Raw genomic sequence first — 86,145 nt, 5'->3', positions numbered from 1 at the left:
AACTGTCTGTTTTATTTGGGGCTTGACAACTGACGTGTATGTCAGTGGCGTTTTTTTTTTGACTGAAAAGGTTGCATGATGGATGACAAAATCTCTTAAAGTTATCCCCTAATATACGATCAGTCCATGCCGAAATAAACAGTCACCTCAATCACCCACAGCCACTTTATTTGTGGTACAATGATATCACAAAATTAAATGAGAAAGTGTGATGACATGAGCAAGAGAGAAAAAGAATATAGTGATGTAATGGAAGACCTCTATGATTTGGTCTTAGATCCTACTATTCATGAGTATGAAAGAGAAGCACTATTAAAAGCAAAGAACGAACTTGAAAAAAATAGCTATTTTCCAAAAGTTATGGCGAATTTGGAATTTGATTTAAGACCTTATGCGATTCAGTCCAAATTATCAGAACCTGTTGGTAAATTTTACATGAAAGCATCTACTAAAGGCAGATTTGATAGGGAATTAGGAAAAGGCTTGGCTGCTACGCCCATCACATTTGGCTCTATTTTATAAGCGAATTTATAAGCGAAAGAAAAATAATGCGCAGGTAGCATTATTTTTTTAGTTAGCATAATGATGTAAACCTGAGAATTTTATGACAACATAATAAGTTTTGCATGGTGTATAATGAAGATAAGCCATACGAAACTAAGTTTTGTATAATCATGCTTATGCGATGAAGGAGAGTTATGGACAACAAAAAAGAGTACCAGGCATTATTTTCAGAAACATTAGCAAAAATAGACTCAGAAAATAAGAACTTGACTAAGATGAATATTCTTGTCAGCGGGAAAAGTGGCGTGGGCAAGTCAACCTTGATTAACGCTGTCTTTGGTGAGGAGTTAGCTGATACGGGCGTAGGTAAACCCATGACGAATAAAATCAAGCTGATTGCCAAAAAAGGCTTCCCGATACAGATCTACGATACAGTTGGCTTGGAATTAAAGGCAACAAAATTTGACGTCAAATCAATTTTGAAAGTGATCTCGAAAAATGATATCAAAAAATTAATCCAGAAAAAACAAAAAACCAAGGGCGTAGATGATGATATTCATGTGGCTTGGTATGCGATTTCAGGCAACAGTGCGAGGATTGAAAAAGTTGAAATTGACTTGATTAATTGGCTTATCAATCAAGGGATCCCTGTGATTCTTGTATTGACGAAAAGTTTTGACCAAACAGAATCAAAGCGCTTAAAACGAGAATTGCTTGATGTGGTGCCTAGAGCTTCAGCCGTGGTCAGGACATTAGCTAAACCTTCTGATACGACAGATGCTTTTGGTGTCGAGGAGTTGATAGAAACAACCTTTGATGTTTTACCAGATGGGATCAACACAGCTTTTGTCCATTCGCAGTCTGCTTGTATCGAGTTAAAGAAACGCGAAGCACAAAAAGTAGTCACATCTAGCATGGCAAAGAATTTTGGTATTGGCTTTGCCCCTCTTCCTGGTATGGATGCACCACTCATGATGGGTGCACAAACGGCAATGATCGCGAAAATTACGAATATCTTTGGTGTAGATGTCCGTAAGAAACAGATAGAAACGATTATTTTAAGTATGTTAGGCGTCTATGGTGCTATGATTGCAGGTAAAAGTTTAGCAGGAGGTATTGCTAAATTGGTCCCAGGCATTGGCACGATTGGCGGCGGTTTAATTTCAGGTAGTGTCGGAATGGTGATTACTGGTGCCCTTGGTCGGACGTATATCGAGTTAATGACTTTGGTTGTCACCAAAAAAGTAGATTTATCAGCCATCACACCCAATGAATTGACAGATCTGCTTGTTTCTCTAATGCCTAAGTTTTTACCTAATTTTCCAAAACAATTGAAAATGAAGTAAGGGGAACTTTAGAAAATAAGCACAGGTAAGTCATATCGTTTTGAGATGATGGTATGAACTAAGGTGTATAACTCCTCAATTTGAGTAAACTTGAGTTAGATCATGGCGCGACACAGTTATTAAAAACGCATCATGCGTTTTTTTTATTAATCGTATACAGCGTATAGATGGTAATGAGGTGTAAATGCAACCTGTTATTTTGAACTTGCTAGGGTATATAGTCTAAATTAGAAAAATAAAACGATTTTAGAAAACGCTTACTTTTTGCTATAATAGGATATAAGTAGTAAGCTCAAGACTTTGGGGAACTTAGCTTTCTGGGGAGACATGCTGGTAACTGATATAAAAGACAAAGCGTTAGGGACGTTTTGTGATCAGAGAATTATTGCCGTGTTAATATACCTGAGTGATAAGGAGGATAAGAAACATGCCTTATAAAAAGTACGGAGAAACCTTTCATAAGTTAAGAAAGCAAAAGCAAGTCCCCTTAGTTTATTTTGAAGAGATTGGTATCTCAAAAACAGCTTTATCAAAGTTTGAAAGAGGTGAGACGATGCTTGGATTTGATCGCCTGACCTTTGCGCTTCAAGCTATAGATATTACTTTAGAAGAGTTTGAACATCACCTCAATAATTTTTCGCTAAGTATTATCGAAAGTATCTCCGATGATATTTTTGATTTATCAATTAGAGCAGATGATCAATCACTGTTAGAACTCTCTAAAGAGCTGGAAGAAAGTAACTATAAAATTTTTTCATTACTGAGTCAACTGGCACGTCGTCAGACTGATTGTAGCGTTGAGGAGTTAGCCAACAAACTAGATGAGGTTAGAGACTTCCTTTATGCTGTAAAAATTTGGGGATACTATGAACTGTGTGTGCTTTTTCATAGTGTATTTTATCTGGAAATAGATGAAATTGTGTTTTTTAATGATCTATGTCTCAATAAGCAGCGCAAACTCTTTAACATCCCTCACTATCGAACAAAACTACTAGATTTGATTTACAGGTCGATTAATTTATTGGTTCAAAAAGGTGAGGAAGAATGGAGTAGTTATTTACTTGAAAAGATAGCAAAGTATCAAGTCCCGCATACGATGGCTAATCAAAATTTCAAAAACTTAACGCTTGGGTATTGGGAATATCGGTTTGGTAATCATCAGATAGGTTTAAAACAGATGCAAGAAGCCATAGGGGTTATAGAAGATATAGAAACAGATGCGATGGCAAATTACATCGTGAATGCTTACAACTTCTTAGTAAGAGAAAATGGAAAAAGGGCTACTAATGGATAGTAGCTCTTTTTTGTTATGTAAATAAAGTGAGAGATAGCGCTGCAGTAGTAGGTAATACTAACTTAGCTTCACATAAAGCATGCTTATCTCCAATACCTACAGAGTAACTGCCTGCTGCATTGATTGCCCGAATGCCTGCTACGGCATCTTCTATACCAATGCAGTCACTTGGTAAAAGTCCTAGTGCATGAGCGCCTTTTAAGAATATATCTGGATCTGGTTTACCTCGAACAAGCGTTGCAGGGTCAACAATATGGTCAAAATAATGTGTTAGCCCTATACTGTCTAATAGCTGTGGTGCATTGAAACTCGCTGAAGTAATCGCCATTTTTATCTTGTTTTTTTGGCAGGAGATAAGAAACTCTGATATACCAGGTAGAATATTATCTTGGGTCATGTTACGTATTAAAGACTTATAGTAGTCGTTTTTATCATCACATAATTGTTTGATCTGCGCTTGTGAAAAACGATCGAGAGAGTGGTTATGCGCTAAGATGAGCTTAAACGCATCTATTCTTGAGACACCTTTTAGTTGAGACTCTAAGGCAGCATCAAGTGTCAGATTACAGAGGTTAGCTAAATGTTGCCAGGCTTTTAGATGATAGGTAGCTGTATCTGTAATGACACCATCTAAGTCAAATAAAATTCCTTTTAGTAACATCTTGTATCAAACCTCCCACAAAAAGCATCCACAGGACTCTTGCCTCTAAAAGGACTTTTACCTAATAATTTATCGATTGTAGCTGTGACAACCTGTGGCTGGTCGCTATAGGTGTTGATATAGACTGGAACCCGTGGTGCATCTACTAAATGATAAGGATTGCCAAAAGAAATCATGATTGTAGGGATTTCCTTTGTAAACAAAGGTACAAATTGGGCCATGGGCATACCAAAGTCTAAGCGGTTGGTCACTTGATTGCTTTTGCCTTGAAAATTCATCGTATATAAAATGAGATCATACGTCTCTTTAAACTTTTGTCTGTTTCCGATGATGGCATCCAAGGCAAAAGCTGTATCTGATACCTCAGGCTTAGTGACTTTAAACCCTTCTGCTTCGAGTATAGGCATGACTTGGTCACCTACAGAGTTCCCGTTATGTCTATCCAGTAAAAGGATATGTTGGTGTTTTTTGATATCTAATTTATCAAATGAAATTTCATTTTTTACTAAAGTAATGCCTTCATCAGCAACTGCTTGTTTTAAGTCTTCAGGAGTTTCTGATAGAGAAGGCAGTCCTTTTTTATCAAGTGATTTTAAAAGTGCTTTTGTACCTAGGATTCTGGTTATTGCTTCAGTTAAACGCTCAGGCGTGATGACTTCATCGATAACTGCTTGATGGATAGCTTGATAGTCCTCTGCTAAATCAGCAGTAAATAACAACATATCGCATCCAGCCTTGATTGATGCTACAATTGCCTTTTTTCTAGGATAAAAGCTATTAAATCCTCCCATGTTGGAAGCATCTGTAATGATTAATCCGTTAAAACCAAGTTCTGTGCGCAGTAATTTTTTAAGTAATAGTGGAGATAAGGTTGCTGGTTTGAGATCGTTATCAGCTATGTCTGGGCAGACCTTGCGCTCATACTCTGGTAGTAGAATGTGTCCAGCCATGATACAAGGTGCACCATTATCGATTAGTGTTTGATAAACTTTACCATAGGTCTCTAACCAGTTTTCAAAAGATAATGAATTGATGGAAGGCAGTAGATGTTGGTCACGGTTATCAACCCCATCTCCTGGAAAGTGTTTGATAACAGGTAATATCTGTTGCTCGAGAAAGCTATTGATAAAGCTTTGAGAGTGTTGAATGACATGTGCGACTTGATCACCAAAACTTCTGGTCCCTGTAATTGGATTATCAGGGTTTAATTGTAAATCAGTAACAGGAGAAAATGTCATGTTTACACCTACATGACTGGCTGTTTGCGCCATATCTGTGACCGCTTTTTTTACTAAATGATCATGATTGGTCGCAGACAGTAACATGGCACTACCATATCCCGTTTCATGTGCAAGCAAAGCGTTGATGCCACTTTCTATATTGGCAGAAAAAAATGGCTGAATTGGTAAGTTAGTTGCTGCAAAATCAATCACTTCATCAATCACAGATTGAGTGGTTGGACGAAACATGAGCCCACCTGGTTTATAGGTTTTTAGTTGCTGAAAACTATCTTGTTTAGTGAGCATCTCAGAGTGTAGTAGGAAAAAGAGTTGCCCAACTTTTTCAGCTACTGTCATATCTTCTATGGTTTTGATTAAGCTATCGGCTTTTTCTTTTGACAAATTAAAAGGTGGTGTTGTTAGTATCGTTAATGAATTCATAATGACTCCGTTCTAGGTTGTTTTGTTGCTCGATTTGGCAGATTTATGGTTCGCTAAATCTAAAATAATTTTTTGGTATAAGTCAGAATTTAGTTTATAATATCGTAATGCCAAAACACCAATGAGTAAACCAGTTACAGGAACTATTGATAGCAGACTTTTTAGCGTCATAAGCATTTGTGGTGTTTGCGTCATGCCAGGGTTGTAGCCGATACCTGTTAATACCCACCCCGCAATAGCACCCGATAGGCCGGTTGCTAGTTTGGAGCTGATTGTATTTGTAGAAAAAATAATGCTTTCTGTTCTAATTTCAGTTTTCCACTCACCATATTCGACACAAGTAGCAATCATATTTGTAAAGAATAAAGAATAAACCCCTAACATGGCACTAGACATCCCATCAATGACAATATAAAACATGGAGATATCTGTTTGGATGAAATAAATTAAGTAAAGGGTGACCTGTATCAGTACGCAGATACTCATAATGTACTTGTCACTATACTTTTTCAATAATTTAGGGCAAGAGGAGATCAAGATAAGGGTTAAAGGTAGCGCAATCATAGAGGCAAAAGAGCCAAGAGAATCGTTACCAAGTTGATATTTGTAAAAATAAATGGCTAAGGCACCCTTTATCGATAGTGGTATATAAATAGCGAGTTTGGCTATGATTAAAATGAAGAGTTGGTCATTATATCTTAGTGCAGTCAGAATATCTTTGAGTGTCAGTTTTTTTCGAGAGTGTTTGTTTGTCTTATTTTCGTCATCAATGATTGATAGAGATCTAGAGAGTAGCCAACCTGCTATCGTAAAAATACAGGCTAAAATGATAGATAATAGTAGAAAACCATTACGATAATTCCCTTTACCTAATAGATGAACTAGAGGCATTTGGGTAATTCCTAGACCAAATGCAGCAAATAAAATACCGGATTTACAAACTGTTAGTAACTTTACGCGCTTTCTTTCATCTTTAGTGATAGATGGCACTAGAGACCAGTATGCGATATCAAAGAAAGCATAAGCTAGCCAAAATAAGAGGGTGATGACATAGACATAGATGAGGTAGACTGGTTTACTAAAACCAGGTTGAAAAAATAGAGCGATAAGTAGTAAGCTGATGATTGCAGGCATGACGATCACATAAGGTTTATACTTGCCCCATCTTGTGTTTGTCTTCTCGACTAGTACAGCAACACATGGATCGATAACTAAGCTGATAACGCGGACAACTAGTAGAATGGTACCAACGGTTGCAGCAGAGAAGCCGACAGCTTCAGTGAAATAAAAGAGATAGGCACTTGTCATTAGAGCGTAGACCAAGTTTTGTCCGATGCCTCCTAATGTGTAAGACCGAACAATTTTGTTAAAGTTTTGCATTTTATAATCCTCCTTTTGATACCAGTATACACGGAAAGAAAATGCTTTTGCGCCAAGCTATCATTATTCTCACATATGAGAATAATGATAGCTTTGGTATGACTTGTAATGACATGTCTCTTGATGGTATCGTCACTTTGATCAGAATGCATCGTTAGTTGCTATGATGCAATAAAAAAGAACACTCACATCATAATGGGTGTTCTTTTTAGTCGTTATTGTTTTATATGCTTGTTTCATTAGCTAGCATACCTATTTTTAATTGATGATGCTATATTACTTAATGTCTGAGATGATATCTGCTATACCTTGTGTAATCGGTATTGGCGTATGGCCTAGCAACTGAGTCAAATCATCACTAGCTACATCGAGTTCTCCAGCCGCTATATCAGCTTGAATGGCAGTGATAATACCTACGACTTCTTCTGGTAAACCAGCACGAGTTAAGGCTGCTTTGTAGTCTTCTATGGTCATAGCAATCGCATCAATGCTTTTGCCACTTGCTGTTTCAAAGGCTTGATGTAACTCAGCATAAGTTAACAATGGACCTGAGAGTTCGTAGATAGTATTTGCCGTAAAGGGTTGCACTAAGGCATGAGCAGCGGCTTTAGCATAGTCTTTTTTAACAGCCCAACCGACTTTCCCATGACCACCTGCATAGACAAACCCTTTTCCTTCAAGCGCATCTTTAAAGATACCTGTTTCATTTTCTAAGTACCAGTTATTGCGCAAGATTTTATAGGCTATACCAGACGATTTGATTAGGGATTCAGTCAAGATATGATCAGGGGCAAGCACAGAGTGTGACTGCTCAGCATTGGCTAAACTCGTATAAACAAGTTGTTTGATGCCAGCTTGTTTTGCGGCTTCAATGACTTGTTTATGCTGCACGTCACGGCTCACTGCCTGTCCTGGTGCACCAGATACAAACATGAGTGTCTCAATACCTGAAAATGCCTTAACTAAACTTTGTTCATCAGCATAGTCACCGATACGTACATCATAACCCGCTGCTGCAAAAGGCTCACCCTTTGTTTTTGAACGCACGAGAACTGAGATATCTTGATGCGGGATTGTTTTAGATAATTCAGTTAAGATACCATTACCAAGTCCACCTGTCACGCCAGTAAGTAAATAAGTCATTGTTAATCTCCTTTATTGTTTGGTTGTAACTTTTTTAGTTACAACTATTTACCCATATGATAACAAAGAAAACAGGTACTGTCAATTTTAAACACTCGAGATAATAAAAAGACTAATGCTTGTCCAGTTTGACAAGTATTAGTCCTGTATATATTGGTTTGTTTTGTCTAATAGCTGTGCGATCGTTTTCGTTTTTAGAAAGCTCTCGAACGTCTCTTGGGCATGGGCTAAATCATCATCTAAAATCGCATGGATATTTTTGCCCACAACACAGGCTGGATTAGGGTTATTATGGAAATTGAAAAGTCCTGCTTTTGGCACGACCTCAACAGCACGATAGACATCAAAATAAGTAATGTTCTCTGGTGTTTTAGCAATACTAGCACCACCTTGCCCACGTTTAACAGTGATAATATCAGCTGTTTTGAGATGGCCTAGTACTTTACGCACGACAACTGGGTTGACACCAATAGAGGCGGCCATCAGTTGGCTGGTCATTTTTTCCTTATCTTTTGTGCCAAGGAGCGACAAGATATGTAAAGCAATAGTGAAACGACTGGATAATGGCATGATATCTCCTATCAGGGTAGTGAAGTCTTCTCAATTATAGTGAACGGTAATTTAAATGTCAACTGCTTGAATCCAATATTTTAATGACAATTTAATTTGATTAATGTTAGAATGAAGATATACAGCTATCAATACATAAAAAGGAGTATTAATATGCGGATAGATACAGATAGATTAAGTCTAAGACCTTTCAAAGCAATGGATGCTGAGGATATTTTAGGGTATTTGGCAGATCCTAAAGTTAACTGTTTTAAAGATGAAAAATTGACAACTTTGGATGCAGCGCAAAAAGAGGCCCTTAAGAAAAGTAAAGATGACTCGAAAATAGCTGTGGTATTAAAAGATGGTCAGAAGGTTATCGGGGAACTATTTTGTGAATTTAACGAGCCGGATACGTATTTTATTGGTTGGCACTTTAATCCGAATTATGAAGGGAAAGGCTATGCAACAGAAAGTGCTAGTGCCATGATTCATGACTTATTTACAACTCAAAAGGCTAGACGGCTAAGTGCCTACATCGAAGATGATAACTATCCGTCTCAAAACTTAGCTGAAAAGTTAGGGATGAGAAGAGAAGGTTTATTTTTAGAGTTTATTTCTTTTGTGACAGTAGATGGACAACCAAAATATGAAAATACGTATCAGTATGCTTTGTTAAAAAAGGAATGGCTAAAACAACACGCCAAGACTCAGTCGTAGGGGTTTATCTTATCATGAATATGTTTTGATTAGACAATGTGTCTAAAATTAGTTATAATAATTATCAGTTAGTGAACACAGACATATATTGCTTGAAGATAATTTGTTCAACTTATTTTGGACAGTATGTATAGATGAAATTGAGGGGTAATCGTGATAGACAGAAAAGAACAAACTAAAGTCATGCTTCGTGATGCCATGTCACAGCTTTTACAAGAAAAAGCATTTGATCAAATTACGACGACTGAGTTGGTAAAGGTTGCAAAAATAAGTCGCAGTGGGTTCTACACACATTACAAAGATAAGCGAGATATGATCGATGAGTATCAAAAAGCGCTATTTAATAAAATTGAATATATTTTTGAAAAAAACAAAGGGTTTCTCAAACAAACGATGTTAGAAACTTATGAATTACTTTATACCAACGATTTGTATGCTGCTTTATTTTCTAAAAATGGAAACCAAGAAAGCCAGCAATTTATGCAAAATCAATTAAAACTTATCTTAGATCGCTCAGAATTACATGAGAGACATAAGTTAGAGCAGTTAGACGACTTAGCTGATATTTATGCGACGACTTACTATGCCAATGCTATTTTTGGCTTGACACAAACTTGGATTGATCGCAAACGTAAGGAGTCACCAGAACAAATCGCAAGTTTACTGATGTTACTGGTTAATAAACCTGACGTGCAGCAGTGATGTTTATTGTGTTAGTTATGAAATAAAGGAGAGTAAGTGAAACACATCAAAAATACGTGGCAACTATTTATGATTGATTGGCAACGGATTTTTAAAAATCCGATTGCCATCTTTTTAATGGTTGCCTTAATGTTTATTCCATCATTATATGCTTGGTTTAATATCAAAGCGCTTTGGGATCCCTATGCAAATACCTCACAACTGCCTATCGCTGTCTATAGTGCTGATAAAACGCAAAAATTTCAAGATAAATCGATTAATATCGGTGAGGATGTCTTAAAAAATCTCAAAAAAAATAAGCAACTTGGCTGGCAATTTGTTGACTCAAAAGCAACTTTAGATAAAGGTGTCAAATCAGGAAAGTATTATGCTGGGATTTATCTGCCATCTGACTTTTCTAAAAATCTACTTAGCTTTACGACTGGCGATATCAAGAAACCAGAAATCGTGTATTCGATTAATGAAAAAATAAATGCAATCGCACCAAAAATTACATCAAAAGGGGCCTCGTCTTTACAGAGTCAGATTTCTGAAGAATTTATCAATACAGCAAGTCGGACACTTTTTAACACCTTCAATACGATTGGTTACGATTTGGATAAAAATATGGTCAGTATCCAAAAAGTGAAAAGCATGATTTTATCGACGAATGATAATTTGGCAACGATTGACCAATATACACAGCAAGTTGTTGCCCTTCACGGAAAACTCCCTGAATTAAAAGGTAAACTGGATAAGGCAAATCAATTCGCTAATTATCTACCACAAGTGGATGACTTAGGCGATAAAATTGTCAAACTTGACAATAATATGCCAACCATTAAAAATCAACTGTCAGTTATCATGACCCTGCAAGGTAAAATACCAGAGATTCAAAATGCTGGTAAGCAACTTGCCATGATTGATCAAGATTTTGCGGGCGTACAACAAACGATGACGAATGGGATTCAAGAAGCCAAGCAAGGCCTAACGATTATTCATCAGGTACAGACTGCTTTGCCAGATATTAAAAAACTTGGTAATGATGCGACTAAATTAGCAGATGTTAGCCTTTCTGGTGCAACTCAATTAAAAGATGCACTCCCAACGATCACAAATAGTGTCCAAGTGACACTGCAGTCACTTAAAACAGTTGCTGATTCGACGAGTTCAATCGTTACGACGGTTGAACAAGCAATTGCTGATGATAAGCTGACACCAGATGAAAAAGCACAGATTAATCAGTTAATTCAAGCTGCCCAAGCTAATATTACCACGCAACAAACGGCGATCAAAAATCTTGTTGACTTGATGAAGCAGGTCGAAACCAATGCTGGTAATCATGATCTTGATCCTGCAATTTCTCGATTGGAAGCTTTAAGTACCGTACTAGGTCAAGTTAGCGAAAAAATCGGTCAAGTTAACGGCTTCATACAAAATGATGATATAGCTGCTGTTGAAGCAGTGTTAGATCAAATCAATATTTTATCACAAAATATTTCAGCCTTGGTTGGACAAATTGATGTATCAAGTATTAGCACAAGTGTTAAAAACCAGTTAGAGCAATTTATCAAAACTGTAACTGAGGCAAAGGGACTATTAACTCAAGCACAAAGTATTGATTTTGATTCCCTTCTTAATGCGACAAGTCAAACGGTAACGAATGCGATTGCCATACTTGAAAAGTATCAAAAAGAGATGCCTGCTATCCAACAAGAAGTCCATGACGCCAATACCATGTTAAATGGAAATATGACGGCCATCGTGGATGGGATTAACAAAGGTGCATCATTGTACCAAAATGAACTGCCAGTTGTCTCACAAAAACTAGACCAAGCTGCTGATTTTGTCAAAAATGATTATCCAAGTATTCGAAAAGATCTCACAGATACATTGGGGACAGTAAATCAAAAAATGCCAGAGTTAGAATCGGCTTTGAATCAAGCCAATGACTTGATTGCTAATGACTGGCCAAGTATCAAAGCGGGTGTTCAAAAGGCTGCAGATGCCATTCGAAAAGGGGAGAAAGAAGTTGACCTGGGCAATATCGTCAAGCTCCTCAAACTGGATGCGACCAAAGAAAGTGATTTCTTAACCAAACCTGTCGATATCCAAGAAAATGCGATTTATCCTATTGCAAACAATGGGTCAGCAAGTACACCATTTTATACAGCCCTATGTTTATGGGTAGGGGCAGTTCTCTTTTCTAGTTTAGCTGTGACTGAAGTGTATATTAAAGATAAGGATAGGGGGCGTTACTCGAAACGCGAGCAGTTTTCTGCACGGATGTTGACCTTTATCGTGATGGGAATTGGTCAAGCGCTTATCGTCACATTAGGTAACTACTTCGGTCTAGGTGTATCTGTTCATAATCCAGTCTATAGTGTTTTGTTTGCGGAACTGATTGCCATTATCTTTATGATTATGGTCTATGTATTGGTTGGTTTATTTGGTAACATCGGTAAAGGGATTGCCATTATCATCCTTGTCCTATCCATTTCAGGTGGTGGTGGTAATTATCCCATCCAAGTATCTGGTAAATTCTTCCAATTCATTAATCCGTTTCTGCCATTTACGCATGCGGTCAACTTACTAAGGGAATCCGCTGGTGGCATTTATTGGCCAAATGCCTGGTCTGCTATTTTGATCTTGGTGTCAGTTGGCGTTGTATTTTTAGTAGGCGGTATCTGGCTGTTTCCACATATTGAGCCAACGTCTAAAAAAATCTCAGAAGCTGCACACAAAAGTCATATTTTCCATTAATAAACAATCACATTTTAGGATGTGATTGTTTTATTTTCATGATCAATTTTTGCTATCGCTCAGTATTTGAGCTACAATGGATGTACTATGAGTATATGGAAAATGGAGGGGTTTCGTGAGGCGTTTATTAAAATATGCACGAGATTATCGTAAACAAATTATCTTAGGACCTTTTTTTAAATTTTTAGAGGCAGTATTTGAATTAGTTCTGCCTTTATTAATGGCAAGATTGATCGATAAAGGGATACGTGCTGATAACAAAGTAGTACTTTGGCAAACGGTTGGCTGGATGATCGCCATGTCAGTCATCGGTATGGGTTGTGCTCTCGTCTGTCAATACTATGCCTCAATCGCTTCACAAGGATTCGGTACTGTCCTTCGCAATCAATTGATGAAGCAGATTAATCGGTTGTCTCACCAAGAATTAAATCTTTTTGGGACAGATACGTTAATCACGCGGTTAACCAGTGATATCAACCAATTACAGTTGGCTATTGCCATGTTAATTCGCTTGGTTGTGAGAGCACCTTTTCTAAGTGTCGGTTCTGTGATCATGGCTTTTTATATTGATTGGCAAACTGGCTTGCTTTATCTGATTTTATTGCCAATATTTTGTGTGATTCTCTACTTTATTGTTCGCTATAGTGTGCCTTTGTATCAACGTGTGCAAAAAAAATTAGATGAACTTAATGAATTAGTCAACCAAAATTTAAGTGGTGTTCGTGTGATTCGTGCATTTGCAAGGCGCAAACGAGATGTCGTGCAATTTAACGAGGCATCTGATGATTTGGCACATGTCTATCAACGGGTGACAAATTTATCAGCCCTATTATCTCCAGCCACAACACTTGTCATGAATCTAGGCATTGTTGCCTTGATTTTTATTGGTGGGATAAAAGTTAATACGGGACGTCTCACACCTGGTGAAGTATTAGCCTTGATTAACTATATGAATCAGATGCTATTAGCCTTGATTGTCGTGTCAAACTTAGTCGTGATCTTTACGCGTGCAGCAGCATCTGCCGCTCGAGTAAATGAAGTCTTGGATCAAAAAACAGCGTTGCATCAGCCTGAAAACGCTAAAACTGCACCAGATCAAGTGGAGTTTGTCAGGTTTGACAAGGTGGATTTTCGATACGAAGCAAAAGCAGGTCTTGCACTAGAAGATATCAGCTTTTCCTTGAATTCAGGTGAATTTTTGGGTATTACAGGTGCAACAGGTAGCGGTAAGACTACTCTGACACAACTCATCCCGCGTTTTTATGACGTTGCAGCGGGTCGTGTATTGGTCAATGGCTTAGATGTTCGAGAATGGGAGTTAACGCATTTGCGTCAACAAATGGGCTTCGTCCCGCAGACGTCAGTTTTATTTCATGGGACGATTCGTGATAATTTACAGTGGGGGAATCCTGGTGCAACAGATGAGGCTTGTTGGCAAGCCCTCACAACAGCTCAGTGTCGCGAATTTGTAGAAAAGTTACCAGACGGTTTAGATACCATGGTGATGGAAGGTGGCAAAAACTTTTCAGGCGGTCAAAAACAGCGGTTGAGTATTGCGCGTGCTTTGATTCGTAAGCCACGGCTGTTGATTTTAGATGATTCTCTCTCCGCCCTAGATTACCAGACGGATTTAGCCCTACGACAAGCGCTTTCACGTGATTTAGCAAGTGCTGTCATCATCATTTCTCAACGTGTCCGCTCCATCCAGCACGCCAAACAGATTCTCGTGTTAGAAAATGGTCGTTTAGTCGGAAAAGGCAGTCATGAAGCCTTATTAGAAAACTCACCAGAGTATAGAGCCATCGTCAAATCTCAGGAGGAAACACATGAATAAGCAACAAAATAATCATTCACTACGTTTTTTTCTCTCTTATCTAAAAGGGTTTCCTATAGAGATTATTTTATCCATTGTTTGTGGTCTTGCCAGTGGTGTTACAGTCGTTTTGATGACTTATTACATCGGGATTAGTGTTGATCAAATGACACAAGAGGGGCAAGTTGATTTTACTGCGATTAAGCATATTTTAACCTTGTTTATTGGTGTTTTAATCATCACAGTCCTCAGTCAGTGGATCTTACAGCGCTTGAGTAATCGCCTTGCCTATCGGTCAGTCGCGGTGTTGCGAAAAGATGCATTTACGCATCTCAATAAATTACCTCTGAGATATTATGATCAGACAGCTCATGGCGATATTGTCAGTCGCTTTACTAATGATATGGATAATATCTCATCAGCTAGTGCTGCTGTATTTAACCAAGTGTTTTCAGGGGTGACCATTGTGGTGATTGCACTGGTATTTATGCTCTACTTAAGCCCGATGTTAACACTTGTCGTCTTAATTTCGACGCCTATTATTTTTCTAGTGTCTTGGCTTGTCGCGCGTGCATCTCAACAAGATTTTATCAGTCAGCAACGCATTATCGGTCAAGTGTCTGGTTTTATCACAGAAATGATTGGGAATCAAAAAACGGTAAAAGCATTTCAACGTGAACTGATCAATCAATCAGAATTTGAAACGATGAATCAAGAACTCTATGTAAAAGGACAAAAAGCACAGTTTTCATCTGCTTTAACCAATCCTTTATCACGGTTTGTCGATCATTTGGCTTATTTAGCGGTAGGCTGTGTGGGTGGTCTCTTAGTGTTAAATGGCTCAACAACTGTTACAATAGGCATCATCTCTAGTTTTACCATATATGCAAGCCAATTTACGAAACCCTTTATAGAGATTTCAGGGATAACCGTACAAATTCAAACAGCTTTTGCTGGGTTAAGACGGACACAAGAATTGCTAAATCAACCTATTGAGCAAGCAGATTCTGTGGATGCAAGCGTCTTGAGTCATCCAAGAGGTGAGATAGAGTTTCGTGATGTTAGTTTTGGCTATAATCCTGGTCAAACCTTAATTTCTGATTTTTCACTAAAAGTAGCACCAGGCCAAATGATTGCCATAGTAGGGCAAACTGGCGCAGGAAAATCAACCTTGATTAATTTATTAATGCGGTTCTATGATGTGGATAAAGGGGCAATCTTAGTGGATGGCATAGATATTAGACACATCACACGAGATAGTTTAAGACAAAGTTTTGGGATGGTTTTGCAAGATACTTGGCTGTTTGGTAGCTCTTTAAGAGAAAATCTAAGATATGGTAGGCAGTCGGCAACCGATGAAGACATCTATAAAGCTTTAAAAGCTGTCTATATGTACGACTTTGTGAAACGTTTACCTGACAAACTAGAGACGCAAATAGGTGCACAAGCGCTGAAGATTTCAGAAGGACAACGGCAATTATTAACGATTGCTAGAACGATGATTAGTGAACCGAGCATGTTGATTCTTGATGAGGCGACTAGCGCAGTTGATACTTTAACTGAACAAAAAATTCAACAGGCATTTATGAGCATGATGACCGGTCATACAAGTTTCATCATTGCACACAGATTATCAACAATAAAAAATGCTGATAAAATTCTTGTTTTAAATCAAGGTCAAATCGTAGAGATTGGTAGCCATGATGAGCTGATGAAAAAACAAGGGTATTACTTTAAGTTACAACAAGCTCAGTTTGCACAGTAAAGCGATAGTTATGGTCGATGCATTAGCTTTTGCTTAACTGACTTGTGTCTTAGCTTACAAGTTTGTTATCATCATGAACGATCAAGTCTGAGATTTTTCTCGGATTTTTTCGTATAATGAACTTAGTATATCTTAAAGTATTGGAGAAAAAGAATGAAAACACGTGGATTTGAAGTAATCACAGCATACAAAGATAAAGGGATTGAAACACCAGTTCGAGGCACAGCGCATGCTGCTGGATATGATTTTGCTGCAGCGGAGACTGTAGAGATTGCACCTGGTGAGATAAAACTGATTCCAACTGGTATCAAGGCTTATATGCAAACTGGAGAGGTATTATATCTCTATGATCGCTCATCAACACCGCGAAAAAAAGGGTTGGTCCTTGCTAACAGTGTAGGGGTGATTGATAGTGATTACTATGATAATCCTAATAACGAAGGTCATATTTTTAGCCAATGCTTAAATATTACAGATAAAACAGTGACCGTTACTAAAGGTGAGCGTATTATCCAAGGTGTCTTCATGCCATTTCTAATTGCAGATGATGATGATGCCTCAGGTGTACGTGTAGGCGGATTTGGCAGTACTGGAAGCTAATTTTCTAGTAGGATGCTGTCGTGTTAGAAAACATAGTAGACTGATGTGATAAGGATTTTGAAAATAAACGATATAAAGAATAGGAAGAGATAGGACAGTGGCTAAAAACAAATCAACATTTATTTGTCAATCTTGTGGGTATCAATCCCCTAAATATCTTGGCCGCTGTCCAAACTGTGGGGCTTGGAGCGCTTTTGTTGAAGAGGTAGAGACTAAAACCGTTAAAAATGCGCGTGTCACACTGACCGGTGAAAAGGCTAGACCTGTGAAACTGGGTGAGGTGGAGAGCTTGGATACACCTCGTGTGCTTACAGATATGGGAGAGTTCAATCGTGTCCTAGGTGGTGGGGTTGTTCCTGGTAGCTTGATATTAATTGGTGGAGATCCAGGTATCGGTAAATCTACGATTCTATTACAGGTATCAGTACAGTTAGCACATCTAGGTCGAGTGCTTTACGTTTCTGGTGAAGAATCTGCCCAGCAAATAAAGATGCGAGCTGAACGCTTAGGCGATTTAGACTCTGATTTTTATCTTTATGCTGAAAATAATATGCAACATATCAGAAGTGAGATTGAAAAATTACAACCTGACTTTTTGGTAATAGATTCGATTCAAACGGTCATGAGTCCAGAAATCACAGGGGTACAAGGATCAGTTAGTCAAGTACGTGAGGTGACAGCTGAGTTGCTTCAAATCGCTAAAACTAATAATATAGCGACTTTCATTGTTGGTCATGTTACCAAAGAAGGTAGCCTTGCAGGTCCTAGGATGTTGGAACACATGGTAGATACTGTACTCTACTTTGAAGGTGAACGTCAACATACATTTAGAATTTTAAGAGCCGTCAAAAATCGTTTCGGATCAACCAATGAAATCGGTATTTTTGAAATGCAGTCTCAAGGTCTAGTAGAGGTCACGAATCCAAGTGAACTATTTTTAGAAGAACGTCTTGAAGGGGCGACAGGATCGGCCATCGTTGTATCGATGGAAGGGACCAGACCTATCTTAGTTGAAATTCAATCTTTAATCACCCCGACTGTTTTTGGTAATGCTAGACGAACGACATCTGGTCTGGATTTTAACCGTGTTAGTTTGATTTTAGCGGTATTAGAAAAGCGAGCAAATCTACTCTTACAAAATCAAGATGCCTATCTAAAATCGGCAGGTGGTGTCAAGTTAGATGAGCCGGCGATTGACTTAGCAATCGCAGTAGCTATCGTGTCTAGCTATAAAGAAAAAACGACGCCTGCTGATGTTGCATTTATAGGAGAAATCGGGTTGACAGGAGAGATTCGACGCGTCAACCGCATCGAAAGCCGGATTAATGAAGCAGCTAAACTAGGCTTCAAAAAAATTTATGTCCCGCAAAATTCGGTGTCAGGTGTAACAATGCCAACCGGTATAGAAGTCATAGGCGTCGCAACATTAGCTGAAGTTTTACAAAAGGTTTTTAACTCATAAGAGATTATGTCGGTAATTTTAAGAAAAATGTGTTAAAATTAAAAAGTGTAAACATTTCGACAGCATATGTGAGTATGATGTTGGCTAACTCGTATCGATGGTAATACAAAAATAGATTATGATGCCACCGTTTTTAGGTCATAATCAATAAAGGAGAGGCACATGAAGCGTATTATTATTCATGTCTTGATGGTCATCGTTGGTGCAACGATTGGCGATGCATTTTTGCCTGAATTTTGGACATTAATTAATCAAAGACAGTTTCAAAACAATGTAGTAGTTAACAGTTTAATCGGCGCAATTATTTTTCTGATTTTTTCTATTTTATTTATTAGACTATTACTTAACTTTGTTGAACAAATTGATAAAATTGTTGCAACGATCAATATCCCAAAGATTACCTTAGGGTTTATGGGAGGCGTTTTAGGGTTGGTTATTGGTGCGATTGCAAGTATTCCATTGTGGATATTACGCATCCCAATTTTATCAACCATTATTCCCTTTTTACTGATGATGTTGGCAGTTTATGTCGGTTACAGCGTGTCTACAAAAAGAGAAACTGATATTCTGAATTTTTTTAGTAAAAAGAAAACATCTCTTGCAGTTAAAACGGATAAAATAGATAGAAGAGATAAACGTAAAGTTAAAGGGTATGCCAAATTATTAGATACGAGTGTCTTGATAGATGGACGTATCCTAGATATTCTAAAAACTGGATTTTTAGATGGCGATATTATCGTGCCTAATTTCGTATTACTAGAATTACAGCTATTATCTGATAGTAATGATAATCTGAAGCGTGCTAAAGGCCGTCGGGGACTTGATTTAGTAAACGATATGAAAGAGGTTGCGAATGTGACTGTGTCTGCTAAGGATTATCAAGATATCCATGAAGTTGATACAAAACTCTTACGCTTTGCATCTGAAACAGGGGCGGCTTTGGTTACAAATGATTTTAATCTAAACAAGGTTGCAGAAATTCAGGGCGTAAAAGTCTTAAACATTAATGATTTAGCAAATGCTGTCAAACCTCAGTTGATTGTCGGAGACACACTATCGCTTACGATTGTTAAGAAAGGGACTGAAAGACGTCAAGGGATCGGTTATCTACCAGATGGGACGATGATTGTGGTTGAAGATACTGCAGATATGTTAGATAAAACAGTAACTGTTGAAGTAACGAAATCATTGCAAACATCTGCTGGTCGCATGATTTTTGGTGAGCTTGTAAGATGAGACAAGAACGGAAAAAAAACTATAGTGCTATCATCTTAGCTGCTGGTTCAGGTCGTCGAATGGCTGCAGATCAGAATAAAATATTTTTGAAATTAGGCGAAAAAGCCATTTTTGAGTACTCTCTAGAGTTGTTTTTATCTGACCCAGACTGTCAATCTATCCTGCTTGTAGGAAAACCAGAGGAGCAAGCTTATTTTTCTAGCTTTTTGTCTGACACCGTCAGATTTGTCTCAGGTGGTGCTGAAAGACAAGATTCAGTCAGACATGCTTTAGCTGAGGTGACGAGCGACTATGTAATGATCCACGACGGTGCAAGACCGTTTGTGACTTTACCGCTCTTGAGCCTACTTAAAGCACATGACAATGCGATTTTGGCTGTACCTGTTAAGGATACAATCAAACAAGTCGCATCAGATCATCAGATTAATCAAACAGTGCCGAGAGACGCACTTTGGGCAGCGCAGACGCCTCAGTTTTTTGAGACTACATTGATTAAAAAAATGCATGATACAGCTAAGTTAGAACAGTTTTTAGGAACTGATGATGCTAGCTTAGTAGAAGCATATGCGACTGATGCTGTGGCAATTGTTAGCGGATCTTATGAGAATATTAAAATCACAACACCAGAAGACCTTATCTTCGGAGAAGCAATTTTGACACATCGAATAAAACAAGAAAGTTGTGATAAGTTAGAGACGAGGTAAAGGAACTAGATGCATTCATTTAAAATTGGACAAGGGTATGATGTTCATCAACTTGTTGAAGAGCGTGATTTGGTCATTGGTGGCGTGACGATACCTTATGATAAAGGCTTGTTGGGTCATTCTGATGCTGATGTGTTGTTACATGCTATCACTGATGCCATTATTGGTGCCTTAGGTCTAGGTGATATTGGTCATGCGTTTCCAGATACTAATCCTGAGACACAAGGGATTGCCTCTACAAAAATCTTGGCTGATATCTATGATATGATGCGAGAAAAAAGGTATGCTATCGGTAATATTGATGCGACAATCCTAGCTGAAGCACCTAAGATGGCCCCTCATTTACAGCAAATGAAGGCTAATATTGCTTTGATTTTACATACAGATGTTGCAAGTGTTAATATTAAAGCGACGACAACAGAAAAGTTAGGGTTTGTAGGTCGTAAAGAGGGTATGGCTTGTGAAGCTGTTGTATTACTTGTCCATCAGTGATGTTGATAGGTCAGGTTGGTAAGACAAAAAAGATACGATCAGATGGGAAGTTTATCTCATTTGTTTAAAAAAGACGTCAGTAACCATATTGGCGCTTTTTTTGATATTTTGGTAGAATAGGAATGACTATTTTAAGGAGAAGAAATGACAAATAAAATTCGTGTGCGTTATGCACCATCACCTACAGGACTTTTACATATCGGCAATGCTAGAACAGCGCTATTTAATTATTTATATGCGCGTCATCATGGCGGAGACTTTATCATACGTATCGAAGATACTGACCGTAAACGCCATGTTGAGGATGGCGAGCGCTCTCAACTAGATAACTTACGCTGGTTGGGGATGGATTGGGATGAGTCGCCAGAAACGCATGAGCGTTACCGTCAGTCTGAACGCTTGTCACTTTATCAAACCTATATTGATGCATTATTGACATCTGGTCATGCCTATCATTCTTATAAGACAGAAGATGAGATTGCAGCAGATCGTGAAGCACAAGAAGCTAAAGGTCTACCGCCAGTTTATATCAGTGAGTATGCTGGTTTGAGCGATGCTGAAGTTGAGGCTTATATTGCTGAGCGTAAAGCAGCTGGTATCGAGCCAACAGTGCGTATCAAAGTGCCAACTGATGCGATCTATAAATGGCACGATATCGTTAAAGGAGATATCGAATTTGAAGGTAAAAATCTTGGTGGTGACTGGGTCATTCAAAAACGAGATGGCTATCCAACCTATAATTTTGCGGTAGTAGTAGATGATCACGATATGCAAATTTCTCACGTTATTCGTGGAGATGATCATATCTCAAACACACCTAAACAGCTAATGATTTATGAAGCACTAGGCTGGGATGTCCCTGAATTTGGTCATATGACGTTGATTATTAACTCAGAGACCGGTAAAAAATTATCAAAACGAGATACTAATACCTTACAATTTATCGAAGATTATCGTAAAAAAGGCTATTTACCTGAAGCAGTCTTTAACTTTATCTCGCTATTAGGTTGGAATCCTGGTGGAGAAAAAGAAATCTTCTCACAAGCACAACTCATTGAGTTATTTGATGAAAAACGTTTATCAAAATCTCCTGCTGCATTTGATCAAAAGAAATTAGATTGGTTAGATAACGACTATATCAAAAATAGTGAGTTAGAGACGATATTTGATTTAGCGACACCATTCTTAAAAGCAGCAGATCGCTTTGATGATAAATCAAAACATTTAGTGGCGTTATATCAACCACAATTAAAATCAATAGATGAAATTGTGCCACTAACAGATTTGTTTTATGCTGACTTCCCTGAACTGACAGATGAAGCGAAAGAGGTGTTAGCAACTGAAACTGCGCCAGTCGTTTTGAAAAGCTTTAAAGAAAAGTTAGAAAACTTATCAGAAGCTGATTATGTTAAAGACAACATCTTCCCTTTAATCAAAGCTGTTCAAAAAGAAACAGGTATCAAAGGCAAAAACTTATTTATGCCGATTAGAATTGCTGTATCAGGTGAAATGCACGGACCAGAGCTACCAGATACGATTTATCTATTAGGTAAAGCAAAAGCTGTTAGTCATCTCGCACAATTCATAGACTAAATAGCTACATAAATCACAAAACTCAAAAAGAGAACAAATCAGATTTGTTCTCTTATATATCGTCATATATCGTCATATATCGTCGTGATAGGCGTTGATTTAAAGGTGATTCACAAAAAAATCAAATATGTCACGTTCGTCACGAATACTGTCCCAAGTCCCTTCGGGATGCCACTGGATACCCATCAAACGCTTGGTTTTATGTTCAACTGCTTCGATGACACCGTCGCTTGCATGAGCGATGCTGACTAGGTCATCTGCTAATCGATCTATCATTTGGTGATGATAAGAATTCACGTGATAAGCAGCAGGTAAAAAATTTAGGCTAGAGTTGGGATCAATCTCTACAGTATGTGTTGTGAAGTGTGATTTTGTTGGTGCTTGTAGATGCTTGATCGTTGGTGTCTGCATCAGAGATAAATCCTGATATAAAGTCCCTCCGAGTGCCACATTAAGCAGTTGATGACCACGACATACCCCTAGTAACGCTTTCTCTTGTTTGATCACTTCTTGAATCACAGCTAATTCAAACCTGTCACGATCAGGATTTGTACTACCCAACAGGTTATGGGGATCTTGTCCGTAAAACTGAGGTGAGACGTCTTCTCCGCCAGTTAAAAGGACTTTATCTACTAAACTGATGTAGTGAGGGAGGTTGCGCAACGCTTTATCAATAGGGATGATAATCACTTGTGCACCAACGCTTTGCAAAGCATCTATAAATGCTGTGCGTGTATATGTGACAGGAAATTGGTGGAAAGGGAATTCAGGTGTACTTAGAAATTGTGACCCAATAATGCCAATAGTTGTCATAGCTTAACTCTCTTTCGGAATATATAGTCGTGATTTTTCTAGATTAATGTCATACGTGACCTCACGATTATCGCGTATGGTATGTTCGAAATCGGTACTATAAATGACTAAGCGTAATGTATCGTTTGCTTCAAACTCATAGATAGTAGGCTGTAAACGCATCTCAACTCTCATCCATTCATCAGGGATCACAGAGTTGATTTCGGTTAATTTCTGGCGGTTTTGAAGATTCATAAAGCCTTTTGTGACAACTTGATAAGGTGAGTCTACTAAACTGAGCTCACGTAAGTCATCTAGCATAAAGTTACGACCACGATCGATGACTTTACTAGCTAATAGGCGACTCGTGTCAGTAAATCGTTTTTTGTTGCCAAAGTCTAAAATTTGAGCTGACAAGATGCCTTTGTTATCATTTAGCTTGATGTTAAGGGTTAAGACAATCTGACCGTTTATTCTTAGGTTTTCAGGCATATGGATGTCGATGATTGTCGCATTTGCCTTACCTAAAAACAAGTCAGATTTGAACTGTTTAAAGTCACTAGCATATGCCTTAAAGCATGCATCAGGATAGTGATTATCAAAGTGTTCCAGCTCGCCCTGATAACCGAGTTGGATCGTTTCAATGTGTTGAGCACCAAAACCTGGCAAATCTAGAAAGCTTTGGTTGACACTATTTTGTTGCCAGATGACAGGTGGAAGTGTTAGCGTCAGCTCTCGTGATAACAATTTTGCAGTAAAATAGGCATTGATCGTCTCTGAAAAATCAATTGATTGCCAATTGTTCATATAAATATGACTACCTTGGTGTAGAAAAGCATGTTTATTGACCTGTTCAGGAAGGCTATGCCAGAAATTAAACGCATGAGAAGTGGTGACATTAAAATCTTGCAGTCCGTGGACAATCAGGACATCCGCCTTGACTTTGTGAGCGTTTGGTAAGTAGTTGCGGTCGTGCCAAAACTTGTTATAATTACCTGAATCACGGTCCAAGTGTTTGGTCATCTCGTCTAAATTATGTTTATACGCTAAATTATTTTTGGCAAAGTCTGCTGCATCTAGATTTTTAGAGTAGGTTAATGCTGCTAAAACATCTAAGTCTTCTCCAGGAAAACCACCAGGACTGCGAACTAACCCATTTTCACGATAGTAATCATACCAGTTTGTAATACCTGCTTCAGCAAGGATAACATCAAGACCGTCGACGCCTGTCGTTGCAGCACCATAAGCGAGTGTGCCTAGGTAAGATTTACCAGTCATCGCAACATGACCGTTAGCCCAATCAGCTGTTGTCGTGTGTGTTTTTTGACGTGAGGTAAAGCCACGTGCTCGACCATTTAACCAGTCAATGACTGCAGTTACACTTAAAATCTGCTGATAGTCACCAGATGTTTGAAAACCATCAGATCCTAGAGTCCCAACTCCTGCGACATAGACTGAGGCAAAGCCACGTGCTAACAAGTAATCATTCAGTGAATAAGTCCAACTGTGCGTGAAGTGTTCTAACTCCAGGTTCTGATTGGCAGGTTGTCCAGCTGTTTTATCATAGTTAGGCAATTTGTGATTACGAGTTGAAAGATCGATCATGTGAGGTGTTTTTTGCGTTAACGCCTGTGTCATATCATGCAGTTGAGCATCATTTGCAAGTTCATTAATGCCGAGATGATAGGGACTTGCAGTCATGACAACAGGTAATTTACCTGCAAAATGCGGGCGAATAATCTGGACTTTTATGAGATCATAGCTACCTGTATCTAGCGTATCAACTGGACTCTCAATATACACAACTTCACGACTTAAGTTTTGTGTATCAAAAGTGGCAAGAGATTTATCGTTAAAAAAATGATAACAATTATCAATAGGTATCAGTCCTTCTGACACCAGATGTTCAACTAATGTCATACCATGTTTTTGTCTGGTGTTTAAGAGTAAATAAATTGCATGAATCAAAACTGAGCTATCACAAATATTAGCTGTTATATCGACTAGTGGCAGCTGAATACGTCGTGCAAATGATAACGCATCAGTAAACTGGAAGTCAAAATTAGCAACGAACCCAAGTAACTGCAAGCCAACACCATAGAAAATGTCCCACGTTAAAGGGGTATCTGCTTTAAAAAAATCAAGTAGTGTTTGTGTTTGACTAGTAGCTAGAGTCGTTAAGTCAATAGGAGATGAGTTTAAAAAGTGTTTGAATTGTGACTTGGCAGCTAAGTCAGTATTAAAAGCAAAGCCTAGTTCGGATAAGTCTACAAGTTGTTGTGCAGGGGATTTGTCAATAATAGAAAAGTGATTGAAGTGCATGTTACCTCCTTAAAAAACTAAGATTGATACGATGAAAAATAGTTGTGTCGTGACGCTATCATCAAGCAATTGTTTAAATTATAACAAAATAGTCACTATATCGTCGTAAATGCTACTCAAAAAACATTTGTGACTGAAAAAAAGACATCATGACACAAAGTAAGTTTGGATTAGATAGGGCTAGAGATAGCCAATTGCTTTATTTTTATAAGACTTGGTTTAATTTATAGCTTAAATTAAACTGATTTGGAATGTAAACGCTTTCTTACGCTTTACATGGTATGTGTTTTCTGATAAACTTATATAGTATTAACAATAGCAATTTATTAATTTTTTTTGAGTATGAGTTTTGCTTCTCAACTCAATCAGTACAACAATTATACTAAAGGAGATTACGAACAAAAATGGACGTAACATGGATGACAAAATACCTCGCTGAGTTTCTCGGCACAGCGATTCTAATTATTCTTGGTAATGGTGCAGTAGCAAACGTTGACCTTAAAGGGACTAAAGGCTACGGTTCAGGATGGATGACTATCGCATGGGGATATGGTTGTGGGGTTATGATCCCTGCTTTGATGTTTGGTAATGTTTCAGGTAACCACATCAACCCTGCGTTTACATTAGGACTTGCAGCATCAGGATTATTTCCTTGGGCGCATGTGGCACAATACATCATCGCACAAGTATTAGGTGCTATGGTTGGTCAAGCGATTATTGTAATGGTTTATCGCCCATTCTATTTGAATACAAACAATCCAAACCATATTCTTGGGACTTTCTCAACAATCGATAGTTTAGATAACGGGTCAAAAGAGAGCCGTCGGTCTGCTACGATTAATGGTTTCCTAAATGAATTTATTGGTTCGTTTGTACTTTTCTTTGCTGCATTAGGGTTAACTAAAAACTTCTTTGGTGCTGAAATTGTACCAGGAATTGAAAAGTTATTGGCTCAAGGTGGTAAAGCTGCAAAAGTTGCAGATATGGATATGCCAACAAAAATTCAACAAGGGATTACTGGGTTAACAAGTGGTAATGCTGGTTCTCTTGCAGTTGCTCATATTGCACTTGGGTTCTTAGTATTGGCACTTGTTGCAGCACTTGGTGGCCCAACAGGTCCAGGACTTAATCCTGCCCGTGATTTAGGACCTCGTATGTTACATGCTATTTTGCCTAAATCAATTCTTGGCGAAGCTAAAAGTGATTCAAAATGGTGGTATTCTTGGGTACCAGTTGCAGCACCTATTTTAGCTGGTCTTTGCGCGGTTGCACTCTTTAAGATTATTTTCTTATAAGCAACGCCTCATGATACACATACAAAAGCACCTTGGTTATCATAACCAAGGTGCTTTTGTATGTTACTAGGGTTACAGTTAATACTAAGGCTCATTCATTTAGCCATAAAAAAGACAATCATGCCAAAGGCATTCCATAGAAAATGAACTGACAGATTAAGATAAAAGTTTCTATATTTGATGTAGAGACCGGTAAGTACTAAACTCATGAGACCATAGGTCACAAAACTAGCAATGTTAGTTGGGTTATGTGCCAGTGTAAAGAGTCCCCAAGCAAAAAGGGCAGCTATCTTAGGCCATTTGTTGAATATAAGTTCAAATGACGAGACTCTAAAAATCAATTCTTCAAAGAAACCAGCAGAAGTTGTCATGATGAAGAATATGACGGGAGGTAACATCTTGCCAATTGCATCAACAACATCCTGGTTTGCGGTACTTTTCGTACCAGTTAGGTGCATAATCAAGCCTGAGATGAGTGCAACTGCAAACATAAGTCCAAATCCCATAGCAATTTTACCGAATTGGAAGTAGCGCCATTGGATCGCTGGGATTAAGTGGTACTTTCTTGCCCATTGGTAAGATAGGATGACACAAATGGCAAAGATGATTAAGAATAAGCCAATCTTCCATAAGCTAAATTGCCCATGTTTGTTCATTGGGATAATGACGGCATTTTGTGAAACTTGCCAAAGGATAAGTAACCATAGGATACTGAGCCTAGATACCCATGTTTGTTTGGAGGCTTTGTGAGGTGGCAGTGGTGTTTTTTTTGTGACTTCGAGTTCTGTTTTTTCAAAATAATCCATAAATATAAAATAACATATTTTGTTACCGATGTCTAAAAAATAGTGACAAAATCATCCAGTGATGTCAATTTGAAACTTAAATTAACATATCGTGTGAAAAAAATAATAAAACAATAAAATACATACAAAATTTTTGTAATATTTGTAATTGTCGCTTATAATAGTTAGAGACAAAAAACCACTGAAAGAATTGAGATTGAATAGATGAAGACGATATTTGAAAATGTTAGCGGCATGGTACCTGTGATTCGTGTTAATAATAGAGAATTAAACTTAACATTTTATAAAGAAGCATTAGGCCTCAAAGTTATTTCTGAAGAAAATGCTTTGGCGATTTTAGGCGGTAAGACTGCTAAAACAATAGATGACGCAGTGCTTATTATAGAAGAGTCACCTAGCATGAGAACACGCGCTGTAAATGGTGTTAAAAAATTAAGAAAAATCGTTCTCGAAAGTCCAGAATTTACAGAAGGTTTTGAGAAAACCTCTCCCGAAGGTGATGTCTTTGAAGTAGTCCCTAGTGCGTCGACATCTGATGAGCTTAAGATACGTGATATTGAGTTGTCAACTGCTAATCTTGCTGAAAGTTTGGCTTTTTATACAGAAGGGTTTGGTCTCAAACAACAAGATAATCGTATATTCCTACCTTTTGGTACGATCAGTTATACACAAGCTCAAGGTCCTGATTTGATGTCTAAACCAGAAGAAGTATGGGATTTAGAGATTATTGAATTTAAGGTAGCTAAGACAGTTGATCTTAAGCAGATTGCAGAACAGTTAGATGACTTATCTTTAGCTTATTATGTAGATCCAAAAGCTAAGGTTTTAACCTTAAGTGATGCGCAAAATACAGAAATCTGGTTTGCTAAATGACCATTGCGCTACTAGAGCCTATTCAAATCATTAAAGCATATATTGCATCTGGAGTTTTTCCAGGTGCTTCTTTTGCTTTTGTAGATAAGGGAAAGATAAGTAAACACACGTTTGGTAATGATAGATTGAAGCCAGAAATCGTGAGCTTAAAACCGGATATGGCATATGATCTAGCAAGTGTATCCAAAGTAGTTGGGACAGGAACTGTTTTGATAGACTTGATTTTGTCTGGGCAAGTCGCACTTGATGCGTTGTTAACAGACTATTATCCTGAGTTTGAAGGACAAGGTGCAGAGAGTTTAACCATTCGTCAATTAGTGACACACACCTCAGGGATTAATCCTTTTATCAAAAATAGAAATGACTTATCCTATAGTGAACTAAGAGCAGCGCTTAACCGAGTAGATGCAAGTTTAGACAAAGTGTTTCATTATTCAGATGTGAATTTTATTTTATTAGGATTTATGTTGGAGGCGATGTATCACAAAGACTTATCGGCTATTTTACAGGATCAAGTTTTCAAGCCATTTAACATGACCCATACTGGATTTATCGCGCCAGAACATACAGTGTCGACAGCATGGGAGTTGCCAAAAGGTGTCGTTCATGATCCTAAAGCACGTGTGCTCGGGAATCATACCGGTTCCGCAGGATTGTTTTCTACCTTAGATGATTTAGTTAACTTTTCACAAGCATATTTTGAAGATGACCGGTATCTGGCACTACTTAAGGACTATAGTTTGACTCAAGATATGAGAAGTATCAGCTGGGATATCCTTAAAGGTGATGAAGCAAATAAGCGTGATGTAACCTCTCAATGGTTATTACATACAGGCTATACTGGTACGTTTGTGATGATCAATCTAAAAACGCAGCAAGCAGTTATTTTTCTATCTAATCGGGTTCATCTAAAAGATGATCGACCAGGTTGGATTACGGATAGAAACTTATTAATCAACTCATTTGTCAAGGCAATGCAAATATTAGAAAATAGATGAAATTTTCAAGAAAATATGGTATAATAATCGGAAATTTGAAGCTATTTTTAAAGGAAGTAATCCCAACATGTTGACGACAAAAGGTTATAGTTACCGCTTTACTTTAGGGCCTAGGCGCTGATGTTGAAAACTTCGATGATTGGTTACGATAGTGCTATTGATGTTCAGTTAGCACTGCCTATACCAAAAGAGATATAAAGACAGGACAAAACAGATGAGTCGTATGATGCCAGCAAGAGTTCGTGCTGATGGTATGGAAATATTTGAACAAGGATTGATGGTAGATGTCTCTATCAAAGATATGAAGCTATCGGCAGATGTTGATGGAGAACAAGTTGTTTATGATCTAGATGGTCAAAATGACTTGTGTTTTTGTGATGTTTTTCAAAAAAATAAACGATATTGTAAACATATTGCTGCAGTAGAAGAATATCTGAAAAAATCGGATGCAACAGCGGTTAAAGAGGAAAAAAAGGCGTTTGCAGCTGAAGTTGAAAAATCTAAAGAGTTATTAGCGTCTTCTGATTTTCTCTCAAAAATAAATGATGATAAACACGCTAGTGTCGTTGGTAAAATCAAAATATGTTTAGAGATTACCGATGCACAATTAACTGAATTATTCCATTATCATGCTGGAGAATTTTTAGTTTTTACATTAAAAATTAAGTTACCGAATACGAGCAGAGCGTATATTATCAAGGATATTCCGCATTTTATTGCCCTGTTGAAACAATCAGGAGACTATCTAATTGGTGGCACGCGTATGGTCACATTATTGATGGAAAGTTTTGATACGGTAAGTCGTCACTTTCTAAGTTATTTACTGAAAGTCACGCCGAATCAAGATGATATCGCGATGACTAACCTATATAGAAAATTGGGCAGATATTTTGTACCTCATGCAGGATTAGTACCAGATCTTCTTAATCTCTGCGCTGAGATGGAGTATACCCTAAAACTGTTAGACAGACCGGTCACTTATTTTAGTGTCCTTCCTTTAAGCGATGAAGGTGAATTATATCATTTTGAAATTAAACCGTTGGATGATGTCATTGAGTTAATTGTGAAAGAAGTGGCTCACTATCCGTTATTTGAGGGTGAGATGATCTACTATGATCACGTTTTTTATACGTTAAATACAGCGCAACGTCACATCATTAAGTTGCTGTCAACTTTACAAGCTTCCTCAGATGGGGCAAGAATGCTCCATTTGGATTATGATGATAAGGATAGATTAGCTCAAGCACTCCAAGTATTTGAGACGATTGGGTATGTTGACACACCAGAAGCGTTTAAGATTCGCGCGTTCAAACCAAAGTTTTTGTTTGACGTGGATCGATTTTTAAATTTGCAAGTTATATTTGATTATGGTGACTTTCAAATTACGAGCTTCAAAGCGTTAGATACGGTTGATTTTTCACGTAATTTACGTCTGGAACAACGTATTTTTGACTTATTAAAAGCATATGGTTTTTCAATCGGCTTTGATACCAAGATTGATCGACCTCAAGGGCAAGATATCTATACGTTTTTTACACAGCTATTGCCTGAATTTTCTAAGATTGGTGAGGTGATACTATCTGATTCAGTCAAATCACTACAATTAACTGATCCGATTGATATTGATGTTGATCAAAATGGTGGGTTATTAGATATTAGCTTCAAACTACCACAAGTTTCTGATACGGAGTTTTCTAAACTTGTGGCTAGGATACAGGCTAATGCAGGTTACTATGTGACAGAATCTGGTAAGTTAGTCCTCTTAGATGATAAGTTTGATGCTGTGAAACATGTCTTAAGTGATATGCCAGAGATGTTAACAGTTGAACAAGGAAAAATTTCAGTACCAGTCTTTAAAGCATTTCAACTGTCTAAAATTTTTGATAATTATACGGGCATTAGCTTCACGAAAAAATTTGAAACGCTTTATCACCATTTAACAGAACCAGAAACTTTTCCTTATAGCAAACCTGAGCAAGTTGATGCAACACTTAGAACTTACCAAGAAGATGGTGTGCGTTGGATGAATATGTTAAGCGCTTATAATATGGGTGGCGTGTTAGCTGATGATATGGGATTAGGTAAAACCTTACAGTCTATCACTTATCTTGCAAGTAATCTTAAAGCAGGTGAAGTCGGCTTGATTGTCGCGCCTTCTAGTTTGATTTATAATTGGTCGAGCGAATTTGCTAAATTTGCTGAGTCAATAAACGTTGTCGTCGTCAATGGTACCAAACAAGAGCGTAATGTATTGTTGTCACAAAAAGAGACACAAATTTTTATTACAAGCTATGGTAGTTTCCTAAAAGATGTTAGTATTTATCAAAAACGCGACTTAACTTATTTGTTGATTGATGAAGCACAAACTGTTAAAAACTTTAATTCTAAGACCAATAAAGCTCTATCTCAATTACATGCAAGACATACGTTTGCGCTATCTGGAACGCCTATCGAAAATAGGGTAGACGAAATTTGGGCGATTTTTCAAATCATCATGCCAGGTATTTTAGGTGAAAGAAAGCAATTTAGAAAACTAAAATACGAGGCGATATCACGCATGATTCAACCCTTTGTCATGCGCCGTCGTAAACAAGATGTATTACTTGAACTACCTGAAAAACTTGAAATGATCCAATATAGTGAGCTAGAAGAAGCACAAAAAATTATTTATTTAGCCCAACTTGAGGCCATCCAAAATCGAGTCAGAGATATGGATGATTATGAATTTTCACGTTCAAAAATTGAGATTTTAGCAGGTATCACCCGGCTACGTCAGATATGCGATACACCAGCATTATTTATGAGTGATTATGCTGGTACTTCTGGTAAATTAAAAAGCTTATCAGAACTTTTACAACAAATCAAAGATTCAGGTCACAGACCGTTAATCTTTTCTCAATTCCGAAAAATGTTTCCACATATTGAAAAACAACTTCAATCAGCAGGAATCTCTAGTTACCAACTGACAGGTTCAACACCAGTTAAAGACCGGATTAAGATGGTTAAAGCCTTTAATGCCGGCTCACGTGATGCCTTCTTAATTTCTTTGAAAGCTGGTGGGACAGGTTTAAATTTAACATCTGCTGATGTTGTGATTTTGATTGATTTATGGTGGAACCCATCAGTTGAAGAACAAGCTATTTCAAGAGCACATCGTATGGGACAGACCAAAACTGTAGAGGTAATCCGCTTAATTACTCGAGGTACAATAGAAGAAAAAATCATGATGTTACAAGATAGTAAGCGTGATATGGTCTCAACAGTGCTAGATGGTGGTGGTGTAGATAATACAATTTCTAGAGATGAGATGAAGACTATTTTAGGGATTTGATGAGAAAAAAAGCAGATTATTTTAATCTTTTTTGGTACAATATAAAGAAGGTTGCAAGTCTAATAAATGATATGAATTGCACCTGACGTGACTGCTAGAAGCAGCACGAAATGATAAATTTAACTTATCAAGTCATACGATGACTCACCTAGATGAGATCGATAGTAACAGACTACTTTGTTTAAAATGAAAGTTAGGCCTATTATGCAAAATCCAAATAAAAGAAACAAAATCGAATTTCCTATTATAGCTGATGACCAGGTATTAACACCAGACAATCGTGTGATCATGACGAATCAAGAACTATTGACGAATAATCCTGGGATATCAACTGATCAACGATCAGTTCATACAGATACAGTATCACAGAGCTATTCTGATATCAGCGAAGACATGAGCGCGCAAGATACATTTGAAACACGACGTCAAATGCCTACTACTGAAGGGAAACGTCCACTTGGTAAAACAAGTCGGACTAACCTCGATTTTAATATAAAACGTAAATCTACAGTGGTAGAGGATGCTAGAAAACGTGCGCGTGAAAATGCCGTCCAACCTAAACCAATCAAAGCATATGTTAGTCCGTTAGAAAGAACGGATTCAGACGAATTGGGTATTAAAGGTTTAGCTAATAAAAAAGTTGCTAACACGCAACATTCGTTAGGACAAACTAATACTGATTTAAGTAAAACTGGACGTGATACCTTGTCTAAAGCAACTGATGAGGATTATTTTGCAAGTAAACATCAACAACATGAACAGGTTGATACGACGCAATAACAGCATGAGTAGTGAAATACGTTATTAACACAGTTAATTGCTTATGAGTAATAGAAAGGATTAGAGTTAAGTTAGTATGACTAGATGTGACATCTGATGTTGCGCCTGCTTTTACTAACTTAATTTGAACAAATTATGTCACAAAAAACTTACCATTTCATAGGAATAAAAGGGTCAGGTATGTCAGCACTTGCCTTAATGCTTCATCAAATGGGGCATAAAGTGCAAGGGTCAGATACAACTGATTATTACTTTACCCAACGTGGTTTAGAGCTTGCTGGTATTGAACTACTGCCTTTTGATGTTAAAAATATTACACCTGATGTTGAGATTATTGCAGGGAATGCATTTCGTGAGGATAATAACATTGAGATCGCTTATGCGGATAAAAATGGCTATGCCTACTCGAGATATCATGAGTTTCTTGGAAAGTTTATGAGAAACTTTACATCTATTGGTGTTGCTGGTGCGCATGGTAAGACGTCAACAACTGGCTTACTTGCTCATGTGATGAGTCACATCACAGATACATCATATCTAATCGGTGACGGAACTGGACGTGGGTCTGAAAAGTCTAATTTGTTTGTCTTTGAATCCGATGAATATGAACGTCATTTTTTACCGTATCATCCAGAATATACGATTATTACTAATGTCGATTTTGATCATCCAGATTACTTTACAAGTGTTGATGATGTATTTGATGCGTTTCAAGAATATGCGAATCAAGTGACTAAAGGCATCTTTATTTATGGGGATGATAAGTACTTGCAAAAACTAACTGCTAAGGCACCGATCTATCGCTATGGGTTTACAGATCAAGATGATTATATTGCTAAAAACGTGACTAGAACAACATCTGGTTCTCAATTTTCAGCTTATTTTCATGATGAGAAAATTGGTGACTTTATGGTCCCAACTTACGGTAAACATAATGTCTTAAATGCTTTAGCTGTTGTTGCAGTCACTCATCAAAATGGTTTCGACGACAAAGTAGTTGCAGAAAATATGGCAACTTTTGCAGGTGTTAAACGTAGATTTACTGAAAAATTGATTGGTGAGCAGGTGATCATTGATGATTTTGCACATCATCCAACAGAAATAGAAGCTACTGTCGATGCAGCACGTCAAAAATATCCGAATAAAGAAATCGTTGCTGTGTTCCAACCGCATACCTTTACTAGAACGATTGCGCTAATTGATGAGTTTGCGACTAGTCTAAATCAAGCAGATGCGGTTTATTTGGCACAAATATATGGCTCTGCGCGTGAAGTAGACCATGGTGATGTTAAGGTTGAAGATCTAGCTGTTAAGATTGCCAAACCAACTCAAGTGATCACAGTTGATAATGTATCACCATTACTTGATCACGACAATGCAGTCTATGTCTTTATGGGTGCAGGAGATATTCAAAAATATGAATATGCCTTTGAAACACTGCTTTCACAATTAACAAATAATGTGCAGTAATGATAAAGAAGAGGTCTCTAAGGCCTTTTTTTATAAGTAAGTGAGTTATTTAAAAGGGGGAAATATGAAAATAAGACAAGTTCAGTTAAGTGATTTGCCTATTATCTTTCAAATAGAAACAGATAATTTTTCTGAAGCTGAAGTAGCGGGCTATGATGCCATTAAGCTCAGGATATCAGAAACGCCAGATACCTTCTTAGTAGCTGAAATAGATGGGCAAGTAGCTGGATATATCGAGGGACCAGTTATTGGGTCTAAACATTTGACAGATGATTTGTTTAAAACAGTTGCTAAAAATCCAGCGACTGGCGGCTATATTGCTGTGACTAGTTTATCAGTAGCAGCACAATTTCAAGATCAATCTGTCGGTAAGCAGTTGATTATCGCCTTAAAAGCATTAGCCAAGAAACAAGGCCGTGATGGCATTACCTTAACTTGTCACGATTACTTGATTGGCTATTATGAAAAAAATGGTTTCACAAATCAGGGGTTATCGGCTTCTACTTATGGTGGCGGTGTATGGTATGAGATGGTGTGGGACACTAAAGATTAAAAAAACGCATCAGCTGCTATAGCTGATGCGTTTTTCGGAGTAATTATGAAAAATATTTAAGGAATAAATGTAGTATAAACAATAAAGCTTAACTCAAACATAAAATAAATATAAAATGACAAAAAAATGAATTTATTATTTTCTAATTTGATGAGTTTAGTTTTAGATTAATTGAATTGCGACGTGTATTTCCCAGGCTCTGCCCATGAGATCATGCTCCTATGAAACTAATCGCATCGTAGCAAAATTTAAGTTAAAATTTTTTTATAGGCTATTAGTTTGTTTGAAGCATGCGACAGATACCTGCCCGTGTATGGAGAGGAGTTGATTGTATCTTTGAAAATATAAAACAATTAGCGTGATGTCATACACATTTTTTATTTTCAAAGAGTTTAACTTACCTCAAAAATATAGAGCTACTGACAGATTCAAATTTAGTTATTTTCTCCATTCTTTGGCGGCTATCTATCGTTGATATAGCAACATAAACGATGAGACATGACACAAATAATGAAAAGGGTATGTTATAATAAAGCTATGAATATGGAAAAAATTGAAAAAGCTTTTGGTATCGTGCTAAGCCATGTACATGCATTAGAAAGCCATCTGGCGACACATTTTTATGAAGCACTTATTGAACAAAATGCTAGCTATACAGGCAACAATGCCTTTCCTGATTTGGCACTTGATCAAGAGGCATTACGTGACTTGCACTTGACGAAACAAGAATGGCAAAAAGTATACCAGTTTGCACTCATTAAGGGTGCAAAAGAGATGCACCTCCAGGTAAACCACCAATTAACACCAGATGCGATTGGTTATATCGTCAATTTTATGATTGAAACGCTATATACGGCTCCTGAGCTTTCTATCTTGGAGCTGGGGTCTGGTACTGGAAATTTGGCTGAGACAATCCTAACTGGCATTCAGGACAAAACGATAGCTTACACTGGTTTTGAAGTTGATGATTTGATGATTGATCTAGCAGCAAGTATCGCAGATGTGATGCAAACGAATGCAAAATTTCTACAGATAGATGCCGTTCGCCCGCAAGTGATCGATCCAGTGGATTTATTAGTATCAGATTTACCAATAGGGTATTATCCAGATGATGCCATTGCCAGTCGTTCAATACTTGCTAGTCAGGTTGAGCATACTTATGCGCACCATTTGTTGATGGCACAAGGTGTTAAATATCTAAAATCAGATGCATATGCGATCTTTATTGCACCAAGTAATTTATTATCTAGTGATCAATCAGATTTGTTAAAGAGCTGGTTAAAAGATTATGCTCGTGTAGCTGCTGTGATTACCTTGCCTGAGGATATCTTTACAGCTAATAATCAAAAAGCAATTTTTATTTTACAAAAATGTGCACAGGGTAAAGCGCCATTCGTCTTTCCACTAGTTAGTCTAACAGATCCGTTAGTTGTGAAAGCTTTTATGGAACAATTTAGATTAAATATGGTATAATTTAGAAGAAAACGTTTTCAAAAAATGTTACTGTAAATGAGTAAGAGTAAGTCAGGAGAAAGAAACATGTCAAAAACAATCGCGATAAATGCTGGTAGCTCAAGTTTAAAATGGCAATTATATGAAATGCCTGAAGAGGTAGTGATTGCCAAAGGGCTGATCGAGCGTATCGGCCTTTCAGATTCTGTATCTACAGTTAGTTTTGAAGGTGATAAGCACGTTGTCGTAAAAGATATTCATAATCATACAGAAGCTGTTTCTATTTTGATGAATGATTTGAAATCTTTGAAAATTATAGAACATTTTTCCGAAATATCTGGGACAGGTCATCGTGTCGTTGCTGGTGGAGAACTTTTCAAATCTTCTGTTTTAATTACTGATGAAATTGCTAAGCAAGTAGAAGAGTTGAGTGATCTTGCACCGCTACATAATCCTGCGAATGTCGCAGGGATTCATGCATTTCGTGCGCTCTTACCTAATGCGACACACGTTGCTGTATTTGATACGGCTTTTCACACAACAATGCCGCCTGTTGCCTTTCGTTACCCAGTACCAAACGATTATTATGAAAAATATGCTGTTCGTAAATATGGTGCACATGGGACAAGTCATATGTACGTCGCACAAAAAGCAGCCGAGTATCTTGGTCAAGCACCTGAATCACTAAAACTCATCACTGCTCATATCGGTAATGGTGTCAGTTTAACTGCGGTTGATGGTGGCAAATCAGTTGATACCTCTATGGGCTTTACACCACTTGCTGGTGTCATGATGGGGACACGTACTGGTGAATTAGATGCATCTGTTATTCCGCACATTATGGCTAAAACAGGTATTTCAGATGTAGCTGAAGTGATTGATATCTTCAATAAAAAATCAGGTTTAGCTGGTATCTCAGAGATTTCATCTGATATGCGCGATATCATCAAAGGTCGTGCAGCTGGTGATGCTAAGGCGACACTTGCTTTTGATATGTTTGTTAATCGTATCCAAAAATATATTGGTCAGTATCTTGCTGTTTTAAATGGTGCGGATGCGCTTATTTTCACTGCCGGTATTGGTGAAAATTCAGTAGAGGTTCGAGATGCTATCGTATCTGGTTTATCATGGTTTGGATTAGATATTGACGAAAGTAAAAACGTTGTAGGCGCTGATGGTGTCATTTCTACACCAAATGCCAAAGTGAAAGTACTTGTTATCCCAACGGATGAGGAGTTAGTCATTGTACGTGATGTAGATAAATTTAAATAATGACTGTACTATTGAGACTATCTAGTTGCTGTTTTCTAGATAGTTTTTTTATGGTTAGGGGAAATCAGATTTGCTAAGTAGCCTATCTATCTACTAAAAAAATATGCCAAATAAATAAAGAAAAGCAGTAGGACCATTTAAAAAACAGGAGAAATTATGGTAAAATAGGTAAGATAATGTTTAAAAGCAATAGTAATGATTGAAAGGTGAATTATGTCTCAAGTAAAATATAAACGAGTACTTATTAAACTTTCCGGCGAAGCACTTGCTGGAGAACGAGGCGTTGGTATCGATATTGCCACGGTTCAAGAAATCGCCAAGGAGTTAAAAGAGGTTCATGATCTAGGGATAGAGATTGCCTTAGTTATTGGTGGTGGCAATCTTTGGAGAGGTGAAGCGGCAGCAGCAGCCGGTATGGAACGTGTACCAGCTGACTATACAGGGATGTTAGGAACTGTCATGAATGCACTTGTTATGGCAGATGCGCTTGAACGCGAGGGTGTCATCACACGTGTACAAACTGCAATTAATATGCAACAATTGGCTGAGCCATATGTACGTGGGCGTGCTTTGCGTCATCTTGAGAAAGATCGTATCGTTATATTTGCAGCAGGAACTGGATCACCTTACTTTTCAACAGATACAACTGCCGCGCTTAGAGCAGCAGAAATCGGTGCAGATGCAATCTTGATGGCTAAAAATGGTGTTGATGGTGTCTATAATGATGATCCTAGAACGAATACCGCAGCGATTAAGTTTGAAGAGTTAACTCATCTTGACGTATTGAAACAAGGCTTGAAGATTATGGATTCAACAGCATCAAGTTTATCAATGGATAACAATATTGATCTTGTTGTCTTTAATTTAAATGAAACTGGTAATATCAAGCGTGTTGTACTTGGTGAAAACATTGGGACAACAGTCTCTAACTAAGCTGATTAATAAAAAGTAAAAAGGAATGATATAATGGCAAATGAAATCGTAACACATGCAAGTACTCGCATGAGACAATCTATTGAAAGCTTACAACGTGAATTTGGTAGTATTAGAGCAGGTCGTGCTAATGCGAGTCTATTAGACAGAATTACTGTTGATTATTACGGCGCACCGACTCCTTTAAACCAATTAGCAGGTATTTCTGTACCAGAAGCACGTGTGCTTTTAATTACACCTTTTGATAAGACAGTGATTAAAGATATCGAAGCTGCTTTAAATGCAAGTGATTTAGGGATTAATCCTCAATCAGATGGTAATGTGATCCGTTTAGTAATCCCAGCCTTGACAGAAGAACGCCGTAAAGAATTAGCTAAAGAAGTTAAAAAGACAGCTGAAGGCGGTAAAGTAGCCGTTCGTAATATCCGAAAAGATGCGATGAACGATGCGAAGAAATCTGAAAAAGCAAAAGAAATTACTGAAGATGAACTTAAAGGTCTTGAAAAAGAGATCCAAAAAGTAACAGATGATGCTGTTAAAGAAATTGATCAACATACAGCAAACAAAGAAGAAGAATTGCTAACAGTATAAAGAGATGAAAAGTGCCCTAACATGACAGGTTAGGTGTGCTTTTTTTAATATGTAGCGAGAGTAGTCGTGCATATGTTAGAGAAGTCGTCCTATAAATAAATCTCATCAACCAAATATTTATTTATGGTATAATAAGGAAAAATATTGATTACAACTATAGAGCAAATATAAAGAGGAAACTATGTCAGAATTAAATCAGCTAATCGCAACGATGGTAACTGGAAAAATTACGGATGAAAACGACGGTAATTACTATATTCAAGCACAAGGACTTATTTTTAGATTACCAAAGGATGAGTTAACGTACCAAATCGGAGATGAGGTAACAGGCTTTGCCTATACAGACAAAGCAGGTAAACAGTGTCTAACCCTATTAACACCTACAGCTACAAGAGATCAGTATGGTTGGGGAACAGTCACTGACGTCAGAAAAGATCTAGGTGTCTTTGTTGATGTGAATATACCTGATAAAGATGTAGTTGTATCGCTTGATGTGCTACCAGAGATGAAAGAGCTATGGCCTAAAAAAGGTGATCAGCTATATGTCAAATTAGTGGTAGATAACAAAGATAGAATCTGGGGTGAGATTGCTTATCCTGAAACTTTTGTTGACATGTCAGGTAAAGCGTATGACAATATGCAAAACCAAAATGTCAAAGCGATTGTTTATCGCAATAAATTATCTGGTAGCTTTGTCTATCTTCCAGATCATAATATGCTTGGTTTTATTCATCCAAATGAACGATTTTCTGAGCCTAGACTAGGTCAAGTATTAGAAGCACGTGTTATTGGGTACAGAGAAATCGATAGAACACTCAATCTCAGTGTTAAACCACGTGCTTATGAGATGTTAGATGCAGATGCTCAGCTAATTTTGACTTATCTTGAGCAACAAGGTGGTCATATGCCACTTTATGACAAATCAGCACCTGCTGATATTATGGCAACTTTTGCTATCTCTAAAGGTCAATTTAAAAAGGCGCTTGGTGGATTAATGAAGCAAAAGAAAATAAAACAAGATGAAACGGGGACGACATTATTATGAGTCAAGAAAGAGCGATTTTTGCAGGTGGTTGTTTTTGGTGCATGGTACAACCGTTTGAAGATATGCCAGGTATTTTGAGTGTGACTAGTGGATATACGGGTGGGACGACTGAGAATCCAACTTATGAAGAGGTCTTATCACATCAAACAGGGCATACTGAAGCAGTAGAGATTATTTTTGATAATAGCTTAGTGAGTTATGCCGACTTAGTTGACTTATATTGGACATTAACAGACCCGACAGATGCTTTTGGTCAATTTAATGATCGTGGTGATAACTATCGTCCTGTTATCTATTTTGATAATTTGGCACAACAGGAAATTGCGACAGCTAGTAAAGCCAAATTGCAAGCCTCAGCTTTGTTTGATAAAGATATCGTCGTGACAATAGAGCCTAGCCAAACATTTTGGCCGGCAGAAGACTATCATCAAGGATTTTATAAGAAAAATCCTGCTAGATATGCCTCAAGTGCCAAGACTCGCCATGATTTTCTAAAAAAACAATGGGGTGATGCATGAGTTTTTACACCTTTTTGATGAAGTATCGTGCTTATAAAGAAGTAGATGACATCACAAAGTTAGCAAATTTAGTTTATGAGGATTCAACCTTTCCAAAACAGTCATCAGATTTTGATGAGATTTCAACTTATCTAGAAACACATGCCAACTTTGCTTTTAATTTATCCCTTTTTGATGAAATCTGGGAGCAATATCTAGCAAACTAAAGGCACGAAAACCGATTAACGCATCATTTAAAAGCCGATATGGCTTTTTTTATATGAAAATATGACTGAATTTATTAAATTTTGAAGTTAACAATCAGGCTTGTAAGGCAAGATAAACAACTCACTTAATCTTACGGTGTTAAAAACTAGATTGCATGTCATGACTTTTTTCGCTAACTTTAAAATAATAAGAGCTAAATAAGTCAGGTGTAGATAAAAGTTATTGACAAAGATAGCAAGTAGTAGTATAATTATACGGTATGCTTGAAATAAAGGTATATTGCGTGGGAGGGCATTGACCCATTAAACCACATCACGAGAAGAGATTTCGTAAGAAATCATTAATAGGAGGAAATTATCGTGGCTAAAGAAGTACAAAACATTGTCAAATTGCAAATTCCAGCCGGAAAAGCAACACCAGCTCCACCAGTAGGACCAGCACTTGGTCAAGCTGGTATCAACATCATGGGCTTCACAAAAGAATTTAATGCACGTACAGCTGATCAAGCTGGCATGATCATCCCAGTTGTTATCTCAGTATACGAAGATAAGTCATTTACTTTCGTTACAAAAACACCTCCTGCAGCTATTTTACTTAAAAAAGCAGCAGGCGTTGAAAAAGGTTCTGGTACACCAAACACCGTAAAAGTGGCAAGTGTTACTAAAGCACAAGTACAACAAATCGCTGAAACTAAAATGGAAGACCTTAACGCTTCATCTGTTGAATCTGCTATGCGCATGATCGAAGGTACAGCACGTTCTATGGGATTCACTGTCGAAGGTTAATTTTTATATCTGCATGTGCATGATTTCAGGCATATATCCGCAGATTAAAGATGACACTTTTCAGATCGAGATCTGAATAATGGAAAACCACCCAATCGACATATGATAAAGCGGTGGAAGGTTGCTTGCAACCGTTAATACCACAAGGAGAAAGAATAATGGCTAAAAAAAGCAAACAATTGCGTGCTGCTTTAGAAAAAGTAGACACAACAAAAGTATACACAGCTCAAGAAGCTGTCGCTCTAGCACAAGAAACTAACTTTGCTAAATTCGACGCAACAGTTGAGGTTGCTTACAACCTTAACATTGACGTTAAAAAAGCTGACCAACAAATCCGTGGCGCTATGGTATTACCTAACGGAACTGGTAAAACAGCTAAAGTTTTGGTTTTCGCTAAAGGTGAAAAAGCTGAAGAAGCAAAAGCTGCTGGTGCTGACTACGTTGGTGAAATGGAATACGTTGAAAAAATCAACGGTGGTTGGTTTGACTTTGACGTTGTTGTTGCAACACCTGATATGATGGCTGTTGTAGGACGTCTTGGTCGCGTACTTGGACCACGTAACCTTATGCCTAACCCTAAAACTGGTACTGTAACGATGGATGTTACTAAAGCAGTTGAAGAAGTTAAAGCTGGTAAAGTAACTTACCGTGCTGAAAAAGCCGGTATCGTACACGTTGCGATTGGTAAAGTATCATTTGAAGCTGATAAATTAGTTGAAAACTTTAAAGCGATCAACGCAGTTATCGCTGCTGCTAAACCAGCTACTGCAAAAGGAACTTATATCGAAAGCTTGACATTAACAACAACTTTCGGTCCTGGTATCAAAGTTGATCCAAACTTTTAATTGACCCAGATAAAAAAGCCTTAGGGCTTTTTTTGTTTGTATTAGCTAGTTAGTTTAAACTAAAAAAATCATGACAACATCATGATTTTTTCGTTTTGATTAATTTACTTTAGCGGCTAGAGTTTCAGCAAAAGCTTCTAGTTTTGCAATATCTTCTTCTTCTGCAGCTAAGTCAACTTTTACGCTATCAGCACCTTTTGTTGCAGATGTTTTAGTAAAAGCAGCTTCAAAGTCATCTACAGATTTACAGAATTCATCGTAAAATGTATCTCCTGATCCGATAACACCAAAGACTTTACCTGTTAGGTCTAAATCTTGTAAATCGTCATAAAAATCAACGATTTCATCAGGTAATTCACCATCTCCGTAAGTATATGATGCGACAATAACGATATCAGCTTCTTGGAAATCTGACGCATCAACAGCAGTACATTCATCTAAATCAACATCAAGACCAAGTGATTCTAGTTTTTCTGCTACGACATCAGCAATTTCTTCGGTATTTCCTGTCATACTAGCATATACAATTTTAGCTAAAGGCATTATAATCTCCAATTTTTAATTTTATATTAAGAAAATTATACCAAAATTACTTAAAAAATCAAATTTTCTGCTTACTGTTTACGATAAATAAACAGGTATTGATACCAGTTTTAGATATCAACGCATACGAGTAACTACTTTTTGTATTAAAGCTAGATTTTAATGAAAAGAAGTTCACTAAATGATAGCTAAATTTGATAAAATAGAAATAGACTAAAAAAAACAGAGGAAAAATTTAAAAAATGATTACTTTAAAATCTCCAAGAGAAATCGCAATGATGCAAGATGCTTCAGATGTCTTAGCTGGTATTCATATTGGGTTACGTGATATCATCAAACCAGGTATTGATATGTGGGAAATCGAGACTTATGTACGCCGTGTTTGTAAAGAAAAAAACGCGATTCCTTTACAGATTGGTGTAGATGAAGGTAATGTCAATCCTTATCCTTATGCGACTTGTTGTTGTTTAAATGATGAGGTTGCACATAGCTTTCCTAGAAAAGGTTATAAGCTTAAGTCAGGAGACCTAATCAAAGTTGATATGGTAATTGGTACAGGTGGTGGTATCGATATGAGCAAGGCTAATTTTGATGATGGTATGGCCATGAAAGCCTTGGCTGATAAATTTACTGGTGGTGTGGCAGATTCTTGTTGGGCCTATGCGGTTGGTGAGGTCTCGGATGAGGTTGCACAGTTGATGTCAGTTACTAAAGAAAGTTTATACCGAGGCATTGAGATGGCACAAGTAGGTAATCGCATTGGGGATATTGGTCATGCGATTCAAACTTATGCTGAAAGTTTTGGTTATGGCGTTGTTCGCGATCTTGTTGGTCACGGTGTAGGCCCTACGATGCATGAGGAACCGATGGTGCCACATTATGGTACGCCAGGAAAAGGACTTCGTTTGCGAGAAGGCATGGTATTAACGATTGAACCTATGATTAATACCGGTGGTTGGGAGATTGATCATCCATCAAATGAACGTGGCTATACAACACTTGATGGCAGTTTATCATGCCAATATGAACACCAGTTTGTGATCACTAAAGATGGGCCAGTCATACTGACAAGTCAAGGTGAGGAAGGTAGTTATTAACGATTAGAGATCACAGGAGGAGGTGTATTGACTTGAAAAAAATGATCAAAAAAGTTTTAGCATCTGAACGACTTAATTTCTTTCTTGGTTTTTACAAATCAGCTGAGATGAGTTTATCAAGTGTCGCCGTCGCCTACTATTTGTTGTTATCACTTTTTCCGTTGGTTATGATAGTGGGGAATATATTACCGTTTTTACATTTAGATACAGCTGTCATCATGAATTTTTTACGCGATAATCTGCCGTCACAATTACATGAAACAGTCACGACTATTGTGGAAAACGTCTTATCTAAACCCAGTGCAGGTTTGCTATCGGTGTCATTTATTACTGCCTTCTGGACATTTTCCAAAGCAATGACTAGTCTACAGATGGCAATCAATAAAGCATATGGTGTAAAAGATCATAGAGATTTTTTAGTGGGGCAATTTTTTTCACTAATCGCTAGTCTAGTGATTATTTTGTTTTTGTTCATTGCAGTCCTCTTAGCTACTTTTGGACAATTAGTACTTGAAAAACTTTATCAATATATCAAATTTGACGAACATCTGTATGTCACATTGCATAATATGACGCTACCGGCAGTTGCGTTTACTATCTTCTGTGCGTTAGCATTGCTATATTTTATCATGCCAAACGTAAAAATTAGATCCATCAAATATGTCTTGCCAGGTGCGTTATTTTCAACTTTTGTATTAACCTTCTTAACCAATATTTTTGGTAAGTATATAGGCCGGTCAACAGAGGCAATGAAAGACTTTAAAATTGTTGGGAGTTTGGTTATATTCGGACTTATGCTATGGTTCATCTTTATTGCCAAAGTACTGATATTCGGTGCAATTTTAAATGCAGTTTATTTGAAGCGAAATAATAAGATTGAAAACAGACGTGGTGAAATTAAAGACATTATTAAAAATGTGAATAGCAAAATAAACGAAGAAAAAACCAGCTCAGAGTGAGCTGGTTTTTTCTTATCTTCTTATTTGGTTGTGAAAATTAAAAACTTAGAAAAGATATAATTAAGTATAATCGTCAAAACTTGTAAAAAGAGAGTTAGAACAAAGACACTTGGTTTTAACGATAGATGTAATAGCCCAGTAAGTATTTGTGGGTGTGTATCTACTAAATACCAATTGGCAACAATAGAAATCAGCAACACAAACAAACGACTAACAATAAATTTGATAAATTCATGCAGGAATGGATTCGTTGTTTTTTCAAATACCCAGAGTTTATTTGTAAAAAAGGCAAATAAAATTGAGATAACTTGAGCCATAATCTCTGAGATGACACCAGAATTTGTGAGGTTGAACACAACCATTTTGACAATGAAAAATATAATTGTTGCACTAACACCAGCAACTAGATACTTAAAAATCTGATCAGTTGCAATTTTTTTGATAAGAGTTTTCATTTTAAAAGTATATCATTTTTAATTAAAATTTGCTATACTAGTTCTTGCTTGTAAAAAGCCCTTCGTACTTTCTCACTTTGACGGAGCATATTATAATCGCGTTAGCGATAAAGGAGATTTAATTGAATAAAATAAAAGTCGTTGATTTGGTGCAGATAGCAATTGTTGCTGCATTGTATGTCGTCGTAACGGTTGTGTTAGGGCCGTTCGGATCTGGAGCTATTCAGTTCAGGTTATCTGAGCTATTTAATTTTTTAGCTTTCTATAATAAGAAATATATTTGGTCAGTCACGATAGGATGTGTGATTTCAAACTATATTTCTAGTGGTATTGTAGATGTTGTTGTCGGTAGTCTGTCAACTCTAATCTTTGTCACATTAGGTGTCTACTTATTTGAAAAATATATGTCGCAAGATGTATTGGGTGGTTTGACAACTAGAGCCTTCATCTATTTCTCTTTATTCTTTTCATTTACAATGTTTACAATTGCTGCAGAATTAAGTGTTTTGTTTGGCTTGCCATTTTTCTTAACCTGGTTAACAACAGGAGTAGGCGAATTAATTTCATTACTAATAGGTAGTGTGATAATTTATCAACTTTCAAAACGTATTGATCTAACAAAATAAGTGTATAATAAGTGTATGAATATATACGATTATACAGTTAAAAATAATAAAGGAGAACAAGTCTCCTTATCAACCTTTAAAGGGCAGGTTTTACTGATTGTCAATACTGCTACGGGATGTGGGTTCACACCACAATATAAAGCGTTGCAATCACTTTATGAGACGTATGGCCCACAAGGGTTTACGATTTTAGATTTTCCGTGTAACCAGTTTGGTAACCAAGCTCCTGGTAGTGCGTCCGAAATCGCAGACTTTTGTGAACTCAAATATCATACAACTTTCCCGCAATTTGCAAAGATAGATGTCAATGGCGTTGAGGAAGAGCCATTGTTTACCTACCTTAAAGCAGCACAACCTGGTAAGTTAACATCCGACATCAAATGGAATTTTACAAAATTTCTTGTGGATAAGACAGGGCAAGTTGTGAAACGTTACGGTTCAGCTAAAAAACCAGAAAATATCGCAAAAGATTTGGTAGATATACTTTAAACGTTCTTTTGAACGTTTTTATGTTATAATAATTTTATAGTAAGCGCTTTCGGTTTTGAGTTGAAAATAAGGGAGACGTCACATGGATAAATCACAAATGATCTATAAGCTACAACAACTTGGACACAATCAAGAAAAAATAGCTGAAATTTTTATTGATAAAAAAGAATTTCATCGTGCTGAGATTGCCCAGACTAAGCATATTATGTATGAAAATTTTGCCGAATTGCTGGAGCACTGGTTAGCAGAAGAGGAAGATAAAGTGACAGTGTAAGTGTCGAAAAAAGATGTTGCTATAGCGCGACATCTTTTTTAAACATCAGATATTTTGAAGGTAAAGCACAATAGCAAAAATTGAAACAAACGGTTATGGTAAGCTTTGATTGAAATTCTGCTGTAATTTGTTACACTATAGGTATATGATTAAACAACAATTTTATATCTTTATGTTAGGTACACTTATTTATGCTTGGTTTTTTGCAGATGCCTTATTCACAGGCCACTATGGTCTAGTGTTATTTTGGAGTCTGTTGCTAATCCGCAAAGGCTGGATCGCTTATAAAGCTGATAGATGGATTCGACTCAACATAAAAAATTAAACTCGCTAGACTTGGGTTACGTGCCTCTCAAGTGTGGTATTATCTAATGGAAACGACTCTGAGTGATGTGCTCAGAGCCATTTTTTTAGGGAAACTTCACCAGATGAGATGACTTTTATTAAGCCACCAGTATTCACAATCAACTCGCCGTGTTCAGTCAAATCAACTGCAGTTGCAATGATAGTTTCACCTTGCTCTTCAAATTCTACTGTTTTACCAAGAATAAAAGAGTGAGCACGATATATATCGAAAAATGTTTCATCAGCTTGTAACTTGTAGAATTGGCGCCATATTTCAGCAATTAACTGGGTACGTGTAATAGGTGGCGTCTCTTCGTTGAATAACGACCCTGCCTTATCACGTAAATCAAGCGGGAAATTGAGTTGATTGAAATTTAAGCCAATCCCTATAATAATGTAATCGCTAGAGAGTAGATGTTCGACGAGTACACCGGCTATTTTTTTGTTGTCTAAGTAGATGTCATTAACCCATTTAATTTGCGGTTTTTTTGATGTTAAGGTTTCGATAGCTGCCGTAATAGCTGCTGCTGTCAAAATAGTATAGTTTTTGATATCTGTCGACGGTTTGAGTGATAAAGACATGTAAATGCCTTTACCTTGTTCGGTAACATATTGTCTGCCAAATCGGCCACGAGCAGCTGTTTGCATATCGGCGATAAATAGTTTTTTATCACCAAGATTTTCTTTTGCATCAAGCTGTGTCGATGCACTTGTTTTTGCGACTGAGCCCTCAATCAACCAAGTATTTTGCGCAAGTATGTCTTTAATATCTATCATAATTAAATTATATCATGAAAATAACGATAAAAGATGGCGAAAATAATAGTGAAGTGGTAGAATGATAGTGTTACTTTCCGAAGGTGGTTTTAACTTTTCCATAAAGCCGTTTCCTGTAACCGAAAAATAAAGAAAAGTAGGGGAAAAAATGTCAGAAAAGAATTTATTTACAAGCGAAAGTGTCTCTGAAGGACATCCAGATAAGATTGCAGATCAGATTTCTGATGCGATTTTAGATGCAATTTTAAGTCAAGATCCAGACGCTCACGTGGCTGCAGAAACTGTAGTTTACACTGGGTCTGTCCATGTCTTTGGTGAAATTTCGACTAGCGCATATGTGAATATTGATGAAATCGTTAGACAAACGATTAAAGAAATCGGGTATACAGATGCAAGTTTTGGTTTTGATTACAAAACAGTAGGTGTCCATCCTTCTATCGTAGAGCAATCTGCTGATATTGCACAAGGTGTCAATGAAGCGATTGAAGTTAGAGGAAACGCGACGCAAGATGCGCTTGATTTGATTGGTGCAGGTGACCAAGGGTTGATGTTTGGGTTTGCAAGTAAGGAAACACCAGAATTTATGCCACTTGCAATCTCACTATCTCACAAACTGGTTAAAAAATTAGCTGATTTACGTAAATCAGGTGAGGTTGCTTACTTACGACCAGATGCTAAAAGTCAAGTGACAGTTGAGTACGATGAACAGGGTAATGCCAAACGTATCGATACAATCGTGATTTCAACGCAACATGCACCAGAAGCGACAAATGATCAAATCCAAACAGATGTGATTGAAAAAGTCATCAAAGCTGTTATTCCAGCTGACTTACTAGATGAACAGACTAAATACTTTATCAACCCAACTGGTCGTTTTGTAATTGGCGGTCCTCAAGGAGATTCAGGCTTGACTGGTCGTAAAATCATTGTAGATACTTACGGTGGCTATGCGCATCATGGTGGTGGTGCATTCTCAGGTAAAGATGCCACAAAAGTTGACCGTTCAGCATCTTATGCAGCTAGATATATCGCTAAAAATATTGTGGCTGCTGGATTAGCTGAAAAAGCAGAAATCCAATTAAGTTATGCGATTGGTGTGGCACAACCAATTTCAATTCACGTTGAGACATTTGGTACTGGTAAAGTTTCAACAGAACAGTTGATCGAAGCAATTCGCGATAATTTTGATCTTCGTCCAGCTGGTATTATCAAGATGTTAGACTTGAAACGACCTATCTATCGCCAAACAGCGGCATATGGTCACTTTGGTAGAACAGATGTTGAGTTGCCTTGGGAAAAGTTAGACAAAGTGGAAGTTTTACGTTCACTTTTGTGAAATATATGATAATGTGTTATAATTAATTCGTGTCTGTTGGCTAATGCTAATGGGTGCGAATTTTTTTAAGTTTCCAAAAAAAGTATGATGAAAATGAACTATCTCAAATTGGTAAGATATATTAGTTGTTAAGTCGTTATGGCAGGTATCTCTAATAAATAATTGTGGTTAATGATCCATAAGATTTGAGGCCAAAAGCCTTTTATAACGGTTTGATCTAGCTAACTAAAAAAGAGACAAGAAATTTTAAATTTGATATAGTAGTCAAGTCGTGCTTTTGAGTGGAACTTGATAATAGAATATAGATGAGGGAAACAATGATTGGAGCACTTATTGCTGGCATCATTGCCTTGTTGATTGGATTAGGAGTTGGTTTTGTTTTTCGAAATGTTCAGTTAAAAAATGCTCAATCAGATACACAGAGCTTAATTGAACAAGCAGAACGCAAAGCAAGTGAGCTCACAAAACAGGCGAAAGTTGAAGCTGAAATTCTTAAAAAAGAATCTGAGAATCTTGAAAAAGAGAAGATTTTAGCACTGAAAGAAGAAGGTCAAAGACGTCGTGAGTCGATAGAAAAAGAATTTTTAGAAACGAGAACGGAGTTAAAAGCATCTGAAAATCGCTTGAAACAGCGTGAAGAAATCCTTGATCGTAAGGATGATACATTAACTCGTAAAGAACAATCTTTAGATTCAAAAGAAGAAAATCTATCAAATAAAACTAACACGCTCAACAAGCGCGAAGAAGCATTGTCGCAAATTGAAGCTGAAAAGACGGCTGAACTAGCAAGAATAGCAAGTTTAAGCCACGAAGAAGCAAAAGATATTATTTTGAGCCAAACAAAAGCATCATTATCCAAAGAAATGGCTCAGCTTATCCGCACTAGTGAAGAAAAAGCAACAGCAGAAGCTGATAAAAAAGCAAAAGATATTATTACGCTTGCCATGCAACGTATATCAGGCGATTTTGTTAGTGAGCAAACTGTTAGTGTTGTCACATTACCAGATGATGCGATGAAAGGTCGGATTATTGGACGTGAAGGGCGTAATATCCGTACGTTTGAAGCTTTGACTGGGATTGATGTCATTATTGATGATACACCTGAAGCGGTTATTTTATCAGGATTTGATCCGATTCGTCGAGAAATTGCTAGAACGACATTGGAACAATTAGTACAAGATGGTCGGATTCATCCTGCACGTATCGAAGAATTAGTCGAGAAAAATCGTAAAGATATTGATCGAAAAATCAGAGAATACGGTGAACAAGCTGCATTTGAAGTTGGTGCACATACGCTACATCCTGATCTGATGAAGATTATGGGAAGACTACATTTTAGAACGTCTTATGGACAAAACGTCTTGAATCATTCGATTGAGGTTGCAAATCTTGCTGGTAATCTTGCTGGCGAGATGGGTGAAAATGTATCGCTTGCTAGACGTGCAGGATTCTTACATGATATTGGTAAGGCTTTAGATCATGAGATCGAAGGTAGCCACGTTGAGATTGGGACAGAACTTGCTAAGAAGTATAAGGAAAATCCTGTAGTCATTAATGCAATCGCAAGTCACCATGGAGATACTGAACCAACACATAATATCTCTGTTTTAGTTGCAGCAGCGGATGCCTTATCTGCGGCACGTCCTGGAGCGCGTCGTGAATCGATCGATAACTATATCAAACGTCTGCAAAATCTTGAAGAAATCTCTAATGGATTTGAAGGTGTTGAAACATCGTTTGCTTTACAAGCAGGTCGAGAAATTCGTGTCATGGTTAATCCAGCGAAATTATCTGATAATAAGATGACTGTCTTAGCGCATGATATCAAAGAAAAAATTGAAAATGATATGGACTATCCAGGAAATATCAAAGTGACGGTTATCCGTGAAACACGTGTGATTGATTACGCTAAATAATTCATAAAGATCTGAACTAAACAACTGTGTTAGTTCGGATTTTTATTTTGGTGAGAGGTATCTGTATTACACAGTTTAATGTGATAGTATTTACTTTGCCAATCATCTTTTCAAATTAAAGAGATTGTGATAGAATAGAAACAATAACTAATAAATCTATGAAAAGACTTTTGCTTTTCATGGCACCCCAAGAGAAAGAGCGTGAGCATGCCAGAACGTGGATTACTAATTGTTTTTTCTGGACCTTCTGGAGTCGGAAAAGGAACAGTAAGAGCTGCTATATTTGAATCTAGCCAGCACCAATTTGATTATTCAGTGTCGATGACGACACGTCAACAACGTCCAGGTGAAGTAGATGGAAAAGATTATTTTTTCACTACACGAGAGGCATTTGAAGAAAAAATCAAAGCAGGTCAGATGCTTGAATATGCCGAATATGTTGGTAACTATTACGGTACACCGTTAGAATATGTTAACCGAACACTTGATGAAGGTAAGGACGTATTTCTTGAAATCGAAGTACAAGGTGCTTTACAAGTAAAAGAAAAAGTACCAGATGGTGTGTTTATCTTCTTGACACCTCCGGACTTAGCTGAACTACGTGGTAGACTAAGTGGTCGTGGCACTGATTCGCTAGACGTGATTAATGAACGTATGGAGAAAGCGCGTGAAGAGATCAAACTCATGAGCGAGTATGACTATGCTGTCGTAAATGACGAGGTTCATTTAGCTGTTGAACGTGTTAAAAAGATAGTTGAAGCAGAGCATTTTAGAGTAGACCGTGTGATTGGTCGTTATCAAAATATGGTAGAGATGACTACTTATGCCAGCGAAAATGATGCGAATGCGCATTGTGAGTAAGCTGTTGCTTAAAGTATCGGCAAGACTATAAAGGTAATCACAACCTATTGTCTTAAAATAAAAGTTAAAAATAGTAAGAGGTATCATAAATTATGATGTTAAAACCGTCTATCGACGTCTTGTTGGACAAAGTCGATTCAAAATATTCTTTGGTAGTGTTAGAAGCTAAACGTGCGCATGAATTGCGCGATGGTGAGGCTGCAACGCAAAGTTTTTCATCTGTAAAACCAACTTTACAGGCATTAGAAGAATTAGCTGATGGCAACGTAACGATTCATCCAGCACCAGAGGCAAAAAGATTAGCGTTAAAAGAAAAACGTGAACTTGAACGTTTGCTAAAAATTGAAGAAGAACGTAAGATCAAAGAGCAGATAGCAAAAGAGCAAGCTGAAGAAGAAGCAAAACAACGTAAAGATAAAGGGGTAACACCTGTTGTTGTAACAGATGGATTAGGAGTAACAGATTTATCTGATCCTAGTGTTGTTGAAGGTTAGTAAAAAAACTGCTGATGCAGTTTTTTTCTTTAAAATTTAGTGCTATATAACTTTTGGCTTAACCAATCATTAGGTGGTAGCTATCTAAATGATGGATGAGGGGTTAGATAGGATGGAAGTGAGTGATGATGTGTGAAATGATTGCCAAGGTTGTTGTTGATGTCCCTACAATGCAAACAGATAAACCTTTTTCATATTTAATTCCAAATGAGTTCGCCTCCCTAGTAGGTATTGGTATGCGTGTGCACGTCCCTTTTGGTAAAAGTAATCGATTGATGCAAGGGTTTATTGTAGATATTGTGTCAATAACAGATGCACATATAGGTCAAGATGAAATAGCTGTCAAAACATTAAAGTCGATTTCTGAAGTTTTAGATTTTGAACCAGTCCTTAACGACGAACAGCTGGAGCTGGCTGGCGCTATGCGTCAAACAGTTTTTGCCTATAAAATTTCTATTTTGAAAGCCATGTTACCTAATTTACTGAATTCGTCTTATGATAAAGTTTTGACGACAACCGATCTAACCATCGCAAACCGTTATTTTGATGGGAAAAAAGGAAAACGGTTTTCAAGTTTAGATAAACAAGCGCAAGCACTGATGATGAAATTACATCGTGATGGCAAAATTAAGTTAAGCTATATCGCAGAATCCAAAGCAGCTATTAAAGTTGTCAAACGTGTGTCTTTAGTTGATATTGATCTGTTAAATGATTTGGAATTAACCGCTAGAGCCACAAAAAGACTTGAATTAAAACAGTTTTTACAAGCGCATTTAGCTGGCGATGACTGGTCTTATACTGAGTTGGTTGCGATGTTTTCTAGAGAGGTTATTAAGTTTTTTATCTCTAAAAATATTTTGAAACTGACTGAGATTGAAGTATCACGTGCTAAAGATTATTTTGAAAAAGTGACGCCAGATGACCATAAAGTGCTAAATCCTGAACAGATGGTTGCATACCAGGCAATTACACAATCTCAAGACAAAACGTTTCTTTTAGAAGGTGTAACGGGGTCAGGTAAAACAGAAATCTATCTACAAGTGATTGCACATGCCATTTCTCAGGGAAAAACAGCAATTATGTTGGTGCCTGAAATATCGTTAACGCCGCTAATGACAAATCGGTTTATCGCACGGTTCGGTGATCATGTTGCGATTATGCACTCGGGACTTTCAGATGGCGAAAAATATGATGAATGGCGCAAAATAGTTGCTGGTCAAGCAAAAGTTGTAGTGGGTGCAAGATCTGCAATATTTGCACCCCTAAAAAATATTGGGATAATTATCATAGATGAAGAGCATGAGACGAGTTATAAACAAGATAGCAATCCACGTTATCATGCTAGAGATGTGGCGATTTGGCGTGCAAAATACCATGGTGCGAGTTTAGTTTTAGGATCTGCCACACCAAGTCTAGAGACCCGTGCACGTGCACAAAAAGGTGTTTATCAACTGCTGCGTTTGACACATCGTGCTAACTCAGATGCACAACTGCCGGTTATTAAACTATTAGATATGCGGCAACATTTAACTGATCAATCTGGCTCGTTTTCAAAACTGATGTTAGATAAGATTTCAGAAAAACTAGCAAAACATGAGCAGGTTGTCTTGATGCTAAATCGTAGAGGCTACTCGTCATTTATCATGTGTAGAGATTGTGGGTTTGTCCCAGATTGTCCAAATTGTGATATTTCTTTGACGCTACATATGGATACCAAAACATTAAATTGTCATTATTGTGGACGTACTCAACCCATACCTTATCGCTGTCCCAACTGTGAGAGTAGTCAAATTCGCTATTATGGGAGCGGTACCCAAAAAGTGGAAGCAGAGTTGCTAGACTTATTTCCTGATGCGCGTATCTTACGGATGGATGTAGATACGACTAAAAAGAAGGGTGCTCATGAGCGTATTTTATCGGCATTTGGTTCTGGAGAGGCAGATATTCTGCTAGGTACGCAGATGATAGCTAAAGGACTCGATTTTCCTAATGTCACGCTAGTCGGTGTGATCAATGCTGACACGGCACTGAATTTGCCTGATTTTAGATCATCTGAACGAACTTTTCAACTGCTGACTCAGGTGGCGGGTAGAGCAGGTAGAGCCCAAAAAAAAGGTGAAGTGTTAATTCAAACTTTTAATCCAGATCATTATGCGATTCAGTTGGCTGGGACGCAAAATTACGAGGCGTTTTATAAGCAAGAGATGGAGTTTAGGAGAAAGCTCAATTATCCACCATACTTTTTCACGGTGCAATTGGTCATATCGCATCAGGATGAAGCAGTTGCGGTTAAAAAATCATATGAAGTGATGGCTCTGTTGCAGGAGCAATTGTCTGATCAAGCACGTCTCTTAGGTCCGATTCCTAAACCTATCTCACGCACGCATAATCTTTATCACTATCAATTGTTGATTAAGTATAGATTTGAGCCTGGGCTTGAGAAGGCATTGAATACTGTTTTAGACATGACACAAGCGCGTGAAAATAAAGCCTTAAGAATCATGATTGACAATGAACCCCAAAATTTCATGTGATGTAAGCTAAACTACTGAAAATAGTATTTGAGAGCTTAGTTGCTAACTGATTGTGCTGATGTTTGGGTGATTAGCTAACCCCTATCTATGGACTCATAAACACTAAGGCTAATGCTTGTCATCATACATAAGTCCTCGCGATACCGATACGTGTATGGCGAGGATTTTTATCGTACAGTTGGTCTGTATGAGATGACCAACCTATTGCTAATTTTTGGATTGACTAACTCTGATGAAAGACTATGTTATAATACTATTATGAAAAAAAATCTTGATAATCGTCACGACAAAAAAACGTATGAGAATAAGAATCAGGTTGCAGAAGATGCTAATGATACCGTCTATGGTGTACATGCAGTCGCGGATGCCCTGAGAGAGAATGTAGGCAATAAACTCTATATTCAGGATGATATACGTGGTAAAAATGTCGATAAACTGAAACAACTGGCAAGTGAAAAAAAAGTAGGTATGTCATTTGTTAGCAAAGAAAAATTAAAAGAGATGAGCGATGGTGGCGTTCACCAAGGGTTTGTATTAAAAACCAGTGCTTATGCTTACCGGGAATTATCAGATATTCTAGAGATAACAGAAGATCTTGATAATCCACTTTTAATTATCATTGATGGGTTAACTGACCCGCATAATTTGGGGAGTATTTTAAGGACTGCAGATGCGACAGGGGTATCTGGAATTATCATTCCTAAACATCGTTCTGTAGGAGTAACGCCAGTTGTTGTCAAAACATCTACAGGTGCAGTCAACCATATTCCAATCACTCGTGTGACTAATTTATCCCAAACACTGGATAAACTAAAAGCAGCAGGATTCTGGATTTTTGGGACAGATATGAACGGCACACCTTGCTATAATTGGCAGACACAAGGAAAACTTGCTTTAATTATTGGTGCTGAAGGGACAGGGATCACTCAAAATATTAAGAAACAAGTAGATGAGATGGTGACAATTCCTATGAAAGGCCACGTACAAAGTCTAAATGCAGGTGTTGCTGCGGGTATTTTGATGTATGAGTGGGCTAGAAACTTCAAGTAAGTTTGTCTGATAGTACAGATATATGAGTGATCGAGGCACACATATCACATATCGGTGTGCGATAGCTCAAAAACTAAGTTAACCAGTTAGAAGGAGTGGATATGACTTATAAAATTGTCACAGATTCAACTACAGACTTATCAGATAGCTATGCGGCTGAACATGATATTGTGATGTTAGGGGTGACGGTAACACTGGAAGATGTCACCTATCAGACAACAGGTCAGGGACATTTGACAAGTGATGTTTTATTGAAAAAAATGAGTGAAGGGGCAAAACCGGTCACATCTCAGGTTAATGTGGGGCAATTTTTAGATGCATTTAAACCTATAGTATCAGAAGGGGTGGAAGTGCTCTATATCGGATTTTCTTCAGGGCTTTCAGGTACCTTACAAAGTGCAAAAATGGCACAAGAAATGATACTTTCTGAAACACCAACTGCAAAAATCACAATTATCGATACCTTAGCTGCTGCTTCGGGAGAAGGATATTTGGTTAGAGAAGCGGTTAAACTTCGTGATGCAGGAAAAACAGTGCCAGAAGTTGTCACTGTTTTAGAAAGCCTTGTTCCACGTTTACGGAGTTGGGTCATGGCGGATGATCTATTTCATTTGTCTAGAGGTGGCCGTGTTTCAAAAACTGCAGCAACTGTCGGCACTTTAGTGAATTTAAAACCCATTATTGATGTTGATCCAGAAGGTAAACTAAGACCAGCTGGTAAAATTAGAGGTAAGAAAAAGGCGATTACATCAGTCGTTGCCGCTGTTTTAGCAGAATTAGATAGCAACTATCCTAAAGTGATGATTGGCTATTCTGGGGATGTTAGTGTTGCAGAAAAATTAAAAAATACCTTATTGGCTTCTGATTTAGTTCAAGAAGTGATAGTGACACCTTTAGGGCCAACGATTGTCGCACATACCGGTTCGGGAACAATAGCAGTATTTTATATTGCCGAAACGAATCGAAATTAAAAAATTAAGAATAAATGTCAAAAATCACAGTAAATTTCTTGTTTTGCTGTGATTTTGTGTTAAAATAAAAAAGAGTGTTTATGCTGAAAGTAGCATTAGAAACTTTTTAAATAATTAACCTTAAAATGATGAATGGATAATGGAAGGAGTCGCTTTAATGGCCAAAAGTGGACTTTATACGGGACTAGATATTGGCACGAATACGATAAAAGTATTAGTTGCTGAATATGTCTCTGGTGAAATGAATATAATTGGTGTCGGAAATGCAAAATCTGACGGTTTAAAAAATGGAACAATTGTAGATATTGAAAAAGTATCTCAAGCAATTCGCAAGGCTGTAAATGCAGCAGAAGAACGCGCAGGCATCCAAATTACAGGGGTAAATGTTGCTGTTCCAGCTAATCGTCTTGAAGTTGATGCTTGTCAAGGTATGGTGACAGTCAACAGCGAATCTAAAGAAGTTGTAGAATCTGATATTAGTCAAGTTGTCGCGAGTGCACTCATGCGTGGTATGATGCCAGAACGTGAAATCATCGCAGTAGAACCTAAAGAATTTACTGTGGATGGATTTTCTGGTATCTCTGATCCTAGAGGCATGTTTGGTGTTCGCCTTGAAATGAAGGGACTTGTTTACACAGGCCCTAAAACTTTAGTGCACAATATCCGTCGGGCGATAGAGCGTGCAGGACTTGCAGTTGAAAATATAGTCATCGCACCATTGGCTATTGCACATCATGTTTTAAATGAAAGTGAACGAGAGTTCGGCACTGTTGTCGTAGATCTTGGTGCTGGTCAAACAACTGTTATGGCAATTCGTGATCAAGAATTACAATTTGCTCATGTGATTGCTGAGGGTGGAGATTATATCACTAAAGATATTTCTACTATTCTAAATACCTCTACAGATCAAGCAGATAATGTCAAACTAAACTATGGTGAGGCTTCTACTGCACGAGCAAGTAAAGATGAACGTTTCCCAGTATCTGTCGTTGGACATACTGAACCAGTTGAAATTACTGAATATTACTTGTCAGAGATTATTGAAGCACGTTTAAGTCAAATTTTCTCACGCGTACGTCAAGATTTAGAACGTTCACGTGGCTTATCGTTGCCAGGAGGTATTATCCTTTTAGGTGGTGCTGCAGCAATGCCTGGTGTTGCTGAACTTGCTACTGAGATAATTGGTACAAACGTCAGATTATATGTACCAACTGAGATGGGACTTCGTAATCCAACTTTTGCTCAGGTCATATCAATCGTTGATTATGTAGGTAGTCGTTCTGATATTGAAAATCTAGTGACACAAGCTGCCGCTGGTAATACATTATTTAGTGAACCAATTGTAGAGACTTCTGCTATCTATCGTGAACCAGCAACTGAGATGTTTGCCGACTCTAGTTATGCATCATCAGTAGATGATACAACTTACATGACACAAGCACCACAAGTTAGCACGCCAAAACAAGATAAAGAACCAAAAGAAAGCATTGTAGACAAAGTCCGTAATGTATTTGGTAGTATGTTTGACTAAAATAAGACAGTTAAAGCAGGTTTAACATGACTAGATTAGGTTATCAGTGATGTGATACTTTAATTGTTGCGATAAAAATGAATTTGGAGATATAAAATAATGGAATTTTCCTTTGATGAAACGCTCACACAAGGAGCTGTTATAAAAGTTATTGGTGTCGGTGGAGCCGGTGGAAACGCGATCAACCGTATGGTTGAAGAAGGTGTTTCAGGCGTTGAATTTATTGCCGCAAATACTGATGTGCAAGCTTTGCGTGCATCGCAAGCTGATACAGTAATCCAACTTGGACCAAAATTAACTCGTGGATTAGGCGCAGGGTCAAAACCAGAAGTTGGTCAAAAAGCTGCTGAAGAATCTGCAGAAACAATTGAACAAGTACTTCAAGGTGCAGATATGGTCTTTATCACAGCAGGTATGGGCGGAGGTACTGGTACAGGTGCTGCACCAGTGATTGCTCAAATTTCTCGTGAATTAGGCGCATTGACAGTTGGTGTCGTAACACGTCCGTTTGGTTTTGAAGGGTCTAAAAGAGGGTACTTTGCCTCAGAAGGTATTGAATTATTGAAATCATCGGTAGATACACTACTGATTATTTCAAACAATAACTTACTAGAAATCGTTGACAAGAAAACACCTTTAAAAGAAGCTTTGCAAGAAGCTGATAACGTATTACGTCAAGGTGTTCAAGGTGTAACTGACCTCATCACTAACCCAGGTATGATTAATCTTGACTTTGCTGATGTTAAAACTGTCATGGCAAATAAAGGTGATGCATTGATGGGTATCGGGATTGCTAGTGGCGAAGATCGTGTGATTGAAGCAACACGTAAAGCAATCTATTCACCTCTTTTGGAAACAACTATTGAAGGTGCAGAAAATGTCCTGCTAAATGTTACAGGTGGTATGGACATGAGTTTAACAGAGGCACAAGATGCTTCAGAACTTGTTATCCAAGCTGCAGGTAATGACGTAAATATTCTTTTAGGCACATCAATCGATGACACACTTAAAGATGAAATTCGTGTAACAGTTGTTGCTACAGGAGTTTCTGAAGAAGAAGTGCAAAGAGTTGTCCCACGTCAAGCAGTTGCAAATACAGTAACTGAACAACCAAGACGTCGTGTGCTTGGGTCATCAAACGTCGATACGACAAAAGATCATTTTTCAGGGAACCAACCCACACAAGCACCAGTAAGCACATCACCAGAGTCTGCATTTGGTAGCTGGGATATTCGTAAAGAAAATCCTGTTCGTCAAACACCATCTGAATCAACTCCTACTCAAAGCGTCAACACATTTGGTGGTACAACGACATCAACAAATAATGATGATTTAGATATCCCACCATTCTTAAAACGTTAAACAATGACACTAATTGAAAATGTTTCAGAGGTGATGAGCCGTGTAGCGATTGAAGATAAAAATAAACTATCTAACTTAGCTCGTCCAACCACCATCGTAGGGGTTACTAAATATGTAGATGCTAATCAAGCTAAAGCACTTGTAGAAGCTGGTATCACACATATAGGCGAAAATAGAGTAGAACTATTTTTAGACAAATACCATCAATTGCATGAGATGCCAATTACTTGGCATCTCATCGGCACATTACAGCGTAGAAAAGTCAAAGAGGTAATCAATTATGTTGATTATTTTCATGCTTTAGATTCTGTTAAACTAGCTAAAGAAATAAATAAACGAGCTGACCATGTGATTAACTGTTTTTTACAGGTTAATATTTCAGGGGAAACAAGTAAACATGGTTTCTCTATTGCTGAGTTAAAGCAGGTCTTACCAGAACTTGCCAAGCTAGAAAATATAGCAGTTGTTGGGATCATGACCATGACACCACGAGAAGCGACAGAAGATGAAAAAAATAGTATTTTTGCAGAAGCGAAAGCGATACAAGAAAATATTTCAAGTCAAAAAATACTAAATATGCCGTGTACGGAGTTGTCTATGGGGATGAGTCAAGATTATCCACAAGCAATCAAGCATGGTGCTACTTTTGTTAGAATTGGCAGTGAATTTTTTAAATAAATAATAGCTCTCAATATTAGAGATGAGATAGAGTAAGTAGGTAGAAATTAATGGCTTTAAAAGAGTATATTGAAAAAGCAAAAGAGTATTTTAATTTGGGAGAAGAAGAGGAGATGTCAACTCCTTCACGTCCCCAACCACAAGTGGTTCAGAGTCAGGTGAAAAGTCAATCGACATTGCAAGCAGTACAGAAGCCTACGAGTCAAGAATCAGATTTTAACTATGAACGTAAAGCATCTCGTCAAACAGAAAACTTGAATCATAATAATAAAAGAGCTTCAAGTCAGCAACGTCAAACGTCTACAGCTTCAAGTATTATACCAACTATCGCCATTAAAGAGCCTGCTGCGTATGATAATATTATGGAATCAGCACGTATTGTCCGAAATGGAGAGAGCGTATTGGTCAACTTTAAAAATATGGGTGATCAACAAGCTCGTCGTTCGATCGACTTTTTGACAGGGGTTGTCTTTACACTTGACGGTGATATTCAAAATGTCGGTGGACAAATCTTCTTACTTACACCAAATGGCATGACAGTTGATGCTGAAAAGGAAATGAGTATTCTGTCAGGTCGAAATTTTGAAGGAATGGATAATTTCCAATGATTATTTACTTCTTGTATCATTTGATCACATTCTATGAGTGGATCTTGATTGCTTATGCGTTAATGAGCTGGGTGCCAGGGTTAAGAAATAATCAAATTGGTAAACTGATTGAATCTGTTTCAAGACCTTTCCTATCTATTTTTGATCCATTACCACTTCAATTTGCGGGTATTGATTTTACAGTGGTCGTTGCAATTATTGCTTTAAATTGTATCCAACGCTTGTTGCTGATCATTGCATAATGGCTAACGACATATATCAGCACTTCCGCCCAAGTGAGCGCTTATTCATCGATAAGGTGACGGATTGGATTGATAAAGTTTCAGCTACTTATAGTATTGTGACGACAGATTTTTTAAATCCTAGAGAATGCTATATCTTACAAACTGTGCTGAATCAAGCTAAGCAACAAGATATTCACCTTTATTCTAGCACTATGATTGCTGAAACAGAATATGTGAAGCTGATTATAGCGCCGGATTATTACCAATTGTCTCTTTCTGATTTTGAGTTATCTTGTTTACAAATAGGGTTTGCAAGTAAATTCGTCACACTTAAGCATTCACAAATATTAGGGACATTACTTGGTGAAACAGGAGTTGACCGAGCAAAAATAGGAGACATTACTGTCCATCCATCATTTGCACAGGTATTTGTAGATCAAAAAATGGTGTCAGTATTTATCGAAAAAATACAGAAAATAGCACGTAGTGGTGTAAAAATCAGTGAAATTAAACCAGAACAATACGTTAAAGTCCCTGATCAACTAGATTACAAAACGGTGAGCTTATCTAGTTTGCGTTTGGATAAAGTAATTGCTAGTATATTTAATTACTCTCGTAGTCAAGCGCAAAAATTAATTCAGTCAAATAAAGTTAAGGTTAATTACGCAGAAGTATTACGAAATGATTTTGAACTTTTTGAAACAGATTTGATTAGTATTCGTGGATTTGGTAGAGTAAAATTACTTCATAACTTAGGTCTTACGAAAAAAAATAAAATCAGAGTTGAAGTTCAAATTATATCAAGTAAGTAGCATTAAGAAAGGGAATCTTATGAGTTTAAATAGTTTAGATGTTCAAAATAAAACCTTTGCAACAAAAGTGCGAGGCTACAATAAAGTAGATGTTGATGATTTTCTAGATTTGATCATTAGAGATTATGATGAATTTGCAGAAAAAATCAAAGATCAAGATCGCGAACTAAAAAGTTTACGTGAGCGTGTTGAGTCATATGAAGGCATGAAAGACTCTTTAAATAAGTCGATTGTAGTGGCACAAAGTGCTGCAGACAACTTGAAAGAGCATGCTATAAATGAAGCAAATGCGATTACGGTTGAGGCAGGCCAAAAAGCCCAATACATTTTAGAAGCTGCTAAAAAAGAAGCTGGTGTGATTTTGAATTCTGCTTCTGATGATGCACGTCAATTGGTCAAAGAGACAGAAGAACTAAAACGTAAAATGAGAATTTATCACCAACGTATGGCTTTGATGGTTGAATCTCAATTAGAAGGTATTAAATCTCATGAGTGGGAAGAAATTCTAAAACCAACGACAACATACATTGGAGATGGTGTAGAAAAACTTAAAGAAATTATAGATACTCATGAAGGTAATACAGTTCAGATTAGTCAGACTGTCAACGAAGTTTCTGCGATACTTGATGCTCAAGAAGCAGCAGCACCTGTTGCAGAGCCTGTAACAGCTGATGTTGATGTAGATACTGATAAAAAAGATACAGAAACTGAAGCATAAACAAGCCTATGTCGTTAATTAATATTATCAGCGAGCAAGAGATGGTGGAAGTCTTGCAATCCCTTAATTAATGGCTATCAACTTGTTTACTCTTTGTTTTAATAGATATGAAGATATGATTTAAAACAAAGGATATGGTCATAGAGTGGTCTCCTTTACAAGACTATTGAGGCTTGCAAGTCAAGCGAATTAGGGTGGTACCACGGCTTTTCGTCCCTTTCGAAGAGCCTTTTTTTATTTTTTCGATAAACATAAGCTCTAAAGCCATGGTTGTAAACGTATACTAATGATGAACACGCTATGCTTAGCTTGTTATCTAGCTAATATAAAACAAAATTATAAGAAAAGTGAGGGTTGAGATGATGCTATTGTCATCTTACAATTAATTATGAAAATTAAAGATACATTGAACCTTGGGAAAACAGCCTTTCCAATGCGTGCAGGATTACCAAATAAAGAACCTAAAATGCAGGAATCTTGGGATGAAGCTAAGCTTTATGATAACCGTCTGAAGGAAAATAAAGGAAAACCTTCGTTTACTTTACATGATGGCCCTCCGTATGCAAATGGTGATATTCATGTTGGTCATGCCTTAAACAAAATTTCTAAAGATATCATTATCCGTTATAAAAATATGGCAGGATTTTGTGCACCATATGTACCAGGATGGGATACGCATGGTCTGCCAATCGAACAAGTTTTGACTAAAAAAGGTGTGAAGCGTAAAGAACTTGATCGTGCAGACTATCTAAGAATGTGTCAAGAATATGCCTTAACACAAGTTGATTTGCAACGTAAAGGCTTTAAATCACTCGGGGTTTTAGGAAATTGGGAAAATCCATATGTTACCTTAAAACCAGAATATGAAGCTGCTCAAATCCGTGTGTTTGGTAAGATGGCAGAAAAGAACTATATCTATAAAGGTGCTAAACCAATCTACTGGTCACCATCTTCTGAAAGTTCACTTGCTGAAGCTGAAATAGAGTATCAAGATGTACGCTCAGCATCTATTTATATTGCCTTTAAAGCAAGCGATACTAAAGGACTTTTACCTGCTGATACGGAATTCGTTATTTGGACAACAACACCATGGACAATTCCATCAAACCAAGGTATTTTTACACATCCAGACTATGATTATGTTTTAGTTGCAGTAAATGACCGTAAATTTGTAATTGCCTCAGAGTTGTTAGCGACTGTTGCTGAAAAATTAGCATGGGAAGATTACCAAGTCATTCAAACAATTAAAGGGTCTGAACTAGATGGTATGGTTGCGAAACATCCATTTTATGATCGTGATAGTCTTGTGATGAATGCTGATTATGTCACACTAGACTCAGGAACAGGATTAGTACACGCTGCTCCTGGTCATGGTGAGGATGACTATATCTACAGTAGAAAATATAAATTGCCTGTTGTGTCACCAATCGATGATCGTGGCTATTATACAGACGAAGCGCCTGGATTTGAAGGTCTATTCTACGATGAAGGTAATAAAAAAGTAAGCGAACTCCTAGAAGAAAAGGATGCTTTATTAAAACTTGATTTCTTTACGCATAGTTATCCACATGACTGGCGTACGAAAAAACCAGTTATCTATCGCGCAACACCGCAATGGTTTGCATCTATTGATAAATTCCGAGACAACATTTTATCTGAAGTGGAAAAAGTAGATTGGGTAATTCCTTGGGGTAAAACTCGTCTCTATAATATGATTCGAGATCGTGGTGACTGGGTAATCAGTCGTCAGCGTGCTTGGGGAGTGCCATTACCAATCTTTTATGCTGAAGATGGCACTGCAATCATCACACCAGAAACGACAGAACATATTGCCCAACTTTTTGCTGAACATGGGTCAATCATTTGGTGGGAACGGGATGCGAGCGAGTTGTTGCCACAAGGATTCTCTCATCCAGGTTCTCCTAATGGTCTATTTACCAAGGAAACTGATATTATGGATGTTTGGTTTGATTCAGGGTCATCATGGAATGGTGTATTAAATCAACGTGACGAACTAAGTTATCCAGCAGATCTTTATTTAGAAGGATCTGACCAGTATCGTGGTTGGTTCAATTCATCTATCACAACATCAGTCGCTGTTAATGGCATAGCACCTTATAAAGCAGTCTTATCACAAGGCTTTGTACAGGATGCTAAAGGTCGTAAATTCTCTAAATCTTTAGGTAATGGTATTGCACCAAAAGATGTCACAAGACAGTATGGTGCAGACATTTTGAGATTATGGGTTGCCAGTGTTGATAGTACATCAGATGTTCGTGTGTCTATGGATTTAATTGGTCAAACTTCAGAAGCTTACCGTAAAATTAGAAATACACTACGCTTTTTGATTGCCAATACATCAGACTTTGATAAAACTAAAGATACTGTGGCGATAGATGATTTACATGGCTCAGATAAATATATGCTTGTTAGATTGAATCAAGTGATTCAATCGGTTTGTGAAGCATACGATCGTTACAGCTTTATGGATGTTTATCGTACGATCTTTAACTTCTTAACAAATGATTTGTCAGCTTTCTATCTTGATTTTGCAAAAGACGTTGTTTATATTCAATCTGAAAATAGTTTGGAACGTAGACGTATGCAAACGGTGATGTATGAAATTTTAGTCAAATTGACAAAACTTTTGGTACCTATTATCCCACATACAGCAGAAGAAATTTGGTCATATCTTGAACAAGAAGAGGAAGCTTATGCTTATCTGACAGAAATGCCAAAAGCTGATAGCATGCAAAATGCAGATGAAATTATAGATGTCTGGACGGCCTTCTTAGAGTTCCGGACTAGTGTCCATAAGGCATTAGAAATTGCACGGGATGAAAAAGTCATCGGAAAATCTCTTGAAGCAAGTGTATCTGTCAAGCCAGATGAGGTAACTAATGCCTTGTTAGCTCGTATTGCTCAGGAAGAAGACTTGGCTACATTGTTGATTGTTTCGCAATTTACGATCACAACTCAACCATTAACTGAAAAAACACTTACTGTAGCGGATAATGATATTTTAGTTGTCCATGCGACAGGTGAGGTTTGTCAACGTTGTCGTCGTATTGATGAAACGGTCGGTACTCATGCTAATGCTCACTATGAAGCACTTTGTAACAATTGTGCAAGTATCGTTGATCAATCATTCCCAGAAATTGCGACTGAAGGATTTGATATTAACGCATAAGCAAAAAAAAATCAGACTTAGGCCTGATTTTTTTTTAATTCAAACATGGGATAATAAACTTGTAGGCAAGAAAGTTAATGTACTACATATCCAGTTTTAATGAAAAATGGATTTTAAATCAACTTAAAAAAGAAAGTGTGATATATATGAGCAATCAAAAAGAAAGAATTTTAGATTTGATGCGCAAGGGCATTATAACAGAAAATGAAGCGATTGAGCTACTTGAGAAGTCAGGTTTATCAGGTGATGCTGGTCAGGAAACTTACGAAGGTGATGAAACATCTCAAGCGAGAGATAAAGATGGTTATCAAACAGATTCATCAGAAGCGTTCAAACAGTTTATGAACCAAGCAGGCTCTTTTATGAAAAATATGCTTCATTCTGCAAAAAAATCTGTGAATGATAATGTTGATTTTAGTAATGGTTTTCCTAGTCTAAAATATCTTAGCAAATCTGATTTCAAAGCGTTTGAAGGACCAATCAATAACTTAACAGTGACAGCAACAACAGGAGATGTTACGGTTAAAACTAAAGATGTCAAAAAAACGATTGTGGAAGTAAGTTATAAAGTATATGGTGGTATCTCAGAAGCATTACTTGATGAATTTATACAAGATAATGTCAGCATTGAGTTACAACAAGATGAATTATTAGTCGCAGTAAAAAGTAAGCGAATTGTTGTCGATGTGACAGTAACATTGCCACTTAATGCATTAAAAACAGCTAAACTTGATGTCGTAAATGGTACAATGACACTAGAAGAGTTGACAGCACAGGAGCTTAACATTAAAAAAGTCAACGGTGATTTGACTGTTCAACGCTGTCATTTAGGTGCACTATATGTTAAATCTGTTAATGGAGAAGTCCGTGTAGTCGCAAATTTTGAGACAGCTGATATTACAAACGTGAATGGTGAGATTCTTGTGACAACAACATCCCTTGATGGTGAAAATCTTAAAGTCAAAAATGTAAACGGCGATATCAAGATTTCAGTACCTGAAAATATAGGGTTGGTAGGCTATATCAAGACAACGTTTGGTAGCTATAAAACACGTGTTGCCTTAGATACACCGTTAGAAATTACTAAGAATGGTGCAGCGCTAGTCAGAAAAGCAGTTAACAGCTTAACATTAGATATCTCAACAAATACGGGTAGCATTTGGCTAAAAGATGGTCTAGCAGTTGAGCCAGAAGCAACAACACCTGTAACTGAGAATGATGTAACAGATACTGTCAATACAACGGAAGATAAAACTGAAAAATCTGGTGAAATTGAAAAATCTGATGAAATTGAAAAATCTGGTGAAATTGAAAAATCTGATGAAATTGAAAAATCTGATGAAGCTGAAAATTCTGATCATAATGTACAATCAGATGCTTGAGCTACTAAGATTGTCGAGTATAATAAAGGGGATATAGATGTCAAGTAAGAGGTTGACAAAATCAAGGACAAATAAGAAAATATCAGGTGTCATCGGTGGACTTGCTGACTACTATGGTTGGCCTGAGGATGTTGTGACGATCATACGAATTGTTTATGCCATCTTGGCATTGACGAGTTTTGGATCACTCATTTTAATTTATTTTGTGATATCAATTATTTTACCAGAAGCGCCACGTGAAAATAGCGGAACTAAACAGGATTTCTCTAACTTTTCACAATGGCCTGGTGATCAGCAAAATAAAGCAAAAAAAAGAAAAGATGTCACGCCTTTTGATGACAACGATGAATGGTCACAATTTTAATTAATCGATAAAGTAAAACGCTAGTCATGCTCATGACAAAGCGTTTTTTTCGTTTTTTTGTTATAATGATAGCAAGTATGACTTAACTGTTATTGGTGATCGTGACTATAAAATCATAAGTAAAAGGTTAAAGTGTATTATACTAAAATGTATCAGTAAGGCTCAGTAGTCAGGGTGAGATAGTCGTGTTTTATGATTACTAAAAGCTTGGTGTACCACTCAAAAAAGAAAGTGAGAAAATATGGTAGTAACAGTTGCAGACTTGCTTAAAAAAATTAAATTTGATGTCATTTATTCCTCTGAAACAGCTCTAAAAAAAGAAATCACGACCTCAGATGTCACGCGACCAGGACTTGAAATGACGGGTTACTTAGAGTATTATACACCCGAACGGATTCAACTTTTTGGGATGAAAGAGTGGTCGTATGCACATAATGTCATTGGTGATAATCGCTATGATTTGTTGAAAAACATTGTAACCGAAGAAACGCCTGCGATTATTATTGCAAGAGGTCTTTCAATTCCAGATGAAATGATCCATGTTGCTAAAAAAAGAGACACTGTGTTATTGCAGTCTAGTGAACCAACAAGTCGTTTAAATGGTGCAATCACATCCTTTTTAGATGAAAAGTTAGCGATTAGAACGACAGTGCATGGTGTCTTGATGGATATATTTGGTGTTGGTGTGCTGATTCAAGGCTCATCAGGTATCGGTAAATCTGAGACTGGTTTAGAGTTAATCAAACGGGGGCATCGTCTAGTAGCCGATGACAGAGTTGATGTGTATCAAAAAGATGAATTTACATTGATGGGTGAACCTGCTGAAATTTTGCGTCATCTTATTGAACTTCGAGGCGTAGGGATCATTGATGTAATGAGTCTTTTTGGAGCAGGAGCAGTAATGGACTATGCACAGATAGACTTAACAGTGAACTTAGAAAATTATGAAAAAAGTAATACCTATGATCGATTAGGTAATGGTGAAACAACGGTCATGTTTTCTGATGTTGCAGTACCACAAATTAAAATACCAGTTACAACAGGCCGAAATGTATCTGTTATTATAGAAGCTGCAGTCATGAATTTCAGGGCAAAAAATATGGGATTTGATGCAACAAAAATGTTTGAAGATCGACTATCGGCCTTGATTGAGAGAAATTCATAAGATGATAAATATAGTATCTGCAATCAATCCGATTGCTTTAAAACTGGGGCCATTTGAAATCAGATGGTATGCGCTTTGTATCGTATCAGGTGTCATCTTAGCGGTATGGTTAGCTATGCGTGAAGCCCCTAGTAAGAAAATTAAACCAGATGATATTTTAGATTTTATTTTAATTGCTTTTCCTATAGCGATTATCGGTGCTAGACTTTACTATGTCTTATTTGATTTAGGGTATTATAGTAAGAATCCAAGTGAAATCATCGCAGTCTGGCATGGTGGGATAGCTATTTATGGTGGGTTAATTGCGGGTGCAATTACCTTGATGGTCTTTTCATATTATAAGATGATTGCGCCACTGGATTTTTTAGATATTGCTGTACCAGGTGTCTTAGTTGCTCAGTCTATGGGACGATGGGGGAATTTCTTTAACCAAGAAGCTTATGGGAAAATCGTCCAGTCTTTAAATTTTTTACCTCATTTTATTCAAAAACAAATGTTTATAGATAATCATTATCGCACCCCCACTTTTTTATATGAGTCTATCTGGAATTTGATAGGCTTCACCATCGTTATGGTGTTTAGACATCGCTTAAAACACCTTAAATCAGGAGATATCTTTGCGTTTTACCTGATGTGGTATGGTGTCGGACGTTTTGTGATTGAGGGAATGAGAACAGATAGTTTGATGTTTGGTAACATTCGAGTCTCACAACTCTTATCAGTCGTTTTGGTGATAGTAGGAGTCATCTTATGCAGCCACAATCATCTGAAACATAAATATTTCCTTAAGAACCAGTAATTTGTTATAATTTAATTTAAGGCATAGTATCTGTTTGATGACAATGTTGTATCAGGATAAAAACTTATGTAGCGTATAGAAAGAGGTACTTATGGGTAAAATAGCACTTATGATTATAGCTATTGCTATTTCAATTTTAGTTATTTTTTTAATTGTTTTAATCGTTAAGCTAATGAAAACTGTGGATGAAATTAATCGGACAATTAGTGTTGTCACACAAGATACCGATATATTGTTGAAACAAGCAGACACATTGATGGGGAAAACAAACACTTTATTAGAGGATATTAACGGTAAAGTGGCAACTATAGATCCTCTCTTTACTGCTGTTGCAGATTTATCTGGTACGGTATCTAAGCTAAATGATACGGGAAATAATTTTGCTACACGGATGAAAAATAAAGCTTCCAACGTTGGCAAAGCAACAGCTATGGTGACATTAGGTCGAGGGGCTGGAAAGTTATTCCGTAAAAAAGATAAAAAGAAAAAAAATGATGACAGCTACTATGTCAGTCGCTAAATATCATTAGGTAATGAGACGTAATCGTATGAATGATATGTTAATGGATAAAAGTTAACATATGATGTTGAAAGTTTAAAGGAGAAAAAGAATGGCTAAGAAAACAGGTTTTGTAGTAGGTGCTATTTTAGGTGTTATTGGTGGTGCAGTTGCAGCGTTAGTTACAGCTCCAAAAGAAGGAAGAAGATTTCGCAAAGATGTGAAAGATTTTTATCAGGATTATAAAGAAGATCCTAAAGGTAAAATCAATGAAGTGAAAGATTCTGCCTTAAATTTCTATGATGAAAAATCTGGACAAATCGTTGATTTTTCGACAGAAAAATTTAATGATATCAAAGAAAAATATGACAATGGTGAAATTTCTGCGGAAAAAGCTAAAGCCTACTTATTGTCTAAAAAGACAGAGATCAAAGCGAAGATTGATTCAGGAGAATTATCAAAAGATAAAGTAATCGATTTTTTGACAGTGACTAAAGATAAGTTGGCTGATAAAGTCAACGAGTTTAAATCAGGTTATGCTGAGAGTGATACTGAAGAAGAAGACTTTATCCTTGAGTTAGAAGGTGAAGATTTGTTAGATCAAGCTGCTGATGTAGTTGAAGAAACATCAGAAAAAGTTGTTGAAGTTGCTGACAAAGTTGAGGATAAAGGTCATGAGTTACTGAACAAGTAAACATAGCGATAAAAAAAGGCTATCAACTGATAGGCCTTTTTTTATGGATTAAATAAGTGAATCGTTCGATAATGCTTAGTGAGAAATACGTTTGCGTGCTGCTTTGCGACGGTTCTCGTTTACGAATTCTTCTTTTTTAAGTTCAGGGTCAATAATTGTTTTCTTAACTGCAAATACACCAGCAGCAGTTGTCGCAATCGTTGCAACAACACCTGTAATGATACCTTTACCAAATTTGTTCATGCCGAAATCCTCCTTTTAAATATGTTATAATTTAATTATAACATCTTCTTACTTAAAAGTGTTGTAGATTCAAGCTCTGTTTGTTTAATGCTTGAAAATTAATGTAAATTAACCAAGAAACTAACCAAGCAATCGAAAAATCATTAGTTGAATACAAAATAAAGTCTATCAGCAAGAAAAAAACTGATAGACTTTATTTTGTATTCAAAAGATGTTATTCATAGAAACAATCTGACTCATGATAAGGAGTTAAACCAAGTTTATCAGAAATAATGTTATTAAATTCATCAATTATAATACCGTCTAAATTATAGGGAAGATTTAAATTATCTATGATTTGTTGGTAATTTGTGTCTGTAGTGAAGTCGTATTTTTCATATAGCATTTTCATAGATTCACGAATGATAAATTATAAGTACCAAATTTATATGGTTATGTATGGCTAACTTCATTTAACAATTTATCTTATATTATTTCAATTTATATATAATAATTTCCATATAATATTTTTTATATAACTATGTTACAATGTAGGTGTAACATAATTATTCTTTTATTTTCTGCCTCTAGTTTTGAATCTACTTATTTTGCTGATGAATAGTATATTCAAAATTTTCTTACACGAAAGGTGCATTATATGAAAAAAAGATTATTTGTACTAATTACAATTATGGCTTCTTTAATTTTTGTAAACACTAGTATTTCTTACGCTGATGATGTTTTAGAGATACCTGACTCTGCTCAAAAAATTTTTGTAGATGATAGCAAACATGTTAAATATAAAATTAGCAATGGAGCATATTTATCATCTGGTACACAGGAGTTGGTTGCTCCAGTTATAGTTGATGAAAAAATTATATCAAAAAGTAAAGAAGAGGTTTCAGGTGTAACAAATTACGTGACTTTCCTTAATGAAGTAAAAGACATCGAAAATGATAATGTTATTAACAATCTAGATGTCTTTGGCTTTATTGTTGGTAAAAAAGTCTTTGCAAACTCTACTACAGGTAGCAAATGGGATTCAACAATAGGAGTTAAAATCTCCACAACAATCAACTGGTTAAAAAGTGGTACAACAAAAAAATAACAAGTGTATCTGGAAACTATACTATTGGGGATCAAAGTATTCGAGTAACTTCTTCAAATATTTCTATTAACCAAGCAGGTTTGGGGGGGTATTCAGCAAAATATGAATTAGGTACCTCAAACTCATGGAGTAGAAGTGTTTCTTTTCCATATGAGCAACAGGGGGCTACTGTAGGTGGAGCTGTTTACACTGTTAATTTAATACGGAATTCTTCTACTTGGAATGTTGTGTTAAATAATACTGCGTGGTCATTTGGATGAGGTGAATTATATGAAAAAATCTAATTATGTCTTACTGGTATATTTTCTTAGCTTATTTTTGACATATACCAAATATCCAAGTGCAGAGAGTCATTTTAAATTTACCTCTTATAATGCTTTTCAAACAGTTGTTAAGTCGCCATTCAATGATAAGGAATGGCTAACGCTAATCTTACTTGTTCTATCCATTATTAGCTATATTATTTTAAGATTTTTTATAAAAAAATACAGACAATATGGTAATATCATCCTATTAACAAGTTTCATATGGTTTTCTTTATTACAACTTTCACCTTCTATTATAGCAGGAGGTAAGGTTTATCTACAATTTTATGGAATCGGATTCTGGCTGTCAACTAGTTTAGGAATTATATTTTTAATTATGGATTTGCTAGAAACAAAGAATCTTAAAAATTGAGTTGTGAGTGCAAATCATGATATAGTTTATGTGCAGGGAATATTATGATTGAATGTAGTAACTGTGGAAGATTTACAAGTCCAAATGAGGATTATTGTGAATATTGTCATGAGAAAATTACTCAGGAAGCGATTGAAAAATATGAGGAAAGAAAAAAGAACATAGTTGAAATTGAACAAAAAAATACTGAATTTTTAGACACAAAATCTAAAAATATAGTTGATTTTTTTAGTATTTTTAATATAATATTGATAGTCATTAATGTTATTGGTGCAATTTCATTTTTCTTTGTAACTGGGGAACTTTTCGGTGGATATGTAGAATTTTCTTTATCTATGAGATTGACGATTCTTGTTTTGAGTTTAGGATATACTTTATTTCTATACATGGCTGTTGAAATGGGTGTTAAACATTTTTCAAATGTTGCTGAGATAAAAGAGATGAAATTTCAGTCGTTGATACATGATGAAAATGAACAATCTAGTAAATGATTTAAAAAAACGATAGATAGAAAAATCTAATCGTTTTTTATTTACTCATAGAAATAATCTGACTCATGATAAGGAGTTGAACCAAATTTATCAGAAATAATGTTATTAGAGGTGACCTAAATGTATAATGCCAGATTGAAGTGAACATAAGACAATCTATAACTGATTCTAATTAGTTGCAAATATACCCTTATGGGTATATAATGAGTATATAAATATATTGGAGGTTGTAAGGTGAAAAATATAACAGCAGAAGAACTTAAAACTAAGCTTTCGGAGAATATTCGAGTGATTGATGTGCGTGAAGGCTACGAATACAGTAATGGACATGTTCCAGGTGCGATTAATATCCCGATGAGTGAAATAGAAGGGCGCGTAAGCGAAATAAAAGAAGGAGACTACATTATTTGTCAATCTGGTGCGCGTTCAACAAATGTCTGTCAATGGCTTGAAATGCAAGGGTTAACTATTACTAATGTTCAAGGCGGAACATCATCATTCAGAGGAGTGTTAGAATATTAATGTTTAATTGGTTTAAGAAAATAGATGCTATCTCAACTTCTGATTTGTCTGTAGCTTTGAAAACGAAAAAGATGCAGTTGATTGATGTACGAGAAACAAGCGAGTATGCTTCTGGACATATCAAAGGCTCTAGAAACATTCCTTTAGGTCAGATTAGCTCATTTACAGCCCCTAAAGGGGTGAGAGTTGCAGTGATTTGTCAGTCTGGTATGCGATCTCGTCGAGCTTATAAAATTTTGAAAAAAAAGGGGTTGGATGTTGTAAATGTAAATGGTGGCATGATGGCATGGAAAGGAAAAATGGTAAACTAAATGACAAAGAGATTTTTGATTATCGGTGGAGTTGCCGGTGGGATGTCTGCAGCAACCCGTTTGCGTCGATTAAATGAAGATGCTGAAATAATTGTATTTGAGAAAGGGCCTTATGTCTCATTTGCAAACTGTGGTTTGCCTTATTATGTAAGCGGAGAAATAAAAGAGCGTGAAGGACTCATAGTTCAATCGGCTACAGCCTTGAAAAAACGATTTAACATTGATGTTCGTGAAAAATCTGAAGTTGTAAAAATTGATAGCGAAACAAAAACAGTGACAGTCCTTTCAGAAGGAGAAGAATACATCGAAAGCTATGACAAATTAATTTTATCTCCTGGAGCAAGACCATTTTTGCCCGATATTATTGGTTTGAATGACTCTGAAAACATTTTTACGTTACGCAATATTCCTGATGTTGATAGGATTGTTGAGTTCATAAAGATGAATAATCCTAAAAGGGCGACAATTATTGGGGCAGGCTTTATAGGCCTTGAAATGGCTGAAAATCTAGCAAATCGTGGATTACAAGTAACAATTGTAGAAAAAGCTCCTCATGTCTTACCACCGATTGATGCTGAGATGGCAGCTTTTGTCAATGAAGAACTTACAAAAAATAGTGTTAAGGTTTTGACGAATGCAGAAGCTGTTAAATTTTCGGGTAATGAGATTTTACTTGATAGCGGTGAAGTGATAGTATCAGATTTAACAATCCTATCAGTAGGTATTAAGCCCGAAACATCGCTTGCAAAACTTGCTGGTATTAAACTCGGGTTCCGAGATGGTATTGTTGTTGATGAACAATACGAAACTTCTATCAAAGATATTTATGCAGTTGGAGATGCAATTGTTGTAAAAAATCAAATTGGTCAAGATTCATTAATCTCACTTGCTAGTCCAGCAAATCGTCAAGGAAGACAAGTAGCTGATATTATTTCGGGATTATCATCTAAAAATAAAGGTTCACAAGGTACAGCAATCGTACGTGTATTTAATTTACAGGCTGCAAGTACAGGCTTGTCGGAGCGTCAAGTTCAATTATCAAATTTAACTTATAAAGCAATTCATATTACTGCGAATGATCATGCAGGGTATTATCCAGGGGCGAGTGCAATTACATTGAAACTCATATTTAACCCTGATAATGGCGAAATATATGGTGCTCAAGCAGTTGGTCAAAAAGGTATTGACAAGCGCATAGACATTCTTTCAACTGCGATAAAAGCAGGATTGACAATCTTTGATTTACCTGAATTAGAGTTCACTTATGCACCACCATTTGGTTCAGCTAAAGATCCTGTCAATATGGTTGGCTATGCTGCAATGAATATTGCGCTTGGGCAATCATCCAACATTCAATGGCATGAGCTTGCAAAAGAATTGCTTCAAGGAAAAATATTACTTGATGTTAGAAACCCTGATGAGATAGCAAGAGGAAAATTTGTCCATTCAGTAAATATTCCTCTTGATGAATTACGTTCAAGACTAGGGGAACTTGATAAAACAAAATCCTATATTGTGAGTTGCCAATCAGGATTGCGAAGCTACAATGCAGAACGAATTATGAAGCAAGAAGGCTTTGATGTAAAAAATCTTGATGGTGCTTACGGTCTATACAGCAAAGCCACACAAGAGCTGATAGAAAAACCAACACAAAAAAATTAAAAATAACTAAATAGGAAAGTTAAAAAATGTCTAAAAAAATTGTAATTATTGGTGGTGTTGCTGGTGGTGCTACTGCTGCAACCCGTTTACGTCGATTATCAGAAGAAGACGAGATAGTTCTCTTTGAAAAAGGACCATATATTTCTTTCGCTAATTGTGGTTTGCCTTATCATGTTGGGAAAGTTATTAAAGAACGAGAGGATTTATTGCTTCAAACACCAGAAGGGATGAGTGCACAGTATAATCTTGATATTCGAGTACTCAGTGAAGTGTTAGAAGTTCATCCTGAGGATCATAAAATAATTGTTAAAAATCAGGAAACTGGCGAAACTTATGAAGAAAACTTTGATAAATTAATTATATCAACAGGTGCAAAAGCAATTATACCTCAGATTCCAGGTCTTTCTAATGCAAAGAATGTGTTCACTTTGCGAAATATTCCGGATATGGATAAGATTAAAGCACATATATCTAAATTTAATATTAAAACTGCAACCGTTATTGGGGGTGGTTTTATTGGTCTTGAGATGATGGAGAATCTTGTTGAACTTGGACTTAATGTTCAACTTATTGAAATGTCACCACAAGTCATGCCTAATATTGATATAGAACTTGCTCAAATGCTCCATAGTCAGATTAATATGCATGGTGTAAAACTCCTTCTTAACAATGGGTTAAAGTCTTTTCATGATAATGGCATGAAAATTGAACTCAATGATGGACAAATATTAGATACCGATATGACGATTTTATCAATCGGTGTAGTTCCCGAAAATTCACTTGCAAAAGATGCGAATATTGAGCTTGGTTTTAAAGGGGCTATCAAAGTTGACCGGCAAATGAGAACAAATTACGCTGATATATATGCTATTGGTGATGTGATTGAAGTTGAAGATGCGGTTTCTGGCCTTCCTACCAATATTCCACTAGCATGGCCTGCAAACCGTCAAGGGCGTTTGGTAGCAGATGTCATCAACGGAATGGAAGCTGAATATACAGGAACGCAAGGGACTTCTGTTGCAAAAGTTTTTGAGCTCACAGTAGCGGGAACAGGCAATTCAGAGCGTTTACTCAAGAGTCAAGGGATTGAGTATGAAGTAATTCATATTCATCCAAATTCACACGCAGGATATTATCCAGGTGCTTCTCCTATAGCACTGAAGCTCTTGTTTGGAAGAAAAGATGGTAAGATTTTTGGGGCTCAAGCTGTCGGGGTAGAAGGCGTTGAAAAGCGTATTGATGTAATAGCGACTGCGATGAAATTTGGCGCGAAAGCACCAGATTTAGCAAAAATTGAATTATCTTATGCACCTCCTTATTCATCCGCCAAAGATCCGGTCAATATGTTAGGGTATACAGCGGATAATATGATGCGTGAGAAAGTCTCAACTTTTCAATGGTCAGAAATTTCGGATTTGAAAGCAGCTGGTGCATATTTCCTTGATGTGCGGGAAGATTTTGAGTTAGCTACTGGCTTTATTGAAGGTGGCATTCAAATACCATTGAACCAACTTCGAGATCGTCTCAACGAATTGCCAAAAGATCAAACGATATATGTGTATTGTCAAGTCGGGGCACGTGGCTACAATGCAGCAAGAATTCTTATGCAAGAAGGATTTGAAGTGAAAAATCTTGATGGTGGATATAAAACTTATAAAAATAGTAAATATCAACTTCGGAATATTACATTCAAGTCTGAAAATCTTGATAAGCCAAAAACTTCGCAAACTTTTAATGGTGAAGATATAGAACTTGATGCTTGCGGTCTCCAGTGTCCAGGCCCAATATTAAAGGTCAAAGAAAATATCGACAAAATGGAATTAGGTCAACGTTTGAATATTAAGGCGAGTGACTTTGGTTTCGCTGCGGATATTGAAAATTGGGCAAAAGCAACAGGTAATACAGTTATCAAAAACGAAATTGAAGGCAATAAAATTGTTGCAACTGTTTTAAAGGGAAAAGAAAATCCCGATGAAGTCTTAAAGGCATTATCAAAGATATCTGAAGGTACAATGACCACGACTCCAAAAGGAGCAACAATTGTTCTTTTTTCTGGTGATCTCGATAAGGCACTTGCTAGTATGATTATTGCAACAGGTGCAGCTTCATTTGGTAAAGAGGTAACCATTTTTTGCACCTTCTGGGGCTTAAATTTGCTTAAAAAGAATGTCAAAATTAAGAAAAAAGGTATAGCAAAGCTTTTTGATATAATGTTGCCGAGCCAAGCTAATCAAATGCCGATTTCTAAAATGAACATGGCAGGCATGGGATCTGCGATGATTAAAGAAGTGATGAAACAAAAAAATGTTGATGCTTTACCTATCATGATTGAAAAAGCTCATCAATTGGGAGTAAAATTTGTTGCTTGTACTATGAGCATGGACATTATGGGAATTGATAAAGTAGAACTTTTTGATTGGGTAGAGTATGGCGGTGTTGCAACATTTATTGGAGACAGTGAAGAAGCTAACATGCAATTATTTATATAAATAATTGTATATCGGCGATAATACTTTCACATCTTGCAAGGACTTGTTGGGGAGTTGTCTGAATCTACGGTTAAATTGCAAACTAACCGTAGATGAAAATTTCAATACACCATTTGCTATTAATATTGAAGGTATGTCAACCTGACGAGTCAAGAAATTGGAAAAGAAGTGAAAAATAGAAGAATTGTAATCAAATGCTCAATTCAAGAGATTATTGTTGAGTTTGGAAGTTAAGAAGAGTGTATAATTTTTATATGAATAGTTATAATAACAAAATGGAAAATCGAATTAAACGTGCTACAGGTCAACTTCAAGGTATCTTGCGGATGATGGAGGAAGATAGGGAGTGTGTTGATGTTATTACACAGCTTTCTGCTGTTCGTTCAAGTCTTGATAGTTTGATTGGAGTAATTGTTGCAGAGAATCTTAAGTCTTGTTTACTCGATGACTCGTCTGATAAGGACATTAAAATAGAACAAGCAATTAAAATGATTATCAAGAAATGATCTATAGGTGATAGATTAATTAGAACAATGCTATGACTAATACACATAAAATATAGTATTAGAACCCATATTTCATATAAGATGATAAAAAAGAATTTCGGGATAAACTATGCTCGAAATTCTTTTTTATGTATGACATATTTTAATAAAACTCCCCATATTTTGGATATTTAGTCCAAGTTATCGGGAGTACTACTAAGACAAGATAATTTCTTGTCTTAGTATGTTAGATTAGATGAAAATATTGTTTCAATTATTTATTTGAGATAACCAAGGTAATCAAATTTTTCGAAAGTATGGTCATTAGCAATACCAACTAAAATGATATTAGGAGGTAGAGGGGTATTAGGGTCAACATTAAGTTTTAAATGACCTCCTTTATGGAGTCTTGTGCCGATAATATTTAGTTCATATTTTTGACGGATACTCAATTCTGCTAAATTTTTCCCTACCCAAGATTCGGGGATCTTAAAATTAATGATAGAAACATGATTTTCTAAATAGATGATATTTTCGATATGATGTTTAAGTATATTTGATGCAACTTGTTTTCCAGAATCTCTTTCAGGAGAAATGACATCCGTTGCACCAATGCCATATAATACTTCTTCATAAATTTTGTTCTTGGCTTTGGCTATAATTATAGGAATTCCAATTTTTTTACAATTAAGAATCGCAAGAACAGAAGACTCCAAGTTATTCCCAGTTGCAACAACTACTGTTTCACAATGGTCAAGTCCGACAGCTAACAGAAAATTTTTATCAGTTATATCTCCGATTACAGCTTTGGTGACAATATTTCCAAATTCATTAACAATATTTTCTTTCATGTCAACGGCAATGACATCTTGATCAAATTGACTAAGCTGTCTAGCAACAGCACGCCCAAAAATTCCTAGACCTAAAACTCCCACCAATTTTTTTTTCATATTAAAATCTCCTTATCCGACTAAAATATCAGTTTCAGCATAATTAATGTTCTTTTCCTTCTTTTGAATCAAACTAAACAGGAATGTTATAGGGCCTACACGACCAATAAACATCAGTAACATAATGATTATCCTTCCCTGTGTCGACAATTTTGAAGTCAAATCCATTGTAACGCCAACAGTATTCATAGCCGAAATAGTTTCGAAAAGCAAAGAAAAGGGATCTAAGTTAGGTTCAAAGCTTAACAATAAGGTATAACCAATAACAACAATAGTAAAGAAGAAAAGCAATACCGATATGGTTTGTTTAACTGTTTTACTAGCAATAACACGGTGACTAAAAGTTACCAATGATTGCCCAACGAGTTCCGATTTTATAAGAAGAAAAGCAATTGCAAAGGTCGTTACTTTAATTCCGCCAGCAGTTCCACCAGGTCCCCCACCAATAATCATTTGAAACATATAAATGAAATTTGTAGGTGCGAATGTGTCTTTAAATGAAATAGTTGAAAATCCTGCAGTACGCATAGTTACAGTCTGAAAAAAGCTGACCATTATTTGTTGGGGAAAGGTATAATTACTAATTGTTTTGGGGTTATCTTTCTCTAAGTACCATGTTAATAGTGTACCTAAAAATAAAATAATAACTGTTGTTTGCAGTATCAAACGAGTTTGGTTGGATAATTTTTTATAAAAAACACCATGACCTACTGGTTTAGAAAAAAAGAGTCGTTTTAGATTTGCAATGACATCGTCCCAAACTGCAAAACCAATCCCGCCAAATATTATTAATGCTGAGACTGAAAAATTAATGGTGGGGTTTAAAACAAAAGTATTTAAACTTGATGAGCCAAAATTATCAAATCCAGCATTACAAAAAGCAGAAACAGTTAAAAATATACTGTTAAAAATGCCATGTTTTATTCCAAACCGTGGAATAAAATCAGTCATGATAATAATCCCAAATAGAGACTCAATGATTATCGTTGTTTTATATGCAAAAAATAGATATTCTTTGAGATTTTTACTATCTTTTCGATTAAGTGCAGATTGTAAGAGGGTATGACCTGCGAAATTCATTTTTTTTTGAAGAGCAAATACACCAAAGGCAATCAAAGTAATTAATCCTAGACCACCTATCTGCATCAAAATAATTGAAATAGTTTGACCGATGCCGTTGTAAATTTCTGAAATTGGTGCAATTGAAAGCCCTGTTACACAAACCATAGAAATGACATTAAAAAGATTATCAAGATAGGTAGTATGATAGTTATTTTGATATTGGGAAATAGGCAAAGATAAAAGAACGCTTCCAATCAGGATGACTAAAGCAAAACTGAAAGTTATCTGTCGGGTAATTCACCAAGATTTAATCAAAAAAAATTTCACATCTCCTCCTTAAGACATCAGTATAATCATGCAAATTGAATTTATATGTTGAGTAACTTCCTAGTGATTTTTTTGAACACATCATTGATATAAATGTAACGATTGTTTTTATTAATAGATAATCCGTTGATACACTGAAAAATAATTGAGTATCTTTTATGCTTGTTGGATTAAGATTTCTAACCTAGGTATTTCAAGTATTTCTGGTGATATTCTTTTCTCAAAAAAAGATTTTGAATTAATTTAATTATAACATTTTCTCTTTGAAAATCGGTGTCTATAATGGGTCTTTTAAAATATATTTTACTGAAAATACGAAACTAACCAAAAAACTAACCAAGCAATTCAAAAATCATTAGTTGAATAAAAAATAAAGTCTAGCAGCATGAAAAAAACTGGTAGACTTTATTTTTTATTCAAAAGATGTATTACAGGGTATCTTAAGACCTGCTTTCAAAAACACTCGCTTATATAATTTTCAAAGAGCTTGAAAATCATGGTTCTCCTGAATTTTCAATTTTAGTAATTTCAATTGATTTCAATTAGTTTCAACTGAATGGTGTGAATTTTACCTTAAAAATACGTGAATTGAGCTAACTAATACTAAAAGTTCACACCATTGCTTAGTTGAATAAAGAACCCAAATTGTAAAATGAAGTTAGCCACCTCAGGGAAAAAATTTTCCCACTAAAAAACACCTCAAAGATGCTATGCTGTAATTAAACAGATACCAGTCATAGGAGCTTTGAGATGCAAGAAAATTATACCACAACTTATAACCATTTGTCACTAGCTGAACGACAACTTATCGAAAAATGGTTTAAAGAAGGGATGAGTCGACGTCAGATTGCTAAGTTATTAGGTCGTAGCCATCAAACAATCAATAATGAAGTCAAGCGAGGACAAGTCCAACAAATGGATACCTTTAGAGCGTATCATATCGTCTATAGTAGCGAGTATGCGCATCAACAGTACCATAAGCAACGAAAAAAGTCTATTAAAAACACAAAGCTTGATAAGCTGGTATTGGAAAAAATTGTCCATTACATCAAGGCTAAGGTCTCTCCAGAAGTGATCGCTAAAGCTAAATTCAATGGTCAAATCAGCTACTCAAGCATTTACAACTGGATTTATAATGGCAAATTAGGCTTGAAACGTAAAGATATGCTTTATCCACATAAGACAAAAGTTATCAAGACGGTTTCAGCTAATCCTAGAGTTTACGGTAAATCCATTGAAGAACGTCCTGAAGATATAAACAGGCGCAATGAGTTAGGGCATTGGGAAATTGATACTGTCGTCTTAACAAGGGCTAAAAACAAGGTTTTATTGACTTTGACAGAGCGAAAAAGTCGTTTGGAGATTATCAGAATAATCGCTGATAAATCTTCTGAGGCAGTTAATTCTGAGCTTAAGGCATTAACTCAAAATTTTCAATTTAAGTCCATTACAGCTGATAATGGTACTGAATTTGCTCGTTTATCTGAGGCAGTTAATTGTGATATTTACTATGCTCATGCCTATTCTAGTTGGGAAAGAGGAACTAACGAGAATCACAATCGCATGATTCGTAGATTTTTGCCTAAAGGCACAATAAAAACGACCACGAAAGAGGTCGCTCAAATTGAAATTTGGATGAATAACTATCCAAGAAAAATGTTTAATTACAGCACGCCGATACAGGTTTATCTGGGTGGCTAACTTGGACTTGCAATTTGCCAAGCTATTCAAGCAAATTAATTGAATGGCTTGCTTTTCTTTTTGATGATAGATGATTTTTGTATCAACTACTTTTATTATCGCACATCATCAGTTCCTATTATTACCCAAAGCGGTATCAGCTTTAGAAATATGTTTGCTGCTTTTTGTTTTAAAATCAGATTTTTTTTGAATCCATCGCGTGACGCTTGTTAATTCTGAGGAGGCATCCTGTTCTCGGGTGATTAAATAAAACTGACGACTATATTTTTCTGATAGTTTTTGATAAACTAGCCCTTTAGCTGCACGTTGAGAGATAATAGAACAGCCAAACCCTTTTTTAAGAAGTGCAATAATGATTTCATTATTTTGGACGGTCATGGTTTCTTTTTGAATATCGTTTTCTTCTAAGTACCGTTGTGTGTAATAGTAGACACCAGATGTTTTTTCTCGGATAAGCCAAGGTCCTATCGAAGGATTGCCTGCTAAGACGAGCTGATCGTTAAACAAAGGCAATCGACGTATATTTTTGGCCGATAAGGGCTTTTCAATAAAACCAAAGTCAATGTCATGATGTTCTAGTGCATTTAGAACCTCTAGTGAGTTCATCATTTTAATACTAAAAGAAATGTTTGGAAAGCACTGTTTTAAATTGATGATTAAATCGGGTAATAAATAAATAGAAAATGTATGAGATGCAGCGATGTTACAATTTGTTAGTTTATCTTTTCGATTTTGTATCTCGAATTTTAAGTCTTCCCAATCATCTAATAGATTTCCTGTTTTCTGATATAGTAAATCAGCTTGTGGCGTCGCTAAGACTTCTTTTCTGCCATTACGTATGAAAAGTGTCGTTCCTAATTCATTCTCTAATTGTTTAATTTGCGCAGAAACCGTAGGCTGTACGACGAATAAGAGCTCAGCGGCTTTGGAGAAATTTTTTGTTTCATAAACTACCTTAAAAGTTGATAATTTTTTGAACATTGATCCGCTCCCATCATTTTTTTTGATTAAAGCTATTATATCAATTAATCAAAATAATGGAAGTATTGTTTTATAATAGTAATAGAAATTAATTATTTATCGGAACAGAAGGAGAAAAAATATGATGAGACATGAGTTATTACATCAATATAAAACAATTCTACCAGGATTAGGCTTATCCATCTTAGTAGCAATCATTGCCAAAATATGTGCTATTTTTTTACCAGATTTAGGTGGCGCAACGCTTGCGATTCTTTTCGGCATTGTATTAGGTAATATTTTTTTTAAGCAAGAAGTTTTAGAAGTTGGGACGAAATTTTCTGAGAGCGTTTTGCTAGAATATTCAGTCGTCTTGTTAGGCTTTACTGTAACTTTTCAAACAATTAGTCGTTTGGGATTGAATGGTTTAGGCTATATTATGGCGATGATGGCAACTGTAATTATTTCGGCCATTTTAATTGGCAAACGTTTAGGTTTTTCTGACAATATGTCAACGATGATGGCTGGTGGGAACGCCGTCTGTGGGTCTTCAGCAATTGGTGCCATTGCCCCAAGTATTGGTGCAAAAGATGAAGAAAAAGGCCAAGTCATTACACTTGTTAATTTGTTAGGAACGGTCATGATGCTGACTTTACCATTGTTGGGGGCAATGCTATATGGGAATCACTTATTAGCGAATAGTGCCTTATTGGGAGGCACTTTACAATCTGTTGGACAAGTTGTTGCAGGTGCCAGTTTAGTCAACCAAGAAACAGTTAGTTATGCCATGTTATTTAAAATCACTCGAATACTATTTTTAGTTGTTGTTGTTTTTGTGTTTCAACAACGGGCGAAAAAGAAAGGGACGATGCAAGTTAAAAATCTAAAAAAAGTCTCGATTCCCTGGTATGTTATCGCATTTTTAATTGTTTGTATCCTAAATAGTGGTGTCAAACTACCACATTTTTTCAATGATGGTGCACATCAAATTGGTACATGGTTTGAAACAATCGCATTGGCTGCGATTGGCTTGAGACTGGATTTCAAAAAATTCATGAAAGAAGGGCTTAGCTTTTTAACTTATGGGGTACTCGTCGGCCTAGTTCAAACACTTGCGGCACTTTTATTTATTTATTTGTTTAAGATTAGTTAATTAAAAAGGTTCTGTTGCGAAGTTTGAAAATCAAAC

81 protein-coding genes, 1 pseudogene and 1 riboswitch are annotated in these 86,145 nt (G+C 36.6%); of the genes and pseudogenes, 67 read left to right on the top strand and 15 right to left on the bottom strand.

Annotated elements, in window-relative coordinates; all coding sequences use genetic code 11:
- Positions 1-198 precede the first annotated feature (198 nt).
- The 3 genes from RU87_RS08110 (at position 199) to RU87_RS08100 (ending at position 3,144) form a co-directional block, all read left to right on the top strand.
- Positions 199-522: a bacteriocin immunity family protein gene (locus RU87_RS08110; RefSeq protein WP_244173071.1), complete on the top strand. Its 324-nt coding sequence runs from the start codon at positions 199-201 to the stop codon at positions 520-522.
- Positions 523-698: 176 nt separating this feature from the next.
- Positions 699-1,850: a GTPase gene (locus RU87_RS08105; protein ID WP_068163804.1), complete on the top strand. Its 1,152-nt coding sequence runs from the start codon at positions 699-701 to the stop codon at positions 1,848-1,850.
- Between the two features lie 427 nt (positions 1,851-2,277).
- Positions 2,278-3,144, top strand: coding sequence for an Rgg/GadR/MutR family transcriptional regulator (locus RU87_RS08100; protein ID WP_068163806.1), 867 nt, complete (start codon positions 2,278-2,280; stop codon positions 3,142-3,144).
- 13 nt (positions 3,145-3,157) lie between these two features.
- Here RU87_RS08100 and pgmB read toward each other — a convergent pair whose 3' ends face one another.
- From pgmB to RU87_RS08075, 5 genes are all read right to left on the bottom strand, one after another.
- Positions 3,158-3,805 (bottom strand): beta-phosphoglucomutase, encoded by a 648-nt coding sequence (gene pgmB / locus RU87_RS08095; RefSeq protein ID WP_068163809.1) that lies wholly within the window; start codon positions 3,803-3,805, stop codon positions 3,158-3,160.
- Complete coding sequence (locus RU87_RS08090) at positions 3,796-5,466, bottom strand: glycoside hydrolase family 3 protein (RefSeq protein WP_068163812.1); 1,671 nt, start codon at positions 5,464-5,466, stop codon at positions 3,796-3,798. The genes pgmB and RU87_RS08090 overlap by 10 nt, the downstream gene beginning before the upstream one ends.
- A gap of 12 nt (positions 5,467-5,478) precedes the next feature.
- Positions 5,479-6,846, bottom strand: coding sequence for a glycoside-pentoside-hexuronide (GPH):cation symporter (locus RU87_RS08085; RefSeq protein WP_068163814.1), 1,368 nt, complete (start codon positions 6,844-6,846; stop codon positions 5,479-5,481).
- Between the two features lie 276 nt (positions 6,847-7,122).
- Complete coding sequence (locus tag RU87_RS08080; protein ID WP_068163817.1) at positions 7,123-7,989, bottom strand: SDR family oxidoreductase; 867 nt, start codon at positions 7,987-7,989, stop codon at positions 7,123-7,125.
- A gap of 138 nt (positions 7,990-8,127) precedes the next feature.
- Complete coding sequence (locus RU87_RS08075) at positions 8,128-8,559, bottom strand: Rrf2 family transcriptional regulator (RefSeq protein ID WP_068163820.1); 432 nt, start codon at positions 8,557-8,559, stop codon at positions 8,128-8,130.
- Between the two features lie 153 nt (positions 8,560-8,712).
- Here RU87_RS08075 and RU87_RS08070 point away from each other — a divergent pair, with 153 nt between their 5' ends.
- The 11 genes from RU87_RS08070 (at position 8,713) to gltX (ending at position 22,367) form a co-directional block, all read left to right on the top strand.
- Positions 8,713-9,258 (top strand): GNAT family N-acetyltransferase, encoded by a 546-nt coding sequence (locus tag RU87_RS08070; RefSeq protein WP_068163825.1) that lies wholly within the window; start codon positions 8,713-8,715, stop codon positions 9,256-9,258.
- A gap of 153 nt (positions 9,259-9,411) precedes the next feature.
- Positions 9,412-9,960 carry a TetR/AcrR family transcriptional regulator gene (locus RU87_RS08065; protein ID WP_068163831.1) on the top strand — a complete coding sequence of 183 codons (549 nt, stop codon included), beginning with the start codon at positions 9,412-9,414 and terminating at the stop codon, positions 9,958-9,960.
- 36 nt (positions 9,961-9,996) lie between these two features.
- The gene (locus RU87_RS08060) at positions 9,997-12,702 is read left to right on the top strand and encodes a YhgE/Pip domain-containing protein (protein WP_068163834.1); all 2,706 of its coding nucleotides are present in this window, start codon (positions 9,997-9,999) and stop codon (positions 12,700-12,702) included.
- 115 nt (positions 12,703-12,817) lie between these two features.
- Complete coding sequence (locus RU87_RS08055) at positions 12,818-14,536, top strand: ABC transporter ATP-binding protein (RefSeq protein ID WP_068163836.1); 1,719 nt, start codon at positions 12,818-12,820, stop codon at positions 14,534-14,536.
- Positions 14,529-16,280: an ABC transporter ATP-binding protein gene (locus RU87_RS08050; protein WP_068163838.1), complete on the top strand. Its 1,752-nt coding sequence runs from the start codon at positions 14,529-14,531 to the stop codon at positions 16,278-16,280. Before RU87_RS08055 ends, RU87_RS08050 begins: the two co-directional genes overlap by 8 nt.
- A 153-nt stretch (positions 16,281-16,433) precedes the next feature.
- Complete coding sequence (locus RU87_RS08045; RefSeq protein WP_068163840.1) at positions 16,434-16,880, top strand: dUTP diphosphatase; 447 nt, start codon at positions 16,434-16,436, stop codon at positions 16,878-16,880.
- 97 nt (positions 16,881-16,977) lie between these two features.
- Positions 16,978-18,342 carry a DNA repair protein RadA gene (gene radA, locus RU87_RS08040; protein ID WP_068163842.1) on the top strand — a complete coding sequence of 455 codons (1,365 nt, stop codon included), beginning with the start codon at positions 16,978-16,980 and terminating at the stop codon, positions 18,340-18,342.
- Positions 18,343-18,504: 162 nt separating this feature from the next.
- Complete coding sequence (locus RU87_RS08035) at positions 18,505-19,578, top strand: PIN/TRAM domain-containing protein (RefSeq protein WP_068163845.1); 1,074 nt, start codon at positions 18,505-18,507, stop codon at positions 19,576-19,578.
- Entirely contained in the window at positions 19,575-20,282 is a 708-nt protein-coding gene (gene ispD, locus RU87_RS08030) for a 2-C-methyl-D-erythritol 4-phosphate cytidylyltransferase (protein ID WP_068163847.1), read from the top strand. The genes RU87_RS08035 and ispD overlap by 4 nt, the downstream gene beginning before the upstream one ends.
- Positions 20,283-20,291: 9 nt before the next feature.
- Positions 20,292-20,774: a 2-C-methyl-D-erythritol 2,4-cyclodiphosphate synthase gene (gene ispF / locus RU87_RS08025; protein WP_068163850.1), complete on the top strand. Its 483-nt coding sequence runs from the start codon at positions 20,292-20,294 to the stop codon at positions 20,772-20,774.
- A gap of 144 nt (positions 20,775-20,918) precedes the next feature.
- The gene (gene gltX / locus RU87_RS08020; protein ID WP_068163853.1) at positions 20,919-22,367 is read left to right on the top strand and encodes a glutamate--tRNA ligase; all 1,449 of its coding nucleotides are present in this window, start codon (positions 20,919-20,921) and stop codon (positions 22,365-22,367) included.
- 99 nt (positions 22,368-22,466) lie between these two features.
- Here the strand turns inward: gltX and RU87_RS08015 are convergent, their stop codons facing one another.
- Complete coding sequence (locus RU87_RS08015) at positions 22,467-23,180, bottom strand: gamma-glutamyl-gamma-aminobutyrate hydrolase family protein (protein ID WP_068163857.1); 714 nt, start codon at positions 23,178-23,180, stop codon at positions 22,467-22,469.
- A gap of 3 nt (positions 23,181-23,183) precedes the next feature.
- Positions 23,184-25,481 (bottom strand): Xaa-Pro dipeptidyl-peptidase, encoded by a 2,298-nt coding sequence (locus tag RU87_RS08010; RefSeq protein WP_068163860.1) that lies wholly within the window; start codon positions 25,479-25,481, stop codon positions 23,184-23,186.
- Between the two features lie 404 nt (positions 25,482-25,885).
- On the opposite strand from RU87_RS08010, the gene gla reads away from it, so the two are divergent.
- Positions 25,886-26,776, top strand: coding sequence for an aquaglyceroporin Gla (gla, locus tag RU87_RS08005; protein WP_068163863.1), 891 nt, complete (start codon positions 25,886-25,888; stop codon positions 26,774-26,776).
- A 95-nt stretch (positions 26,777-26,871) separates the two neighbouring features.
- Here gla and RU87_RS08000 read toward each other — a convergent pair whose 3' ends face one another.
- Positions 26,872-27,582: a CPBP family intramembrane glutamic endopeptidase gene (locus RU87_RS08000; RefSeq protein WP_068163868.1), complete on the bottom strand. Its 711-nt coding sequence runs from the start codon at positions 27,580-27,582 to the stop codon at positions 26,872-26,874.
- Positions 27,583-27,786: 204 nt separating this feature from the next.
- Here RU87_RS08000 and RU87_RS07995 point away from each other — a divergent pair, with 204 nt between their 5' ends.
- The 15 genes from RU87_RS07995 to rplA all read left to right on the top strand — a co-directional run bounded on the left by RU87_RS07995 (position 27,787) and on the right by rplA (position 43,235).
- On the top strand, positions 27,787-28,455 hold the full coding sequence (locus RU87_RS07995) for a CppA N-terminal domain-containing protein (RefSeq protein ID WP_068163872.1): 669 nt from the start codon (positions 27,787-27,789) through the stop codon (positions 28,453-28,455).
- The gene (locus RU87_RS07990; protein ID WP_068163894.1) at positions 28,452-29,453 is read left to right on the top strand and encodes a serine hydrolase domain-containing protein; all 1,002 of its coding nucleotides are present in this window, start codon (positions 28,452-28,454) and stop codon (positions 29,451-29,453) included. The genes RU87_RS07995 and RU87_RS07990 overlap by 4 nt, the downstream gene beginning before the upstream one ends.
- A gap of 214 nt (positions 29,454-29,667) precedes the next feature.
- The gene (locus tag RU87_RS07985; protein ID WP_068163897.1) at positions 29,668-32,784 is read left to right on the top strand and encodes a DEAD/DEAH box helicase; all 3,117 of its coding nucleotides are present in this window, start codon (positions 29,668-29,670) and stop codon (positions 32,782-32,784) included.
- Between the two features lie 204 nt (positions 32,785-32,988).
- On the top strand, positions 32,989-33,564 hold the full coding sequence (locus RU87_RS07980) for a hypothetical protein (protein ID WP_068163899.1): 576 nt from the start codon (positions 32,989-32,991) through the stop codon (positions 33,562-33,564).
- A 135-nt stretch (positions 33,565-33,699) separates the two neighbouring features.
- Complete coding sequence (murC, locus tag RU87_RS07975) at positions 33,700-35,034, top strand: UDP-N-acetylmuramate--L-alanine ligase (protein ID WP_068163906.1); 1,335 nt, start codon at positions 33,700-33,702, stop codon at positions 35,032-35,034.
- Positions 35,035-35,098: 64 nt separating this feature from the next.
- Positions 35,099-35,587: a GNAT family N-acetyltransferase gene (locus tag RU87_RS07970; RefSeq protein ID WP_068163915.1), complete on the top strand. Its 489-nt coding sequence runs from the start codon at positions 35,099-35,101 to the stop codon at positions 35,585-35,587.
- A 537-nt stretch (positions 35,588-36,124) separates the two neighbouring features.
- Positions 36,125-37,060 carry a class I SAM-dependent methyltransferase gene (locus RU87_RS07965; protein WP_068163918.1) on the top strand — a complete coding sequence of 312 codons (936 nt, stop codon included), beginning with the start codon at positions 36,125-36,127 and terminating at the stop codon, positions 37,058-37,060.
- A gap of 66 nt (positions 37,061-37,126) precedes the next feature.
- A complete protein-coding gene (locus tag RU87_RS07960) occupies positions 37,127-38,311 on the top strand; it encodes an acetate kinase (protein ID WP_068163921.1) in 1,185 nt (394 codons plus the stop codon).
- A gap of 213 nt (positions 38,312-38,524) precedes the next feature.
- Complete coding sequence (gene pyrH / locus RU87_RS07955; RefSeq protein WP_068163924.1) at positions 38,525-39,244, top strand: UMP kinase; 720 nt, start codon at positions 38,525-38,527, stop codon at positions 39,242-39,244.
- Between the two features lie 33 nt (positions 39,245-39,277).
- Entirely contained in the window at positions 39,278-39,835 is a 558-nt protein-coding gene (gene frr, locus RU87_RS07950) for a ribosome recycling factor (protein ID WP_068163927.1), read from the top strand.
- A gap of 181 nt (positions 39,836-40,016) precedes the next feature.
- Positions 40,017-40,880: a CvfB family protein gene (locus tag RU87_RS07945; protein WP_068163931.1), complete on the top strand. Its 864-nt coding sequence runs from the start codon at positions 40,017-40,019 to the stop codon at positions 40,878-40,880.
- Positions 40,877-41,398 (top strand): peptide-methionine (S)-S-oxide reductase MsrA, encoded by a 522-nt coding sequence (gene msrA / locus RU87_RS07940; protein ID WP_068163933.1) that lies wholly within the window; start codon positions 40,877-40,879, stop codon positions 41,396-41,398. Before RU87_RS07945 ends, msrA begins: the two co-directional genes overlap by 4 nt.
- Entirely contained in the window at positions 41,395-41,604 is a 210-nt protein-coding gene (locus tag RU87_RS07935) for a YozE family protein (RefSeq protein WP_068163936.1), read from the top strand. The genes msrA and RU87_RS07935 overlap by 4 nt, the downstream gene beginning before the upstream one ends.
- A gap of 360 nt (positions 41,605-41,964) precedes the next feature.
- Positions 41,965-42,390, top strand: coding sequence for a 50S ribosomal protein L11 (gene rplK, locus RU87_RS07930; RefSeq protein WP_068163938.1), 426 nt, complete (start codon positions 41,965-41,967; stop codon positions 42,388-42,390).
- 158 nt (positions 42,391-42,548) lie between these two features.
- Entirely contained in the window at positions 42,549-43,235 is a 687-nt protein-coding gene (gene rplA / locus RU87_RS07925) for a 50S ribosomal protein L1 (protein WP_068163942.1), read from the top strand.
- A gap of 99 nt (positions 43,236-43,334) precedes the next feature.
- Here the strand turns inward: rplA and RU87_RS07920 are convergent, their stop codons facing one another.
- Complete coding sequence (locus tag RU87_RS07920) at positions 43,335-43,778, bottom strand: flavodoxin (protein WP_068163949.1); 444 nt, start codon at positions 43,776-43,778, stop codon at positions 43,335-43,337.
- Between the two features lie 242 nt (positions 43,779-44,020).
- Between RU87_RS07920 and RU87_RS07915 the strand changes: the two genes are divergently transcribed.
- Entirely contained in the window at positions 44,021-44,875 is an 855-nt protein-coding gene (locus tag RU87_RS07915) for a methionyl aminopeptidase (RefSeq protein ID WP_068163952.1), read from the top strand.
- Between the two features lie 41 nt (positions 44,876-44,916).
- A complete protein-coding gene (locus RU87_RS07910; RefSeq protein ID WP_231860451.1) occupies positions 44,917-45,834 on the top strand; it encodes a YihY/virulence factor BrkB family protein in 918 nt (305 codons plus the stop codon).
- Positions 45,835-45,854: 20 nt separating this feature from the next.
- On the opposite strand, the gene RU87_RS07905 is transcribed toward RU87_RS07910, so the two are convergent.
- The gene (locus RU87_RS07905; protein ID WP_068163978.1) at positions 45,855-46,289 is read right to left on the bottom strand and encodes a GtrA family protein; all 435 of its coding nucleotides are present in this window, start codon (positions 46,287-46,289) and stop codon (positions 45,855-45,857) included.
- Between the two features lie 28 nt (positions 46,290-46,317).
- Positions 46,318-46,413, top strand: a riboswitch (PreQ1 riboswitch).
- Between RU87_RS07905 and RU87_RS07900 the strand changes: the two genes are divergently transcribed.
- From RU87_RS07900 to RU87_RS10005, 4 genes are all read left to right on the top strand, one after another.
- Positions 46,412-46,915, top strand: coding sequence for a QueT transporter family protein (locus RU87_RS07900; RefSeq protein ID WP_068163983.1), 504 nt, complete (start codon positions 46,412-46,414; stop codon positions 46,913-46,915). (Overlaps the previous riboswitch by 2 nt.)
- 15 nt (positions 46,916-46,930) lie before the next feature.
- Positions 46,931-47,404 carry a glutathione peroxidase gene (locus RU87_RS07895; RefSeq protein ID WP_068163987.1) on the top strand — a complete coding sequence of 158 codons (474 nt, stop codon included), beginning with the start codon at positions 46,931-46,933 and terminating at the stop codon, positions 47,402-47,404.
- Between the two features lie 82 nt (positions 47,405-47,486).
- On the top strand, positions 47,487-47,678 hold the full coding sequence (locus tag RU87_RS07890) for a hypothetical protein (RefSeq protein WP_068163990.1): 192 nt from the start codon (positions 47,487-47,489) through the stop codon (positions 47,676-47,678).
- Positions 47,679-47,823: 145 nt separating this feature from the next.
- On the top strand, positions 47,824-48,003 hold the full coding sequence (locus RU87_RS10005) for a DUF3272 family protein (RefSeq protein ID WP_068163993.1): 180 nt from the start codon (positions 47,824-47,826) through the stop codon (positions 48,001-48,003).
- A 71-nt stretch (positions 48,004-48,074) separates the two neighbouring features.
- Here the strand turns inward: RU87_RS10005 and RU87_RS07880 are convergent, their stop codons facing one another.
- Positions 48,075-48,800 (bottom strand): biotin--[acetyl-CoA-carboxylase] ligase, encoded by a 726-nt coding sequence (locus tag RU87_RS07880; RefSeq protein ID WP_068163999.1) that lies wholly within the window; start codon positions 48,798-48,800, stop codon positions 48,075-48,077.
- Positions 48,801-48,948: 148 nt separating this feature from the next.
- Here RU87_RS07880 and metK point away from each other — a divergent pair, with 148 nt between their 5' ends.
- From metK to RU87_RS07775, 21 genes and pseudogenes are all read left to right on the top strand, one after another.
- Positions 48,949-50,136 (top strand): methionine adenosyltransferase, encoded by a 1,188-nt coding sequence (gene metK / locus RU87_RS07875; RefSeq protein WP_068164003.1) that lies wholly within the window; start codon positions 48,949-48,951, stop codon positions 50,134-50,136.
- A gap of 305 nt (positions 50,137-50,441) precedes the next feature.
- Positions 50,442-52,052: a ribonuclease Y gene (gene rny / locus RU87_RS07870; protein WP_425268496.1), complete on the top strand. Its 1,611-nt coding sequence runs from the start codon at positions 50,442-50,444 to the stop codon at positions 52,050-52,052.
- Between the two features lie 207 nt (positions 52,053-52,259).
- Positions 52,260-52,913, top strand: a complete 654-nt coding sequence (gmk, locus tag RU87_RS07865) for a guanylate kinase (protein WP_068164010.1) — start codon at positions 52,260-52,262, stop codon at positions 52,911-52,913.
- 92 nt (positions 52,914-53,005) lie between these two features.
- Positions 53,006-53,407 (top strand): DNA-directed RNA polymerase subunit omega, encoded by a 402-nt coding sequence (rpoZ, locus tag RU87_RS07860; RefSeq protein ID WP_068164013.1) that lies wholly within the window; start codon positions 53,006-53,008, stop codon positions 53,405-53,407.
- A gap of 128 nt (positions 53,408-53,535) precedes the next feature.
- Positions 53,536-55,941, top strand: coding sequence for a primosomal protein N' (locus tag RU87_RS07855; protein WP_068164085.1), 2,406 nt, complete (start codon positions 53,536-53,538; stop codon positions 55,939-55,941).
- A 258-nt stretch (positions 55,942-56,199) separates the two neighbouring features.
- Positions 56,200-56,991 (top strand): 23S rRNA (guanosine(2251)-2'-O)-methyltransferase RlmB, encoded by a 792-nt coding sequence (gene rlmB, locus RU87_RS07850; protein ID WP_082782190.1) that lies wholly within the window; start codon positions 56,200-56,202, stop codon positions 56,989-56,991.
- Between the two features lie 101 nt (positions 56,992-57,092).
- On the top strand, positions 57,093-57,962 hold the full coding sequence (locus tag RU87_RS07845) for a DegV family protein (protein ID WP_068164017.1): 870 nt from the start codon (positions 57,093-57,095) through the stop codon (positions 57,960-57,962).
- Positions 57,963-58,119: 157 nt separating this feature from the next.
- Positions 58,120-59,493: a cell division protein FtsA gene (gene ftsA / locus RU87_RS07840; protein ID WP_068164019.1), complete on the top strand. Its 1,374-nt coding sequence runs from the start codon at positions 58,120-58,122 to the stop codon at positions 59,491-59,493.
- A gap of 99 nt (positions 59,494-59,592) precedes the next feature.
- Positions 59,593-60,550, top strand: a pseudogene (gene ftsZ, locus RU87_RS07835) (cell division protein FtsZ); the annotation flags it as partial.
- A gap of 308 nt (positions 60,551-60,858) precedes the next feature.
- On the top strand, positions 60,859-61,533 hold the full coding sequence (locus RU87_RS07830) for a YggS family pyridoxal phosphate-dependent enzyme (RefSeq protein WP_068164025.1): 675 nt from the start codon (positions 60,859-60,861) through the stop codon (positions 61,531-61,533).
- A 50-nt stretch (positions 61,534-61,583) separates the two neighbouring features.
- A complete protein-coding gene (locus RU87_RS07825; RefSeq protein ID WP_068164028.1) occupies positions 61,584-62,141 on the top strand; it encodes a cell division protein SepF in 558 nt (185 codons plus the stop codon).
- The gene (locus RU87_RS07820; protein ID WP_068164031.1) at positions 62,138-62,383 is read left to right on the top strand and encodes a YggT family protein; all 246 of its coding nucleotides are present in this window, start codon (positions 62,138-62,140) and stop codon (positions 62,381-62,383) included. The genes RU87_RS07825 and RU87_RS07820 overlap by 4 nt, the downstream gene beginning before the upstream one ends.
- A complete protein-coding gene (locus tag RU87_RS07815; RefSeq protein WP_068164035.1) occupies positions 62,383-63,177 on the top strand; it encodes a YlmH family RNA-binding protein in 795 nt (264 codons plus the stop codon). Before RU87_RS07820 ends, RU87_RS07815 begins: the two co-directional genes overlap by 1 nt.
- Positions 63,178-63,196: 19 nt before the next feature.
- Positions 63,197-63,895, top strand: coding sequence for a DivIVA domain-containing protein (locus RU87_RS07810; protein ID WP_068164038.1), 699 nt, complete (start codon positions 63,197-63,199; stop codon positions 63,893-63,895).
- Positions 63,896-64,283: 388 nt separating this feature from the next.
- Complete coding sequence (gene ileS / locus RU87_RS07805; RefSeq protein ID WP_068164040.1) at positions 64,284-67,085, top strand: isoleucine--tRNA ligase; 2,802 nt, start codon at positions 64,284-64,286, stop codon at positions 67,083-67,085.
- Positions 67,086-67,231: 146 nt separating this feature from the next.
- Positions 67,232-68,467, top strand: coding sequence for a DUF4097 family beta strand repeat-containing protein (locus tag RU87_RS07800; RefSeq protein ID WP_068164043.1), 1,236 nt, complete (start codon positions 67,232-67,234; stop codon positions 68,465-68,467).
- A 37-nt stretch (positions 68,468-68,504) separates the two neighbouring features.
- Complete coding sequence (locus RU87_RS07795) at positions 68,505-68,831, top strand: PspC domain-containing protein (protein ID WP_068164046.1); 327 nt, start codon at positions 68,505-68,507, stop codon at positions 68,829-68,831.
- A gap of 241 nt (positions 68,832-69,072) precedes the next feature.
- Complete coding sequence (hprK, locus tag RU87_RS07790) at positions 69,073-69,996, top strand: HPr(Ser) kinase/phosphatase (RefSeq protein ID WP_068164047.1); 924 nt, start codon at positions 69,073-69,075, stop codon at positions 69,994-69,996.
- Between the two features lies 1 nt (position 69,997).
- Positions 69,998-70,795, top strand: coding sequence for a prolipoprotein diacylglyceryl transferase (lgt, locus tag RU87_RS07785; RefSeq protein ID WP_068164051.1), 798 nt, complete (start codon positions 69,998-70,000; stop codon positions 70,793-70,795).
- A 91-nt stretch (positions 70,796-70,886) separates the two neighbouring features.
- Positions 70,887-71,315, top strand: coding sequence for a DUF948 domain-containing protein (locus RU87_RS07780; protein WP_068164054.1), 429 nt, complete (start codon positions 70,887-70,889; stop codon positions 71,313-71,315).
- A gap of 91 nt (positions 71,316-71,406) precedes the next feature.
- A complete protein-coding gene (locus RU87_RS07775) occupies positions 71,407-71,988 on the top strand; it encodes a YtxH domain-containing protein (protein WP_068164057.1) in 582 nt (193 codons plus the stop codon).
- A 75-nt stretch (positions 71,989-72,063) separates the two neighbouring features.
- Here the strand turns inward: RU87_RS07775 and RU87_RS07770 are convergent, their stop codons facing one another.
- Positions 72,064-72,231 (bottom strand): DUF3042 family protein, encoded by a 168-nt coding sequence (locus RU87_RS07770; protein WP_082782192.1) that lies wholly within the window; start codon positions 72,229-72,231, stop codon positions 72,064-72,066.
- Positions 72,232-72,868: 637 nt separating this feature from the next.
- Between RU87_RS07770 and RU87_RS07765 the strand changes: the two genes are divergently transcribed.
- The 8 genes from RU87_RS07765 to RU87_RS07730 all read left to right on the top strand — a co-directional run bounded on the left by RU87_RS07765 (position 72,869) and on the right by RU87_RS07730 (position 79,977).
- A complete protein-coding gene (locus RU87_RS07765) occupies positions 72,869-73,318 on the top strand; it encodes a hypothetical protein (RefSeq protein WP_068164060.1) in 450 nt (149 codons plus the stop codon).
- 270 nt (positions 73,319-73,588) lie between these two features.
- A complete protein-coding gene (locus RU87_RS07760; RefSeq protein WP_068164062.1) occupies positions 73,589-73,996 on the top strand; it encodes a hypothetical protein in 408 nt (135 codons plus the stop codon).
- A gap of 44 nt (positions 73,997-74,040) precedes the next feature.
- Complete coding sequence (locus tag RU87_RS07755) at positions 74,041-74,487, top strand: hypothetical protein (protein WP_068164065.1); 447 nt, start codon at positions 74,041-74,043, stop codon at positions 74,485-74,487.
- A 234-nt stretch (positions 74,488-74,721) separates the two neighbouring features.
- Complete coding sequence (locus RU87_RS07750; protein WP_047916016.1) at positions 74,722-75,009, top strand: rhodanese-like domain-containing protein; 288 nt, start codon at positions 74,722-74,724, stop codon at positions 75,007-75,009.
- Entirely contained in the window at positions 75,009-75,320 is a 312-nt protein-coding gene (locus tag RU87_RS07745) for a rhodanese-like domain-containing protein (protein ID WP_031366113.1), read from the top strand. Before RU87_RS07750 ends, RU87_RS07745 begins: the two co-directional genes overlap by 1 nt.
- A complete protein-coding gene (locus tag RU87_RS07740; RefSeq protein ID WP_068164068.1) occupies positions 75,321-76,982 on the top strand; it encodes an FAD-dependent oxidoreductase in 1,662 nt (553 codons plus the stop codon). It begins immediately after the preceding gene.
- Positions 76,983-77,008: 26 nt separating this feature from the next.
- Positions 77,009-79,471, top strand: coding sequence for an FAD-dependent oxidoreductase (locus RU87_RS07735; RefSeq protein ID WP_068164070.1), 2,463 nt, complete (start codon positions 77,009-77,011; stop codon positions 79,469-79,471).
- Between the two features lie 254 nt (positions 79,472-79,725).
- Positions 79,726-79,977 (top strand): metal-sensitive transcriptional regulator, encoded by a 252-nt coding sequence (locus RU87_RS07730; protein ID WP_031366110.1) that lies wholly within the window; start codon positions 79,726-79,728, stop codon positions 79,975-79,977.
- A 257-nt stretch (positions 79,978-80,234) separates the two neighbouring features.
- Here the strand turns inward: RU87_RS07730 and ktrA are convergent, their stop codons facing one another.
- Together ktrA and RU87_RS07720 are read right to left on the bottom strand one after the other, a co-directional pair.
- On the bottom strand, positions 80,235-80,906 hold the full coding sequence (gene ktrA, locus RU87_RS07725) for a potassium uptake transporter gating subunit KtrA (RefSeq protein ID WP_068164073.1): 672 nt from the start codon (positions 80,904-80,906) through the stop codon (positions 80,235-80,237).
- Between the two features lie 12 nt (positions 80,907-80,918).
- Positions 80,919-82,265, bottom strand: coding sequence for a TrkH family potassium uptake protein (locus RU87_RS07720; protein ID WP_068164075.1), 1,347 nt, complete (start codon positions 82,263-82,265; stop codon positions 80,919-80,921).
- 780 nt (positions 82,266-83,045) lie between these two features.
- Between RU87_RS07720 and RU87_RS07715 the strand changes: the two genes are divergently transcribed.
- The gene (locus RU87_RS07715) at positions 83,046-83,996 is read left to right on the top strand and encodes an IS30 family transposase (RefSeq protein WP_068164079.1); all 951 of its coding nucleotides are present in this window, start codon (positions 83,046-83,048) and stop codon (positions 83,994-83,996) included.
- Positions 83,997-84,104: 108 nt separating this feature from the next.
- On the opposite strand, the gene RU87_RS07710 is transcribed toward RU87_RS07715, so the two are convergent.
- The gene (locus RU87_RS07710) at positions 84,105-84,977 is read right to left on the bottom strand and encodes a LysR family transcriptional regulator (RefSeq protein ID WP_068164082.1); all 873 of its coding nucleotides are present in this window, start codon (positions 84,975-84,977) and stop codon (positions 84,105-84,107) included.
- Between the two features lie 121 nt (positions 84,978-85,098).
- On the opposite strand from RU87_RS07710, the gene RU87_RS07705 reads away from it, so the two are divergent.
- Positions 85,099-86,109, top strand: coding sequence for a YeiH family protein (locus RU87_RS07705; RefSeq protein ID WP_197456627.1), 1,011 nt, complete (start codon positions 85,099-85,101; stop codon positions 86,107-86,109).
- The last annotated feature ends 36 nt before the right edge of the window (positions 86,110-86,145 follow it).

The sequence above is a fragment of the Pseudolactococcus plantarum genome (assembly GCF_002441715.1).
Lineage (GTDB): Bacteria > Bacillota > Bacilli > Lactobacillales > Streptococcaceae > Pseudolactococcus > Pseudolactococcus plantarum.
Note: the sequence above shows the minus strand (reverse complement) of the source record. Positions and strands in the feature narration are given on the sequence as shown.

What these genes read in the sequence shown, in the direction of transcription:
- RU87_RS08110 (WP_244173071.1), top strand. Translation starts at nt 199, where the DNA reads ATGAGAAAGTGTGATGACATGAGCAAGAGAGAAAAAGAATATAGTGAT.
- RU87_RS08105 (WP_068163804.1), top strand. Translation starts at nt 699, where the DNA reads ATGGACAACAAAAAAGAGTACCAGGCATTATTTTCAGAAACATTAGCA.
- RU87_RS08100 (WP_068163806.1), top strand. Translation starts at nt 2,278, where the DNA reads ATGCCTTATAAAAAGTACGGAGAAACCTTTCATAAGTTAAGAAAGCAA.
- pgmB (WP_068163809.1), bottom strand. Translation starts at nt 3,805, where the DNA reads ATGTTACTAAAAGGAATTTTATTTGACTTAGATGGTGTCATTACAGAT.
- RU87_RS08090 (WP_068163812.1), bottom strand. Translation starts at nt 5,466, where the DNA reads ATGAATTCATTAACGATACTAACAACACCACCTTTTAATTTGTCAAAA.
- RU87_RS08085 (WP_068163814.1), bottom strand. Translation starts at nt 6,846, where the DNA reads ATGCAAAACTTTAACAAAATTGTTCGGTCTTACACATTAGGAGGCATC.
- RU87_RS08080 (WP_068163817.1), bottom strand. Translation starts at nt 7,989, where the DNA reads ATGACTTATTTACTTACTGGCGTGACAGGTGGACTTGGTAATGGTATC.
- RU87_RS08075 (WP_068163820.1), bottom strand. Translation starts at nt 8,559, where the DNA reads ATGCCATTATCCAGTCGTTTCACTATTGCTTTACATATCTTGTCGCTC.
- RU87_RS08070 (WP_068163825.1), top strand. Translation starts at nt 8,713, where the DNA reads ATGCGGATAGATACAGATAGATTAAGTCTAAGACCTTTCAAAGCAATG.
- RU87_RS08050 (WP_068163838.1), top strand. Translation starts at nt 14,529, where the DNA reads ATGAATAAGCAACAAAATAATCATTCACTACGTTTTTTTCTCTCTTAT.
- RU87_RS08045 (WP_068163840.1), top strand. Translation starts at nt 16,434, where the DNA reads ATGAAAACACGTGGATTTGAAGTAATCACAGCATACAAAGATAAAGGG.
- RU87_RS08035 (WP_068163845.1), top strand. Translation starts at nt 18,505, where the DNA reads ATGAAGCGTATTATTATTCATGTCTTGATGGTCATCGTTGGTGCAACG.
- ispD (WP_068163847.1), top strand. Translation starts at nt 19,575, where the DNA reads ATGAGACAAGAACGGAAAAAAAACTATAGTGCTATCATCTTAGCTGCT.
- ispF (WP_068163850.1), top strand. Translation starts at nt 20,292, where the DNA reads ATGCATTCATTTAAAATTGGACAAGGGTATGATGTTCATCAACTTGTT.
- gltX (WP_068163853.1), top strand. Translation starts at nt 20,919, where the DNA reads ATGACAAATAAAATTCGTGTGCGTTATGCACCATCACCTACAGGACTT.
- RU87_RS08015 (WP_068163857.1), bottom strand. Translation starts at nt 23,180, where the DNA reads ATGACAACTATTGGCATTATTGGGTCACAATTTCTAAGTACACCTGAA.
- RU87_RS08010 (WP_068163860.1), bottom strand. Translation starts at nt 25,481, where the DNA reads ATGCACTTCAATCACTTTTCTATTATTGACAAATCCCCTGCACAACAA.
- gla (WP_068163863.1), top strand. Translation starts at nt 25,886, where the DNA reads ATGGACGTAACATGGATGACAAAATACCTCGCTGAGTTTCTCGGCACA.
- RU87_RS08000 (WP_068163868.1), bottom strand. Translation starts at nt 27,582, where the DNA reads ATGGATTATTTTGAAAAAACAGAACTCGAAGTCACAAAAAAAACACCA.
- RU87_RS07995 (WP_068163872.1), top strand. Translation starts at nt 27,787, where the DNA reads ATGAAGACGATATTTGAAAATGTTAGCGGCATGGTACCTGTGATTCGT.
- RU87_RS07990 (WP_068163894.1), top strand. Translation starts at nt 28,452, where the DNA reads ATGACCATTGCGCTACTAGAGCCTATTCAAATCATTAAAGCATATATT.
- RU87_RS07985 (WP_068163897.1), top strand. Translation starts at nt 29,668, where the DNA reads ATGAGTCGTATGATGCCAGCAAGAGTTCGTGCTGATGGTATGGAAATA.
- RU87_RS07980 (WP_068163899.1), top strand. Translation starts at nt 32,989, where the DNA reads ATGCAAAATCCAAATAAAAGAAACAAAATCGAATTTCCTATTATAGCT.
- murC (WP_068163906.1), top strand. Translation starts at nt 33,700, where the DNA reads ATGTCACAAAAAACTTACCATTTCATAGGAATAAAAGGGTCAGGTATG.
- RU87_RS07970 (WP_068163915.1), top strand. Translation starts at nt 35,099, where the DNA reads ATGAAAATAAGACAAGTTCAGTTAAGTGATTTGCCTATTATCTTTCAA.
- RU87_RS07965 (WP_068163918.1), top strand. Translation starts at nt 36,125, where the DNA reads ATGAATATGGAAAAAATTGAAAAAGCTTTTGGTATCGTGCTAAGCCAT.
- RU87_RS07960 (WP_068163921.1), top strand. Translation starts at nt 37,127, where the DNA reads ATGTCAAAAACAATCGCGATAAATGCTGGTAGCTCAAGTTTAAAATGG.
- pyrH (WP_068163924.1), top strand. Translation starts at nt 38,525, where the DNA reads ATGTCTCAAGTAAAATATAAACGAGTACTTATTAAACTTTCCGGCGAA.
- frr (WP_068163927.1), top strand. Translation starts at nt 39,278, where the DNA reads ATGGCAAATGAAATCGTAACACATGCAAGTACTCGCATGAGACAATCT.
- RU87_RS07945 (WP_068163931.1), top strand. Translation starts at nt 40,017, where the DNA reads ATGTCAGAATTAAATCAGCTAATCGCAACGATGGTAACTGGAAAAATT.
- msrA (WP_068163933.1), top strand. Translation starts at nt 40,877, where the DNA reads ATGAGTCAAGAAAGAGCGATTTTTGCAGGTGGTTGTTTTTGGTGCATG.
- RU87_RS07935 (WP_068163936.1), top strand. Translation starts at nt 41,395, where the DNA reads ATGAGTTTTTACACCTTTTTGATGAAGTATCGTGCTTATAAAGAAGTA.
- rplA (WP_068163942.1), top strand. Translation starts at nt 42,549, where the DNA reads ATGGCTAAAAAAAGCAAACAATTGCGTGCTGCTTTAGAAAAAGTAGAC.
- RU87_RS07920 (WP_068163949.1), bottom strand. Translation starts at nt 43,778, where the DNA reads ATGCCTTTAGCTAAAATTGTATATGCTAGTATGACAGGAAATACCGAA.
- RU87_RS07915 (WP_068163952.1), top strand. Translation starts at nt 44,021, where the DNA reads ATGATTACTTTAAAATCTCCAAGAGAAATCGCAATGATGCAAGATGCT.
- RU87_RS07910 (WP_231860451.1), top strand. Translation starts at nt 44,917, where the DNA reads ATGATCAAAAAAGTTTTAGCATCTGAACGACTTAATTTCTTTCTTGGT.
- RU87_RS07905 (WP_068163978.1), bottom strand. Translation starts at nt 46,289, where the DNA reads ATGAAAACTCTTATCAAAAAAATTGCAACTGATCAGATTTTTAAGTAT.
- RU87_RS07895 (WP_068163987.1), top strand. Translation starts at nt 46,931, where the DNA reads ATGAATATATACGATTATACAGTTAAAAATAATAAAGGAGAACAAGTC.
- RU87_RS07890 (WP_068163990.1), top strand. Translation starts at nt 47,487, where the DNA reads ATGGATAAATCACAAATGATCTATAAGCTACAACAACTTGGACACAAT.
- RU87_RS10005 (WP_068163993.1), top strand. Translation starts at nt 47,824, where the DNA reads ATGATTAAACAACAATTTTATATCTTTATGTTAGGTACACTTATTTAT.
- RU87_RS07880 (WP_068163999.1), bottom strand. Translation starts at nt 48,800, where the DNA reads ATGATAGATATTAAAGACATACTTGCGCAAAATACTTGGTTGATTGAG.
- metK (WP_068164003.1), top strand. Translation starts at nt 48,949, where the DNA reads ATGTCAGAAAAGAATTTATTTACAAGCGAAAGTGTCTCTGAAGGACAT.
- rny (WP_425268496.1), top strand. Translation starts at nt 50,442, where the DNA reads ATGAGGGAAACAATGATTGGAGCACTTATTGCTGGCATCATTGCCTTG.
- gmk (WP_068164010.1), top strand. Translation starts at nt 52,260, where the DNA reads ATGCCAGAACGTGGATTACTAATTGTTTTTTCTGGACCTTCTGGAGTC.
- rpoZ (WP_068164013.1), top strand. Translation starts at nt 53,006, where the DNA reads ATGATGTTAAAACCGTCTATCGACGTCTTGTTGGACAAAGTCGATTCA.
- RU87_RS07855 (WP_068164085.1), top strand. Translation starts at nt 53,536, where the DNA reads ATGTGTGAAATGATTGCCAAGGTTGTTGTTGATGTCCCTACAATGCAA.
- rlmB (WP_082782190.1), top strand. Translation starts at nt 56,200, where the DNA reads ATGAAAAAAAATCTTGATAATCGTCACGACAAAAAAACGTATGAGAAT.
- RU87_RS07845 (WP_068164017.1), top strand. Translation starts at nt 57,093, where the DNA reads ATGACTTATAAAATTGTCACAGATTCAACTACAGACTTATCAGATAGC.
- ftsA (WP_068164019.1), top strand. Translation starts at nt 58,120, where the DNA reads ATGGCCAAAAGTGGACTTTATACGGGACTAGATATTGGCACGAATACG.
- RU87_RS07830 (WP_068164025.1), top strand. Translation starts at nt 60,859, where the DNA reads ATGACACTAATTGAAAATGTTTCAGAGGTGATGAGCCGTGTAGCGATT.
- RU87_RS07825 (WP_068164028.1), top strand. Translation starts at nt 61,584, where the DNA reads ATGGCTTTAAAAGAGTATATTGAAAAAGCAAAAGAGTATTTTAATTTG.
- RU87_RS07820 (WP_068164031.1), top strand. Translation starts at nt 62,138, where the DNA reads ATGATTATTTACTTCTTGTATCATTTGATCACATTCTATGAGTGGATC.
- RU87_RS07815 (WP_068164035.1), top strand. Translation starts at nt 62,383, where the DNA reads ATGGCTAACGACATATATCAGCACTTCCGCCCAAGTGAGCGCTTATTC.
- RU87_RS07810 (WP_068164038.1), top strand. Translation starts at nt 63,197, where the DNA reads ATGAGTTTAAATAGTTTAGATGTTCAAAATAAAACCTTTGCAACAAAA.
- ileS (WP_068164040.1), top strand. Translation starts at nt 64,284, where the DNA reads ATGAAAATTAAAGATACATTGAACCTTGGGAAAACAGCCTTTCCAATG.
- RU87_RS07800 (WP_068164043.1), top strand. Translation starts at nt 67,232, where the DNA reads ATGAGCAATCAAAAAGAAAGAATTTTAGATTTGATGCGCAAGGGCATT.
- RU87_RS07795 (WP_068164046.1), top strand. Translation starts at nt 68,505, where the DNA reads ATGTCAAGTAAGAGGTTGACAAAATCAAGGACAAATAAGAAAATATCA.
- hprK (WP_068164047.1), top strand. Translation starts at nt 69,073, where the DNA reads ATGGTAGTAACAGTTGCAGACTTGCTTAAAAAAATTAAATTTGATGTC.
- lgt (WP_068164051.1), top strand. Translation starts at nt 69,998, where the DNA reads ATGATAAATATAGTATCTGCAATCAATCCGATTGCTTTAAAACTGGGG.
- RU87_RS07780 (WP_068164054.1), top strand. Translation starts at nt 70,887, where the DNA reads ATGGGTAAAATAGCACTTATGATTATAGCTATTGCTATTTCAATTTTA.
- RU87_RS07775 (WP_068164057.1), top strand. Translation starts at nt 71,407, where the DNA reads ATGGCTAAGAAAACAGGTTTTGTAGTAGGTGCTATTTTAGGTGTTATT.
- RU87_RS07770 (WP_082782192.1), bottom strand. Translation starts at nt 72,231, where the DNA reads ATGAACAAATTTGGTAAAGGTATCATTACAGGTGTTGTTGCAACGATT.
- RU87_RS07765 (WP_068164060.1), top strand. Translation starts at nt 72,869, where the DNA reads ATGAAAAAAAGATTATTTGTACTAATTACAATTATGGCTTCTTTAATT.
- RU87_RS07760 (WP_068164062.1), top strand. Translation starts at nt 73,589, where the DNA reads ATGAAAAAATCTAATTATGTCTTACTGGTATATTTTCTTAGCTTATTT.
- RU87_RS07755 (WP_068164065.1), top strand. Translation starts at nt 74,041, where the DNA reads ATGATTGAATGTAGTAACTGTGGAAGATTTACAAGTCCAAATGAGGAT.
- RU87_RS07745 (WP_031366113.1), top strand. Translation starts at nt 75,009, where the DNA reads ATGTTTAATTGGTTTAAGAAAATAGATGCTATCTCAACTTCTGATTTG.
- RU87_RS07740 (WP_068164068.1), top strand. Translation starts at nt 75,321, where the DNA reads ATGACAAAGAGATTTTTGATTATCGGTGGAGTTGCCGGTGGGATGTCT.
- RU87_RS07735 (WP_068164070.1), top strand. Translation starts at nt 77,009, where the DNA reads ATGTCTAAAAAAATTGTAATTATTGGTGGTGTTGCTGGTGGTGCTACT.
- RU87_RS07730 (WP_031366110.1), top strand. Translation starts at nt 79,726, where the DNA reads ATGAATAGTTATAATAACAAAATGGAAAATCGAATTAAACGTGCTACA.
- ktrA (WP_068164073.1), bottom strand. Translation starts at nt 80,906, where the DNA reads ATGAAAAAAAAATTGGTGGGAGTTTTAGGTCTAGGAATTTTTGGGCGT.
- RU87_RS07715 (WP_068164079.1), top strand. Translation starts at nt 83,046, where the DNA reads ATGCAAGAAAATTATACCACAACTTATAACCATTTGTCACTAGCTGAA.
- RU87_RS07710 (WP_068164082.1), bottom strand. Translation starts at nt 84,977, where the DNA reads ATGTTCAAAAAATTATCAACTTTTAAGGTAGTTTATGAAACAAAAAAT.
- RU87_RS07705 (WP_197456627.1), top strand. Translation starts at nt 85,099, where the DNA reads ATGATGAGACATGAGTTATTACATCAATATAAAACAATTCTACCAGGA.